Source organism: Micromonospora echinospora (assembly GCF_014203425.1).
Classification (GTDB): Bacteria; Actinomycetota; Actinomycetes; order Mycobacteriales; family Micromonosporaceae; genus Micromonospora; species Micromonospora echinospora_A.
Window position 1 is genome coordinate 2,211,380 of sequence record NZ_JACHJC010000001.1, and the last position, 114,635, is coordinate 2,326,014.

At 73.4% G+C, this 114,635-nt stretch carries 105 protein-coding genes and 3 pseudogenes (2 of these 108 running past the window's edge); 67 read left to right on the forward strand and 41 right to left on the reverse strand.

Annotated elements, in window-relative coordinates; genetic code table 11:
• Both FHU28_RS10540 and FHU28_RS10545 read right to left on the reverse strand, forming a co-directional pair.
• Positions 1–919, reverse strand: the start of a protein-coding gene (locus FHU28_RS10540) for a fibronectin type III domain-containing protein (RefSeq protein ID WP_376700728.1). The gene continues 2,813 nt to the left of window position 1, outside the view; only the first 919 of its 3,732 coding nucleotides appear in the window; its start codon is at positions 917–919; the stop codon falls past the left edge of the window.
• Between the two features lie 78 nt (positions 920–997).
• A complete protein-coding gene (locus FHU28_RS10545) occupies positions 998–1,789 on the reverse strand; it encodes an Fpg/Nei family DNA glycosylase (RefSeq protein ID WP_184683254.1) in 792 nt (263 codons plus the stop codon).
• Between the two features lie 108 nt (positions 1,790–1,897).
• Here FHU28_RS10545 and FHU28_RS10550 point away from each other — a divergent pair, with 108 nt between their 5' ends.
• Positions 1,898–3,148: a hypothetical protein gene (locus FHU28_RS10550; RefSeq protein WP_184683258.1), complete on the forward strand. Its 1,251-nt coding sequence runs from the start codon at positions 1,898–1,900 to the stop codon at positions 3,146–3,148.
• A 161-nt stretch (positions 3,149–3,309) separates the two neighbouring features.
• Here FHU28_RS10550 and FHU28_RS10555 read toward each other — a convergent pair.
• The 3 genes and pseudogenes from FHU28_RS10555 to FHU28_RS10565 form a co-directional block, all read right to left on the reverse strand.
• Positions 3,310–4,070, reverse strand: a pseudogene (locus FHU28_RS10555) (SAM hydrolase/SAM-dependent halogenase family protein).
• 95 nt (positions 4,071–4,165) lie between these two features.
• Positions 4,166–4,669, reverse strand: coding sequence for a GNAT family N-acetyltransferase (locus tag FHU28_RS10560; RefSeq protein ID WP_184683266.1), 504 nt, complete (start codon positions 4,667–4,669; stop codon positions 4,166–4,168).
• 53 nt (positions 4,670–4,722) lie between these two features.
• The gene (locus FHU28_RS10565) at positions 4,723–9,498 is read right to left on the reverse strand and encodes an Lhr family helicase (protein WP_184683274.1); all 4,776 of its coding nucleotides are present in this window, start codon (positions 9,496–9,498) and stop codon (positions 4,723–4,725) included.
• Positions 9,499–9,675: 177 nt separating this feature from the next.
• Here FHU28_RS10565 and FHU28_RS10570 point away from each other — a divergent pair, with 177 nt between their 5' ends.
• From FHU28_RS10570 to FHU28_RS10615, 10 genes are all read left to right on the forward strand, one after another.
• Entirely contained in the window at positions 9,676–9,996 is a 321-nt protein-coding gene (locus tag FHU28_RS10570; protein ID WP_184689413.1) for a hypothetical protein, read from the forward strand.
• A gap of 407 nt (positions 9,997–10,403) precedes the next feature.
• Positions 10,404–13,238 (forward strand): Na+/H+ antiporter subunit A, encoded by a 2,835-nt coding sequence (locus FHU28_RS10575; RefSeq protein WP_184683276.1) that lies wholly within the window; start codon positions 10,404–10,406, stop codon positions 13,236–13,238.
• Positions 13,235–13,714: a Na(+)/H(+) antiporter subunit C gene (locus tag FHU28_RS10580; RefSeq protein WP_184683278.1), complete on the forward strand. Its 480-nt coding sequence runs from the start codon at positions 13,235–13,237 to the stop codon at positions 13,712–13,714. Before FHU28_RS10575 ends, FHU28_RS10580 begins: the two co-directional genes overlap by 4 nt.
• Positions 13,711–15,216, forward strand: a complete 1,506-nt coding sequence (locus tag FHU28_RS10585; protein WP_184683281.1) for a Na+/H+ antiporter subunit D — start codon at positions 13,711–13,713, stop codon at positions 15,214–15,216. Before FHU28_RS10580 ends, FHU28_RS10585 begins: the two co-directional genes overlap by 4 nt.
• Positions 15,213–15,860 carry a Na+/H+ antiporter subunit E gene (locus FHU28_RS10590; protein WP_184683285.1) on the forward strand — a complete coding sequence of 216 codons (648 nt, stop codon included), beginning with the start codon at positions 15,213–15,215 and terminating at the stop codon, positions 15,858–15,860. Before FHU28_RS10585 ends, FHU28_RS10590 begins: the two co-directional genes overlap by 4 nt.
• Positions 15,857–16,120, forward strand: coding sequence for an MrpF/PhaF family protein (locus FHU28_RS10595; RefSeq protein WP_184683287.1), 264 nt, complete (start codon positions 15,857–15,859; stop codon positions 16,118–16,120). Before FHU28_RS10590 ends, FHU28_RS10595 begins: the two co-directional genes overlap by 4 nt.
• Positions 16,117–16,452 (forward strand): monovalent cation/H(+) antiporter subunit G, encoded by a 336-nt coding sequence (gene mnhG / locus FHU28_RS10600; RefSeq protein ID WP_184683290.1) that lies wholly within the window; start codon positions 16,117–16,119, stop codon positions 16,450–16,452. The genes FHU28_RS10595 and mnhG overlap by 4 nt, the downstream gene beginning before the upstream one ends.
• 163 nt (positions 16,453–16,615) lie before the next feature.
• Positions 16,616–17,971 carry a hemolysin family protein gene (locus tag FHU28_RS10605; RefSeq protein WP_184683291.1) on the forward strand — a complete coding sequence of 452 codons (1,356 nt, stop codon included), beginning with the start codon at positions 16,616–16,618 and terminating at the stop codon, positions 17,969–17,971.
• Positions 17,968–19,032 carry a hemolysin family protein gene (locus FHU28_RS10610; RefSeq protein WP_184683292.1) on the forward strand — a complete coding sequence of 355 codons (1,065 nt, stop codon included), beginning with the start codon at positions 17,968–17,970 and terminating at the stop codon, positions 19,030–19,032. Before FHU28_RS10605 ends, FHU28_RS10610 begins: the two co-directional genes overlap by 4 nt.
• 102 nt (positions 19,033–19,134) lie before the next feature.
• On the forward strand, positions 19,135–20,064 hold the full coding sequence (locus FHU28_RS10615) for a sporulation protein (RefSeq protein WP_184683293.1): 930 nt from the start codon (positions 19,135–19,137) through the stop codon (positions 20,062–20,064).
• A 62-nt stretch (positions 20,065–20,126) separates the two neighbouring features.
• Here the strand turns inward: FHU28_RS10615 and leuE are convergent, their stop codons facing one another.
• Positions 20,127–20,789 carry a leucine efflux protein LeuE gene (gene leuE, locus FHU28_RS10620; RefSeq protein WP_073830236.1) on the reverse strand — a complete coding sequence of 221 codons (663 nt, stop codon included), beginning with the start codon at positions 20,787–20,789 and terminating at the stop codon, positions 20,127–20,129.
• Positions 20,786–22,033: a bifunctional pyridoxamine 5'-phosphate oxidase family protein/GNAT family N-acetyltransferase gene (locus FHU28_RS10625; protein WP_184683294.1), complete on the reverse strand. Its 1,248-nt coding sequence runs from the start codon at positions 22,031–22,033 to the stop codon at positions 20,786–20,788. The genes leuE and FHU28_RS10625 overlap by 4 nt, the downstream gene beginning before the upstream one ends.
• A 38-nt stretch (positions 22,034–22,071) precedes the next feature.
• Here FHU28_RS10625 and FHU28_RS10630 point away from each other — a divergent pair, with 38 nt between their 5' ends.
• Both FHU28_RS10630 and FHU28_RS10635 read left to right on the forward strand, forming a co-directional pair.
• Entirely contained in the window at positions 22,072–23,409 is a 1,338-nt protein-coding gene (locus FHU28_RS10630; protein WP_184683295.1) for an aminotransferase class I/II-fold pyridoxal phosphate-dependent enzyme, read from the forward strand.
• Between the two features lie 81 nt (positions 23,410–23,490).
• Positions 23,491–24,189, forward strand: coding sequence for a UdgX family uracil-DNA binding protein (locus FHU28_RS10635; protein ID WP_184683297.1), 699 nt, complete (start codon positions 23,491–23,493; stop codon positions 24,187–24,189).
• Position 24,190: 1 nt separating this feature from the next.
• Here FHU28_RS10635 and FHU28_RS10640 read toward each other — a convergent pair whose 3' ends face one another.
• Complete coding sequence (locus FHU28_RS10640) at positions 24,191–24,847, reverse strand: 4a-hydroxytetrahydrobiopterin dehydratase (RefSeq protein WP_184683300.1); 657 nt, start codon at positions 24,845–24,847, stop codon at positions 24,191–24,193.
• A gap of 83 nt (positions 24,848–24,930) precedes the next feature.
• On the opposite strand from FHU28_RS10640, the gene FHU28_RS10645 reads away from it, so the two are divergent.
• The 8 genes and pseudogenes from FHU28_RS10645 to rny all read left to right on the forward strand — a co-directional run bounded on the left by FHU28_RS10645 (position 24,931) and on the right by rny (position 33,376).
• A complete protein-coding gene (locus FHU28_RS10645; protein WP_184683302.1) occupies positions 24,931–25,458 on the forward strand; it encodes a hypothetical protein in 528 nt (175 codons plus the stop codon).
• Between the two features lie 20 nt (positions 25,459–25,478).
• Complete coding sequence (locus FHU28_RS10650) at positions 25,479–26,621, forward strand: acyl-CoA dehydrogenase family protein (protein WP_184683303.1); 1,143 nt, start codon at positions 25,479–25,481, stop codon at positions 26,619–26,621.
• A 67-nt stretch (positions 26,622–26,688) separates the two neighbouring features.
• Positions 26,689–28,001 (forward strand): annotated as a pseudogene (locus FHU28_RS10655) (MFS transporter).
• Positions 27,992–28,192 (forward strand): DUF3046 domain-containing protein, encoded by a 201-nt coding sequence (locus FHU28_RS10660; protein WP_184683307.1) that lies wholly within the window; start codon positions 27,992–27,994, stop codon positions 28,190–28,192. Before FHU28_RS10655 ends, FHU28_RS10660 begins: the two are co-directional and overlap by 10 nt.
• Before the next feature lie 185 nt (positions 28,193–28,377).
• The gene (recA, locus tag FHU28_RS10665; RefSeq protein WP_184683309.1) at positions 28,378–29,427 is read left to right on the forward strand and encodes a recombinase RecA; all 1,050 of its coding nucleotides are present in this window, start codon (positions 28,378–28,380) and stop codon (positions 29,425–29,427) included.
• 11 nt (positions 29,428–29,438) lie between these two features.
• Positions 29,439–30,131 carry a regulatory protein RecX gene (locus tag FHU28_RS10670; RefSeq protein ID WP_184683311.1) on the forward strand — a complete coding sequence of 231 codons (693 nt, stop codon included), beginning with the start codon at positions 29,439–29,441 and terminating at the stop codon, positions 30,129–30,131.
• A 51-nt stretch (positions 30,132–30,182) separates the two neighbouring features.
• Positions 30,183–30,881, forward strand: a complete 699-nt coding sequence (locus FHU28_RS10675) for a 3-keto-5-aminohexanoate cleavage protein (protein ID WP_184683320.1) — start codon at positions 30,183–30,185, stop codon at positions 30,879–30,881.
• Between the two features lie 728 nt (positions 30,882–31,609).
• A complete protein-coding gene (gene rny / locus FHU28_RS10680; protein ID WP_184683322.1) occupies positions 31,610–33,376 on the forward strand; it encodes a ribonuclease Y in 1,767 nt (588 codons plus the stop codon).
• A gap of 56 nt (positions 33,377–33,432) precedes the next feature.
• Here rny and FHU28_RS10685 read toward each other — a convergent pair whose 3' ends face one another.
• Genes FHU28_RS10685 through FHU28_RS10700 form a run of 4 tightly spaced genes read right to left on the reverse strand, consistent with a single transcriptional unit; the run spans position 33,433 to position 36,828 of the window.
• Positions 33,433–34,401: an amino acid ABC transporter permease gene (locus tag FHU28_RS10685; protein ID WP_184683324.1), complete on the reverse strand. Its 969-nt coding sequence runs from the start codon at positions 34,399–34,401 to the stop codon at positions 33,433–33,435.
• Positions 34,398–35,105 carry an amino acid ABC transporter permease gene (locus FHU28_RS10690; protein WP_184683326.1) on the reverse strand — a complete coding sequence of 236 codons (708 nt, stop codon included), beginning with the start codon at positions 35,103–35,105 and terminating at the stop codon, positions 34,398–34,400. The genes FHU28_RS10685 and FHU28_RS10690 overlap by 4 nt, the downstream gene beginning before the upstream one ends.
• Before the next feature lie 36 nt (positions 35,106–35,141).
• A complete protein-coding gene (locus tag FHU28_RS10695) occupies positions 35,142–36,020 on the reverse strand; it encodes a glutamate ABC transporter substrate-binding protein (protein ID WP_184683328.1) in 879 nt (292 codons plus the stop codon).
• A gap of 52 nt (positions 36,021–36,072) precedes the next feature.
• Positions 36,073–36,828, reverse strand: a complete 756-nt coding sequence (locus FHU28_RS10700; RefSeq protein WP_073830220.1) for an amino acid ABC transporter ATP-binding protein — start codon at positions 36,826–36,828, stop codon at positions 36,073–36,075.
• Between the two features lie 198 nt (positions 36,829–37,026).
• Here FHU28_RS10700 and selD point away from each other — a divergent pair, with 198 nt between their 5' ends.
• Entirely contained in the window at positions 37,027–38,016 is a 990-nt protein-coding gene (selD, locus tag FHU28_RS10705) for a selenide, water dikinase SelD (protein WP_184683330.1), read from the forward strand.
• Between the two features lie 213 nt (positions 38,017–38,229).
• Complete coding sequence (locus FHU28_RS10710) at positions 38,230–38,709, forward strand: hypothetical protein (RefSeq protein WP_073830218.1); 480 nt, start codon at positions 38,230–38,232, stop codon at positions 38,707–38,709.
• A gap of 139 nt (positions 38,710–38,848) precedes the next feature.
• Here FHU28_RS10710 and FHU28_RS10715 read toward each other — a convergent pair whose 3' ends face one another.
• Complete coding sequence (locus tag FHU28_RS10715) at positions 38,849–39,076, reverse strand: DUF2277 family protein (protein WP_013284740.1); 228 nt, start codon at positions 39,074–39,076, stop codon at positions 38,849–38,851.
• Positions 39,077–39,128: 52 nt separating this feature from the next.
• On the opposite strand from FHU28_RS10715, the gene miaB reads away from it, so the two are divergent.
• On the forward strand, positions 39,129–40,628 hold the full coding sequence (gene miaB, locus FHU28_RS10720; RefSeq protein WP_073830217.1) for a tRNA (N6-isopentenyl adenosine(37)-C2)-methylthiotransferase MiaB: 1,500 nt from the start codon (positions 39,129–39,131) through the stop codon (positions 40,626–40,628).
• Positions 40,629–40,726: 98 nt separating this feature from the next.
• On the opposite strand, the gene FHU28_RS10725 is transcribed toward miaB, so the two are convergent.
• Both FHU28_RS10725 and FHU28_RS10730 read right to left on the reverse strand, forming a co-directional pair.
• Positions 40,727–42,349: a cellulase family glycosylhydrolase gene (locus FHU28_RS10725; RefSeq protein ID WP_184683332.1), complete on the reverse strand. Its 1,623-nt coding sequence runs from the start codon at positions 42,347–42,349 to the stop codon at positions 40,727–40,729.
• A 332-nt stretch (positions 42,350–42,681) separates the two neighbouring features.
• On the reverse strand, positions 42,682–43,890 hold the full coding sequence (locus tag FHU28_RS10730) for a DUF349 domain-containing protein (protein ID WP_184683334.1): 1,209 nt from the start codon (positions 43,888–43,890) through the stop codon (positions 42,682–42,684).
• Between the two features lie 204 nt (positions 43,891–44,094).
• On the opposite strand from FHU28_RS10730, the gene FHU28_RS10735 reads away from it, so the two are divergent.
• Genes FHU28_RS10735 through dapF form a run of 3 tightly spaced genes read left to right on the forward strand, consistent with a single transcriptional unit; the run spans position 44,095 to position 46,581 of the window.
• Entirely contained in the window at positions 44,095–44,814 is a 720-nt protein-coding gene (locus tag FHU28_RS10735) for a class III extradiol dioxygenase subunit B-like domain-containing protein (protein ID WP_184683336.1), read from the forward strand.
• Entirely contained in the window at positions 44,799–45,716 is a 918-nt protein-coding gene (gene miaA, locus FHU28_RS10740; protein ID WP_221453837.1) for a tRNA (adenosine(37)-N6)-dimethylallyltransferase MiaA, read from the forward strand. Before FHU28_RS10735 ends, miaA begins: the two co-directional genes overlap by 16 nt.
• Before the next feature lie 7 nt (positions 45,717–45,723).
• A complete protein-coding gene (dapF, locus tag FHU28_RS10745) occupies positions 45,724–46,581 on the forward strand; it encodes a diaminopimelate epimerase (RefSeq protein WP_184683340.1) in 858 nt (285 codons plus the stop codon).
• A 360-nt stretch (positions 46,582–46,941) separates the two neighbouring features.
• Here dapF and FHU28_RS10750 read toward each other — a convergent pair whose 3' ends face one another.
• Positions 46,942–48,414, reverse strand: coding sequence for an NAD-dependent malic enzyme (locus FHU28_RS10750; RefSeq protein WP_184683342.1), 1,473 nt, complete (start codon positions 48,412–48,414; stop codon positions 46,942–46,944).
• Between the two features lie 196 nt (positions 48,415–48,610).
• On the opposite strand from FHU28_RS10750, the gene hflX reads away from it, so the two are divergent.
• Positions 48,611–50,074 (forward strand): GTPase HflX, encoded by a 1,464-nt coding sequence (hflX, locus tag FHU28_RS10755; protein WP_184683344.1) that lies wholly within the window; start codon positions 48,611–48,613, stop codon positions 50,072–50,074.
• Between the two features lie 50 nt (positions 50,075–50,124).
• Entirely contained in the window at positions 50,125–51,846 is a 1,722-nt protein-coding gene (locus FHU28_RS10760) for a WD40 repeat domain-containing protein (RefSeq protein WP_184683346.1), read from the forward strand.
• A 55-nt stretch (positions 51,847–51,901) separates the two neighbouring features.
• On the opposite strand, the gene lexA is transcribed toward FHU28_RS10760, so the two are convergent.
• Positions 51,902–52,684, reverse strand: a complete 783-nt coding sequence (gene lexA / locus FHU28_RS10765; RefSeq protein WP_116504900.1) for a transcriptional repressor LexA — start codon at positions 52,682–52,684, stop codon at positions 51,902–51,904.
• 489 nt (positions 52,685–53,173) lie between these two features.
• Here lexA and nrdR point away from each other — a divergent pair, with 489 nt between their 5' ends.
• Both nrdR and FHU28_RS10775 read left to right on the forward strand, forming a co-directional pair.
• Complete coding sequence (gene nrdR, locus FHU28_RS10770; RefSeq protein WP_073830207.1) at positions 53,174–53,674, forward strand: transcriptional regulator NrdR; 501 nt, start codon at positions 53,174–53,176, stop codon at positions 53,672–53,674.
• 34 nt (positions 53,675–53,708) lie between these two features.
• Complete coding sequence (locus FHU28_RS10775) at positions 53,709–56,606, forward strand: vitamin B12-dependent ribonucleotide reductase (RefSeq protein WP_184683347.1); 2,898 nt, start codon at positions 53,709–53,711, stop codon at positions 56,604–56,606.
• A 70-nt stretch (positions 56,607–56,676) separates the two neighbouring features.
• Here FHU28_RS10775 and FHU28_RS10780 read toward each other — a convergent pair whose 3' ends face one another.
• Both FHU28_RS10780 and FHU28_RS10785 read right to left on the reverse strand, forming a co-directional pair.
• Positions 56,677–56,844, reverse strand: a complete 168-nt coding sequence (locus tag FHU28_RS10780; RefSeq protein WP_116504904.1) for a DUF397 domain-containing protein — start codon at positions 56,842–56,844, stop codon at positions 56,677–56,679.
• A gap of 9 nt (positions 56,845–56,853) precedes the next feature.
• Positions 56,854–57,696, reverse strand: coding sequence for a DUF5753 domain-containing protein (locus FHU28_RS10785; protein WP_184683348.1), 843 nt, complete (start codon positions 57,694–57,696; stop codon positions 56,854–56,856).
• A gap of 130 nt (positions 57,697–57,826) precedes the next feature.
• On the opposite strand from FHU28_RS10785, the gene FHU28_RS10790 reads away from it, so the two are divergent.
• From FHU28_RS10790 to FHU28_RS10810, 5 genes are all read left to right on the forward strand, one after another.
• Positions 57,827–58,015 (forward strand): hypothetical protein, encoded by a 189-nt coding sequence (locus FHU28_RS10790; protein WP_184683349.1) that lies wholly within the window; start codon positions 57,827–57,829, stop codon positions 58,013–58,015.
• The gene (locus FHU28_RS10795; RefSeq protein ID WP_184683350.1) at positions 58,012–58,191 is read left to right on the forward strand and encodes a hypothetical protein; all 180 of its coding nucleotides are present in this window, start codon (positions 58,012–58,014) and stop codon (positions 58,189–58,191) included. The genes FHU28_RS10790 and FHU28_RS10795 overlap by 4 nt, the downstream gene beginning before the upstream one ends.
• 211 nt (positions 58,192–58,402) lie before the next feature.
• Positions 58,403–58,582: a hypothetical protein gene (locus FHU28_RS10800; protein ID WP_013284758.1), complete on the forward strand. Its 180-nt coding sequence runs from the start codon at positions 58,403–58,405 to the stop codon at positions 58,580–58,582.
• Positions 58,583–58,631: 49 nt separating this feature from the next.
• Positions 58,632–59,576 carry a DUF2332 domain-containing protein gene (locus FHU28_RS10805; protein ID WP_184683351.1) on the forward strand — a complete coding sequence of 315 codons (945 nt, stop codon included), beginning with the start codon at positions 58,632–58,634 and terminating at the stop codon, positions 59,574–59,576.
• Positions 59,577–59,681: 105 nt separating this feature from the next.
• Positions 59,682–60,317, forward strand: a complete 636-nt coding sequence (locus FHU28_RS10810) for a class I SAM-dependent DNA methyltransferase (protein WP_184683352.1) — start codon at positions 59,682–59,684, stop codon at positions 60,315–60,317.
• A gap of 59 nt (positions 60,318–60,376) precedes the next feature.
• Here FHU28_RS10810 and FHU28_RS10815 read toward each other — a convergent pair whose 3' ends face one another.
• Positions 60,377–61,330: a hypothetical protein gene (locus tag FHU28_RS10815; RefSeq protein WP_184683354.1), complete on the reverse strand. Its 954-nt coding sequence runs from the start codon at positions 61,328–61,330 to the stop codon at positions 60,377–60,379.
• Complete coding sequence (locus FHU28_RS10820; RefSeq protein WP_184689418.1) at positions 61,327–61,923, reverse strand: RNA polymerase sigma factor; 597 nt, start codon at positions 61,921–61,923, stop codon at positions 61,327–61,329. The genes FHU28_RS10815 and FHU28_RS10820 overlap by 4 nt, the downstream gene beginning before the upstream one ends.
• Positions 61,924–62,089: 166 nt before the next feature.
• Between FHU28_RS10820 and FHU28_RS10825 the strand changes: the two genes are divergently transcribed.
• Both FHU28_RS10825 and FHU28_RS10830 read left to right on the forward strand, forming a co-directional pair.
• Entirely contained in the window at positions 62,090–62,323 is a 234-nt protein-coding gene (locus tag FHU28_RS10825) for a DUF5522 domain-containing protein (protein ID WP_311773563.1), read from the forward strand.
• A gap of 86 nt (positions 62,324–62,409) precedes the next feature.
• The gene (locus FHU28_RS10830) at positions 62,410–62,958 is read left to right on the forward strand and encodes a hypothetical protein (protein WP_184683356.1); all 549 of its coding nucleotides are present in this window, start codon (positions 62,410–62,412) and stop codon (positions 62,956–62,958) included.
• A gap of 13 nt (positions 62,959–62,971) precedes the next feature.
• Here the strand turns inward: FHU28_RS10830 and FHU28_RS10835 are convergent, their stop codons facing one another.
• Positions 62,972–63,658 (reverse strand): iron-dependent transcriptional repressor DtxR, encoded by a 687-nt coding sequence (locus tag FHU28_RS10835; RefSeq protein WP_073830199.1) that lies wholly within the window; start codon positions 63,656–63,658, stop codon positions 62,972–62,974.
• Between the two features lie 98 nt (positions 63,659–63,756).
• On the opposite strand from FHU28_RS10835, the gene FHU28_RS10840 reads away from it, so the two are divergent.
• Genes FHU28_RS10840 through FHU28_RS10850 form a run of 3 tightly spaced genes read left to right on the forward strand, consistent with a single transcriptional unit; the run spans position 63,757 to position 68,424 of the window.
• Entirely contained in the window at positions 63,757–64,614 is an 858-nt protein-coding gene (locus FHU28_RS10840) for a sulfurtransferase (RefSeq protein ID WP_184683359.1), read from the forward strand.
• Between the two features lie 47 nt (positions 64,615–64,661).
• Entirely contained in the window at positions 64,662–65,843 is a 1,182-nt protein-coding gene (locus FHU28_RS10845; protein ID WP_184683362.1) for an acetoin utilization protein AcuC, read from the forward strand.
• 25 nt (positions 65,844–65,868) lie between these two features.
• Positions 65,869–68,424: a bifunctional acetate--CoA ligase family protein/GNAT family N-acetyltransferase gene (locus FHU28_RS10850; protein WP_184683365.1), complete on the forward strand. Its 2,556-nt coding sequence runs from the start codon at positions 65,869–65,871 to the stop codon at positions 68,422–68,424.
• Between the two features lie 105 nt (positions 68,425–68,529).
• Here the strand turns inward: FHU28_RS10850 and FHU28_RS10855 are convergent, their stop codons facing one another.
• The 4 genes from FHU28_RS10855 to sigB all read right to left on the reverse strand — a co-directional run bounded on the left by FHU28_RS10855 (position 68,530) and on the right by sigB (position 70,853).
• On the reverse strand, positions 68,530–68,937 hold the full coding sequence (locus FHU28_RS10855; RefSeq protein ID WP_184683373.1) for a VOC family protein: 408 nt from the start codon (positions 68,935–68,937) through the stop codon (positions 68,530–68,532).
• Complete coding sequence (locus FHU28_RS10860; protein ID WP_184683374.1) at positions 68,934–69,425, reverse strand: SRPBCC family protein; 492 nt, start codon at positions 69,423–69,425, stop codon at positions 68,934–68,936. The genes FHU28_RS10855 and FHU28_RS10860 overlap by 4 nt, the downstream gene beginning before the upstream one ends.
• A complete protein-coding gene (locus tag FHU28_RS10865; protein ID WP_073830487.1) occupies positions 69,422–69,757 on the reverse strand; it encodes an ArsR/SmtB family transcription factor in 336 nt (111 codons plus the stop codon). The genes FHU28_RS10860 and FHU28_RS10865 overlap by 4 nt, the downstream gene beginning before the upstream one ends.
• A 109-nt stretch (positions 69,758–69,866) precedes the next feature.
• On the reverse strand, positions 69,867–70,853 hold the full coding sequence (sigB, locus tag FHU28_RS10870; RefSeq protein ID WP_184683375.1) for an RNA polymerase sigma factor SigB: 987 nt from the start codon (positions 70,851–70,853) through the stop codon (positions 69,867–69,869).
• 220 nt (positions 70,854–71,073) lie between these two features.
• Between sigB and FHU28_RS10875 the strand changes: the two genes are divergently transcribed.
• Positions 71,074–71,862 (forward strand): sporulation protein, encoded by a 789-nt coding sequence (locus FHU28_RS10875; protein ID WP_184689422.1) that lies wholly within the window; start codon positions 71,074–71,076, stop codon positions 71,860–71,862.
• Between the two features lie 6 nt (positions 71,863–71,868).
• On the opposite strand, the gene dtd is transcribed toward FHU28_RS10875, so the two are convergent.
• Positions 71,869–72,291 carry a D-aminoacyl-tRNA deacylase gene (gene dtd / locus FHU28_RS10880; protein WP_069089362.1) on the reverse strand — a complete coding sequence of 141 codons (423 nt, stop codon included), beginning with the start codon at positions 72,289–72,291 and terminating at the stop codon, positions 71,869–71,871.
• A complete protein-coding gene (locus FHU28_RS10885) occupies positions 72,291–73,775 on the reverse strand; it encodes a DUF7782 domain-containing protein (protein WP_184683376.1) in 1,485 nt (494 codons plus the stop codon). The genes dtd and FHU28_RS10885 overlap by 1 nt, the downstream gene beginning before the upstream one ends.
• 181 nt (positions 73,776–73,956) lie before the next feature.
• Between FHU28_RS10885 and FHU28_RS10890 the strand changes: the two genes are divergently transcribed.
• The 3 genes from FHU28_RS10890 to FHU28_RS10900 all read left to right on the forward strand — a co-directional run bounded on the left by FHU28_RS10890 (position 73,957) and on the right by FHU28_RS10900 (position 77,183).
• A complete protein-coding gene (locus FHU28_RS10890; protein ID WP_073830192.1) occupies positions 73,957–75,177 on the forward strand; it encodes a S8 family peptidase in 1,221 nt (406 codons plus the stop codon).
• Positions 75,178–75,294: 117 nt separating this feature from the next.
• Complete coding sequence (locus tag FHU28_RS10895; RefSeq protein WP_116504934.1) at positions 75,295–75,879, forward strand: HhH-GPD-type base excision DNA repair protein; 585 nt, start codon at positions 75,295–75,297, stop codon at positions 75,877–75,879.
• A gap of 71 nt (positions 75,880–75,950) precedes the next feature.
• Positions 75,951–77,183, forward strand: coding sequence for a low temperature requirement protein A (locus FHU28_RS10900; protein WP_184683378.1), 1,233 nt, complete (start codon positions 75,951–75,953; stop codon positions 77,181–77,183).
• A 4-nt stretch (positions 77,184–77,187) separates the two neighbouring features.
• Here FHU28_RS10900 and FHU28_RS10905 read toward each other — a convergent pair whose 3' ends face one another.
• A complete protein-coding gene (locus tag FHU28_RS10905) occupies positions 77,188–77,499 on the reverse strand; it encodes a hypothetical protein (RefSeq protein WP_073830189.1) in 312 nt (103 codons plus the stop codon).
• Positions 77,489–77,800, reverse strand: coding sequence for a hypothetical protein (locus FHU28_RS10910; protein WP_241826439.1), 312 nt, complete (start codon positions 77,798–77,800; stop codon positions 77,489–77,491). Before FHU28_RS10910 ends, FHU28_RS10905 begins: the two co-directional genes overlap by 11 nt.
• A gap of 106 nt (positions 77,801–77,906) precedes the next feature.
• Here FHU28_RS10910 and FHU28_RS10915 point away from each other — a divergent pair, with 106 nt between their 5' ends.
• A complete protein-coding gene (locus FHU28_RS10915) occupies positions 77,907–78,263 on the forward strand; it encodes a DUF3099 domain-containing protein (RefSeq protein ID WP_184689424.1) in 357 nt (118 codons plus the stop codon).
• A 37-nt stretch (positions 78,264–78,300) separates the two neighbouring features.
• Here the strand turns inward: FHU28_RS10915 and FHU28_RS10920 are convergent, their stop codons facing one another.
• Together FHU28_RS10920 and FHU28_RS10925 are read right to left on the reverse strand one after the other, a co-directional pair.
• Entirely contained in the window at positions 78,301–79,197 is an 897-nt protein-coding gene (locus tag FHU28_RS10920; RefSeq protein ID WP_184689426.1) for a carbohydrate kinase family protein, read from the reverse strand.
• 53 nt (positions 79,198–79,250) lie between these two features.
• Complete coding sequence (locus FHU28_RS10925) at positions 79,251–80,186, reverse strand: pseudouridine-5'-phosphate glycosidase (RefSeq protein WP_184683382.1); 936 nt, start codon at positions 80,184–80,186, stop codon at positions 79,251–79,253.
• A gap of 88 nt (positions 80,187–80,274) precedes the next feature.
• Here FHU28_RS10925 and FHU28_RS10930 point away from each other — a divergent pair, with 88 nt between their 5' ends.
• The 3 genes from FHU28_RS10930 to FHU28_RS10940 all read left to right on the forward strand — a co-directional run bounded on the left by FHU28_RS10930 (position 80,275) and on the right by FHU28_RS10940 (position 83,097).
• A complete protein-coding gene (locus FHU28_RS10930) occupies positions 80,275–80,493 on the forward strand; it encodes a DUF3039 domain-containing protein (RefSeq protein WP_174536095.1) in 219 nt (72 codons plus the stop codon).
• 40 nt (positions 80,494–80,533) lie between these two features.
• Positions 80,534–81,184 carry a trimeric intracellular cation channel family protein gene (locus tag FHU28_RS10935; protein ID WP_184683384.1) on the forward strand — a complete coding sequence of 217 codons (651 nt, stop codon included), beginning with the start codon at positions 80,534–80,536 and terminating at the stop codon, positions 81,182–81,184.
• Positions 81,185–81,363: 179 nt separating this feature from the next.
• Entirely contained in the window at positions 81,364–83,097 is a 1,734-nt protein-coding gene (locus FHU28_RS10940) for a DEAD/DEAH box helicase (protein ID WP_184683386.1), read from the forward strand.
• Positions 83,098–83,251: 154 nt separating this feature from the next.
• Here FHU28_RS10940 and FHU28_RS10945 read toward each other — a convergent pair whose 3' ends face one another.
• Positions 83,252–83,485: a DUF7455 domain-containing protein gene (locus FHU28_RS10945; protein ID WP_184683388.1), complete on the reverse strand. Its 234-nt coding sequence runs from the start codon at positions 83,483–83,485 to the stop codon at positions 83,252–83,254.
• Positions 83,486–83,730: 245 nt separating this feature from the next.
• Entirely contained in the window at positions 83,731–85,320 is a 1,590-nt protein-coding gene (locus FHU28_RS10950) for an RNA polymerase sigma factor (protein WP_184683390.1), read from the reverse strand.
• 286 nt (positions 85,321–85,606) lie between these two features.
• On the opposite strand from FHU28_RS10950, the gene FHU28_RS10955 reads away from it, so the two are divergent.
• The gene (locus tag FHU28_RS10955; protein WP_184683392.1) at positions 85,607–86,428 is read left to right on the forward strand and encodes an inositol monophosphatase family protein; all 822 of its coding nucleotides are present in this window, start codon (positions 85,607–85,609) and stop codon (positions 86,426–86,428) included.
• A 72-nt stretch (positions 86,429–86,500) separates the two neighbouring features.
• Here the strand turns inward: FHU28_RS10955 and FHU28_RS10960 are convergent, their stop codons facing one another.
• Entirely contained in the window at positions 86,501–87,016 is a 516-nt protein-coding gene (locus FHU28_RS10960; RefSeq protein WP_184689428.1) for a LytR C-terminal domain-containing protein, read from the reverse strand.
• Positions 87,017–87,455: 439 nt separating this feature from the next.
• Between FHU28_RS10960 and FHU28_RS10965 the strand changes: the two genes are divergently transcribed.
• Positions 87,456–87,752 (forward strand): DUF4193 domain-containing protein, encoded by a 297-nt coding sequence (locus tag FHU28_RS10965; protein WP_013284790.1) that lies wholly within the window; start codon positions 87,456–87,458, stop codon positions 87,750–87,752.
• Positions 87,753–87,888: 136 nt separating this feature from the next.
• On the forward strand, positions 87,889–88,758 hold the full coding sequence (locus tag FHU28_RS10970) for a hypothetical protein (protein WP_184683394.1): 870 nt from the start codon (positions 87,889–87,891) through the stop codon (positions 88,756–88,758).
• Positions 88,759–88,812: 54 nt separating this feature from the next.
• Here the strand turns inward: FHU28_RS10970 and FHU28_RS10975 are convergent, their stop codons facing one another.
• A complete protein-coding gene (locus FHU28_RS10975; protein WP_184683396.1) occupies positions 88,813–89,304 on the reverse strand; it encodes a DUF3093 domain-containing protein in 492 nt (163 codons plus the stop codon).
• Between the two features lie 84 nt (positions 89,305–89,388).
• Between FHU28_RS10975 and dut the strand changes: the two genes are divergently transcribed.
• From dut to FHU28_RS10995, 4 genes are all read left to right on the forward strand, one after another.
• Positions 89,389–89,886 (forward strand): dUTP diphosphatase, encoded by a 498-nt coding sequence (dut, locus tag FHU28_RS10980; protein WP_184689430.1) that lies wholly within the window; start codon positions 89,389–89,391, stop codon positions 89,884–89,886.
• 25 nt (positions 89,887–89,911) lie between these two features.
• On the forward strand, positions 89,912–90,535 hold the full coding sequence (locus tag FHU28_RS10985) for a DUF3710 domain-containing protein (protein ID WP_184683398.1): 624 nt from the start codon (positions 89,912–89,914) through the stop codon (positions 90,533–90,535).
• Positions 90,536–90,707: 172 nt separating this feature from the next.
• The gene (locus FHU28_RS10990; protein ID WP_030502986.1) at positions 90,708–91,088 is read left to right on the forward strand and encodes an OB-fold nucleic acid binding domain-containing protein; all 381 of its coding nucleotides are present in this window, start codon (positions 90,708–90,710) and stop codon (positions 91,086–91,088) included.
• The gene (locus tag FHU28_RS10995; protein WP_184683400.1) at positions 91,085–91,765 is read left to right on the forward strand and encodes a DUF3159 domain-containing protein; all 681 of its coding nucleotides are present in this window, start codon (positions 91,085–91,087) and stop codon (positions 91,763–91,765) included. Before FHU28_RS10990 ends, FHU28_RS10995 begins: the two co-directional genes overlap by 4 nt.
• Positions 91,766–91,772: 7 nt before the next feature.
• Here FHU28_RS10995 and FHU28_RS11000 read toward each other — a convergent pair whose 3' ends face one another.
• Positions 91,773–92,462, reverse strand: a complete 690-nt coding sequence (locus tag FHU28_RS11000) for a potassium channel family protein (RefSeq protein WP_184683402.1) — start codon at positions 92,460–92,462, stop codon at positions 91,773–91,775.
• A 3-nt stretch (positions 92,463–92,465) separates the two neighbouring features.
• Positions 92,466–93,131 (reverse strand): potassium channel family protein, encoded by a 666-nt coding sequence (locus tag FHU28_RS11005; RefSeq protein ID WP_184683404.1) that lies wholly within the window; start codon positions 93,129–93,131, stop codon positions 92,466–92,468.
• 158 nt (positions 93,132–93,289) lie between these two features.
• Here FHU28_RS11005 and FHU28_RS11010 point away from each other — a divergent pair, with 158 nt between their 5' ends.
• The 4 genes from FHU28_RS11010 to dxs all read left to right on the forward strand — a co-directional run bounded on the left by FHU28_RS11010 (position 93,290) and on the right by dxs (position 99,884).
• On the forward strand, positions 93,290–95,341 hold the full coding sequence (locus tag FHU28_RS11010) for an APC family permease (protein WP_184683406.1): 2,052 nt from the start codon (positions 93,290–93,292) through the stop codon (positions 95,339–95,341).
• Positions 95,342–95,379: 38 nt separating this feature from the next.
• Positions 95,380–96,618, forward strand: coding sequence for a class I SAM-dependent RNA methyltransferase (locus tag FHU28_RS11015; protein WP_184689432.1), 1,239 nt, complete (start codon positions 95,380–95,382; stop codon positions 96,616–96,618).
• A 70-nt stretch (positions 96,619–96,688) separates the two neighbouring features.
• Positions 96,689–97,882, forward strand: a complete 1,194-nt coding sequence (locus FHU28_RS11020) for an anhydro-N-acetylmuramic acid kinase (RefSeq protein ID WP_184683407.1) — start codon at positions 96,689–96,691, stop codon at positions 97,880–97,882.
• A 58-nt stretch (positions 97,883–97,940) separates the two neighbouring features.
• Entirely contained in the window at positions 97,941–99,884 is a 1,944-nt protein-coding gene (gene dxs, locus FHU28_RS11025; protein WP_184683409.1) for a 1-deoxy-D-xylulose-5-phosphate synthase, read from the forward strand.
• A 127-nt stretch (positions 99,885–100,011) separates the two neighbouring features.
• Here the strand turns inward: dxs and FHU28_RS11030 are convergent, their stop codons facing one another.
• Entirely contained in the window at positions 100,012–101,202 is a 1,191-nt protein-coding gene (locus FHU28_RS11030; RefSeq protein ID WP_184683410.1) for a hypothetical protein, read from the reverse strand.
• Between the two features lie 333 nt (positions 101,203–101,535).
• Here FHU28_RS11030 and FHU28_RS11035 point away from each other — a divergent pair.
• A pseudogene (locus FHU28_RS11035) lies at positions 101,536–103,284 on the forward strand (DUF6311 domain-containing protein); the annotation flags it as partial.
• Positions 103,245–105,026, forward strand: coding sequence for a DUF6311 domain-containing protein (locus tag FHU28_RS11040; protein WP_184683414.1), 1,782 nt, complete (start codon positions 103,245–103,247; stop codon positions 105,024–105,026). The pseudogene FHU28_RS11035 and the gene FHU28_RS11040, both read left to right, overlap by 40 nt.
• 13 nt (positions 105,027–105,039) lie before the next feature.
• On the opposite strand, the gene FHU28_RS11045 is transcribed toward FHU28_RS11040, so the two are convergent.
• Complete coding sequence (locus FHU28_RS11045; protein WP_184689434.1) at positions 105,040–106,914, reverse strand: DUF6311 domain-containing protein; 1,875 nt, start codon at positions 106,912–106,914, stop codon at positions 105,040–105,042.
• A gap of 93 nt (positions 106,915–107,007) precedes the next feature.
• Here FHU28_RS11045 and FHU28_RS11050 point away from each other — a divergent pair, with 93 nt between their 5' ends.
• Both FHU28_RS11050 and FHU28_RS11055 read left to right on the forward strand, forming a co-directional pair.
• Positions 107,008–108,246 carry an outer membrane protein assembly factor BamB family protein gene (locus tag FHU28_RS11050; protein ID WP_184683416.1) on the forward strand — a complete coding sequence of 413 codons (1,239 nt, stop codon included), beginning with the start codon at positions 107,008–107,010 and terminating at the stop codon, positions 108,244–108,246.
• A gap of 5 nt (positions 108,247–108,251) precedes the next feature.
• Positions 108,252–109,535, forward strand: a complete 1,284-nt coding sequence (locus FHU28_RS11055; RefSeq protein WP_311773564.1) for an outer membrane protein assembly factor BamB family protein — start codon at positions 108,252–108,254, stop codon at positions 109,533–109,535.
• Here the strand turns inward: FHU28_RS11055 and FHU28_RS11060 are convergent, their stop codons facing one another.
• A complete protein-coding gene (locus FHU28_RS11060; protein WP_311773565.1) occupies positions 109,536–110,861 on the reverse strand; it encodes a peptidase C39 family protein in 1,326 nt (441 codons plus the stop codon).
• 469 nt (positions 110,862–111,330) lie between these two features.
• On the opposite strand from FHU28_RS11060, the gene FHU28_RS11065 reads away from it, so the two are divergent.
• The 3 genes from FHU28_RS11065 to FHU28_RS11075 form a co-directional block, all read left to right on the forward strand.
• Positions 111,331–111,996, forward strand: a complete 666-nt coding sequence (locus FHU28_RS11065) for a response regulator transcription factor (protein ID WP_030503001.1) — start codon at positions 111,331–111,333, stop codon at positions 111,994–111,996.
• A gap of 2 nt (positions 111,997–111,998) precedes the next feature.
• A complete protein-coding gene (locus tag FHU28_RS11070; RefSeq protein WP_184683420.1) occupies positions 111,999–113,156 on the forward strand; it encodes a sensor histidine kinase in 1,158 nt (385 codons plus the stop codon).
• 204 nt (positions 113,157–113,360) lie between these two features.
• Positions 113,361–114,635 carry the 5' portion of a malectin domain-containing carbohydrate-binding protein gene (locus tag FHU28_RS11075; protein WP_184683421.1) on the forward strand. 1,272 nt of this gene lie beyond the right edge of the window, so 1,275 of the gene's 2,547 nt are visible here — the first part of the coding sequence; the start codon lies at positions 113,361–113,363; its stop codon lies beyond the right edge, outside the window.

Consider the following 114,635-nt stretch of genomic DNA (forward strand, 5'->3'; position numbering starts at 1 on the left):
CGCCCGCGCCGGGCGGCGGCATGTCCGGCACCGGGGTGACACCCACCCCGACCGGGTACGGGGTGATCTCGCCGGCCGGGGTCACCCATTGCCACGGGTTGCCGGCGCTGATCCACCCGGTCTGCGCGCCGGACAGGTGCGGCACGGCCCGGTTCTGCGGGTACGGCGCGGGACCGTCCAGCGGGCCGGCGCCGGCTCCGTCGACAGTCTCGTCCACCGGCAGGAACAGCTCCCCGGCCCGCCCGGTGGGGAGCTGGTTGATGAACTTGATCCGGACCGGGCGGCCCCGCCGCGCGACGATCATCGGGCCGAGGTGCCAGGGGCGGTCCGGCGGGCCGACCGTGTTGTGGCCGGCGGCGTCGGTGCCCAGGTTGAGCTGGCGGTAGCCGCGCAGCCGGGTGGCCGGCAGGTCGCGGTGCAGGCGTTGCGCGTACTCCTGGAGGCCGATCTCGTAGTAGTCGCAGCCCGGCCACGTGATGGTGTCCGGGACGGCGACCGGCAGGCGGGCGCCGAGCCCGGCGGTGGCCGGTTGCCCGGGCAGCGGCAGCGGGTCGACGAACTTGCGGATGCCGGTGCCGGGCGCCGGGCGGCCGTCCGCGTCGAGCGTGGGCAGCGGGCTGGCGGCGGTGTTCGGCACCGGGCCGAACAGGTGCGGGACGGCGGCCGGGTCCAGGCTCGCCGGGGTGGCTCCGTCGCCCGGCTCCTCGTCGCCGGCGCGCGCGGCGGGCACGCCCCGCGCGGCGGAACCGGCGAACGTGGTGGGCGCGGTCTCCTCGGCGACTCCGGCGCGGTCCGGCCGTCCGGGCCGGAGTCTGCGGAACAGCACCATGGCTCTCCCCGGGGTCGGGGCGCGCCGGCCGACACCCCGGCGTGGCGGCGTACGCGCTGCTGACGAGCGGTGAGCGGTCAATCGCAGCATGCGACGTCGCGGGGGTGGTACGGAAGTACCCAATCGTCCCTATCTCGGCGATCTTTGGTGTTTCGTGGAAGTTCCACGTCAGGCGCGGTCGGGCTGGCAGACCGGGCACCAGTAGGTGACCCGCTCGCCCAGTTCCTCCTTGCGGATGGCGGTCCCGCAGCGCCGGCACGGCTGGGCCCGGCGGCCGTAGACGTAACTGGTGCCGCCCCGGCGCAGCACCCCCGTCGTGCTCTGCGTCCAGCGGCCCCGGTTCGCCGCGAGCAGCCGCTGGGCCAGCGCGACGGTGCCGGGCAGGTCCGGCACCGCGCGTACCGGCGTCCAGGGGGAGACCCCGCGCAGGAACAGCACCTCGCACTTGTAGAGGTTGCCCACCCCGGCGAGGTTGCGCTGGTCGAGCAGCGCCTCACCGATGGTGCGCTCCGGCTCGGCGGCGAGCCGGCGTACCGCCTCGTCGGCGTCCCAGTCCGGGCCGAGCAGGTCCGGGCCGAGGTGACCGACGAGCGACTCCTCCTCGGCCGTCGCGACCAGCGCCAGCTCGTGGAGGTGGTAGCCGACGGCGACCGCGCCGGGGGAGCGCAGCACCACGCGGATCAGGTGTGCCGGCCGTGCCGTCCAGCGCTCGCCCGGGGTGTACGCGCGCCAGACGCCGTCCATCCGCAGGTGCGAGTGCAGCGTCCACTGCGCTCCGGTGGGCGCGGTGAGGCGTAGCAGCAGGTGCTTGCCCCGGCTGGTCGACTCGCGCACGGTCCAGCCGGTCAGGTCGGTGGCGGCGAGTTGCGGCACGCGGAAGTCGGACCCGGTGAGCCGGGCCCCGGCCAGCGCGCGATCCAGGACGCGCGCGGTGTTCCAGACGGTGTCGCCTTCGGGCACCCCGCCATTGTCCCCTACCGAACGGAATTCGCATGTGTCGCCATTTGTACTGAGGTTCCACTTGATCTGCGGAAACGCAACGATCAGGGGGTTCTGAGGAGAATGCTGATGGCTCATTCTGGACGTCGTACCGTCGTCGCCCTGACTGCCCTGCTCACCGTGGCCGCCGGACTGCCCGGCACGCCCGCGTCGGCCGCGTCCCCGTCCACCGTCGTGCCGGCACGCGCCGGCGCGCCCGACCCCGAACGCTGGTCCGTCGACCTCGCCGTCGCCGGCGGCGACGACGTCAACGTCGCCTGGCGTTCCGGCCGCCTCCGGCTGGCCGACCCCCGCCCCACCGCCCGCACCCGCCCGGCCGCCGTGGGCGGCCCGGTCGCCGAGGGCATCCTGCTCTCCGCGCCGCGCGTCCTGGACCGGCCCGCCACCCGGGTACGCGCCCGGCTCACCGCGAGCACCGGCGACGGGGGCACGGCGGTGGCCCAGGTACGCGGCTGGCGTGCCCGGGGCTGGACCGAGTGGCGGGACGCCGCCGAGGCCGTGTTCGACGAACCGGTCCGCCGGGTGCAGGCGCGCGTCGTGCTGACCACCCGGGACGCCGCCTCGGAGGCCACAGTGACCGGCCTGACGCTGGCTGCCGACCGGGTCGCCACCACTGCGGTCCAGCCGGCCGCCGCGCTCACCTACCGGGTGTACGCGACCCGGATCGGCCTGGTCGGCGGCACCACCGCCAACGGGCACACAGTGCGCGCCCGGGACCACTTCGCGGCGCTGCCCAGCCGGCGCGGACTGTCCCCGCGTGGCACCGGCGACTACACCGTCAAGGTCTGCACCACCAGCGGAAGCCGCTGCGAGTACGCCCCGGTCTGGGACGTCGGCCCGTGGAACACCCGGGACGACTGGTGGAACCCGTCGTCGATCCGGGAGAACTGGAAGGACCTGCCGCGCGGGCGGCCCGAGGCCCAGGCGGCGTACCAGAGCAACTACAACGGCGGGCGGGACCAGTTCGGACGCACCGTGCGCAACCCGGCCGGGCTGGACCTGGCCGACGGCACGTTCTGGGACGGGCTGCGGCTCACCGACAACGCGTGGGTGGACGTGACGCTGCTGTGGGCCGGTGGCGGGGCACGGGCCGTCGTCGGCTCCGGACCGCTGAACCTGCGCGCCGGGGCGGGCACCTCGTACGCCAGCCGTGGTCTGGCCGCCACGTACGCCCACGTGCCGGTGCAGTGCTACGTGACCGGCCAGCGCATCGCCGGCACGTACCGCACGACGACGCGGTGGTACCGACTGGTCGGCGGCACCTACGTCAGCCACGCGTACCTGTCCTCGATCTACGGCGGCACAGTCCCCCGCTGCTGACCCCGCCCCCTGATCCCGTTGATCTTGCAGTTTCGGCCCTGCCCGTGGGGCATTTGTCCTCTGTGTCGGGGCACCAACTGCAAGATCGCCGGGGCCGGGGCCGGGGCCGGGGCCGGGGCCGGGGCCGGGGCCGAGGCCGGGGCCGGGGCCGAGGCCGAGGGCTAGGGGGTGGTGATGGTGATGAGGGCGCCGGGGGTGGTCTGGAGGGTGTCGGCGGCTCGGCCGGTGTTCACCGCGATGGCCACCAGGTCGGCGGAGTCGGGATAGACCACCAGGGCGCCGGGTGGTGCATCGCCGAACGTGCGGCCGCGCACCGCCTCCCGGCCGTTCACCAGCAGCCGCTGCGGCAGGCCGTCGAGCAGCGCGCCCGGCGCGGCGAGCTGGACATTGCCGAAGTGGTCGACGGTCAGCACCTCGGCGGTGAGGCGGCCCGGCTCGGCGCGGACCACCGGTTCCGGCAGCCGGACCAGCGTGCCCGGATCCACCGCCGGTCCGGCCTCGCCGAGTGGCGCGCCCAGCGCCAGCCGGGCGGCCACCGGCGCGAACACGTCCCGCCCGTGGAACGTGCGGGAGACGAGCGGGCCGAGCCAGTCCGGGTTGGTCAGCTCCACCGCGGCGGTCACCCGCCGAGCGCCTCCGCGGCCGGAACGAGGAGCCCGTTGTCCGGCCCGACGAGCAGCCCGCCGGGCGCGGCGAGCGCGATCCCGCGGCGGGTGGTGCCGACGCCCGGGTCGACCACCGCGACGTGCACCCCCCACGGCAGGTACGGCACTGTCTGCGCGAGCACCGCAGCGCCCCGGCGGACGTCGGCGGGCGGGATCAGGTGCGTCACGTCGATCACCCGTACGGCCGGGGCGAGCCGGGCCAGCACCCCGTGGCACGCCGCCGCGAACCCGTCGGCCAGCCCGTAGTCGGTGGTCAGCGAAACACAGCTCGGACCGCCGCCCGTCGGCCGCGCGTCGTCCGGCGTCGTGCGGCCCTGGCCTCCGGCGGCCGGGGCGCGTTCGTCCGGGCCGCTCATCGCTGGTCCGCCCCGGTCAAGTGCCGAGCCAGGCGCAGCTCGTCGTGCAGCGGGATCCCGTCCGCGCCGACGCGCGGAATGGTCGGCTTGACCGCGCGGGCACGGTCGACAGCGCCCGCGTCCACAGCGACGATGCGCAGCCCTCGGCGCTGGTAGAAGCGCAGCGCGCCCAGGTTGTCGTTCGTGGTGACCAGCCAGATCCGGTCCGCCGCGGCGGCCGTGGCCGCCTCCTCGGCGGCGGCCAGCAGCGCGGTGCCCGCACCGGCGCCCGGGGCCGAGGCGGCCAGGCTCACCACTTCCAGCCCGTCGGCGTCGACCCGGTACGCCAGCGCCCCGGCGAACGTGCCGCTGTCGTCGATAGCCACGAAGGTGGGCAGATCACGCAGGTCGTAGCGGGTGTCGTGGACCACCACGACCGGGCCACCCCACTCCCGCTCGTGCAACGCCGCCAGCGCGGCACGGTCGCCGTCGTGCGCCTGGCGTACCCGGATCGAGGCCACCTGCTCTCCTCCCCGCTCACGTCCGGCACACCCTAACCGGGACAGCCGGGCGGTCAGCCGCGCAGCCGCAGGCCGCGCGGGGTGGCGCGGAAGCCGGCGGCGGTGAGCGCGTCGCGCAGCGGGGACGTGTGCACCGCCTCCCCGTCGGCGCGTTCCACCGAGATCGCGCCGAGCGCGCCGGAGTGCACCGCGTCGGCGAGCGCCTTGCCGGCCGCGCCGAGCGTGTCGGTGTCGTCGGTGAACGACAGGATCGTCCGCCCGCCCCGCTCGACGTAGAGCACCACGTCACCACCGACCAGCACGACCAGCGCGCCCGCCTTGCGCCCGGCCCGGTGCCCGGTGGCGGGGGCCGCGCTGTCCCCGGAGTCGACCACGCGCTCGGGCCAGGGCAGCGCCGCGCCGTACGGGTTCGCCGGGTCGGTGGCGGCGAGCACCACCGCCGGGCCGCCGCGGCCCTGGTTGTCGTCGGCGAGCGCCCGGATCCGGTCAACCGCGCCGGGCACCGCGAACTGTGCCGCGCCCAGCCCTTCCACGAAGTAGCCGCGCCGGGCCGCCCCGCGTTCCTCCAGTGCGGACAGCACCGGGTAGACCCCGGCGAAACCGCCGGTGACCTGTTCGGCCACGACCGCGCCCCGGGTCACCACGCCGTGCCGCTCCAGCAGCAGATCGGCCAGGGCGGCGGCCCGGCGGGTGGGATCGCTGTCGCGTTCGGGCAGCCGGGACCAGCGGCCGGCCATTGTGGGCGGACCGCCCCGGCTGGGCAGCGCCACCCGGCCGGGTCGGCGGTAGCGGGTGCGCGGCGCCGAGGGCCGGGACCGGTGCGCCCCGCCCGCGCCGAGCGCGGCCCGCAGCGGGGCGAGCGTGTCGTTCGTGAGGTGACCGGCCCACACCAGGTCCCACACTGCGCCCGACAGGGCGGCATCGTCGGTGGCGCCGACCCGGTCGGAGAGCGAGCGGAAGAACAGCGCCTGCCCGTCGGCGAGCGCGTCGAGCACGGATTCGTGCAGCGGGGTCAGCGTCAGCGCGTCGTCCGGCGGGGCAAGCAGCAGCGGCGCGGCGTCGGCGTACGCGAGCGTCACCCACCCGTCGCCGCCGGAGATCGCGCCCGCGCCGGCCCACACCACCTCGCCGCTGGCGCACAGCTCGTCGAGCTGGGCGGGGGAGTAGTCGGCGACCCGGGCGGGCAGCACCAGACGTTCCAGGGCGGACGCCGGCACGTTCACGCCCTGCAGCTGTTCGAGGGCGGCGGCGACGGCCTCGACGCCCCGGGCCGACGAGCCGACCTGCTGCCATCGGGGCAGGAACGTGGCGAGCGCGCGTGGCGGCACCGGTTCGATCTCCCGGCGCAGGGCGGCCAGGGAGCGGCGGCGCAGCAGGCGCAGCACCTCCGCGTCGCACCACTGCGTGCCCACCGTGTCCGGGGCGAACTCGCCGGAGACCACCCGGCCGTTCGCGGCGAGCCGCCGCAGCGCCTGCTCCACCACGAACACGCCGAGCCCGAAGCGGGCGGCGCAGGTGGCCGCCGCGAACGGGCCGTGCGTGCGGGCGTACCGGGCGACCAGGTCGGTGAGCGGATCGGCAACCGGCGCCAGGTACGCCTCGGCGACTCCGACGGGCAGCGCCACCCCGAGCGCGTCGCGGAGCCGGGCGGCGTCCTCGACCACTACCCAGCGGTCCTCGCCGGCAATCCGGACCCGTAGGACCCGCCGGGCCGCCGCCAGCTCGTCGGTCCAGGATTCCGGCACCCCCCGCTCGGCCAGCTCGGCCGGGCTCAGGTCGCCGACCACGCGCAGCAGCTCGACCACGTCCTCCGCGTCACGGGGCCGGCGCTGCTCGGTGAGCCAGCGCAGTTGGCGGGCGGTCTCGGCGAGCACCTCCGGGTCGAGCAGTTCCCGCAGGTCGACCCGGCCGAGCAGCTCGCCGAGCAGGCCGGAGTCGAGCGCCAGCGCGGCGGCCCGCCGCTCGGCCAGCGGGGCGTCGCCCTCGTAGAGGAACGCGCCGACGTACCCGAACAGCAGCGACCTGGCGAACGGCGACGGGCGCTCGGACTCGACCTCGACCAGGCGTACCTTGCGGGCGGCCAGGTCACGCATCAGCTCAGCCAGGGCGGGCTGGTCGAAGACGTCCTGGAGGCACTCCCGGGCGGCCTCCAGCGTCACCGGGAAGTCGGCGTACTCGCGGGCCACGTCGAGCAGTTGCGCCGCGCGCTGGCGCTGCTGCCACAGCGGCTGCCGCCGTCGGGGGTCGCGGCGCGGCAGCAGCAGCGACCGGGCCGCGCACTCCCGGAACCGGGACGCGAACAGCGCGGACGTGCCGACCGACTCCTCGACGAGCTGGGCGATCTCGTCCGGCTCGAAGACGACCACGTCGGCGCCGGGCGGCGTCTCGGCGGTGTCCGGCAGGCGGACCACGATGCCGTCGTCGGAGGGCATGACCTGGGCGTCCACGCCGTACCGCTCGGCCAGCCGGCGGCCGATCGCGAGCGCCCACGGGCCGTTGACGCGCGCGCCGAGGACCGAGTGCACGGCGAGCCGCCAGTCGCCCAGTTCGTCGCGGAACCGTTCGACCACCACCGTCCGGTCGTCCGGCAGCGAGCGGGTGGCCGCCTTCTGCTCGCGCAGGTAGTTCATCAGGTTGCCGGCGGCCCAGTCGTCCAGCCCACCGGCGCGCAGCGCCGCCACCGCGTCGGAGTCGGACTGCCGCAGCAGGGCCCGGACCCGGGCGCCGATCGCCCGGCCCAGCTCGACCGGCCGGCCGAGCTGGTCGCCCTTCCAGAACGGCATCCGGGCGGCCTGACCGGGCGCGGGGGAGACCAGCACCCGGTCGGGGGTGATCTCCTCGATCCGCCAGGACGACGAGCCGAGCAGGAAGACGTCACCCACGCGGGACTCGTAGACCATCTCCTCGTCCAGCTCACCCACCCGCGCGGCCCGCTCGGCGCCGGCCAGGAAGACCCCGAACAGGCCCCGGTCGGGGATTGTGCCGCCGCTGGTCACGGCGAGCCGCTGGGCGCCGGGGCGACCGGTCAGCACGTCGGTGGCGCGGTCCCACACGAGCCGGGGACGCAGCTCGGCGAACGCGGTGGACGGGTAGCGGCCGGAGAGCATGTCGAGCACCGCGTGCAGCGCCGAGTCGGGCAGCTCCGCGAACGGCGCCGCCCGGCGGACCAGCACGGCGAGGTCGCCGAGCCGCCACGGCTCCAGCGCCACCATCGCGACGATCTGCTGGGCCAGCACGTCGAGCGGGTTGCGCGGGTAGTGCAGCTCCTCGATCGCCCCGGCGCCCATCCGCTCGGCCACCACTGTGCACGAGAGCAGGTCGCCCCGGTGCTTGGGGAAGACGACGCCGCGCGAGACCGCGCCCACCTGGTGCCCGGCGCGACCCACACGCTGCAGCCCGGCGGCCACGCTCGGCGGCGCCTCGATCTGCACCACCAGGTCGACAGCGCCCATGTCGATGCCCAGCTCCAGGCTGGACGTGGCGACCACGGCGGGCAGCCGGCCGGACTTGAGCGCCTCCTCGATCTGCTTGCGCTCCTCGCGGGACACGCTGCCGTGGTGCGCCCGGGCGATCACCGCCGGCGCCCCGGCCGCCGCGCCGGACTGCGCCATCACCTCCGCCGGCTGCCGCGGCGCGCGTACCGGGCCCACCGGCCCGCCGAACGCCCCCCGCCGTGCCCTGCGGCCATCGCCAGGCCCGTCGCCGAGCCCGTCGAACGACCCGGCGCCGTCGCGCGGGTGGCCGTCGTCCGGCCCGGCGCCGCCGCGCTTACCGCCGTCGCCGGCTGCCGGGCCGTCGTCGCCGGGCAGCAGATCGGATACGCGCACCGGCTCCCCGCCCCGGGCCACGCGGCTGCCCTCCGGCGCGGACGCCGCCTCGATCTCCTCGGCGGCCAGCTCGTTGAGCCGGGCGCAGAGGCGTTCGGCGCTGCGCCGGGAGTTGGTGAAGACGATCGTCGACCGGTGTGCGCGGATCAGCGAGAACACGCGCTCCTCGACGGCCGGCCAGATCGAGGGGCGGCGGGGGGCGAGCCCGCCCAGGTCGTCCTCCGGTGGCTCCTGCTCGTCGAGGCGGGTCATGTCCTCCACCGGGACCTGGACGCTCACCTCGATGGTCTTGTCGGCCGGCGGCTGCACGACGTCGACCGCGCGGGCGCCGCCGAGGAAGCGGGCGCAGACGTCGATCGGCCGGACCGTCGCGGAGAGCCCGATCCGCTGGGCGGGCCGCTCCAGCAACGCGTCGAGGCGTTCCAGGGACAGCGCGAGGTGGGCGCCGCGCTTGGTGCCCGCCACCGCGTGCACCTCGTCCAGGATGACCGTGTCCACTCCGCGCAGCGAGTCGCGGGCGGCGGAGGTGAGCAGCAGGAACAGCGACTCGGGCGTGGTGATGAGGATGTCCGGCGGGGTGCGGGCGAAGGCGCGGCGCTCGTCGGCCGGGGTGTCGCCGGTACGCATGCCGACTGTGACGTCGGGCGGCGCCAGGCCGAGCCGGGCGGCGGCCTGGCGGATGCCGGTGAGCGGGGCGCGCAGGTTGCGTTCGACGTCGACCGCGAGCGCCTTGAGCGGGCTGACGTAGAGCACGCGGCAGCGCCGGCGGGGATCGGCCGGCGGAGGTTCCTTGGCGAGCCGGTCCAGCGACCAGAGGAAGGCCGCGAGCGTCTTGCCGGAGCCGGTCGGTGCGACGACCAGGGCGTTGCGTCCGGCGGCCACCGAACGCCAGGCGCCCTGCTGAGCCGGGGTGGGCGCGGCGAACGCCGCGGTGAACCACTCCCGGGTCGCCGCGCCGAACTCCTTGAGCACCCCGCCTGACCGGGTCACCTCGTCCGCCACGACCCCATCCTGCCGCGCCGGTGTGACATCCGGCCGATCGCCGGAGCGTTCTGTCCCGGCGGCGGCGCTCAGGAAAGGAAATGGGAGGTTGTTCCGTTAAGTCTTACTTAACTGGTTGCTTGTGCACTGCAACATAAAGTAACTTCACTCGCGATGCGGCATGGGCTGGAGGCGTTGATGACCGTCGAGGAACGAGGCTTCGGGCCCGGCACCGACCTGCTCCTCCGTCAGGTCGACGGCCGGCTGGCCGCGCTCCGCGCCGGGCTGCGCGGTCCCGACCTCGAACTGGCCGAGGATCTGGCCCGGCGACTGCGCGAGATGATCCTCGCCACCGCCCGTTCCAGCGCTGCCGACCGGGCGCGCGTCCGCGCCGCTGTGCACTACTTCGTCCAGCGCCGGGAGAGCCGGGACGCCCGGCTGCCGCTGCGGTCGCTCGCCGTCGCCCAGCGCGCCGTCGACCGGGCCGCCCGCCAGTTGGACTCCACCACCCTGTCCTGACCGACCCGCCGGACCCACCCGACCCACCCGGCCCGCCCGGCGGCCGAACCGCGGGAAGGGCCGGTGCGGGTGGCCGCACCCGGCCGTTGCGGCCCGGCCCGCTCCTGCCCCCCGCTGCCCCGCCTCCGTCAGCGCAGTTCGGCCACCCCAACCTCCTCCCCACCCACCGACCCACTTCCGCGGTGATCAAGGAGTTTGGGTGGTGCGGGGTGCTGTCTCCGGACACAAACTCCTTGATCGCCGCGAGAAGTGCGGGGTCGACGGCCGCCTCCGGCGGCGTGGTGGGAGGTGGGGGTGGGGGGAAGGGTGGCTTTTGGGGAAACGGGCGCGGTTAGGGGTGTTTGTGGCGTCTGATCGGTTGTGTCCCAGCGTGTTCCGGCGCGCTGTCACCTCGACCGGGAGTACGCGTGCTCGTCCTGCTGATCGTGCACCTGGTGGCGGCGCTGCTCGCCCCGCTGCTGGTCCGCCGGTGGGGTCCGCGCGCCTGCCTGCTGCTCGCGCTCGCGCCGGCCGCCACAGCGGTCTGGGCGGCGGCCCACACCGGGGCGATACGCGACGGCGGCGCAGTGGTCGAGACGTACCCCTGGATCTCGCAGCTTCAGCTCGACGTGGCGCTGCGGGTCACCACGCTGTCCTGGCTGATGCTGCTGCTGGTCGGCGGCGTCGGCGCGCTGGTGCTGGTCTACTCCGCCCGCTACTTCCCGCCCGGATCGGTCGGGCTGGCCCGGTTCGCCGCTGTCATGGTCGCCTTCGCCGGGGCGATGCTCGGCCTCGTCATCTCCGACGACCTGCTGCTGCTCTACGTCTTCTGGGAACTGACCACGGTCTTCTCGTACCTGCTGATCGGGCACAGCACCGAGCGCCGGTCCAGCCGGTGGGCCGCCGCCCAGGCGCTCACCGTGACCACGCTGGGCGGCCTGGCCATGCTCGTCGGGTTCCTGATGCTCGGCCACCACGCGGGCGGCTACCGCTGGTCGTCGGTGGCGTCCGCGCCACTGCCCGGCGGCGGGTACCTGGCGCTGGCGGTGCTGCTCATCCTCGCCGGGGCGCTGGCGAAGTCGGCGGTGTTCCCGTTCAACGCGTGGCTGCCGGTGGCGATGGCCGCGCCGACACCGGTCAGCGCGTACCTGCACGCGGCGGCGATGGTGAAGGCCGGCATCTTCCTCATCGGACTGCTCGGCCCGGCGCTCGCCGCGGCCGGACCGTGGCGGCCGGTCACCGTCGTCGCCGGACTGGTCTCGCTGGTGCTGGGCGGCTGGGCGGCGCTGCGGCAGACCGACCTGAAGCTGCTGCTGGCGTACGGGACGGTCAGCCAGCTCGGCCTGCTCGCCGTGGTGTTCGGGGCGGGCACCGCGAAGGCCGCCCTGGCCGGCGTGGCGATGCTGGCGGCGCACGCACTGTTCAAGGCGGCGCTGTTCCTGGTCGTCGGCATCCTCGACCACGAGGCGGGTACCCGCGACCTGCGGGACCTGTCCGGTGTGGGACGGGCCGCGCCGGTGCTGGCCACTGTCGCGACGCTCGCCGCCGCCTCGATGGCCGGCGTGCCGCCGCTGCTCGGGTTCGTGGCCAAGGAGTCGGTGCTCGCCGCGTTCACCGGCGACCCGCTCGTGCTCGTCGTGCTGGTGGCGGGCAGCGCGCTCACCGTCGCGTACAGCATCAGGTTCGTCTGGGGCGCGTTCGGCACCCGGCCCGGCGTCGCCGACACGGCTGTGGACCGGCCGCCCGCCGCGATGCTCGTACCCCCGGCGTTGCTCGCCGTGGCCGGGCTCGCCGCCGGCCCGGCCGCCGGGTGGCTCAGCGGCCTGTTCGAGCCGTACGCGGAGCTGTTCGGACCGGTCGAGGAGCACCTGGCGCTCTGGCACGGGCCGACAGTGGCGCTCGGCCTCTCCGCCCTCGTGCTGGCCGGCGGCGCGGTGCTGCACCTGGTCCGCGGCCCGCTCGCGCCCGCGCTGGCGCGGCTGCGCTCGCCGGTGAGCGGCAACCAGGGGTACGAGTGGGTGACGCACGGCTTCGACCGGCTCGCCATCGAGGTCACCGGCGCCACCCAGCGCGGTTCGCTGCCGCAGTACCTCGGCACGGTGCTGCTCGCGCTGGTGTTCGTGCCCGGCGGGGCGATGCTCGCCACCGCGCCGTGGCGGGTCGAGCTGGCGGCCTGGGACAACCCGGCCCAGCTCGTGGTCTGCGTGGTGATCGCGGTCGCCGCGCTGCTCGCGGTCGGCGCGCGTCGCCGGCTCACCGCGATGCTGCTGGTCGGGGTCACCGGCTACGGCACCGCGATGATGTTCGTCCTGTACGGCGCGCCGGACGTGGCGCTCACCCAGTTCCTGGTGGAGACCGCCACGATCGCCGTGTTCGTGCTGGTGCTGCGCCGGCTGCCGGAACGCTTCTCGGCCCGTCCGCTGCGCCGCAGCCGCTGGGTGCGGCGCGGCATCGGGATCGCCGCCGGTGTGGTGATGGCCGGCCTGGCGCTGACCGCGGCCGGGGCCCGCCGAGCACCGTCGATCTCCGCCGACTTCCCGCAGCTCGCCGTCGTCGAGGGGTACGGCCGCAACGTCGTCAACGTGACCCTGGTGGACATCCGGGCCTGGGACACCATGGGGGAGATCTCGGTGCTCGTGGTGACCGCGACCGGCGTGGCCAGCCTGATCTACGAGCGTTCCCGCACCGGGCCGCGTCCCCGCCGTCCCCGGCCGGTCGCCCTGCGCGCCGGTGACCGGCGCACGGTGTGGCTGCGCGGCGGGCAGACGCTGCCGGAGCGGCGCCGCTCGATCGTGTTCGAGGTGGTCACCCGGCTGATCTTCCACACCGTACTGATCTTCTCGCTGTTCCTGCTCTTCTCCGGGCACAACGCCCCCGGCGGCGGTTTCGCCGGCGGGCTGGTGGCGGGCCTCGCGCTGGCGCTGCGCTATCTGGCCGGCGGCCGGTACGAGCTGGCCGAGGCGGCGCCGGTCGGGGCCGGCACCGTGCTCGGCGCGGGTCTGGGCATCTCGGTCGGCACGGGAGTGCTCGGCCTGGCGCTGACCGGCGAGGTGCTGCAGAGCGTCAAGGTCGGCCTGTGGCTGCCGGTGATCGGCGACTTCTACCTGGTCACGTCGCTCTTCTTCGACATCGGCGTCTACCTGGTGGTGGTCGGGCTGCTGCTGGACATCCTGCGCAGCCTGGGCGCCGAGGTGGACCGGCACGTGGAGGCCGCCGGTGAGGCGGGACGCGGGCTGGTCGTCCAGCGGGACGGCCCGACATGAGCAGGGGCGCGGCCGCGCCGACGATGGTGCTGGTGCTGGCGGTCGGGGTGCTCGTCGCCGCCGGTGTCACGCTGCTGCTGGAACGCAGCCTGACCCGGATCCTGCTCGGCATCATCATGCTCGGCAACGGCGTGAACCTGCTCATCCTGCTCGGCGGGCGGTCCGGCGCGGCCCCGATCGTGGATTCCACGTCAAAGGGCGAGATGAGCGACGCGCTGCCCCAGGCCATGGTGCTCACCGCAGTGGTGATCACGTTCGGGTTGACCGCGTTCCTGCTCGCTGTCGCGTACCGCAGTTGGTTCACCAGCGGCGACGACGAGGTGCAGGACGACCTGGAGGACCGGCAGATCGTCCGGCTCGCCGAGAGCAACGAGGTGTCCACGGCGGACCACGGCGGCGAGGGCCCGGACGACGACCCGGAGCAGGTGGATCCGGAGCCGGCCCGCCGGCGGTTGCGCCGGGACGGTGACGCATGAGCGCCCTGGTGCCGCTGCCGGTGGTGGTGCCGCTGCTCGGCGCGGCGCTCACCCTCCTGCTGTCCGGGCAGCCCCGGTTGCAGCGGTCGGTGAGCGTGCTCTGCCTGGGCAGCGTCCTGGTGGTCGCGGCGGTGCTGCTGGTCGAGGCGTACCGGTTCGGGCCGGTGGTGGTGCAGGTGGGCGGCTGGCCGGCGCCGGTGGGCATCGTGCTGGTGGCCGACCAGCTGGCGGCGCTGATGGTGTTGGTCTCCTCGGCGGTGACGCTGTGCGTGCTGCTCTACTCGATCGGCCAGGGCCGGGGGGAGACCGGCGAGACCGCGCCGGTCAGCATCTACCACCCCACGTACCTGGTGCTCACCGCGGGCGTGACGAACGCCTTCCTGGCCGGGGACCTGTTCAACCTCTTCGTCGGCTTCGAGATCCTGCTCGCCGCGAGCTTCGTGCTGATCACGCTGGGCGGCACCGAGGTGCGGCTGCGTACCGGGTCGACGTACGTGGTGGTCAGCGTCCTGTCGTCGCTGCTGTTCCTGTCCGCGGTGGGCCTTGTGTACGCGGCCACCGGCACGCTGAACATGGCGCAGCTCGCCGGCCGGCTGGACGCGCTGCCGTCGGGCGTACGCCTGACCCTGCAACTGATGCTGCTGCTCGCGTTCGGGATCAAGGCGGCGGTGTTCCCGCTGTCGGCGTGGTTGCCGGACAGCTACCCGACCGCGCCGGCGCCGGTGACAGCGGTCTTCGCGGGCCTGCTCACCAAGGTCGGCGTGTACGCGATCATCCGCACCGAGACGCTGCTGTTCCCCGGCGGCCAGGTCGCCGGCCTGCTGATGGTGGTGGCCGGCCTGACCATGGTGGTCGGCATCCTCGGCGCGGTGGCCCAGTCGGACCTGAAGCGGCTGCTCTCCTTCACGCTGGTCAGCCACATCGGCTACATGATCTTCGGGGTGGCGCTGAGCAGCGTCGCCGGACTGTCCGGGGCGATCTTCTACGTGGTGCACCACATCACCATCCAGACCACGCTGTTCCTGGTCGCCGGCCTGGTCGAGGAGCGCGCGGGCAGCACCGACCTGCGCCGCATCGGCGGGCTGGCGCGGATCGCCCCGATGCTCGGCGTGCTCTTCTTCGTCCCGGCGATGAACCTCGCGGGCATCCCGCCGTTCTCCGGCTTCCTCGGCAAGCTCGGCCTGCTCCAGGCCGGGGTGGCGGCGGGCGGGACGCTGCCCGCCGTGCTCGTCGGGGCCGGCACGCTGACCAGCCTGCTCACCCTCTACGCCGCCTCCCGGGTGTGGAACATCGCGTTCTGGCGTGAGCCCCGGCTGGCCTCCACCACCGCGCCGCCCCGGCTGCCCGCCCTGATGGTCGGCGCCACCACCGCCCTGGTCGCGCTCGGTGTGCTGTTCACGCTGGCGGCCGGGCCGCTGTTCCAGGTCACCGCGGACGCGGCCGCCGACCTGCGCGAACGCACCCCGTACGTGCGGGCGGTCCTGCCCCAGGACGTGCCGTGACCGACGACCTGCCCCCGGGCCGGGGCGCGACCGGCGAGCCGGAGGGCGTACCCCGGGCCGTGCCCGAGCCGGACGGGCCGATGCCGGTGGTGGGCCGGGGTGGGCGGCGCCGCGACCAGGCGCTCGCGCTCGGCTGGCTCGTCGTCGCCTGGATGCTGCTGTGGGGCGACGTGTCCTGGGGCAACCTGATCGCCGGGCTGGTGGTCGGCGTGGCCGTACTGGTGTTCTTCCCGCTGCCGCCGGTCACCTTCGGCGGCCGGTTCCGCCCCCGCGCGCTGCTGGTCTTCCTGACCACCTTCATCGCGGAGCTGGTGAGCGCCAGCCTGCACGTCGCCGCCGTGGCGCTGCGCTTCGGCTACCGCCCGCGCGGCGCGATCATCGCGGTGCCGCTGCGCGTGCGCACCGACCTCAACCTGGCGCTCACCGCCGAGGTGATCTCGCTGGTGCCGGGCACCCTGATCCTCGACGTCGACCGGGTCGAGGGCGTGCTCTTCGTGCACGTGCTCGACGTGCGCGGCCCCCAGGACGTGAGCGACAGCCGGGAGCGTGTGCTCGCCGTCGAACGGCGCATCGTCCGCGCCATCGGATCTCCCACCGAGGTACGTCAGCTCGACCTCGAACCCGTCGAACGGAGGAACCCGTGACCGTCCTGCTCGCCGTCGCGCTCACCGTGCTGCTCTCGGCCACCGCGCTGCTCGCCCTGGCCCGCATCTACCGCGGCCCGTCCCTGCTCGACCGGGTCGTCGCCGCCGACCTGCTGCTGTCGGCGATGCTCGCCGCGGTGGGGGCGGAGGCCGCCGTCAACCGGCACGCCACCACGCTGCCCGTGCTCGTGGTGCTGTCCCTGCTCGGCTTCGTCGGTTCGGTCTCGCTGGTGCGCTTCGCGGTCCGGGCCGAATCATGAGCGTTGCTGCCGTGACGGACTGGGCGGGTGGTGTGCTGCTGCTGGCCGGCGCCGTGCTGGGGCTGGTCGCCGGCATCGGGCTGGTCCGCTTCCCGGACGTGCTGGACCGGATGCACACGGCCACCAAGCCGCAGGTGCTCGGCGTCCTACTGCTCCTGGCCGGGCTGGCGTTGCGCCTGCGTACCCCCTCGGACCTGGGCATGCTGGTCCTGGTGGCGATCTTCCAGCTCTCCACCGCGCCGGTCGCCGCGCAGATGATCGGGCGGGCGGCCTACCGGTCCGGCCGGGTCGACCGGAGCCTGCTGGACGTGGACGAGCTGGCCGGGCGGTGAACTGGACCTGGGGGAGGGTTCCCGGCACCCCCAGCGGACGTCCAGCGGGTACCGATAAAATGGACCGCATGATCGACTCTTCTGCCCCGGAGGGCAGCAGTAGCCGGCCGGGTCGTACCCGGCGATTTCCCTCCCCGACGACCCCGGGAGCCCTGAACCTCCCGTGTTGATCCTCGTCGGTCTCCTTCTCATCACCGTGCTCACCGTCGCCACCGGTTACTTCGTGGCCCAGGAGTTCGGTTACGTCGCCGTGGACCGGGGCAAGCTCAAGCAGCTCGCCGACGGTGGCGATCGTGCCGCGTCCCGGGCCCTGGAGGTCACCGCGCGGCTCTCGTTCATGCTGTCCGGCGCCCAGCTGGGCATCACCGTTACCGCTCTGCTCGTCGGCTACGTCGCCGAGCCGTTCCTGGGCGCCGGGCTGGCCGACCTGCTCGGCCTCACCGGGATCTCCAGCACGGTGGCGTTGCCGCTGTCGGTGGCGCTGGCCCTGGTCATCGCCACAGTGGTGCAGATGGTCCTGGGTGAGCTGGCCCCGAAGAACCTGGCCATCGCGCGGGCCGAGTCGCTGGCCCGCGCGTTGTCCCGGTCCACCCTGATGTACCTGAAGATCGCCGGCCCGCTGATCACGCTCTTCGACCGGGCCGCGGTACGGCTGCTCCGCCGCATCGGCATCGAGCCGATCGAGGAGCTGCCCAGCGGCGCCACCCCGAAGGACCTGGAACAGATCATCGCCGAGTCCCGGGAGGAGGGGCACCTCGACGCCGAGATGTCCGACCTGCTGGACCGGGGCCTGGATTTCCGGGAGCTGACCGCCGGCGAGGCGATGGTGCCCCGCGTCGACGTGCACACCGTCCGGGCCGACGAGCCGGTCAGCCGGATCGTCGAGCTGCTGGACACCGGCCACTCCCGGTTCCCGGTGAGCGGCGCCGAGGGCGTCGACGACCTGATCGGCGTGGTCGGCATCGCCGACGTGCTCGGGGTGCCCCCGGCGGAACGCGCGACCACCCGGGTCGAGGCGGTGGCCGTACCCCCGTTGCTGGTGCCCGAGACGCTGCCGCTGCCGACGGTGCTCGACCGGCTGCGGTCCGGACACCGGCAGCTCGCCTGCGTGGTTGACGAGTACGGCGGCTTCGCCGGCGTGATCACGCTGGAGGACCTGGCCGAGGAGCTGGTCGGGCCGATCCGCGACGAGGACGACCCGCCGGACCGGGCCGCGGCACGGCAGGAGGACGGCTCCTGGGTCGTCCCGGCGCGCTGGCGCATCGACGAGGTCGCCGACAGCACCGGCATCGAGCTGCCCGAGGCCCCCGAGTACGACACGCTCTCCGGTCTGGTGATGCGGGAGCTGGGCCGGGTGCCCGAGGTCGGTGACCGGCTGGAGATCCCGGTCGCCACCGACGGTGACGAGCCGGCGTCCGGCCCTCGGGTGCTGGTCGAGGTGCTCGCAGTGGACCGGCACGTGGCCGACTCGGTGCGGCTGCGGTCCACCGCCGGCGTCTCCGGGGAGGGTGCGGCATGACCCCCGGATTCGCGTTGTTCTTCTCCGTGGTGCTGCTGGCGCTCAACGGGTTCTTCGTGGCCGCCGAGTTCGCGCTCGTGGCGTCCAAGCGGTACCGGCTGGAACAGGCGGCCGCCGGTGGCGGCCGGGCTGCTCGCGCGGCGCTCGACGGCGTCCGCGAGCTGAGTCTGATGCTGGCCGGCGCGCAGCTCGGCATCACGCTGTGCACGCTGGGTCTGGGCGCGCTGGCGGAGCCGGCCATCGAGCGGCTGATCAGCCCGCTGCTGCACGCGGTCGGCCTGCCCGCCGCGGCCAGCCACGTGGTCGCGCTGGTGTTCGCGCTGTCCCTGGTGACGTTCCTGCACCTGGTGGTCGGCGAGATGGCCCCGAAGTCCTGGGCGATCACCGACGCCGAGCGTTCAGCGACGCTGCTGGCGCTGCCGTTCCGGGCCTTCGCCCGGATCGTCCGGCCGGTGCTCTCCGTGCTCAACGGGCTCGCTAACGCGATGTTACGGCTGGTCGGCGTGCAGCAGCAGGACCAGCTGGCCCAGGTGCACGGCCCGGACGAGCTGCGCATCCTGCTGGAGCAGTCCCGGGAGCACGGGCTGCTCGGCGCCGAGCAGCACCAGCTGCTCAGCAGCATGCTGGAGCTTCAGGGCACCACAGTGGCGCAGGTGATGGAGCCGTTCGACCAGATCGTCACGGTACGCCGGGACGAGACCGCCGAGCGGATCGAGCACGTCTCCCGCGACAGCGGCCGGTCCCGGCTGGCCGTGGTCGACACCGGCGGCGAGGTGTGCGGCCTGGTCCACGTACGCGAGGCGGTGCGCGCCGTCACCACCGGCCGCCCGGCGACCGCGGAGGAGTTGATGACCAACGCCTTCACGCTGCCGGCCGAGGCGTCGGTGACCGAGGCGGTGGCTGCGATGCGGGCCCAGCAGGCGCAGCTCGCGCTGGTGAGCAACGGCGGCGGGCCGACCCGCCCGATCGGGTTCGTCGCGCTGGAGGACCTGCTGGAGGAGGTCATCGGCGAGTTCGACGACGAGACCGACACGGTGCCGCGAGGCCGCCGGATGCGCTGAACGTCGTGATCAGTGCCGGCCCGGCGAGGTGGTGTCCCCATCTCGCCGGGCCGGCTGCCGTTTCGCGGCGCATGGCCCGGCGGGCAGCGGGAATGCCCCGGCATGCGGTTGACCGGGGTGTCGCGGGACTCCGCCTGGACCGGGCTCTCCGTGAGCACCGCCCTGCCCAATCCGAGCACCCGGCCGGGTCTGCGCCTGCCGGGCCGGGTGACGCTCACCGCCGGTGGCTCGGACGTCCCGGTCCGGCACATCCGGCTCGGGCTGGTCACGCAGGTCGAACCGGAGGACCCGGAGTCGCCGCGCCGGCTGGTGCAGTACCACCAGTGGCCGATCGCGGGGCGGTTCGTGGTGCCGGCCGGGCGGCGGCGGGCGGTCGACTTCGCCGTGCCGCTGCCGTGGGAGGCGCCGGTGACCACGTACGGCGGCGTGCCGTTGCTGACCCTGCGGACCGGGCTGCGTACCGAGGTGTCGGTGGACCCGGACGTCGACCAGGGCGCGATGGTGCCGGTCCTGATCCACCCGCTGCCCACACAGCAGCACCTCCTCGCCGCGCTGGACACCCTGGGCTTCGCGATCCGGCAGGCGGGGCTGCGGCAGGGCCGCCTGCCGGGGGTGGAGCAGACGCTTCCGTTCCAGCAGTGGTTCGGGTTCTGGGCCGCGCCGCTCTACGCCGGCCCGCTGACCGAGCTGGAAGTGATCATGCTGACCAACTCGGCCGGCATGGAGGTGCTGTTCTGGCTGGACCGGCGGCTGTCCCTGGCCGGGATCACCCACCAGAGCATCAGCCGCTTCCGGGTCTGGCACGCCGGGGCCGACCAGCGGGACTGGGTGGCCACAGTGGACGGCTGGCTGCGGCACGCCATCGACAGGCACGCGGCCGCGGCGTCGCACGCCGACTGGTCGGCCACGATCCGCGAGTCGGCGCACGTCAGCCGTCCTCCCGACCGGCCGGTCGCGCCGGGCTACGGCCTCGGGGGCACGGCCGGTGGCGCGGGCATCGGCGGCGGTGGCGGGGGCGGCGACGGGACGTGATCTTGTTAAGAAGGGGCCCTTCCTCTACCGGAGGCGTTAAGAAGGGGCCCTTCCTTGCACCCTCAGCCGGCGGCGAGCTTGAGGCTGAAGCCGAGGAACAGCACCGCGACAGCGGTGGTCCCGCTCGCGGCCAGCCGGCGGCGCTGCCGGAACTGGGCGGCCAGGAACGTGCCGGTGAAGATCAGCGCGGTCAGGTAGAGCGCGCTGGCGACCTGCGCGATCAGCCCGAGCAGCAGGAACGACAGCGCCGGCCACGCGTACCCGGGGTCGACGAACTGGATGAAGAACGAGACGAAGAACAGGATCGCCTTCGGGTTGAGCAGGCTGATCACCAGCGCCCGCCGGAACGGCTCCTGCGGCCCGGCCGGCTCGACCTCGTCGATCAGGCGCGGCGTTGCCGGGTCGTTGCGGTCGCGCCAGCGCCGCCACGCGCCGCGCAGCATGGCCAGCCCCAACCACCCCAGGTACGCCGCGCCGGCGTACTTGATCACCAGGTAGAGCGGCGGGTACGCCTGGAGCAGCGAGGCCACCCCGGCGGCGGAGAGGACCATCAGCACCGCGTCGCCGACGAACACCCCGGACGCGGCCCGGTAACCGGTGGCCACTCCCCGGCGGGCGGCGGTGGCCAGCACGAAGAGCGAGTTCGGGCCGGGCAGCAGCACGATCGCCACGGTGCCCAGCACGTACGTCCAGATGTCGGTGATCCCCAGCACGCCGGACATCATGACGCCACGGAGGCCCCCGGGCGAAGACGTTCCCGCAGGCTGGCCTGTGCGCTCGGCCACTCCTGCGCGAGCATCGAGTACTGGACGGTGTCCCGCCAGGAGCCGTCGGCGCGCTGCTTGTGCTGCCGCAGCACGCCCTCGCGGCTCGCGCCGAGCCGTTCGATGGCCCGCTGGGAGCGCTCGTTGCGGATGTCGGTGTGCCAGACCACGCGCACCGCGTCCAGCTCGTCGAAGGCCCGGCCCAGCAGGAGCAGCTTCGCCTCGGTGTTGACGCCGGTACGCCACCACGGGCGGCCCAGCCAGGTGTAGCCGATCGCCAGCGACCGGCGGACCGGGTCGATCTCGTAGTAGGAGGTCGTGCCGATCACCGCGCCGGTGGTGGCGCAGCGCTGCGCCCAGCACACCTGCTCGCCGCGCTCCTGCGCGTCCAGGTAGCCGCTGATCACCCGGCGCATCTCGTCGGCGTCGGCGGGCTGCGTACCGCCCAGGTGCCGCCACACCTGCGGGTCGTCGGTGGCGGCGTACAGCTCGTCGGCGTGGGCGAGGTCGAGCGGCTCCAGCACGACGTGTTCGCCGCGCAGCACCGCCGGCTCGTGCCACGGTGAGCGGGCCGGCCGCAGGTACGCCGGCACCGGCGCGCTCACCCCCGGGGCGGGTTCGGGGCGGCCCGGCGTGAGCCGCAGCGGCACCACCCCGGCCCAGTACGGCAGTGCCTCGTCGGCCGGCTCGTCGGCGACCCCACCGGTGCGCATCCGTACCGACACCTCGCGCAGCGGCAGCGCCAGCACCGCCGTCTCGGCCAGCTCGCGCCGGTTCGGCGGGCGGCTCTCGGCGGACCGGCCGGCGGCCACCTTCTCCACCAGCGCGGTCAGCACCGCCGCCTTCTCGTCGGCGTCCTCGACCAGCCGGGCGGTGCCGTGCGCCACCACGGACCGGTAGTTGGCGCTGTGGTGGAACTGCGAACGGGCGTAGATCAGCCCGTCGAGGTGGGTGACGGCGACGCAGACCGGCAGCCCGGCTTCGCCCCGGGCGGCGAGCAGCGGCCGGCTGCCGGTGGAGCCGTGCAGGTAGAGCGTGCCGCCGACGCGCACGTGCAGGGTCGGCAGGACGCGCGGCTCGCCGTCCACAGTGAACGCCAGCGTGCAGTGGTACGCCTCGTCGAGCAGCGCGTGCGCGGTGGCTGCGTCGTAGTGCATCCGGTCGCGGGCGCGGGTGGCGGTGGTGCGGGGGGTCGGAGGGTACATGTGACATCCCACCTTTGTTCTAGTACAATCACCGAACTGTGGCAGCACAATATCAGGTCAGCGGATCCACGTCGGCCGCGATTTCGGCGAGCGTCGAATCGGGCATCCGCAGCGGTGACCTCGCCCCGGGCGACGCCCTGCCCGCCGTCCGGGCGCTCGCCGCCGAACTCGGCGTCAGCCCGGCCACCGTCGCGAAGGCGTACCAGGAACTGCGGCAACGCGGCCTGGTCGCGACCGCCGGCCGGCACGGCACCCGGGTCCGCCCCCGCCCGCCGGTGGCCGCCCGCCGCGCCGCGCTGCTGCCCCCGCCGCTGGCCGGCGGCCGCGACGTCTCCGCCGGTCAACCCGACCCCCGGCTGCTGCCCCCGCTCGGGCCGCACCTGGCCGCGCTCGCCACCGAGATCGGACCCCCCGGCGGGTACGCGACCGACGCGACGCTGCCCGACCTGGCCGCCCTGGCCCGGGAGCGGCTCGCCGCGGACGGCGTGCCGGACGGCGAGCTCACAGTCACCGGCGGCGCGCTCGACGGCATCGAGCGGCTGCTCGCCGCCCATTTGCGCCCCGGCGACGCGGTGGCGGTGGAGGACCCGGGCTGGGCCAACCTGCTCGACCTGATCGCCGCGCTCGGGCTGCGTGCCGTCGGGGTGCCGGTGGACGACGACGGCCCCACCGTCGGCGGGGTCCGGGCGGCGCTGGCCGCCGGGGTCCGGGCGCTCGTGGTGACCAGCCGGGCGCAGAATCCGACCGGCGCATCCGTCTCCGCCGACCGGGCGGCGGCGCTGCGGACGCTGCTGGACGGCCGCGCCGACCTGCTGCTGATCGAGGACGACCACGCCGCCGAACTGGCCCGCGTACCCCTGCATCCGCTCGCCGGGGCGACACCGGCGTGGGCCTTCGTCCGCTCGGTGAGCAAGCCCTACGGGCCCGACCTGCGGCTCGCCGTGCTGGCCGGCGACGAGGCCACAGTGGCCCGGGTGGCCGGGCGGGCGCGGGTCGGTGCCGGCTGGGTGTCCACGGTGCTGCAACGCCTGGTCGTGTCGCTCTGGCGCGACCCGGCCACCGCCGACCTGGTGCGGCACGCGGCGGACAGCTACGACCTGCGGCGCGACGGGCTGGTGGCCGCGCTCGCCGTGCGCGGGGTGGCCGCGCACGGGCGTACCGGGATCAACGTCTGGGTGCCGGTGCCCGACGAGACGGTGGCGGTCACGACGCTGCGCGACGCCGGATGGGCGGTGGCGCCCGGCCGGCTCTACCGCATCGCCGCCGACCCCGCCGTGCGCGTCTCGGTGAGCGCGCTGGACGAGGCCGACATCCCCGCGCTCGCCGACGCGCTCACCGCCGGAAGGAAGGGCCCCCTCTTAACGCATTCGGTATAGGAAGGGCCCCTTGTTAACACCTCCCGCGGAGCGCGGCGGGCCGCTCGCGTGCGCGGCGGCGGACGGGGTAGAACGATCGGCATGGCCGAGACCGAGAGCGCACCCGGAGCGCAGGAGTTCATCCCGCCGTCGGCGGACACCATCGACGAGCTGCGCGCCGCCGCGACCGGGTGCCAGGGCTGCGAGCTGTACCGGGACGCCACCCAGACCGTCTTCGGCCGCGGTGACGAGCACGCCCGCGTGGTCTTCGTCGGCGAGCAGCCGGGCGACATCGAGGACCAGAAAGGGCTGCCGTTCGTCGGCCCGGCCGGACGGCTGCTGCGCAAGGCCGTCGACGACGCCGCGCTCGACCCCGCCCAGATCTACCTGACCAACGCCGTGAAGCACTTCCGCTTCGAGCTGCGCGGCAAGCGGCGCATCCACCAGACCCCCGACCGGGTGCACGTCACCGCCTGCCGGCCCTGGCTGGTCGCCGAGTTCGCCCGGCTGCGCCCGGAGATCGTGGTGGTGCTCGGCGCCACCGCCGCCAAGGCGCTGCTCGGCCCGAGCTTCCGGGTGACGAGACAACGCGGTGAGCTGCTGCCCTGGCCGGCCGCCGCGCAGCACCCGGCGGACTTCGAGCGGGTGCCGGTCGACCGGTCCGGCGCGGTCACCGACGCCCCGGCGGCCCGGCTGCTGGCCACCATCCACCCGTCCGCGGTGCTGCGCGCCGACAACCAGGACGTCGCGTACGAGGGCCTCGTCGCCGACCTGAAGGTGGCCGCCGAGGCGCTGCGCTGAGTCAGGAGCGCTGCTGCCAGGTGCACAGGCAGACCCGGTTGCCGTCCGGGTCGGCCAGCACCCAGAAGCTCGGCGCCTCCGCGTCGCTGACCAGCGTGCCGCCGGCCGCCAGCGCCGCCGCGATGCGCGCGTCCACCTCGGCCGGATCCACCCACACGTCCGGGTGCCACCGCTGCCGTGGCTCCTCCCGGCCGGAGCGCTGGAACCAGACGGCCGGCAGCACGCCGTCCGGATCGCGTACCTCGTCGGCGTCCGGGCCCGGGCCGGGCGGCGCGCCCCACGCCAGGACCGCGCGCCAGAACGGCAGCACCGCCGCGTGCTCGGGGGTGTCCAGCGCGAGTTCCAGCCGGGCCAGCCCGGCTGCCGACAGGGTCAGCCCGGAGTCGGCGGCCAGCCCCGAGACGAACCGGGCCAGCCGCAGGTCACGCTGGGTCACCCCGCCCACGTCGTGCGACCACAGCCGCACGTCCACGTGGGTGTAGCGCAGGTCCAGATCGGGATGATGGTCGACCCGCTCGGCCTCCGCGCCCACCGCGGCCACCAGCGCCAGCCCGGCCGCGAAATCGGGGGTACGGATGCGCGTCTGCAACGCCCCCAGCAGGTACGTCCACCCGTCCAGCCCGGCCTCGGCGACCTGTTTCCCCGTGAGTGTGCTCATCCGGCCATCCTGACGTGCGTCACGGCCGTCCGCCACCGTCCACACGGCGATCACGGATCGACACGCGGGGATACGATCCGGGCATGGCCGACTCCCGACCTCGTGTGTCACTGCTCCGGTTCGGCGCACCCGGCCCGTACGTGGTCTCCATGCTGATCGCCGGCCTCCTCTGGCTGCCCATCCGGCTCTGGGAGCGGGACGGCTCCGTTCAGGCCGCGGTGGTCCAAGCCGGCCTGAACGCGGTGATCTGGGGGTTCGCGTTCTTCTTCACACTGAGCTGGTTCGCGAAGCCGCGCCCCGCCGAGGCGGACCGGGTCGCCGCCTGGGCTGTCGTCGAGACCGCGCTGCGCCGGGGCGAGCCGCCGGCCGACGAGGCGGGGCGCGCGGCGGTGGCGGACAACCTTCCCGCGGTACGCCGGGGAGCGCTGTTCGGGGTGGCCGGTGGCGTCCTGCTGCTCGGCGCGCTGATCGTGCTCGCGCTCGACGCCGGGTCGGAGGTCGCCGCCGTCGGGTTCGGCATCGTGCTGGTCGCGGTGCTGGCCGACGCCGTACGCACCGCCCGCCGGGAGCGGCGGCTGCGAGCGGCGCTCGCCTCTGTCCAGGGCGGGTGAGCGGTGCCAGACTGGCCGCCATGGAGCAGCATCTCTACGAGCCCGTCCACGACGAGTTCCGCGACCTGTGCCGCCGTTTCCTGACCCGGGAGGCGGTGCCGCACCACGAGCGCTGGGAGGCCGACGGGATCGTCGACCGGCAGGTGTGGCGGGCCGCCGGCGCGGCCGGGCTGCTCGGCCCCGACGTCGATCCCGAGTACGGCGGCGGCGGGCAGCGCGACTTCCGGTTCAACGCGGTGCTCGACGAGGAGATCGTCGCGGCCGGGTGCTCGGGCCTCGGGTTCGGGCTGCACAACGACGTGGTGGCGCCGTACCTGACCGAGCTGACCACCGAAGACCAGCGCAAGCGGTGGTTGCCGGGCTTCTGCTCCGGCGACCTGGTCACCGCGATCGCGATGAGCGAGCCGGGCGCGGGCAGCGACCTGGCCGGCATCCGCACCAGCGCGGTGCGCGACGGCGACAGCCTGGTCCTCAACGGGCAGAAGACGTTCATCACAAACGGTGAGATGGCCGACCTGGTGGTCGTGGTGGTCAAGACCGCGCCCGAGCAGGGCGCGCACGGGGTGAGCCTGGTCGTGGTGGAGAGCGGCACGCCGGGCTTCAGCCGGGGCCGCCGGCTGGCCAAGGTCGGGTTGAAGGCCAACGACACCGCCGAGCTGTTCTTCGACGACTGCCGGGTGCCGGCGGAGAACCTGATCGGCACCGAGAACCACGGCTTCTACCACCTGATGGCCAACCTGCCCCGGGAGCGGCTGAGCATCGCCGTCGCAGCGGTGGCGGCCTGCGAGAAGCTGCTCGCGCTCACCATCGAGTACGCCCGCTCCCGCGAGGCGTTCGGGCGGCCGATCGGCCGGTTCCAGCACAACCGGTTCCTGCTGGCCGAGCTGGACACCGAGGTCACCATCGCGCGGACGTTCGTCAACCACTGCGTCGGCGAGTTCAACGCGGGCCGCCTGTCGGTGACCGACGCGGCGAAGGCAAAGTGGTGGACCACCGAGTTGCAGACCAAGGTGGCCGACCGGTGTGTGCAGCTGCACGGCGGCTACGGCTTCATGGCGGAGTACCCGGTGGCGAAGGCGTGGCTGGACAGCCGGGTGCAGACCATCTACGGCGGCACCACCGAGATCATGAAGGAGATCATCGGCCGGGGCCTCGGCCTGTAGCGAAACCGGGTGCCGGCTCCAGGGCCGGGTGCGGGAGGATGGGGCACCCGTCCCACCAGGAGCGCGCATGGCCACCGACCTGACCGCGCCGGCCCCGCCCCGGCCCGACGTCGCCGGCATCCAGCGGCGTACCGTCCGGCTGCTGTTCCTCACCCAGATCATCGGCGGCATCGGCGTCACCATCGGCATCTCGGTCGGCGCGCTGCTCGCCGCCCGGGTCGCCGGCACCGCCCTGGCCGGGCTGGCGCAGAGCGCCGGTGTGGTCGGCGCCGCGCTGCTCGCCATCCCCGTCACCCGGCTCATGACCGCCCGTGGCCGGCGACCGGGGCTGGTCCTCGCGTACGCGGTCGGCGCGGTCGGGGGCGTGCTGGTGGTGGTCGCCACCGTGACGCGCCTGGTGCCGCTGCTCTTCGTCGGCATGCTGCTGTTCGGCGGCGGCACGGCGGCCAACCTCCAGGCGCGCTACACGGCCGTGGACCTGGCCGAACCGCAGCGCCGGGGGCGGCAGCTCTCGCTGGTCGTCTGGGCCACCACCATCGGCGCGGTGGCCGCGCCGAACTTCGCCGCGCTCGCCGACGAGACCACCCGGGGCTGGGGCCTGCCGGCGCTGGCCGGCCCGTTCGCGTTCAGCGCCGTCGCGTTCACGCTGACCGCCGCCGTACTGCTGGTCCTGCTGCGGCCGGACCCGCTGCTCACCGCGCGCCGGCTGGCGGCGGCCGAGCCGGTGCCGGGCGCCGCGCCGGCGGTCACCCGCCGCGGTGGCATGGTCGCCGCGTGGCGCACGGTACGCGGGCGGCCGGCCGCCCGCCTCGGCATCGCCGCGGTGGCGGTGGGGCACCTGGTGATGGTCGCTGTCATGTCGATGACCCCGGTGCACCTCGGCGAGTGGCACTCCGACGAGGACGTGCTGCCCGTGGTCGGCCTGGTGCTCAGCCTGCACATCGCCGGCATGTACGCGCTGTCGCCGGTGGTGGGGTGGCTCACCGACCGGGTCGGCCGGCGGCCGGTGATCCTCGGCGGGGTGGCGCTGCTGCTGGCCGCGTGCGCGGTCTCCGGCACCGCCGGGCACCACACGGCGCTGCTGTCGGTGGGGCTGACGCTGCTCGGGCTGGGCTGGTCGGGCACGATGGTGGCGGGCTCGACGTTGCTCTCGGAGTCGGTGCCCACCGCCGAGCGGCCCGGCGTGCAGGGCCTGTCCGACCTGCTCATGGGGCTGGCCGGGGCGGGCGCCGCGGCGGCGAGCGGGTTCGTCATGCGGGCCGTGGGGTACCCGACGCTCACCCTGCTGGCGGCGATCGCCGTGGTGCCGCTGGTGGCGCTGGCGCTGCGCCGTCCCGGCGCGGACCCACTCGACAAGGAGGACTGAACACGTGCGGCTGACCGACTTCTGGACGCGGCTGGAGGAGGCGTTCGGGCCCGGCTACGCGGCCAGCATCGCCAGGGACCAGGTGCTGTCCCAGCTCGATGGGCGGACCATCGAGCAGGCGCTCGCGGCCGGTGAGCGAACGCACGTGGTGTGGCGCGCCGTGGTCGCCGCGTATCCCGACCGGGTGCCCGCCCGACTACGCTGAGCAGCCTTTTCGTCGATCCCGCGTGTCGCTTGCCCAGTCGTACACCTGTTCGGCTATTGTCCACAGCGGGGTGCTCGTCCACAGCTCACGGCCCGTCGGCTGGTTTTCTGTCGGACCCAGCGCCTAGCGTGTCCCGCGTGACGCGAAGCTCAGGAAAGACGCCGGCGAAGGCAGGGGTGGCAACGATGGCAGCAGGGCCTGACCGGGAGAAGGCGCTTGACCTTGCTCTCGCTCAGATCGACAAGCAGTTCGGCAAGGGTTCGGTGATGCGCCTGGGGGAGCGGCCCGTCGTGCAGACGGCCGTCATCCCGACCGGCTCCATCGCGCTCGACGTGGCGCTCGGCGTGGGCGGTCTGCCCCGCGGCCGGGTGGTCGAGATCTACGGTCCGGAGTCCAGCGGTAAGACCACCGTGGCGCTGCACGCGGTGGCGAACGCCCAGCGCGCCGGCGGCATCGCCGCGTTCATCGACGCCGAGCACGCGCTCGACCCGGACTACGCGCGGGCCCTCGGCGTCGACACCGACGCCCTGCTGGTCTCCCAGCCGGACACCGGCGAGCAGGCGCTGGAGATCGCGGACATGCTGGTCCGCTCCGGCGCGATCGACATCATCGTGATCGACTCGGTGGCGGCCCTGGTGCCGCGCGCCGAGATCGAGGGCGAGATGGGTGACAGTCACGTCGGTCTGCAGGCCCGGCTGATGAGCCAGGCGCTGCGGAAGATCACCGGCGTGCTCAACAACACCGGCACCACCGCGATCTTCATCAACCAGCTCCGCGAGAAGATCGGCGTGATGTTCGGCAGCCCGGAGACCACCACCGGTGGCCGCGCGCTGAAGTTCTACGCGTCGGTCCGGCTCGACGTGCGCCGCATCGAGAGCCTCAAGGACGGCACCGACGTGGTCGGTAACCGCACCCGGGTCAAGGTCGTGAAGAACAAGGTCGCCGCGCCGTTCAAGCAGGCCGAGTTCGACATCATGTACGGCAAGGGCATCTCCCGTGAGGGCTCGCTGATCGACGTCGGCGTGGAGCAGGCGATCATCCGCAAGTCCGGCGCCTGGTACACCTACGACGGCGACCAGCTCGGCCAGGGCAAGGAGAAGGCCCGCGAGTTCCTCCGCGAGAACCCGGACGTGGCGGCCGAGATCGAGAAGAAGATCCTGGAGAAGCTCGGCGTCGGCACCGGTGGTACGGGCGACGCCGCCGGTGGCCCGGAGTTGCCGCCGGTCGACTTCTGATCCGCTGACCTGTGGCAGGACGACGCGCCCGTACGGGACGGGGCTGGGATGCCGGCCCTCCCCGTACGGGCGACGCCACCGGTACGCCCCGGCCCCGCCGTGGGCGCCGCGATCGCGCGGCGGAGTCCGATGCAGGGGAGGCTCCGGCTCCGCCGCGCGACGAGGCCGAGCTGGCCCGGGAGATCTGCCTACGGCAGCTCGCGGTACGCCCCCGCACCCGCGCCGAGCTGGCCGGCGCGCTGGCCCGGCGCGGCATCTCCGAGGAGGTCGCCGAGCAGGTCCTCGACCGTTACGACGAGGTGGGCATCGTCGACGACGCCGCCTTCGCCCGTGCCTGGGTGAGCAGCCGGCACAACGGCCGTGGGCTGGCCCGCCGGGCGCTCGCCAACGAGCTGCGCCAGCGCGGCGTCGACGGTGAGGTGGCCGGCGCCGCCCTGGACGGGCTGGACGAGGAGACCGAGGCGGAGACCGCCCGCGCCCTGGTGGAGCGCAAGCTGCGCAGCACCCGGGGTGAGCCGGACGCGGTGTTCCGGCGTCTGGTGGGCATGCTGGCGCGCAAGGGCTATCCGGCCGGGGTGGCGATCCGGGCGGTGAAGGACGCGCTGGCCGCGCAGAGCGCCGAGGCGGCCGAGTTCGCCGAGCACATCGACGCCGACGCGATGGCCGACGCCGAGAACGATCTCGACTCCCGCCGGCTCGACTGACAGACCGGCCGCCCTCGTCGCGGCCGCCGCCCCGAGGAGAGGCGCACACCGGTGCTGAAGGCGTGTCTCAACGGCACACGGCGGCGCGACGAGCATGCTGCCGTGCCACTCACCCCGGCCGAGTTGGCCGCGGACGCGGTCCGCTGCGCGGCCGCCGGGGTGGCGGCTGTGCACGTGCACCCGCGCGACGACACCGGCGCCGAGTCGCTCGACCCGGCGGTGATCGCCGCGGCTGTCACAGCCGTCCGGGCCGCCCGTCCCGGCCTGCCGGTCGGCGTGAGCACCGGCGCCTGGATCGTTCCCGACCCGGCCGAGCGGGTCGCCGCCGTCCGCGCCTGGACGGTGCTGCCCGACTTCGCCTCGGTCAACGCCCACGAACCCGGAGCGGCGGAGGTCGCAGCCGTGCTGCACGAGCGCGGCGTGATGGTCGAGGCCGGCCTCTGGACGCCGGCGGCGGTCGACGCCTGGCGCCGCTGGTCCGCGCCCACCGGGCGGGTCCTCGTCGAGTGCATGGCCGAGCAGGTCGAGACGGCGCTCGCCGACGCGGCGGCGATCCTCGCGGCGCTGCCGGCCGGGTGCCCGCCGGTGCTGCTGCACGGCGAAGGGCCGGTCACCTGGCCGGTGTACGCCGAGGCGGTCCGCCGGGGCCTGCACACCCGGATCGGCCTGGAGGACACGCTGCTGCTGCCCGACGGCACCCCGGCCTCCGACAACGTCGCGCTGGTGACCACCGCCCGCGCCCTCGCCTGACCCCACGCCACCGTTCCGGTGGGATGGGCGGTTTGATCCACTGCAGATCGGGGAGGTGGTGGGGTCACAGGCACAGGGATGCCGCCACCTCGGCGAAGTGGAGTCGATCATGGGGGTCGGGGATGCCGTGCGCGTGCGGTGCGCCCGGTGGAGGGGGCCTGAGCAGGTCGGGAGTGCCGGGAAGTGGCGCCGGGCGGCGAGGTTTGTCCGGGCCTGTCCGGCATCTGATCACCAATGAGTGACGCCGCAACTTCTCTCCGTCCGGGTGGTTTGATCATGACTTTCTTGACCGAACGGCCCCTCGCGACCTAGCCTCGCCATACAGGCTCACTTTGCCCGACCAGCGCAGGCTAAGCGCACAACATAGATCTCGTAACAGAACAGCATCACTTTGGCCAGCTACACCGGCCCTTGACGGGTGCTCCGGAGCCTCCGGAGTGGCCGACAACTGCAACCGGCCGCCAGCGGTGCCCCTCGTGGGACACCGCCGACGGAAAGCTGCCCAGAGCCAGCCGCTCCGGTCGGGCGTACAGAGCCGCAGGCGCGCGTCCTTCGCGCGTGCCCTGCGGCGCCGACGTTCAGGGGGAGGCGGCCATGGCTGGGCGGCACAGGTTCACCGGCGGTCTGCCACACGGTCCGAGTCCCTCCCCGGAGGGCGGCACCGGCCGCCCGGCCGGCGGAGCACGGCGGGACGACGCGTCCGCGTACCACCGGTGCGGAGCGGCTCGATGAGCGCCTTCGACATCGTTCTCCTCATAGTGGTGCTGCTCCTGGTCGTGGTGGTGGTCGGCGCCGTGCTGTTCGGCGTGCGTACCCTCAAGCGGCTCAGCCTGGCGCCCGCGCCGGAGGATCCGGCCTTCATCGCGGAGAAGGACCGGCAGGAGCAGTCCCTCGCGGCGCTGCGTACCGCCGCCAGCGAGGCGAACAGCACCATCGACGTGGCGAAGTCCGCGGCCGCGGCGGCGCGTACCGAGGCGGCTGCCGCCAAGGCCGAGGCGAAGGCCGCCCGGGCCGAGGCGCGGCGGGTGCTCGACGACGCCCGCGCCGAGGCGGACACCGTGCTGGAGCGCGCGCACAAGCAGGCCGAGGCGGACGCCGAGCAGCTGCGCGCCACCGCGCGGCGCAGCGGCGAGCGGGAGGTGGCGGTGCTGGCCGCCACCACCCGGGAGCAGGCGGCCGAGGTGGAGCGGCGCGCCGCCCGGATGGACGAGCGGGAACGGCTGCACACCGAGGAGGTGGAGCGGCTGGCCGAGCGGGAGCGGCAGCTCACCGCCGCCACCGCGGCGCTCGCCGCCCGGGAGGCCGCCCTGGCCGAGCGGGAGCGGACGCTGACCGAGGTGGAGGAGCAGCGTCGCCGCGAGCTGGAGCGCGTCGCCGGGCTGACCGCCGACGCGGCCCGCGTCGAGCTGGTCGAGTCGATCGAGGGGCAGGCCAAGCGGGAGGCCGCGCTGCTGGTCCGGGAGATCGAGGCGGACGCCCGGGGCAGCGCCGAGCAGCGCGCCCGCAACATCGTGGTGGACGCCATCCAGCGGGTCGCCAGCGAGCAGACCGCGGAGAGCGTGGTCAGCGTGCTGCACCTGCCCGGTGACGAGATGAAGGGGCGCATCATCGGCCGGGAGGGGCGCAACATCCGCGCCTTCGAGTCGGTCACCGGCGTCAACCTGATCATCGACGACACCCCCGAGGCGGTGCTGCTGTCCTGCTTCGACCCGGTACGCCGGGAGGTCGGCCGGGTCACGCTGGAGAAGCTGGTACTGGACGGCCGGATCCACCCGCACCGGATCGAGGAGGTCTACGACCTGGCCCGGCAGGAGGTGGAGGAACTGTGCCTCCGGGCCGCCGAGGACGCGCTGGTCGAGGTCGGCATCACCGAGATCCACCCGGAGCTGGTGACGCTGCTGGGCCGGTTGCGCTACCGCACCTCGTACGGGCAGAACGTGCTCAAGCACCTGGTGGAGACCGCGCACATCGCCGGCGTCATGGCCGCGGAGCTGCGGCTGGACGTGCCGACGATCAAGCGGTGCGCGTTCCTGCACGACATCGGCAAGGCGCTCACCCACGAGGTGGAGGGCAGCCACGCGATCATCGGCGCGGACGTGGCCCGCAAGTACGGCGAGAGCGAGGACGTGGTGCACGCCATCGAGGCGCACCACAACGAGGTGCCGCCGCAGACCATCGAGGCGGTGCTGACCCAGGCGTCGGACGCCTGCTCGGGCGGGCGGCCGGGCGCGCGGCGGGAGAGCCTCGAGGCGTACGTGAAGCGGCTGGAGCGGATCGAGGAGATCGCGGCCGGCAAGCTGGGCGTGGAGAAGGTCTTCGCCATGCAGGCGGGCCGGGAGATCCGGGTGATGGTCAAGCCGGACGACGTGGACGACATCGGCGCGGCGGTGCTGGCCCGGGACGTGGCCAAGCAGATCGAGGAGGAGCTGACCTACCCGGGTCAGATCCGGGTGACTGTGGTGCGCGAGTCCCGGGTCACCGAGATCGCCCGCTAGACCGAGGAACACGAAAGGGCTGGCCGTGGACGGCCAGCCCTTTCACATGTGTCGGGTCAGACGGGGCCGCCGGTGCTCTCGGCCTGCGAGGCGAGCGCGGCAGGCGGCAGGGGCTGCGCCGGGGTGCCGGCGGTCTTGCGGCCCTGGGCGAGCCGGCGCTGGACGTACTGGGCCAGCTTCGACAGCGAGTAGTTGATGGCGATGAACAGCACGGCGATCACCACGTACACCTGGATCGGGTTGCCCAGGACGCCGATGATCTGCTTGCCGATGTTGAGCGTCTCCTCGTAGCTGATGATGAAGCCCAGCGAGGTGTCCTTGAGCACCACCACGAGCTGGCTGATCAGCGCCGGCAGCATGATCCGGAAGGCCTGCGGCAGCAGGATCAGCCCGGTGGTCTGGAACGGGGAGAGCCCGATCGCGGAGGCCGCCTCGGCCTGCCCGCCGGGCAGGCCCTCCATGCCCGAGCGCAGGATCTCGGCGATGACCACGGAGTTGTAGATGGTCAGGCCGATGACGAGGTACCAGAGGTTGTCGAACGAGGCGCCGAACTCGGGGAAGCCGCGAGCCACGAAGAAGATGGTGATGACGACCGGGAGGCCGCGGAACACCTCGACGCAGACCCGGGTCACGGCGGCCAGCACCCAGCTCAGCCCGCGCAGCAGGTACGCCACTGGTGCGGCAGCTCCGGTGAAGCGCCGCCGGGTCAGGCTCTTGAGCTGGATCCGCAGGACGGCGAGCAGGGTGCCGACGACGAGCGACGAGACGATGGCCAGCGCGGCGGCGATCAGGGTGTTCTTGAGGCCGAACCCGATCCGGTCCCAGACGAGCGAGAAGTTCTCGTTCGAGGGGTCGACCAGCGGCCCCCACAGCTCCATCGAGAACTGGCCTTTGTCGGCCAGCGGCCGGTAGATGAACAGGTAGGCGCCGACCAGCACCACCACGGCGGCGATCAGGCTGCTGATGAGCGTGACGCGTCGCTGGCGCGGCCCGGGGATGTCGTAGAGGACGCTCTGCTGGCTCATCGGGCCACCGCCTGTCGCTTCTCGATCCGGTCCAGCAGGGCGCCGAGCGGGACCGTCATGATCAGGTATCCGACGGAGATGCCGATCGCCACCGGGATGAAGGGGTAGCCACCGGCGGAGGTGAGCTGGTCCGCGGTCTGCGAGAGGTCACCGACCACGCCGAAGAAGCCGACGAGCGCGGAGTTTTTGATCATCGCGATGATGACCGACCCGAGCGGCACCACCGAGGCCTTCCAGGACTGCGGGAGCACGACGTGCCGCAGGTTCTGGCCGAAGGTGAGGCCCAGCGAACGCGCCGCCTCGGCCTGCCCGGCCGGTACCGCGTTCACGCCGGACCGCAGGGCCTCGCAGACGAACGCGGCGGTGTAGAGGACCAGCGCGATCGTGCCGAACCGGAAGTAGGGCAGGTCGGTGCCGAGCCGGCTGAAGATCGAATCCAGGCCCGGGATGCGCAGGAAGTCGGCGTTGGAGCCCAGCGCCGGCAGGCCGAACGCGGCGAAGAACAGCACCACTGTCAGCGGCAGGTTACGGAAGACGTTCACGTACGTGGTGCCGACCGCGCGCAGCGGTGGCACCGGCGAGATCCGCAGCACCGCCACGACGGCGCCCAGGATCAGGGCGCCGATCGCGGCGAGAACGCAGATCTGGAGGGTGAGCCAGAACCCGCCCGCGAAGACGTCGAACTTGTCGATGAGCACATTCACGGGTCGGTGTCCTCCCCACCCTCCGGATCTAGCGGATCAGTAGCGGTTGACGGCGGGCGGGTCGCCCAGGGTGGCGCCGAACTTGCCGGCGGTGTCGTCCCACGCCTTCTTCCAGCTGCCGTCCTGGAAGGCCTTGTCGAGCGTGTCGTTGATGAAGTTACGGAAGTCGGTGTCCTCCTTCTTGACACCGATGCCGTACGGCTCCTTGGTGAAGTTGTCGCCGGCCATCTTGAAGGACGCCTCGTCCTTGGCGATGTAGCCAAGCAGGATCACGTTGTCGGTGGTGACGGCGTCGACCTGCTTGCCCTTCAGGGCGTCGCGGCACTTGTCGTAGGTGTCGAAGAGCACCAGCTGGGTGCCGACGTCCTTGACGTACTTCTTGATCTCCTCGGCCGGGGTGGAGCCGGTGACCGAGCAGACCTTCTTGGCGCCGTCCTTGAACGAGTCGGGGCCGGTGATGGCCGACTCGTCCTTGCGGACCATGATGTTCTGGCCGGCCTCGTAGTACGGCCCGGCGAAGGCGATGCGCTCCTTGCGCTTGTCGTTGATCGTGTAGGTGGCCGCGACCAGGTCGACGGTGCCGTTCACGATGACGTCCTCGCGGACCTTCGACGGCGTCTCGACGTACTCGATCTTGTCCTCGGGGATGCCGAGTTCCTTCACGATCAGCTTCGCGACCTCGACGTCGAAGCCCTCCGGCTTGCCCGACAGGCCCTTCTGACCGAAGCCCGGCTGGTCGAACTTGGTGCCGACCTTGATCTTCTGGGCCTTGCTCAGCCGCTCCATGGTGCTGCCGGCCGCGAAGTCCTTGCTGCCGGCGCCGGTGCCCTCGTCGTCGCTGTCGCCACCGCAGGCGGACAGGCCGAGCGCCAAGGTCGCCGCCGCGGCAACCGCCGCCACGCGCTTGTAACGCATACTCAATCTCCTTCTTCAACGGAGCCGCCGGGACGACTCCAACTACGGACGCTCAGTGAGTGAGGATCTTGGAGAGGAAGTCCTTGGCCCGCTCGCTGCGCGGGTTCGCGAAGAACTCGGCCGGCGGCGCGTCCTCGACCAGTTGCCCGTCGGCCATGAAGACGACCCGGTTGGCGGCGTGCCGGGCGAAACCCATCTCGTGGGTCACCACGACCATGGTCATGCCCTCGCTCGCCAGGGAGGTCATCACGTCCAGCACCTCGCCGACCATCTCCGGGTCCAGCGCGCTGGTCGGCTCGTCGAAGAGCATCGCCTTGGGCTGCATGGCCAGCGCGCGGGCGATCGCCGCCCGCTGCTGCTGGCCGCCGGAGAGCTGCGCCGGGTACTTGTCCGCCTGGTTGGCGATGCCGACGCGGTCGAGCAGGGCCAGGCCGCGCTCGCGGGCGGCGGCCGGCTTCTCCTTGCGCACCTTGACCGGCCCCAGCGTGACGTTGTCCAGGATCGTCTTGTGGGCGAAGAGGTTGAACGACTGGAAGACCATGCCGACCTCGCTGCGCAGCTTGGCCAGGGGCTTGCCCTCGGCCGGCAGCGGCTGCCCGTCGAACGTGATGGTGCCCTTGTCGATGGGCTCCAGCCGGTTGATCGTGCGGCACAGCGTCGACTTGCCGGAGCCGGACGGGCCGATCACCACGACCACCTCGCCCCGGCCGACGGAGAGGGACACGTCGTCGAGCACGTGCAGCGGCCCGAACCACTTGTTGACCCCGTCGAGCACGATCAGCGGGTCGCCCGTCGTCACGTCGTCCACCGTCCCTGTCGTCCATGCCGGAATTGGGGGTCGAGCGACCCCCGGTTGGGCAACTGTAGGCGGGGTGATGTGGCAGAACGCAACTCAGATGGTCACGGAGCGGTAACACCGGTCACCTGCATACCGGCACGTCCGAATTTTGTCACAGTCCGGGTGGGCCGAGTGGCGCCGAAGGCGCTGGCCAGAGATCATGACGCGATGACCGACGCGATCCGGCTGACCGACTACGCCCGTGGTGGCGGCTGCGCCTGCAAGATCCCTCCGGGTGAGCTGGAGGTGATGGTCGCCGGTCTCGGCTCGACCGGCGGCTCCGCCGACCTGCTGGTCGGGCTGGAGAACGGCGACGACGCCGCGGTGGTCCGGCTGGACGAGCGTACGGGCCTGGTGAGCACCGCCGACTTCTTCACCCCGGTGGTCGACGACGCCTACGACTGGGGCCGCATCGCCGCCGCCAACGCGCTCTCCGACGTGTACGCGATGGGCGGCACGCCGCTCGTCGCGCTGAACCTGCTCTGCTGGCCGCGCGGGGTGCTGCCGCCGGAGATGGCCCGAGAGGTGCTGCGCGGCGGTCTGGACGTGGCCCGGGAGGCGAACTGCCACCTGGCCGGCGGGCACAGCGTGGACGACGACAGCCCGAAGTACGGCCTCGCGGTCACCGGCGTGGTCCGGCCGGACGAGTTGATCACCCTGGACGCCGGGCGGGCCGGCCTGCCGCTGTCGCTGACCAAGCCGCTCGGCGTGGGCGTGCTCAACACCCGGCACAAGCAGACCGGCCAGCGCTTCCCCGAGGCGGTCGAGTCGATGGCCCGGCTCAACCGGGACGCGGCCCTCGCGGCGGTGGCCGCCGGTATCCGCTGCGGCACCGATGTCACCGGCTTCGGCCTGCTCGGGCACGCCTCGAAGCTGGCCCGCGCGAGCCACCTCACGGTGGCGATCGACGCGGCGGCGGTGCCGTATCTGCCGGGCGCGCGGGAGGCGATGCGCGACGGGTACGTCAGCGGCGGCACCCGGCGCAACCTGGACTGGGTCAACCCGTGGACCGACTTCGGCAGCGCGGACGAGGGGGAACGGCTGCTGCTGGCGGACGCGCAGACCTCGGGCGGGCTGCTGGTCGCCGGCGAGGTGCCGGGCGGGATTGTCATCGGTGAGTTGTTGCCGGCCTCGGACCATCTGATCCGGGTCCGCTGAGTCCTCGACTCACGGCGCGGCCGGGCGGTCGCCGCGGCACCGTACCCGATAAACTGTCATCTTCCAGCTACTCTGGGCAACGTCGCCCGAGGGAATTTTGCCCGGAATGGTCACAGACCGGTAACTTGCGCCCGGCTGAGGGCAAATGCCCTCCACCATCGTCAGTAAGGCCCGATCCGGAGGCCGGTGGAACGAGCGCAGCGAGGAGGCGGCATGACCGAGCTGTGGAACTGGAGAATCGACGGCGGCGAGCCGGTGGAGGTCTACCCGGCACTGGCCGAGGCGCTCGGCCGGGTGGTGATGCCCCTGGCGGTGGCCGACCCGGCCCGGCTCCCCGCGTACGCGGTGGTCTGCGACGTGTGGGAGGCGCCCGGGCTGTACCGCACCGTCGTCGACTGTTACGGCGTGCCCGAGAACCTGGCCGAGCTGCCCGCCATCGCGGCGCTGGCCCGGCTGCTGGGTCGCAACTGCCTGCTGCGCGACGACACGCTCGACGCCGGCCGGCACCTGCTGGTCGCCCCGGACGGCACGATCCGCCCGGTGCACTTCGACGTGGCCGACACCGACGACGGCGAGGTGCTCAGCCACCACCGGCTCTGCACGCAGGCCGACCCGCGCTGCCGGGGCTGGTCGCAGTGCCACCGCTCCCGCTGGGCCCCCGACACGGTCGCCCCGGCGCTCGCCGCCGCCTGACCGCGAGCGCGCGCTAAGGCGGGCGCGACGGGCACGCGCCACCGCGCGACGGGCACCGGCGCTCGCCCCGGCGTCGGAGCGGCGTCGGAGCGGTGGCGGCGCCGGGAGCGTGTGCTCGGCGCCGAGGGCGTCCGGCCGGTCAGCCCCGGGCTGCCGGCTGCTGGCCCCGCACCACGAGCTGGTCGAGCAACGTCGCGGTGGCGGCGGCCACGGCGTCCACCGCGGCGTCGAACGCGGCGGCGTTGTGCGCGGCCGGGGTACGGAATCCGGAGATCTTCCGGACGTACTGCAACGCGGCGGCGCGGATGTCCTCCTCGGTGACCACCGGGACGTACGGCTCACGCAGGGTCTTGATGCTCCGGCACATGGCTCCTCCTCGTTCGGTCCGACCAGCTCCACCCGGATACGCTGTCCGGGTCATGACTACCGCAGCCGCGGGCAGCCCGCGCACCTACCAGGTGCGTACGTACGGCTGCCAGATGAACGTGCACGACTCCGAGCGCATCTCCGGCCTCCTCGAGGATGCCGGTTACGTGCGCGCCGCCGAGGCCGACGATCAGCCCGACGTGGTGGTGTTCAACACCTGCGCGGTCCGGGAGAACGCCGACAACCGGCTCTACGGCAACCTGGGTCATCTGCGCCCCGTGAAGGCGAAGCACCCCGGGATGCAGATCGCCGTCGGCGGCTGCCTGGCCCAGAAGGACCGCGGCGACATCGTCCGCAAGGCGCCCTGGGTGGACGTCGTCTTCGGCACGCACAACATCGGCGCGCTGCCCGCGCTGCTGGACCGGGCGCGGCACAACGCCGCGGCCGAGGTGGAGATCCTGGAGTCGCTGGAGGTGTTCCCCTCCACGCTGCCGACCCGGCGCGAGTCGACGTACGCCGGATGGGTCTCGATCTCCGTCGGCTGCAACAACACCTGCACGTTCTGCATCGTGCCCTCCCTGCGCGGCAAGGAGAAGGACCGCCGCCCCGGCGACGTCCTCGCCGAGGTCCGCGCGCTCGCCGACGCCGGCGTGCTGGAGGTGACGCTGCTCGGGCAGAACGTCAACTCGTACGGCGTCGAGTTCGGCGACCGGTACGCGTTCGGCAAGCTGCTGCGCGCCTGCGGCGACATCGACGGGCTGGAGCGGGTGCGGTTCACCAGCCCGCACCCGAAGGACTTCACCGACGACGTGATCGCCGCGATGGCGGAGACGCCGAACGTCTGCCACTCGCTGCACATGCCGTTGCAGTCCGGCTCGGACGACGTGCTGCGGGCGATGCGCCGCTCGTACCGGTCGGAGCGTTACCTGGGGATCATCTCCAAGGTCCGGGCGGCGATGCCGGACGCGGCGATCACCACCGACATCATCGTCGGATTCCCCGGCGAGACCGAGGCCGACTTCGCCCGCACGCTCGACGTGGTCCGGGAGGCGCGGTTCTCGTCGGCGTTCACGTTCCAGTACTCCAAGCGCCCCGGCACCCCGGCCGCCACGATGGACGGCCAGTTGCCCAAGCAGGTCGTGCAGGAGCGCTACGAGCGGCTGATCGCCTGCGTCGAGGAGATCACCTGGGCGGAGAACAAGAAGCTGGTCGGGGAGACCGTCGAGGTGCTCGTGGCAGTCGGCGAGGGCCGCAAGGACGAGCGCACCGGCCGGATGTCCGGCCGGGCCCGCGACGGCCGCCTCGTGCACTTCGCCACCGGCGAGCTGGCCGGGCAGATCCGCCCCGGCGACATCGTGCACACCGTTGTCACGTACGCCGCCCCGCACCACCTCAACGCCGACGGCGCGCCGCTGGCGCACCGGCGTACCCGGGCCGGTGACGCGGCCGAGGCGGGACAGGTCCCGCGTACCCCCGGGGTGCTGCTCGGACTGCCGACGATCGGCGCGCCGGCCCCGTCACCGGCCCCCACCGGCGGCTGCGCCGCCCACTGACCGCCCCCGCGTAAGGAAGGGCCCCCTTTTAACACTCGGTGTTAAAAGGGGGCCCTTCCTCTACCGCAGGCGTTAATAAGGGGCCCTTCCTTGCACGATCAGCAAGCGGTGCCGTTGAGCTTGACCGTGGCGGGGGCGGCGGCGGTGCCGTTGGCGGTGAAGCCGACGGTGACCGACGCGCCCGCCGCCAGCGACGACGCCCAGCCCGGCGCGGCCGCCGTCACAGTGGTGCCGGACTGCGTGACGGTGGCGTTCCAGCCGCTTGCGAGCGTCACCCCGGACGGCCAGGTCCAGGTGGCCGACCACGGGTTCACCGCGGCGGTGCCGGTGTTCTTGACCGTCAGCTCACCCTGGAAGCCACCCGACCAGGAGTTGATCTGCTTGTAGGTGGCGGTGCAGCCACCGGTGACGGGCGGCGGCGGGGTGGTAGGCGCCGGCGAGGTGTTCGGGGTGCCGGTGGGGGACGGGCTGGTGGTGCCGCCACCGCCGGTCGGCGGGATCAGGTACGGCGTGAGGATGTCCTGCTTCGGCTGGTTGATCGTGGTCCAGTCGTCGTTGGCGATGCCGCCGGTGTCACCGGAGTTCGGGTTCCACGACCAGTACGTGAACGACATCCCGTTCACCCCGGTGCCGGTGTACGCCATCAGGTTCTGCAGCCAGATCTTGTCCTTGGGGTCCTGGAGCGTGGTGCCGAACTCGCCCATCATGATCGGCGCGATGTTCTGCTTGTAGAGGTAGCCCCAGTACTTGTCCCAGATGGCCGGCATGTTCGCCGGGTAGGTCGGGTCGTCGAACCAGGCCTGGCGGTAGACCGAGGTGGCGTACTCGTGCGGCGAGTAGACCAGCCGGTTCGCCACGTTCAGCCGGACCGGGAACTGCCCGGCCTTGGACAGGTTGCCGCCCCACCAGCCGCAGTCCTCGTCGTTGCTGGGGTCGTTGTCCCAGACGTTCGACAGGCCGCCGCTCGGGCAGCTCACCCCCTCCACGAAGATCAGCCAGTTCGGCTGCACGCCGAGGATCGCGTTGCCGGCCCGCTCGGCGGCCAGCCGCCAGTCCCGGGCGGTGTCGCCGCAGCCCCAGCAGGCGCCGGTGGCGGCCGGGTTGGTGCCCTCGGCGTGCGGCTCGTTGTGCAGGTCCGCGCCGATCACAGTGGTGTTGCCCGCGTACCGCTGGGCCAGCATCTTCCAGTCGTTGATCCAGGTCGCCTCGGAGACCGTCGAGGTGTACCAGAGCGGCGACTGACCGGCCGACGTCGGCCGGTGCCGGTCCAGGATGACCCGCATCCCCTTGCTGCCCGCGTAGTCGATGACCTTGTCGAGGATCTGCAACGGGGAGAGCCCGATCAGGTCCGGGTTGACGAAGTCGTTGATGCCGGTCGCCGTCGCGCCGGCCTTGAGCGCGTCGTTCGAGTACGGGATGCGCAGCGTGTTGTAGCCGAGCCGGGCCATGGTGTCGAGCTGCGAGCGCCACGGGTTGCTCGACCACAGGCCGTGGAACGTCTTGTTGTCGGTCTCCATGCCGAACCAGTTGATGCCGGTCAGCCGGACGGTCGCGCCCGTGCTGTCGACGATCTTGTTGCCGCTGGTGTGCAGGTAACCGGTGCCGGTGCCACCGGCAGCCGCGGCGGCCGGTGCGGTGGAGACGGCGGCGGCGACGAGAACGCCGGCCGCTGCGGTGGCGAGCGCCGTCAGGGCGCCGCCGAGGGCGGTGCGTCGGTGCATGGAAGCTCCACTTCGGATGCCCGCGCCGCGCAGGCGCCGCGGGCGGCAGGACCAGGAGGCACGTCCCGCTCGTCATCGAGTACGCGCGCAGCGCGCGCCGGGCCGTGTCGTGTGGACGGCCACCCGCGAGATGTCGCACCGGCGATCGTCGACGACGTAGATCAGCCGTCGGTGCCCTCGTGCCGGTGCCTGAACCTGGCTCCGCCGCTCATTCTGATCAGCCTGCCTCGATGCGTCAACCCGGCCCGGACGCAGGTGAGCCCCCGGCCGATCCGGCCGGGGGCTCACCTGTGGCGTGTCTGTCCGCCGGCCTGCCGGCCGGGGTGCTTCCGTCAGCCGGCCTGCTCGGCGAGCTGGAGGAACTGCCGCTTCGACGCGAGCGCCTGCTCGGCCTCCTTGATCCGGCGGGCGTCACCGGCGGCCTGGGCCCGGGCCAGCCGGTCCTCGGCCTCGGCGACCTGAACGCGCATCTGCGCCAGCAGCGGGTTGTCCTCCTTGGAGGTACGCCGCCACGCCGAGTCCATCACCTCGCGGACCTTGTCGTCCACGGCCCGCAGCCGGCGCTCCAGCCCGGAGGCGGCCTCGCGGGGCACGCGACCGGCCTCGTGCCACTGCGCCTGGATCTCCCGCAGCTTCGCCTGGGCGCTCTTCGGGTCGCCGTCGACGTCGAGCGCCTCGGCCTCGGCCAGCAGCGCCTGCTTGCGCTCCAGGTTGGCGCGCTGCTCGTTGTCGCGCGCCGAGAAGACCTCGCTGCGCCGGCTGAAGAACTCGTCCTGCGCGGCCCGGAACCGTTCCCAGAGCTTCTGCTCGGCCTCCTTGGCGGCGCGCGGCGCGGCCTTCCACTGGGCCATCAGGTCCTTGAGCTGACCGGCGGTGACGCCCCAGTCGGTGGACTCCTTGAGCTTCTCCGCCTCGGCGACCAGCTCCTCCTTGACCGTCTGCGCCTGCTTGCGCTGCTGGTCGAGGGAGGCGAAGTGGGCGCCCCGGCGGCGGGTGAAGCCGTCCCGGGCGGCCGCGAACCGCTTCCACAGCTCACCGTCGGTCTTCTTGTCGACGCCGCGGATGGTCTTCCACTCGTCGAGGATCTCCTTGAGCCGGTCCCCGGCGGTCTTCCAGCCGGTCGACTCGGCGGCCAGCTTCTCGGCCTCCTCGACCAGGGTGGTCTTGCGCGCCAGCGCCTCACCCCGGGCGGCCTCGCGGGCCGCCTTGGCCTCACCGGCCTTCTCCTCGGCGAGGACGGCGAGCTTGTCCAGCCGGGCGGCCAGCGCGTCGAGGTCACCGACCACGTGCGCCTCGCCCAGCGAACCGCGGATCCGCCGGATCGTGGTCAGGGAGTGGCCGGCGTCAGCCGCGCCCGAGTTGAGCCGGGCCTCGGTCAGGTCGACCTCGGTCACCAGATCGGCGTAGCGCCGGGCGAAATGGGCGAGCCCTTCCTCCGGTGCGCCTGCCTGCCAGGATCCGACCACCCGCTCGCCCTCGGCCGTCTTGACGTAGACGGTGCCGTCCTCGTCCACCCGTCCGAAGGCAGTCCAGTCGCTCATGTGCCCATCCTCGTTCTCCCGGCGTCGAGGGGACAGTCCCCTCGAATCGCCGCCACGGCGCAGCAAACTTTCTCCCGGCATTGTCACAGGTCCGACCCGGTCCGTGTCGAGCGCCTGCCGTCGACCGTGACCATACGGTGTCGTACGCCCTCGATGACCGGATCGGCGCGGGGACGCACCGGCGGATCCCGATAGGTTGGGGGCGTGCCACTGGTCGCCGCCGCCGTCTGCCCCCATCCGCCGTTGATCGTGCCCGAGCTGGCCGGGGCCGCCGCGCCCGAGCTGGACGACCTGCGCGCCGCCGCCGACGCCGCTGTCGCCCGGCTGCTCGCCGCCGAGCCCGAGGCGATCCTGCTCGTCGGCGGTGGGCCGGAGACCGTCCGGTTCAATGCCGCCGACTGGGGTTCCCTGCGCGGCTTCGGGCTGGACCGGCCGGTGCGGCTGTGGAAGACCTCGTGCTCCGGCGGGGACCGCCTGCCGCTGAGCCTGACCGTCGGCGCGTGGCTGCTCAACCGCTCCGGCACCGCACTGCCCCGCCTGGCCCGGTCGGTGGCGCACGACGCCACGCCGGCCGAGTGCGCGGCGTTCGGCGCGAGCCTGATCGCCGACGACGATCCGCGGGTCGCGCTGCTCGTGCTCGGTGACGGGTCCGCCTGCCGCGGCGTCACCGCGCCGGGGTACGACGACCCGCGCGCGCCCGCGTACGACGAGGGGGTCGCAGTGGCCCTGGCCGGCGCGGACACGGCGGCGCTGCGCGACCTGGACCCGGTGCTGTCGGCGCAGCTGCGGGTCGCCGGCCGCGCGCCGTGGCAGGTGCTGGCCGGCGCGGTCGAGGCGGCCGGCGGCGACTGGCGGGGTGAGCTGGGCTACCACCGCGCCCCCTACGGCGTGGCCTACTTCGTGGCGAACTGGGAGCGGGTGTGACAGTCGTCGCCGTGGTCGGGCCGACCGCTGCCGGGAAGTCGGCGCTGAGCATCGCGCTGGCGCACGCGCTCGGCGGCGAGGTGGTCAACGCCGACTCGATGCAGCTCTACCGGGGCATGGACATCGGCACCGCGAAGCTGACGCCGGCCGAACGCGAGGGTGTGCCGCATCACCTGCTGGACATCTGGCCGGTGACCGAGCCGGCGAGCGTCGCGGAATACCAGGCGCTGGCCCGCGCGGCCGTCGACGACATCCTGGCCCGGGGGCGGGTGCCGCTGCTGGTCGGCGGCTCCGGGCTGTACGTGCGGGCGGTGCTCGAACAGTTCGAGTTCCCCGGCACCGACCCGGCGCTGCGTCAGCGGCTGGAGGCGGAACTGGCGGCTGTCGGTCCCGGTCCGCTGCACGCGCGGCTGGCCGAGGCGGACCCGGGGGCGGCGGCGAGCATCCTGCCCACGAACGGGCGGCGGATCGTGCGGGCGCTGGAGGTGATCGAGCTGACCGGCGCGCCGTTCACCGCGTCGCTGCCGTCGCCCACGCCGTACTACCCGTCGGTGCAGCTCGGCGTCGACCTGGACACGGCCCTGCTGGACGAGCGGATCGCGCTGCGGGTGGACCGGATGTGGGCCGACGGGCTGGTCGACGAGGTGCGGGCGCTGGTCGCCGAAGGGCTGCCCGAGGGGCGTACGGCCAGCCGGGCGCTCGGCTACCAGCAGGTGCTGCGCTTCCTGGCCGGGGAGCTGACCGACGCCGAAGCGCACGAAGAGACCATCCGCGCCACCCGCCGGTTCGTCCGGCGGCAGCGCTCCTGGTTCCGGCGTGACCCGCGCGTGCACTGGCTGGACTCGGCGTCGCCCGCATTTCTCGACACTGCCCTGCGGGTGGTCGCCGAGCATCGGGGATGATGGGGGCGTGGAGTTCACGAAGGGTCACGGCACCGGCAACGACTTCGTCATCCTGCCCGACCCGGACGGCGCCCTCGACCTGACGCCCGGCCTGGTCGCCGCGCTCTGCGACAGGCGGCGTGGCCTCGGCGGCGACGGCGTGCTGCGCGTGGTGCGCGCCGCCAAGCATCCCGAGGGCGTCGCGCTGGCCGGCGAGGCCGAGTGGTTCATGGACTACTGGAACTCCGACGGCTCGTTCGCCGAGATGTGCGGCAATGGGGCCCGCGTGTTCGTGCGCTACCTGCTGGACCGTTCGCTGGCTGCCGCCTCGTCGGACGGGACGCTGCCGATCGCCACCCGCGCCGGCCTGGTCCGGGCCCGCGTCGAGGGCGCGGACGTGGCGGTCGAGATGCGCCGCCCCCGGCTGTACGACACGGCGACCGCCACGCTCGGCGGGCTGACGCTGCCCGGCGCCGCCGTGGACGTCGGCAACCCGCATCTGGTGTGCGCGCTGCCCGCCGCGCTGGAGCTGACCGCGCTCGACCTCACCCGCGCGCCCGACGTCGACGCCTCCACCTTCCCGGCCGGGGTGAACGTCGAGTTCACCACGCCGGGCGAACCGGTCGCCGGCGTCGACGCGCACGTGCTGATGCGGGTCTACGAGCGCGGCTCGGCCGAGACGCTCTCCTGTGGCACCGGCGCGTGCGCGGTCGGCGCGGTGGCGTTGCGCGACGCCGGCCTCGACACCGGCACGGTGGCGGTAGACGTGCCCGGCGGACGCCTCACCGTCACGGTGACAGCCGACTCCTGCTGGCTGTCCGGCCCAGCGGTCCTGGTGGCCACAGGCACCCTGACCCCCTCCGCCCTTGGCGGTTCTGCCGGTTGATCAAGGAGTTTGCGGCGGATTTCCAGTGCTCCGCCGACGCGAACTCCTTGATCAACACCAGCTCGGCGAAGTGGTGGTGTCGCCGGCCCTTTGATGCCACCACCCCGGCGAACTCGTGTTGATCAAGGGTGCTGATACCGCCACTTCGGGGAAGTGGAGCCGATCAAACTGCGCTGAAGGACCTTCTGTTTGACTTGTCCGTCTCAGGGCGAGGCGATGTTGGAGATCTTGGAAGATTCGGGCCCCTATGAGGGCCATTTCCTTCCAAGATCTCGTGTGGACGCTCGTCGGGGACGGCTGACTACCCGGCTGCGGGCGGGCCTTGCAAGACGGCGCTGCGCCGCGAGCGGGAGGAACGTGTCAGGGGGTGGCGCTGGCGTTGGCGGCGATCTCGGGCAGGTCGGCCGGGCCCGGGTCGGCTGCGGGGGCCGGCGTGGCGGCCGGGTTCTGGGCAGCGGCCCGTACGGCGGCGGCCACGGCGGGGGCGACCCGGGAGTCGAAGACGCTGGGCACGATCACCGTCGGGTTGATCTTTTCCTCGCCGACGACGTCGGCGATGGCCCGGGCGGCCGCGAGCGCCATCTCCTCGGTGAACTCCTCGGCGTGCGCGTCGAGCATGCCGCGGAACACGCCGGGGAAGGCGAGCACGTTGTTGATCTGGTTGGGCTGGTCCGAGCGGCCGGTGGCGACCACGGCGGCGTACTTGCGCGCCTCGCGCGGGTCGACCTCCGGGTCGGGGTTGGCGAGCGCGAAGACGATCGAGTCCTTCGCCATCTGGGCGACGTCCTCGCCGGTGAGCAGGTTCGGCGCGCTGACGCCGATGAACACGTCCGCGCCGCGTACCGCGCCGGCCAGGTCGCCGGAGTAGTTCTCCTTGTTGGTGTTCTCGGCCAGCCACTGCCAGGCCGGGTTGAGGTCCGGCAGACCGCGGTGCAGGGCGCCCTGGCGGTCGTACGCGATGATGTCGCCGACGCCCTGGCGCAGCAGCAGCTTCATGATCGCGGTGCCGGCCGCGCCGGCGCCGGAGACCACGACCCGGACGTCCGCGAGCTGCTTGCCCACGACGCGCAGCGCGTTGGTGAGCGCGGCCAGCACGCAGATCGCGGTGCCGTGCTGGTCGTCGTGGAAGACCGGGATGTCGAGGGCCTCGCGCAGCCGGGCCTCGATCTCGAAGCAGCGCGGCGCGGCGATGTCCTCCAGGTTGATCCCGCCGTACGCGGGCGCGATCGCCTTGACGATCGCCACGATCTCGTCGGTGTCCTGGGTGTCCAGGACCACCGGCCAGGCGTCCACCCCGCCGAAGCGCTTGAACAGCGCGGCCTTGCCCTCCATCACCGGCAGCGAGGCGGCCGGGCCGAGGTTGCCCAGGCCGAGCACGGCGGTGCCGTCGCTGACCACGGCGACGGTGTTGCGCTTGATGGTGAGCCGGCGGGCGTCGGCCGGGTTCTCCGCGATCGCCATGCAGACCCGGGCCACACCCGGGGTGTACGCGCGGGACAGCTCGTCGCGGGTGCGCAGCGCGACCTTCGGGGTCACCTCGATCTTGCCGCCGAGGTGCAGCAGGAACGTCCGGTCGGAGACCTTGCGCACGTCGACCCCGTCGAGCGCGGTGAGCGCGTCGACCACCTGGTCGGCGTGCCCGGCGTCGGCGGTGTCGCAGGTGAGGTCGACGATCACGTGCGCGGGGTCGGAGTCGACCACGTCGAGCGCGGTGACGATGGCCCCGGCCTCGCCGGCGGCGGTGGTGAGCCGGCCGATGGAGGTGGCGTCGGCGGGTACCGCGATCCGGATGGTGATGGAGAATCCGGCACTCGGCAGTCGTGTGTTGGCCACGAGAAACTCCTCCGTCGGCGCTGAGCGGCTCGACTGGCATTTCTACTCGCCTGCCCAGGTCGCCCGGCATCCGCCCCCGCTACCGGTCGGTAGCGTCACGGGCATAAGACAGGTGCGCCCGGCGTTGACACATGTCAGGATTGCTGTCACGCGCCGAAAATTCTCGGCGATGCACATAACGGACAGGAGACGCAGTTTGCGCGAGCAGGAGACCTTCCATCCCTACGAGGACGACGAGCTCAAGGCCACCACGGGTGAGTACGAGCTGTCGGAGCGGCAGGCGCTGCGGCGGGTCCCCGGCCTCTCCACCGAACTCACCGACATCACCGAGGTCGAATACCGCCAGCTGCGGCTGGAGCGGGTCGTCCTGGTCGGGGTCTGGACCGAGGGCACGCAGACCGACGCCGACAACAGCCTCACCGAGTTGGCGGCGCTGGCCGAGACGGCCGGCTCGCAGGTGCTCGAAGGGCTGATCCAGCGCCGGCACCGGCCCGACCCGGCCACGTACATCGGCCGCGGCAAGGTCGACGACCTGGGCGCCGTGGTGCTCGCCACCGGCGCCGACACGATCATCTGCGACGGTGAGCTGTCGCCGTCGCAGCTGCGCAACCTGGAGCAGCGCACCAAGGTCAAGGTGGTCGACCGGACCGCCCTGATCCTCGACATCTTCGCCCAGCACGCCAAGAGCAAGGAGGGCAAGGCGCAGGTCGAGCTGGCCCAGCTCGAATACCTGCTGCCGCGCCTGCGCGGTTGGGGCGAGGCGCTGTCCCGGCAGACCGGTGGTAGCGGTCGCGGCGGTGGCGCCGGCGGCGGCGTGGGTCTGCGCGGTCCCGGTGAGACCAAGCTGGAGACCGACCGGCGGCGCATCCGCCACCGCATCGCGCGGCTGCGCCGCGAGATCAAGAGCATGGCGACGGTACGCCAGACCAAGCGCGCCCGGCGCACCCGTAACGCGGTGCCCGCGGTGGCCATCGCCGGCTACACAAACGCCGGCAAGTCCAGCCTGCTCAACCGCCTCACCGGGGCGGGCGTGCTGGTGGAGAACGCGCTGTTCGCCACGCTGGACCCGACCACCCGCCGCGCCACCACGTCCGACGGGCGGCTCTACACGCTGTCCGACACCGTCGGGTTCGTCCGGCACCTGCCGCACCAGATCGTCGAGGCGTTCCGCTCGACGCTGGAGGAGGTCGGCGACGCGGACCTGGTCGTGCACGTGGTCGACGGCACCCACCCGGACCCGGAGGAGCAGGTCCGGGCGGTACGCGAGGTGCTCGCCGAGGTGGGCGCCGACCGGCTGCCGGAACTACTGGTGGTGAACAAGACCGACGCCACCGACGAGGAGACGATGCTGCGGCTCAAGCGGCTGTGGCCGGACGCCGTGTTCGTCTCCGCGCACAGCGGGCGCGGGATCGACGAGCTGCGCGAGGCGGTCGAGCGCCGACTGCCCCGGCCGGCCGTCGAGGTGCGCGTCGTGCTCCCGTACGACCGGGGTGACCTGGTCGCCCGGGTGCACCGGCAGGGTGAGGTGCTCAGCACCGCGCACCTGCCCGAGGGCACGCTGCTGCACGTACGGGTGGGCCAGGGGCTCGCCGCCGAGCTCGCGCCCTACCGGGCGGGGGACCGGCTGACCAGCGACGAGCGGGTGGGCGCCGGACGGTGAGCCGTCCGGCGTCACCCGCCGGAAACCCCCGCCGTGCGACACTGAGCGTCATGCGGCACGTTGTCTCCTCGGTCACGCTCGCGCTCGGCCTGGTCGGCGCGGTCGTGGCGCCGGCCGGGCCGGCCCCGGCGGCACCCGCCGCGGCCCCCGTGCTGGCCGCGGCTCCCAAGAAGAAGTGCACGGTCGAGGACAACCGCCTCCGCGAGCTGTCCGGCCTGATCGCCACCAGCAGCGGATACGTCGTGATCAACGACGGCACCGACGACGCCAGCCGCAAGCGGGTCTTCTACCTGGACGCCAAGTGCAAGGTCGACAAGGAGGTCCGGTACTCCGGCGACGGGCCCTTCGACACAGAGGACCTGGCGCTCAGTCCGGACCGCAAGACCCTCTGGATCGCCGACACCGGCGACAACGTGGAGAAGAAGACCCGCCGGGAGCGGGTCGCGGTCTGGACGATGCCGCTGAGCGGCGCGAAGCAGCCGGTGCTGCACCGGCTCAGCTACCCGGGCAAGGAGCCGCACGACGCGGAGGCGCTGCTCGTCGGCGACGACAACATGCCGCTGGTGATCACCAAGGAGCTCTCCGGCAAGTCGGAGATCTACACCCCGACGGTGAAGCTGAAGGCCGGCGGTGACCCCGAGCCGATCCCGATGAAGAAGGTCGGCGAGGTCACGCTGCCGAAGACCGACACCGAGAACAAGCTCGGCTCGCCGGGCAGGGCGCTGGTGACCGGCGCGGCCCGCTCACCCGACGGCAGCAAGGTCGTGCTGCGCACGTACGCCGACGCGTTCGAGTTCGACGTGGCCGGCGGCGACATCGTCAAGGCGCTGACCACCGGTAAGCCGCGGATCACCCCGCTGGCCGACCCGTTCGGCGAAGCGATCTCGTACACGCCCGACGGCAAGTTGTTCGTCACCGTCTCCGACGGCGGGACGCTCGACGACTCGGACCCGATCGAGATCCTCAGCTACACGCCGTCCACCACCGGGGTGGAGGCGCTTCCGAACGGCGGGAAGGCCGAGACGAAGGCGGCCGCCGAGAAGTCCTGGCTCGAAGGGCTCTCACTCGACGAGATCACGTACCTGATCGCGGCGGTCGGGGTGCTCGGCGCGCTACTGGTCGGCGCGGGCGTCTTCGGCATCCTGCGGTCGCGGCGCAAGCCGGCGCCCCGCGCGACGGCCGGGGAGCCCGAGCGCAGCGGCGAGTTCCCGGTGAACGGCTTCCCGTCGGGCGAACGGCCGGACGCCCCGCGCGGCGGGGTCTACGGCGGTGGTCAGGGCGGCGTCTACGGTGGCGCGGCGAACGGCGGCCGTCCGCCCTCCGGCGGTGGCCGGCCGGGCGGCGGCGTGTACGGCGGCGCGCCCCGGGGCGGCGGCCGTGGCCAGGGTGGCGGCCGTCCTCCGGGCGGTGGCGTCTACGGCGGCGGCCCGGCCGGCGGCGGAGGCCGCGGTGGCGGTGTCTACGGCGCAGGCCAGGGCGCGCCGGGTGGCGGTACGGGCCAGGGCGGTCCGGCCCGTGGCGGCCCGGGTGGCGGCGGAGGTCAGGGCGGTTCGGGCCGTGGCGGCCAGGGTGGCGGCTACGGCGGCGGCCCGGGTGGGGCCGGATACCGCGGGCAGCCCGGCGGCGGGCCGCGCGGGGGCGGCGGCCGGGCCGAGCCGCCGCGTCGCGGCCAGGAACCGCGTGGCGCGCGCCGCGACGACGATTACGACGACCGGGGCCCGTACGGCCCGGTGTCCGGCGGCGGCCGGGAGTACCGGGGCGACCGCTACTGAGACGACACGGAAAAGGGGTGACCTGCGACGGTCACCCCTTTTCGCTGCTGTCGGGTCAGATGCGGCGCAGCACCGCGACGACGCGGCCCATGATGGTGGCGTCGTCGCCGGGGATCGGGTCGAAGGCCGGGTTCTGCGGCATCAGCCAGACGTGCCCGTCCCGGCGCCGGTAGGTCTTGACCGTCGCCTCGCCGTCGAGCATCGCGGCCACTATGTCGCCGACCTCGGCGTTGGGCTGCTGCCGGACGACCACCCAGTCGCCGTCGCAGATCGCCGCGTCGAGCATCGAGTCACCCTTGACCTGGAGCATGAAGACCTCGCCCTCGCCGACCAGCTCGCGGGGGAGGGGGAAGATGTCCTCCACAGCCTGCTCGGCCAGGATCGGGCCACCGGCGGCGATGCGGCCCAGCATCGGCACGTACGCCGGGGTGGGCCGCTGCGCGCGGGCGGCCTCGTCGTCGGCCTCGCCCGGGGCCCGGACGTCGACGGCGCGCGGCCGGTTCGGGTCGCGGCGCAGGTAGCCCTTCTTCTCCAGCTCCTTGAGCTGGTAGGCGACGCTGGACGGGGAGACCAGCCCGACCGCCTCGCCGATCTCGCGCACGCTCGGCGGGTAGCCGTGCCGCTCGACCCAGGTGCGGATGAACTCCAGGATCCGCCGCTGCCGGGCGGTCAGGTCGACGGTCGCCGGGTCGGGGAAGCTGCTCACCACCGGCGTGACCGGGCGCACCGCCGCGGGGGCGGTGCGGCTGCGGGCGGCGCGGGGGCGGCGGGTCGCCGGAGGACCCGCCCCGTCGTTCGGCTGCGGGTTCTTCTGCCGGCTGGCCCGGTCCTCGGTCACGTCCGTCCCTCCCTGGTCGGCGCTGGGGTGCCTCGTCGGCTCGTGGTGCGTGTGGTCTGACCGTATAGGTGAGATCGGTCATTTTCAAACATCTGTACGACCTGGTGTCGGCGTGTCGCGCCGAATTCCTGGATTTCCGAACTGTTGTTCTGATAGAAGAGTACGCCGCTCGTACAGATGTTCCATCCGGCAAGCCCGTGACTAGCACGGGAGGCCGTCCGTTGGGCTCCTCGGTGGCGTCGCGCCGGACGTGATGCTGGCGACGCGCCGGACACGCCGACCAACTTGACCTCGCTTGGGGTTCGGCATACGGTCGACCCCTAGATGTAGTAGTCATACGGGCGTAAGTTGCCCACAGGTTGGGTTCAACTACCGAACGCACTCCCGCACCGCACACTCGGCGACGGTCATCGGACGATGACTCCGCCGTGCCGACGCGTGCCCGGGAGCCGGTAGGTGTGCCCGCGATCGACGGAGGAGGTCGGGCGAATGCGGTGTCCGTACTGCCGGCACGCCGACTCCCGGGTGGTCGACTCGCGGGAGGCCGACGACGGCCAGCTCATCCGGCGGCGACGGTCGTGCCCGGAGTGCGGCAAGCGGTTCACCACCGTCGAGGAGGCGGTGCTCGCGGTGGTCAAGCGCAGTGGGGTGACCGAGCCGTTCAGCCGTACGAAGATCATCGGTGGGGTGCGCAAGGCGTGCCAGGGGCGGCCGGTCGACGACGACTCGATCGCGCTGCTGGCACAGAAGGTCGAGGAGACCGTACGGGCCAAGGGGGCGGCCGAGATCCCCAGCCACGAGGTGGGCCTGGCCATCCTCGGCCCGTTGCGTGACCTCGACGAGGTGGCCTACATGCGGTTCGCCAGCGTCTACCGGTCCTTCGACTCGCTCGCCGACTTCGAGCGCGAGATCGAGACGCTGCGGGCCGCCGCGCGCGCCCGGGAGGGCGCCGGTGCTCAGGCGGCCGACGCCGCCGGCGCGATCAGCTGACATTTTCGGGTTTCTGACAGATACACGAGGCGCGGTGGGTGACCGTGCCGACGAGGGGGGCGAGGGCGTGACGACCAGTAAGTCACGGAACAAGGCCGGGGCGGGGCTGAAGATCGAGCGTGTCTGGACGACGGCGGGGGTGCATCCCTACGACGAGGTCGCCTGGGAGCGCCGCGACGTCGTCATGACGAACTGGCGGGACGGCTCGATCAACTTCGAGCAGCGCGGGGTGGAGTTCCCCGAGTCCTGGTCGGTCAACGCGGCGAACATCGTGACCACCAAGTACTTCCGGGGCGCGGTGGGGACCCCGGAGCGGGAGTGGTCGCTCAAGCAGCTGATCGACCGGGTGGTCGAGACCTACCGCACCGCCGGTGAGGAGTACGGCTATTTCGCCAGCCCGGCCGACGCCGAGGTGTTCGCGCACGAGCTGACCTGGATGCTGCTGCACCAGGTGTTCAGCTTCAACTCGCCGGTCTGGTTCAACGTCGGCACGCCGTCGCCGCAGCAGGTCAGCGCCTGCTTCATCCTGGCCGTCGACGACTCGATGGACTCCATCCTCGACTGGTACAAGGAGGAGGGGCTGATCTTCAAGGGCGGCTCCGGCTCCGGCGTCAACCTGTCCCGGATCCGCTCCTCCCGCGAGCTGCTCTCCTCCGGCGGCAACGCCTCCGGTCCGGTCAGCTTCATGCGCGGCGCGGACGCCTCCGCCGGCACCATCAAGTCCGGCGGCGCCACCCGGCGCGCGGCGAAGATGGTCATCCTCGACGTGGACCACCCGGACATCCAGGAGTTCGTGGTCACCAAGGCGCGCGAGGAGGACAAGATCCGCGCGCTGCGCGACGCCGGGTTCGACATGGACCTGGGCGGCGCCGACATCGTCAGCGTGCAGTACCAGAACGCCAACAACTCGGTCCGCGTCTCGGACGAGTTCATGTCCGCTGTGGAGAACGGCGGCGGCTTCGACCTGCGCGGCCGGCTCGACGGGCAGACCATCGAGACGATCGACGCCAAGAACCTGTTCCGCGCCATCTCCCAGGCCGCCTGGGAGTGCGCCGACCCGGGCCTGCAGTACGACGACACCATCAACGACTGGCACACCTGCCCGGAAACCGGGCGGATCACCGCGTCGAACCCGTGCTCGGAGTACCTGCACCTGGACAACTCCTCGTGCAACCTGGCCTCGTTGAACCTGATGAAGTTCCTCCGCGCCGACGGCGGCTTCGAGGTGGAGAAGTTCGTCAAGTCGGTCGAGTTCGTCATCACCGCGATGGACATCTCGATCTGCTTCGCCGACTTCCCGACCGAGAAGATCGGTGAGACCAGCCGCGCCTACCGGCAGCTCGGCATCGGGTACGCCAACCTGGGCGCGCTGCTGATGGCCTCCGGCCTGCCGTACGACTCGGAGCACGGCCGGGAGGTGTCCGCCGCGATCACCTCGCTGATGACCGGCACCGCCTACCGCCGTTCCGCCGAGCTGGCCGGCATCGTCGGCCCGTACGACGGCTACGCCCGCAACGCCGAGCCGCACAAGCGGGTCATGCGCAAGCACGCCGCCGCCAACGACGCGATCAAGCCGACCGGCACCGTGGCCACCGCCGTGCAGCGCGAGGCGACCAAGCAGTGGACGCTGGGCAACAAGCTCGGCGACAAGTTCGGCTGGCGCAACTCGCAGGCCAGCGTGCTCGCCCCGACCGGCACCATCGGCCTGATGATGGACTGCGACACCACCGGCGTCGAGCCGGACCTGGCGCTTGTGAAGTTCAAGAAGCTGGTCGGCGGCGGCTCGATGCAGATCGTCAACCAGACCGTGCCGCGCGCCCTGCGCAGCCTCGGCTACCCCGAGGAGCAGGTCGAGGCGATCGTCGAGCACATCGCCGACCACGGCCACGTGGTGGACGCCCCGGGCCTCAAGCCGGAGCACTACCCGGTCTTCGACTGCGCCATGGGCGAGCGGTCGATCGCGCCGATGGGCCACGTGCGGATGATGGCGGCGGTCCAGCCGTTCATCTCCGGCGCCATCTCCAAGACGGTCAACATGCCCGAGCAGGCCACCGTCGAGGACGTCGAGAAGATCTACTTCGAGGGCTGGAAGCTCGGCCTGAAGGCGCTGGCGATCTACCGGGACAACTGCAAGGTCGGCCAGCCGCTGTCGGTTGCCAAGCCGAGCAAGGGCGCCGTCGAGACCCAGGCCCCGGCCGCCGCGCCGGAAAAGGTCGTGGAGAAGGTCGTCGAGTACCGCCCGGTGCGCAAGCGACTGCCGAAGAAGCGCCCCTCGGAGACCATTTCGTTCTCGGTCGGCGGCGCGGAGGGCTACCTCACCGCCTCGTCCTACCCGGACGACGGCCTCGGCGAGGTCTTCCTCAAGATGTCGAAGCAGGGCTCGACCCTGGCCGGCGTGATGGACGCCTTCTCGGTGGCCATCTCCATCGGTCTCCAGTACGGCGTCCCGCTGGAGACGTACGTCAGCAAGTTCACCAACATGCGCTTCGAGCCGGCTGGCATGACCGACGACTCGGACGTGCGGATGGCCGCCTCGGTGATGGACTACATCTTCCGTCGCCTGGCGCTGGACTTCCTGCCGTACGACCGCCGTGCCGAACTGGGCATCTTCACCGCCAAGGAGCGGGCCGCCCAGCTCGCGGCCGAGGCGGAGGCGGAGGCGAGCGGTGCGGACCTCACCGCGATGGCCTCCTCCGCCCCGGTCGAGGCGCCGGAGCCGAAGACCGGTCCGATCGCGCAGCCGGCGCAGGAGATGGCCGACGTCGCGGCCGCCAAGCCGGCCCCGGCCGTGGGTTCCAGCACCGAACTGCTGGAGGCCGTGATCAGCAAGGCCGCCGACGCGCCGCTCTGCTTCACCTGCGGCACGAAGATGCGGCCCGCCGGTAGCTGCTACGTCTGCGAGGGCTGCGGCTCCACCAGCGGCTGCAGCTGACGACCGACCGAAAACGCGAGCGCGGCAGGGATTTCCCTGCCGCGCTCGCGCCTGTTTTGGCGAGTCGGACTCAGCGCAGGGTACGGAGGAACACCTGCCACGGCTGACGCCCAAAGCGTAGAACCGGGCCGCCTGCATCCTTGCTGTCGCGGACTTCTACTGCCTGGTCGGCGTATCTCGCTTCGACGCAGGCTCCGTTGGTGCCGCTCCGGGTGCTCTTGCGCCACTGCGAGTCCACGTCCGCCTCCTACTCCACGGGCAGCGCGCCTCGGATCGCTTCGATCATTGCCGCCGAGTCGGTTGGCGACAGGGCCGCGGCGCGCAGGCTGTTGAACACCACCGTACAGCGGCGTACATCCTCGCCCTCCGCGTAGAGATCACCCGTCAGACCCTCGATGTAGACCACGCTGGGGCCGTCAGCGAAGTTGAGGATGTGGAAGCTAGACAGCATGGAAGCGTAGGCACCTTCCCGGAACGGGATCACCTGGACCGTGACGTTCCATCGGCTGCCGGCGTCGAGCAAGGCGGTGAGCTGGTCGGCCATGACGGCTGCGCCACCGATCTGGCGGTGCAGGACTGCTTCGTCCAGTACAGCCACCAGGCGGAGTTTCCCCGATGAGATCAACTCTTGGCGGTGCGTCCGAACGGCGACTCGCCTCTCGACCGCCTCGGGTGAAGGTTCGAAGGCGTCCTCCGCCATCATTGCCCGCGAATACGCCGGTGTCTGGAGCAGGCCCGGCACGACAAGCGTCTCGAAGGTCTGCACCTCCTCGGCTGCGGATTCCAAGCCGATGTACTGCCGATACGACGAGGGCAGATCCCCGTACTTCGCCCACCAGCCGCGCTGCTTCCCAGCGCGCGCCATCGACAGCAGCGTGTCGCGCAGTTCGGCATCGGTGACGCGGTAGCGATCAAGCAGCGCGTTGAGCGCAGGGCCTTTGATGCCGACCCGACCGGCCTCGATGCGGCGCAGGGTGCTCGCGGTCACCTCGATTGCCGCCGCTGCTTCCTCGGCGGTGACATCAGCCTGCTCTCGCGCTTTGCGTAACTGCGCCCCGAGCTGGAAGCGAACGAAGGTCGGACTCTCCATGCCGGTGATTGTGCCGCCCGGCCGACGTGCGGCGGACACGCGACACGCCCGCGCGACATGCGCGCCCATCGTTGACTGACTGAAAATGCGCGCGCAAAATTAGCTGCGCATGAGCAACGTAGGAGGCGGCATGCGTACACGTGTGTCGTACGAGGACTACGTGGTGGCGGTCGCGCTGACCCTCGCCCGGCGACACCGCCCGGTGTGGTCCTGGCAGCGGTGGCGGCGGATCTGCCGCTGCGGTGCGGAGCTGCCGTGCCGCGCACGCCATCGCATCCCGATCCGTCGCGGCCACTGGCCGGGAGAGGAGCAGACGTGACGGAGCCGCAGGTCCAGCAGATCCTGTCGGTACACGTACCCGGCATCGACGGCTTCTGCGCGGGGTGCCGGGCATGGTGGGCGCGCCTGTGCCCGTACCCCTGTCAGCAGGTCGAATGGGCGGCCCGCAGGCAGGCGCGGACCGCCACCCGGCGCTTCCTGGACGGCCTCCGGTGACCACCCACGGGCCGGTTCTTCCGGTGTGGAGCTGCGGTGGGTGTGGTGCCCCGTGGCCCTGCCCGACGCGGCGTCGTGAGCTGCGGGCCGAGTTCTCGGGAGCGCCGGTGTCGTTGGGCTTGTACATGGGGTCCTATCTGGTGTGGGCGGCGGAGGATCTGACCTGGGTGCCGGCCGGGGTGTTGCATCAGCGCTTCCTCGGGTGGGTGCGATGAGTGTCATTCGGCCGGGCGACGAACGGTTTCATTACTGCGACGGCTCGCACCGGTGGGTGCCGCTCGATCCGGACTTCGACCAGGAGGTCTGGGAGGCAATGGTGCGCGAGCACCAGCAGCGGCACCTGGAGGAGATCTCGCGAGGACTTCGTCCCCGTCGGCCCAAACGGCCGTAGGTGCCCACTGTCACACCCCATGGCGTACGCGAGCTGGAATGCTCGGGGGATGAGCACGACCGACATCTATCGGGCGTTCGCCGAGCGCGAGGCGCGCGGCGTGTCGCCGGCGTACGAGCGCTTGTCGCGGGCGGTGGCGCGCGACCGAAAGCTGCTCGCGCTGCTCGACACGCTGCCACCGGCCAAGCGTCAGCCGAACCTGCTGTTCGGTGTGGTGCGGCTGGGCGGCGGGCCGGTGGACGACCCGGCTGCCTTTCGGGCGTACGTGCTGGCGCACTGGCCGGACGTGGCGGCGCAGATGCGGGTGCGGGCGACGCAGACGAACGAGGCCGGCCGTTGCGCGGTGCTGCTTCCGGTGCTGGCGGCGTTGCCGCAGCCGCTGGCGTTGCTGGAGGTCGGCGCGTCCGCCGGATTGTGCCTCTACCCGGACCGGTACGCCTACCGCTACGGCGACCGGCGGGTCGGCGACGGCGAGCCGGTGCTCGACTGTGACCTGACCGGCGCCGAGCCGCCGCAGCGGCTGCCGGAGGTGGTGTGGCGCGCCGGGCTGGACGTGAACCCGCTCGACGTCACCGACCCGGCCGACCTGGCCTGGCTGGACGCGCTGATCTGGCCGGAGCACCGGCACCGCCGGGACCGGCTGCGCGCGGCGGCGGCGGTCGCGGCGGCCGATCCGCCACTGCTGGTACGCGGTGACCTGGTGGACGACCTGCCGGCGCTGGCTGAGCAGGCTCCGCCCGGGGCGACGCTCGTGGTGTTCCACAGTTCGGTGCTCTACCAGGTGCCGCCGCCGCGCCGGGAGGCTTTCACCGCGCTGGTGCGGACGCTGACCGGCCGCTGGCTCGCCAACGAGGACCCGTCCGTGCTGCCGCACGCGGCGCTACCGAAGCCGCCGGGCGACGGCTTCCACAACGTCCTCGCCCTCGACGGCCACCCCCTTGCCTGGACCAGGGGCCACGGCCAGGCGATCACCTGGCTCCCGACCCCGACCTGAGCGCGTGATCATGAGGTTGGCGGCGCGACACGCCGGCGCGACGACCGTCAGCCTCATGATCAACGGGGCGGTGCGGGCGCGGGTGGGGGACTAGGGTCGGCGGGTGTGAGTGAACCTGGGTGGCTGGTGGAGACGCGGGCCGCCTACGACACCGTTGCTGAGGACTACGCGCGGCTGCTGCCCGATGTGGTGGAGCCACCGCTGGACCGGGCGCTTCTGACCGCGTTCGCCGAGATGGTCGGGCCGGGTCGGCCGGTGCTGGAGGTGGGCTGCGGGACCGGGCGCGTCACCGCCCACCTGCACGGGCTCGGCCTCGACATCAGCGGCGTCGACCTCTCGCCCGGCATGGTGGCGGTGGCCCGGCGGACGTACCCGGATCTGCGCTTCGAGGTCGGCTCGCTGACCGAACTGACCGCGCCGGACGGGTCGCTGGCCGGGCTGGTCTCCTGGTACTCGCTGATCCACCTGCCACCGGACCTGCTGCCCGAGGTGTTCGCCGGCTTCCACCGGGTGCTCGCCCCGGGTGGTCATCTGCTGCTGGCGGTGAAGGCCGGCGACCGGCTTGACCGACGGCAGCAGGCATACGGCCACCCCGTCGGGTACGACGTCTACTGGCTGTCGCCGGAGCGGCTGGCCGCGCAGCTCGCGGCGGCCGGGTTCGCGGTGACGGCAACGACGGTCCGCGCGCCGGCCGACGGCGAGCGGCAGCCCCAGGCGTTCCTGCTCGCGCACCACGACTGAACCGGACGCAGCTCGACCGAGTCGCCGACCTCGACGGGAAACGGGCCGGCAGCAGACGGTCAGGGCCGGCGCGGAGTCACCGAGATCTGCTCGGCGATCGCGACGACCTGGTCGACGGAGAGCCGCAGCGGCGCCTGCAGGTTGACCACTGCCCCGCCGGGCACCTCGGTCTGCAGGAACCAGAAATCCTTGGCGCGGATAAGATGGGCTTCCCGGCCGCCCACCGTGACCCTTCGCTCCTCCCGGGCTCCCATCACGTTGCGCAGCAGGTCCGGGTCACGGCGTGGAACCACCTGCACGGTGAGCGTCTCGTCGGGGGAGTCGCCCTGCAGGGTCAGGATGGTGTCGTCCTTGAACGTGGCGACCCGCCAACCGCGCGGCGCCAGCCGGACCCGCAGCGGCACCTGCTGCGGCTCGTCGACGACGTGCTCGGCCAGCCGGAGCAGCGCCGCGTCGTCGGCGAAGATGCCGTGCCCGGTCAGCGACACCCACTGACCGGGCCTGCGTTCCCACGACATGTCGAGCCGGCGCGGTCCGCCGGGGTTCGGCTCCTCGTAGATCTCGGCCGGGCGGCCTGCGACGGCCACCGGACGCGACGTCGTCGCGATCCGTGGCGGTCGGCTGTCCCAGACGAAGAGGTAGACGTCGTCGGTGGCGCTGCGGGACAGGTACACGGCGAGGAACTGGCCCGGAGCGTAGCTGTAGCGAGGTGGGCTCAGCGTCGCCGGCCGCGAGCGCAGGGTCAGCGGAAACTCCGGGATCGTCGCAGCCACCAGGGTCAACGGCTCCACCGATCGATCGAGCGGACGCACCGCGAGGCCTACGCCCGCCCCGGCTGCTACCGCGGCCCCGGCTGCCACCAGGAGCGTCCGCCGCCGCAGCGGCGGGACGGTCCGGCGTACGGATGCGGCGGCGAACTCGCCGGCGAGGCGGTCCCTCGCGAGGCGGAGCGTCTCGGTGGACGCTTCCGGGGCGTCCGGTCCGTGCGTACGTAGCAGGTTGATCTCGTTCATGTCGGCTCCTCTAGGGCGAGCGCGAGTCGGGTGAGTCGGCGGGCACGGTGCAGGCGGGAACGGACGGTGCCGAGCGGGATGTCGAGCACGGCGGCGATCTGCTCGTACGACAGGTCCGCCCACGCGGTGAGCAGCAACACGTCCCGGTCCCGCCGGTGCAGCGAGGCCAGCGCCAGGGCCAGGTCCCGGCGTAGTGCGCCGGCGTCCAGTCGGTCGATCGCGTCCTCGATCACCGGCGGTGCCAACTCGCCGGCGGCGAGCCGGGCCAGCGCGCGGTAGCGGCGTTCCTCGGTCCGCACGTGCCGGCGCACGAGGTTGGTGGCGATCCCGAAGAGCCACGGCCGTACGCCGACGTCCGAGGTGTATGACGCCCTCCGCCGGAATGCGACCAGGAAGGTCTCGGCCAGTAGGTCGTCCGCCGGCGGACCGATGCGGCGAGCCAGATAGCGGTGCACGGGGACGGCATGCCGGTCGAACAACAGCCCGAACCGCTCCGGCTCGGCAACGGACGCGCGGATCACATCGTCGTCCGACGGCTCGTCGGGCGGCCCGACCCCGGGATGTTCCCGCTCGTGGGCCTCGGCCCGGCGCATCTTGTTCGTCACATCCGTTCATGCCCGGTCGACGCGGACCGGTTCACGGCGCAACCGCATCCCGTCGTAGTGTCCCTCCCGGACAGCAGGCGCGACGGGAGCTACCAGCGTGGGCACCCAGGGCGCCGCGCGAGGGTACGGGGAGGCCGCTCCGTAGACTCCAGCGGTGCGTGACGAGCTGGCGGACCGGCCGCTTACCGAACCGCACCCGTCGCGGCTGTCGCCGGATCACCAGGGGCGGGAGCGGATCCTGGCCGTGCACGCCGCTGCCCTGGCCGCCGGGGAGGCCGGCTATCTGGACCCGGAGACCGGGCTGTTCGTGCTCAGCGCGGGATTTCTCGCCCGGCGCGGCACGTGCTGCGGGCGCGGCTGCCGGCACTGTCCGTACGTAACCGATTAGGGGCTTCCGTCCCCGCGCGGGCACGCCGTACGGTGTCCGACGGAACTCCGGCGGGTCGGACCCGCCGCCGACCGCGGAGGTCTCCCGTGCGTGCCCGAATCTGGCTGGCCGTGCTGGCCGTCCTGCTCGCCGCCGGCTGCGCCGAGGAGGCCCCGACGGTGGCCGTGCCGGCGGATCCGCGCCCGCCGGTCGCGGTCGCGGCGGCGTCCTCGGGCGGCGCCTGCCGCCTGCTCGACTTCGCGGTGATCGCCGAGCACACCGGCGGCGAGTTCGACGTGGCCGCCGCCACCGAGCGGGGCGACACGCACACCTGCGTGGTGCGCGCGGCCGGTGCGGTGCTGCCGGAGCTGACGCTGTCGGTGACCGAGACGTCGATCGACGCGGCCACGTTCACGCTCGACGTGCAGCCCAGCGGCGCCACGAAGATCACCAAGCTGGGTAAGGCCGGCTACCGGCGCACGCTGCCCAAGACCGCGAAGGCGGGCCCGGTCGCCGAGGTCGGCTGGCTGGCCACCGAGGGCCGGCTCGCCACGCTGCGCTGGACCGCACCCACCGGCGCCGCCAAGGCGGAGGCGGACAAGACGGCCGGCAAGCTGGTCACGCTGGCCAAGGTGATCGACACCCGCCAGCTCTGACCCGACGATCGGGTCAGCGGGCCGCGACGAACACCCGGGACGCCACCTCGCGGGGCAGGCGTACCCGGTCGCCGGAGCGGTCGATGGAGACGCCGTCGCGTTCCTGCGCCACAGTCACCGTCGCGCCCGGGTCGACACCGGCGGCGTGCAACTGCCGGAGCACGTCCGAGTCGGTCTGCACGCTCTCGCAGATGCGGCGCACCACGACCTGGCCGGACAGGCCGGGGAAGGCCAGGTTGCGCTCGCTCTCGCCGGCCTCGACCGGCGGCTGGCCGGGGTCGCCCAGCTCCTCCAGGCCCGGGATCGGGTTGCCGTACGGCGAGCGGGTGGGGCGGTTGAGCAGGTCGAAGACCCGCTTCTCCACCGCGTCGCTCATCACGTGCTCCCACCGGCAGGCCTCTTCGTGGGCCTCCTCGTAGGGCATCCCGATCACGTTCACCAGCAGCAGCTCGGCCAGCCGGTGCTTGCGCATCACCGACACGGCGGTGGTGCGGCCGGCCGCCGTGAGGCTCAGGTGCCGGTCGCCCTCGACCGTGAGCAGGCCGTCCCGCTCCATCCGCGCGACGGTCTGGCTGACGGTCGGGCCGCTCTGCTTGAGCCGCTCGGCGATGCGGGCACGCAGCGGCGGCACACCCTCCTCCTCGAGTTCGAGGATGGTGCGCAGGTACATCTCGGTCGTGTCAACAAGGTCGTGCTTCACGTCAGCGGCCTCCCGGGCTCCGATGGTACCCGTTACCACCGACCATCGACGGCAGGCGAAGCCGGAGGTCGCGGCCCGGATGGTGTTGACTGGACCGCATGTCCGCCACCGCAGACCTGCTGGTCGAGCCCGACCGGCTCGCCGCCGAACTCGATCATGCCGATCCGCCGACCCTGCTCGACGTCCGCTGGCGGCTCACCGGCCCGCCCGGCCGCGAGGACTACGCGGCCGGTCACCTGCCCGGTGCGGTCTTCGTCGACCTGGACACCGAGCTGTGCGGGCGGCCCGGCGCCGCCGGCCGGCACCCGCTGCCGGACCCGGCGGCGTTGCAGGCCGCGCTGCGGGCGGCGGGCGTCCGCGCCGGTCACCCCGTCGTGGTGTACGACGGGGGCGACGGCATGTCCGCCGCCCGGGCCTGGTGGACGCTGCGCTGGGCGGGCCACCGGCAGGTGCGGGTGCTGCACGGCGGCTACCCGGCCTGGACGGCCGCCGGCCTGCCGGTCGACACCGACGTACCCGCCCCGGCGCCGGGCGACGTGACGGTGGCGCCGGGCGCGCTGCCGGTGCTGGACGCCGCGCGGGCCGCCCGGCTCGCCGCTGCCGAGCCCGGGGTGCTGCTCGACGTACGGGCCGAGCCGCGCTACTTCGGCGAGCACGAGCCGGTCGACCCGGTCGCCGGGCACGTGCCGGGCGCGGTGAACCTGCCCGCGCCGGAGTACGTCACGCAGGGGCGGTTCCCGGACGCGGACGCGCTGCGGGAACGGTTCGCCGCCGCCGGGGTGGACGCGGGCGCGCCGGTCGGGGCGTACTGCGGCTCCGGAGTGACGGCCGCGCAGGCGGTGCTGGCGCTGCACCTGGCCGGCCGTGCGGACGCCGCGCTGTACGTCGGCTCGTGGAGCGAGTGGGTGGCCGACCCGGACCGTCCGGTCGCCACCGGCGGCACGTCCGGCCGGTGAGCGTACGTCAGGTGGGCGCACCCCGGCCCACGTGCGACGATGGCCGCATGGCCGACGACACGGTGGTGGTGTGGGACGAGGCTCTCCTCACCTACGACATGGGCGACCATCCGCTCGACCCGGTCCGGGTCGAGCTGACCATGGCGCTCGCCCGTGAGCTGGGCGTGCTGGACCGGCCCGGCGTGCGGCTGGTCAAGCCCGAGCCGGCCGACGACGCGCTGCTCACCCGCGTCCACGATCCGGCCTATCTGGACGCGGTGCGGGCCGCGCCGCGCGACCCGCTGTTCGCCGGGTTCGGCCTGGGCACGTCGGACAATCCGGTCTTCGACGGCATGCACGAGGCGAGCGCGCTGATCGCCGGCGCCACGGTCGCCGCCGCCGAGGCGGTCTGGCGCGGCGAGGCCCGCCGTGCGGTGAACGTGGCCGGCGGGCTGCACCACGCGATGCCCGCCCGCGCCGCCGGCTTCTGCGTCTACAACGACCCGGCGGTGGCGATCGCCCGCCTGCTCGACCTCGGCGCGCAGCGGATCGCGTACGTGGATGTGGACGTGCACCACGGCGACGGCGTACAGGAGATCTTCTACCGCGACCCGCGGGTACTCACCATCAGCCTGCACGAGACGCCGCTCGCGCTGTTCCCCGGCACCGGCTTCCCGGACGAGACCGGCGGGCCGGGCGCGGAGGGCACCGCCGTCAACGTGCCGCTGCCGCCCGGGGTCGGCGACGCCGGCTGGCAGCGCGCGTTCCACGCGGTCGTGCCGTCGGTGCTGCGCGCGTACCGGCCGCAGGTGCTCGTCACCCAGTGCGGCGCCGACGGGCACCGCAAGGATCCGCTGGCCGACCTGCGCCTGTCGGTGGACGGGCAGCGGGCCACCTACCGCACGCTGCGCGCGCTCGCCGACGAACTGTGCGACGGGCGCTGGATCGCCACCGGCGGCGGCGGGTACGCGCTCGTCGAGGTGGTGCCCCGGGCCTGGACGCACCTGCTCGCGATCGCCACCGGTGAGCCGATCGACCCGGCCACGCTCACCCCGCCGGGGTGGCGGGACCTGGCCGCGCGGCGGCGACCCGGGCACGAGGTGCCGCTGCGGATGACCGACGACGTCGACCCGTCGTACCTGCCGTGGCAGCCCAGCGGTGAGCCGAACGCGGTGGACCGGGCCGTCGCGGCCACCCGCAAGGCGGTCTTCCCGCTGCTCGGGCTCGACCCGCACGACCCGCGCGACTGAGCCGGCGGCAGGGAAGGACCGACCGGTGACCACCGTCGAACAACCCGTGGACGTGCTGCTCAGCGACGGCACGACCGTCCAGCTGCGACAGATCCGTCCCGAGGACGCGCCCGAGATCGTGGCCATGCACGGCCGCTTCTCCGAGCGCACCCGCTACCTGCGCTACTTCTCGCCGTACCCGCGCATCCCGGAACGTGACCTGAAGCGCTTCGTCAACGTCGACCACCGCGACCGCGAGGCGTTCGTGGTGCTCGCCGGCGAGCGGATCGTCGCCGTCGGCCGGTACGAGCGCCTCGGCCCCGCCTCGCCCGAGGCCGAGGTGGCGTTCGTGGTCGAGGACGCCTACCAGGGCCGGGGCATCGGCTCGGTGCTGCTGGAGCACCTGGCCGACGCGGCCGGGCGCAACGGCATCGTGCACTTCGTCGCGGAGGTGCTGCCCGCGAACGGCACCATGCTGCGCGTCTTCGCCGACTTCGGCTACCAGGTCCAGCGCCAGTACGCCGACGGCGTGGTGCACCTGAGCTTCCCGATCGCGCCGACCGAGGCGACCCTGGAGGTGCAGCGCGGCCGGGAGCACCGCACCGAGGCGCGCTCGATCGCCCGGCTGCTCGCCCCGCGCGGCATCGCCGTCTACGGCGCCAGCACCACCGGGCAGGGCGTCGGCGCGGCGCTGCTCGGGCACCTGCGCGACGGGGGGTTCACCGGCGCGATCGTGCCGGTGCACCCGAGCGCGTCGACAGTGGCGGGGCTGCCCGCGTACCCGTCGGCGGCCGACGCCGGTCAGGACGTCGACCTGGCGGTGGTGGCGGTCCCGCCGGACGCGGTGACCGACGTGGTGCGCGACGCCGCACGCGCGGGCGCGCACGGGCTGGTGGTGATCTCGGCCGGGTTCGCCGAGTCCGGGCCGGCCGGCGCGGCAGCGCAGCGCGCGCTGGTCCGCGCCGCGCACCTGGCCGGCATGCGGGTGGTCGGACCGAACTGCCTCGGCGTCGCCAACACCGACTCGGCGGTACGCCTCAACGCCACGCTCGCCCCGGTGCTGCCCGCGGCGGGCCGGGTCGGCGTGTTCAGCCAGTCCGGCGCGTTCGGGGTGGCGCTGCTCGCCGAGGCGTCCCGCCGTGGGCTCGGGCTGTCCAGCTTCGTGTCGGCCGGCAACCGGGCCGACGTGTCCGGCAACGACCTGCTCCAGTACTGGCAGGACGATCCGTCCACCGACGTCATCACGCTCTACCTGGAGACGTTCGGCAACCCGCGCAAGTTCGCCCGGCTGGCCCGGCGCATCGGCCGCAGCAAGCCGGTGGTGGCGCTCGCCTCGCTGGCCCGGCCGCCGGGCGTGGGGGAGGCGCCCGCGCTGGACGCGGCTGCGGTGAGCGCGCTGTTCGCCCAGTCCGGCGTGATCCGGGTGGACACCGTGTCCGAGCTGCTCGACGTCGGTGTGCTGCTGGCGCACCAGCCGTTGCCGGCCGGGCGGCGGGTCGCGGTGGTGGGCAACTCCTCGGCGCTGACCGGGCTGGCCGCGACCGCCTGCGCGGCCCAGGGGCTGGCGGTGGCCGACGGGTACCCGCAGGACGTCGGGCCGAGCGCCGGGGCCGCCGCGTACGCCGCCGCGCTCGGTGACGCCGTGGCCGACGAGCGGGTGGACGCCGTGGTGGCGGTGTTCGCGCCGCCGTTGCCGGGGCAGCTCGCCGACCCGGTGGCCGACTTCGCGGCGGCGCTGCCCGACGCGCGGGTCACCGGCAAGCCGGTGGTGGCGACGTTCCTCGCCGGACTGGTGCCGGCCGGGGTGCCGGCGTACCCGAGCGTCGAGGAGGCGGTGCGCGCGCTGGGCCGGGTCACCGCGTACGCCGACTGGCTGCGGCGGCCGCCCGGTGTGCTGCCGGAACTGCCAGACGTGGACCGGACGGCGGGGCACGCCGCGCTGCGTCCCGACGGTGCCGACGCGGCGGCGCTGCTGCGCGCGTACGGGATCGACGTGGTGGAGTCGGTCCCCGCCGGCACAGCCGGGGAGGTGCTGGCGGCGGCCGAGCGGCTCGGCTGGCCGGTGGCGCTCAAGGCCGCCGCGCCCGGCCTGCGGCACCGCCTCGACCTGGGCGCGGTACGCCTCGACCTGGCCGACGCCGCCGCGCTGCGCCGCGCGTACGCCGAGATGGTGCCGGTGTTCGGCGCGGAGGTGCTGGTCCAGCCGATGGTCGCGCCCGGCGTGGCGTGCGTGGTGGAGCTGGTGGAGGATCCGGCGTTCGGGCCGGTGGTCGGGTTCGGGCTCGGCGGTGTGGCCACCGAGCTGCTCGGCGACCGGGCCTGGCGGGCGGTGCCGCTGACCGACCGGGACGCCGCCGAGCTGGTCGACGAGCCCCGGGCCGCGCCGCTGCTGCACGGGCACCGGGGCGCCGCGCCGGTGGACCGGGCGGCCCTGGTCGACCTGCTGGTGCGGGTCGGGCGGCTCGCCGACGAGCAGCCGCGGGTGCGGTCGCTCACGCTCAACCCGGTGCTGGCCCGGCCGGACGGCATCTCGGTGCTGCACGCCACTGTGCGCACCGGCGCGGAGGTCGCCCGCCCGGACACCGGCCCCCGCCGCTTGTAAGGAAGGGCCCCTTCTTAACGCCTCAGGTAGAGAAAGGGCCCCTTCTTAACAGCGCCCAGCCGCGCGCGGGCGCCGCAGCGCCCGACCGCGCGCGCTCCACAAGGCTCAGCCGCGTTCGGAGATCTGCTGCACCGCCCACTCGTTGCCGTCCGGGTCGCGGAGGAAGACGAAGCCGACGTTGTCCAGCGGATGCGGCACCGGACGCGGGTTCTTGCCGAGCACCTGGATCTCGCTCACGTCAACGCCCCGCTCGACCAGCTCGGCGTGCGCCCGTTCCAGGTCGGCCACGACGAGTTGCAGGCCCTTGAGTGACCCCGGCGGCATCTCCGGTACGACGCCACGGCCGAGCACTATCGAGCAGCCGGAGCCCGGGGGTGTGAGTTGGACGATCCGCCCCGCGCCGCCCAGATCCGTGTCGTGGTCGACGGCGAAGCCGAGCCGTTCGGCGTAGAACTCCTTGGCCCGGTCCACGTCGGAGACCGGTACGACTACCACTTCCAGCGTCCAGTTCACGATGTCGCTCCTGTCGTCGTATTGGTGTGCAGTACGGCCGTGAGCCGGTCGAACGCCTCGGCCAGGCCGCGGGTCATCGGGTAGCGCAGGACCGTGTCGCGGCCCTGCGTGGTGGCGTATCGCAGGTGGGTGACGACTGTGGTCCGGCCGGCCGAGCCGGTGAAGTCGTGGCGTACGAGCGTCTCGCCCGGGTAGGACTGGTCGTCGAAGAGTTCGGTGCAGACCAGGCGCGCCGGCACGTCGATCTCCCGGTACGTGCCGCCCTGTGCCATCAGGTCGCCCTGCGGCCCGCGGGAGACGAACCGCCAGCGCCCGCCCACCCGCAGGTCCACCTCGCACTCGACGAGGTGCCAGCCGCGCGCGCCCCACCAGCGCATCAGCAGCTCGGGGCGGGTGAATGCGGCGAACACCAGGTGCCGGGGGGCGGCGAAGTCGCGGCTGAGCCGGATCTCCCGGTCGCCGTGCAGGGTCACGGCCAGGCCGTTCACCGCTGCTCCCCGGCGGTCAGCTCGGCGAGCACCTCGTCCAGGCGCGCGTAGCTCTCGGCCCAGTAGTCCCGGTAGTCCGCCAGCCACGCGACGGCCTCCCGCAGCGGCCGGGCGTCGAGCCGGCAGGGGCGGCGCTGCGCGTCCCGGCCCCGGGTGACCAGGCCGGCGCGTTCGAGCACCTTGAGGTGCTTGGAGACGGCCGGCTGGCTCATCGCGAAGGGCTCGGCCAGCTCGGTGACTGTGGCCTCCCCGGCGGCCAGCCGGGCGAGGATGGCCCGCCGGGTGGGGTCGGCGAGCGCGGCGAAGGTGGCGTCGAGTAGATCCGGTGGCACGTTCATAACCTCCTGGTTGTGTAACCAGTCGGTTCTATACGGCGGGAGCGCCCAGGTCAAGCGCGACAGGCCCCGGCGAACCGCCGGGGCCTGTCGAGGTAGGGGTGGATCAGCAGGCGTACGCCTCCAGCCGGTTCGCCCGCTCCGGGTCGCGCAGCTTCAGCAGCGTCACCTTCTCGATCTGCCGGATCCGCTCCCGGGACAGCCCGAACTCGCGGCCCACCTCGTCCAGCGTGCGCTGCCGGCCGTCGTCCAGACCGAAGCGCAGCCGGATCACCGCCTGCTCCCGCTGGGACAGCGTGGCCAGCACGATGCGGACCTCGTTGCGCAACTCGCCGTTTGTGGCGGCGTCACCGGGCTCGGTACGCGGGTCGACGGCGGCGACGAAGTCGCCGAGCGCGCTCTCGCCGTCCTCGCCGACGGCCTGGTCCAGGCTGACCGGCTCCCGGTCGTAGGAGATCAGCTCGATCACCTGGAACTCGGGGATCTCCAGCGCCTTGGCCACCTCGCTCACGGTGGGCTCGCGACCCAGCGACACCGACAGCTCGCGGCGCACCCGGACCATCCGGTTGACCTGCTCGACCATGTGCACGGGGATGCGGATGGTGCGGGCCTGGTCGGCCATGGCGCGGGTGATGGCCTGGCGGATCCACCAGGTGGCGTAGGTGGAGAACTTGTAGCCCTTGGTGTAGTCGAACTTCTCGACGGCGCGGATGAGGCCGAGGTTGCCTTCCTGGATGAGGTCGAGGAAGGCCATGCCGCGGCCGGTGTAGCGCTTGGCGATGCTCACCACCAGCCGCAGGTTCGCCTCCAGCAGGTGGTCCTTGGCGGCGCGGCCCTCGGCCGCGATCAGCGCCAGGTCCGCGCGCAGCTCGGCGGAGACGGGGGTGCAGGTGGCCAGCTTCTCCTCGGCGAAGAGGCCGGCCTCGATCCGCTTGCTCAGCTCGACCTCCTGCGCCGCGGTGAGCAGCTTGGTGCGGCCGATGCCGTTCAGGTACGCCCGGACCAGGTCGGTGGAGACGCCGCGCTCGTCGGTGGCGTCGAGGTCCGTGAGGGTGACGTCCATGTCCTGGTGCTCGATCATCTGCTGGGTCATCTCTGTTCTCCCCGTGTCCGACGTGCCTACCGGTCCCGTGCCGCCCAGGCGGTGCTGGCCGATGACAAACAGCTTGGCGGTCGGGGCGTGAGACGGGAGTGAGGCGATCGGGGAACCGACAGGAATCCGGTGTGGAATCCGCGTGCCGCTTGCCCGGCGCGGTTACCGTGCCAGCGACCGGCCGTCGGGGCCGGACCCGTACGGACGATCGGAGAACGTGGTGGTCTTCAAGCGGCTCATGCAGGCGATGGGTGTGGGCGGACCGTCCGTGGAGACGGTGCTCGCCAACCCCAACTGCCGCCCCGGCGGTGTGCTGGAGGGCCGGATCCAGGTGATCGGCGGCGACCACCCGGTGGACGTCAGCTACGTCGCGCTCGGCCTGGTCACCCGGGTCGAGGTGGAGAGCTCCGACTCCGAGTACGACGTCAACCAGGAGTTCGGCCGCGCCCAGATGACCGGCCCGTTCCGGCTGGAGCCGGGGCAGCGTCACGAGGTGCCGTTCCGCTACCAGGTGCCCTGGGAGACGCCGCTGACCGATCTGTACGGCCAGCACCTGCACGGCATGACAATGGGCCTGCGTACCGAGCTGGAGGTGGCCCGCGCGGTGGACAAGGGCGACATGGACGCCGTGTCGGTGCATCCGCTGCCCGCCCACGAGCGGCTGCTGGAGGCGCTGCTGCGGCTGGGCTTCCGCTTCGCGCGCGCCGACGTCGAGCGTGGGCACATCTATGGCGTACGCCAGCAGTTGCCCTTCTACCAGGAGATCGAGTTCTACCCGGCGCCGCAGTACGCGGGCGCGATGAACCAGCTGGAGGTCACCTTCGTCACCGACCCGCAGCAGGTGCACGTGGTGCTGGAGCTGGACAAGCGGGGCGGCCTGTTCACCGAGGGCCGCGACGCGTTCGGACGGTTCACGGTGGACCACGCCACGGCGGACCGCACCGACTGGGCCGCCCATCTCGACGGCTGGCTGCGGCAGTCGCTGTCCCGCCGAGGGCTGTTCTCCTAGTCCGCCTCAGAGGTCGAGCACGAGGGTCCGGGGACCGACGTTGACGCTCTCCACGAGCATGTGGGCGCGGAAACGGCCGGTCTCCACCTTCGCGCCCCGGGCGCGCAACTGTTCGACCACGGCGTCCACCAGGGGTTCGGCCACCTCGGCGGGCGCCGCGGCGGTCCAGCTCGGCCGCCGGCCCTTGCGCGCGTCGCCGTAGAGCGTGAACTGGCTGACCACCAGCAGCGGCGCGCCGACGTCGGCGGCGCTGCGCTCGTCGTCGAGGATGCGCAGTTCGTGCAGCTTGCGGGCCATCGTGGCGGCCACCTGCGGGGTGTCGGTGTGGGTGACGCCGAGCAGCACCAGCAGGCCGTCGGTGATCTCACCGGTCACCTCGTCGTCGACCGTCACCCGGGCCCGGCCGACGGTCTGCACCACCGCCCGCATCAGTCGGTCACCGGCTCGACGATGCCGCGCTCGACCAGGTGCGCCACGATCGGCCCGGCCGCCTCGGCCAGCTCGTCCGGCGTCACGTCGTGCGCGGCGGCCAGCAGGGCGAGCTGGTCGCGCAGCGGCAGCCGGCCGTCGGCGCCGCCGACCAGGGCGAGCACCAGCGGGTCGATCTCCTCCGACCAGCGCAGCCCGCGCGGCATGGCCAGGACCTGCCGGTCCACCGCCCAGCCGTCGTCGCCCATGGTGGCCTCCTGCCGCAGCTGGAGCCCGTCGGCGGCGCGGTAGCGGGCGGCGAGCAGGCCCTCGGTGTCCCGGGCGTGCAGCCAGTCCTGGCGGGTGAACCACTCGCCGATCCGGTCGCCGAGCGGCGGCTCGACCCGCTGGCGCAGGTCCTCCACCCGGACGATCGGCTGCTCGTGGCCGGAGCGGCGCAGCGAGACGATGCCGAAGCCGATCGCCTCGACCTTGTGCGCGTCGAACCAGTCCAGCCAGGACGCCATCCGCTGCGGGTCGGCGCTCTCGCCGACGTCGGTCAGCCAGAGGTTCACGTACGCCATCGGGTCGGCCACCTCACGCTGGATGACCCAGGCGTCCAGGCCGGTGCCGGCGAACCAGCCGGTGACCCGCTCGGCCCAGTCCTCGCCGGTGACGTGCACCCAGTTCGCCAGGTACTGCATGGTGCCGCCCTCGGTGAGCAGGTCCGGCGCGGCGGCGGCCAGTTCCGCGCCGATCGCGTCGCCGACCCGCCCGGAGTCGCGGTAGACGTGCGTGGTGGTGCCCGGCCCGACCACGAACGGCGGGTTGCTGACCACCAGGTCGAAGCGGCGTCCGGCCACCGGGGCGACCATGTCGCCGCGCAGCAGCTCCCAGTCCTGCCCGTTGAGGGCGGCGGTGGTGGCGGCGAAGCGCAGCGCCCGCTCGGAGACGTCGGTGGCGGTGACCCGGCGGGCGTGGGTGCCCAGGTGCAGCGCCTGCACGCCGGAGCCGGTGCCGAGGTCGAGCGCGGTGTCCACGGTCGGGCGTACCGCCGCCGAGATCAGCGTCTGGGTGGCGCCGCCGATGCCCAGCACGTGCTCGGCGTGCAGCGGCCGGCCGGGCCGGGCGCTGGCGGGCACGTCGGCGAGCACCCACCAGTCGTCGCCGTACGGCTCCAGGTCGACCCCGGCGCGCAGGCCGTCGCCGTGCCGCTCGACGATGCCCCCGGCGAGCGCCTCGTCCACCGTCAGCGGGGCCAGCGCGGCGGCCACCGCCGCCTCCGGCTCGATCTGGTCGCAGATGAAGACGCGGATCAGCGTGGCCAGCCGGTCCCGGTCCTCGGTGGCGCGCAGCGCGGCCCGGTGGTCGTTGCGGGCCACCCCGCCGGTGGCCCGCGGGCCCAGCCGGTCGGCGATGCCGTTGGCGGTGAAGCGGGCAAGCGTGAGCGCGGTGCGCAGCGCGTCGACCCCGGCGGGGGAGAGCAGCATGTCGTGACGGTTCACGTGCTCATCCTGCCTCGGGCGTCGTCCGCCGTGACGCGCACCCGCCGATCCATAACGTGAACCGCATCTATAGGCAGCTATCTCTTTTATGTGTGTCGATCTATGGCTAGCATTCCTGCCAACATCCGTCGATGGGGTGATCCGGGCACAAACCGGGCCGCCCCGGTAGGGAGTCCAGACGATGCCCGACGTGTCCCTTCCCCGGCGGCGCGCGCTGCGTGCGCTCGCCGTCACGGCCGCCGCCGCGGCCTTCGCCGCCGCCGCCTCCACGCCCGCTCTCGCCGCGCCCACCGGGGAGGTCCGGTACGCCGGTGCCGCCGACGCCGTCAGCGGCAGCTACGTGGTCGTGCTCAAGGGCGACGCGGTCGGCACCGCGAACACCCTCGCCGCCCGTACCGCCGTGCCGGACCGGGCCGCCGGCCTGGCCAAGCGCTACGGCGGCAACGTCGGCACGGTGTGGAGCTCCGCCCTCACCGGCTACAGCGCGAAGATGACCGCCGCCCAGGCGCGCCGGCTCGCGGCCGACCCGGCCGTCGCGTACGTCGAGCAGGACCGCGTCATGACCACCCAGGGCACCCAGACCGGGGCCACCTGGGGCCTGGACCGGATCGACCAGCGCAACCTGCCGCTGAACAGCACCTTCACCTACCCGAACACCGCCAGCAACGTGCGCGCCTACATCATCGACACGGGCATCCGCACCACGCACAGCGACTTCGGCGGCCGGGCCACCTGGGGCACCAACACGGTGGACACCAACAACACCGACTGCAACGGCCACGGCACGCACGTCGCCGGCACGGTCGGCGGCACCAAGTACGGCGTGGCCAAGAGCGTGCGCCTGGTCGCCGTCAAGGTGCTCAACTGCTCCGGCAGCGGCACCACCGCCGGTGTGATCAGCGGCGTCAACTGGGTCACCTCGAACGCGGTGAAGCCGGCCGTGGCCAACATGAGCCTCGGCGGTGGCGCCAGCACCACGCTGGACAACGCGGTGGCCAACTCGATCAACTCCGGCATCACGTACGCGCTCGCGGCCGGCAACTCCAGCGCCAACGCGTGCAACTCCTCGCCGGCCCGGGTCGCCGCGGCGATCACGGTGGGTGCCACCACCAGCACCGACGCCCGTGCCTCCTACTCCAACTACGGCTCCTGCGTGGACATCTTCGCCCCGGGTTCGTCGATCACCTCGGCGTGGCGGACCAGCGACACCGCCACCAACTCGATCAGCGGCACCTCGATGGCGTCCCCGCACGTGGCCGGCGCGGCGGCGCTCGTGCTGTCCGCGAACACCTCCTACACCCCGGCTCAGGTGGCCAGCTACCTGACCAGCAACGCCACCACCGGCAAGGTGACCAGCCCGGGCTCGGGCTCGCCGAACCGGCTGCTCTTCGTCGTCAACTGACGACAGGGTGACCTGACCGAGCAGTGGGCCGCGGCCCGGTGGACCTCCCAGGGGTCCGCCGGGCCGCGGCACGTCGTCGGGGAGTCGGCGCCCCCGACCGCCGGGCGGGACGGCACTATGGTCCTCATGACGCTCTCCCTGCCCATCGACCCGCAGGCCAACGAGCTGCTGGCGCGCAGCCCGCTGGCCCTGCTCCTCGGCATGGTGCTCGACCAGCAGGTGCCGATGGAGAAGGCGTTCTCCTCCCCGTACGTGCTGGCGCAGCGGCTCGGCCACGAGCCGGACGCCGCCGAACTGGCCGGGTACGACCCGGAGGCGCTCGTGGAGCTCTTCGCCCGGCCGCCGGCGCTGCACCGCTTCCCCAAGGCGATGGCGGCCCGCGTGCAGGAGGTGTGCCGGACGCTCGTCGAGCGGTACGACGGCGACCCGGCCCGGCTCTGGTCGGACGTGGCCGACGGGCGGGAGCTGTTGCGCCGGGTCGGCGAGCTGCCCGGGTTCGGCCGGCAGAAGGCGCAGATCTTCGTGGCGCTGCTCGGGAAGCGGTTCGGGATCACCCCGGACGGCTGGCGCGAGGCGGCCGGCGACTACGGCGACGCGGACGCCCACCGGTCGGTCGCGGACGTGACCGATCCGGAGTCGCTGCGCCGGGTACGCGAGTTCAAGCAGCGGATGAAGGCGGAGGCGAAGGCCGCGAAGGGCTGATCCGCGGCCCGCCGCCGCAACCGGCCCGCCGCCCCTGTCGTTTGTTGCCAGGACGGGGGACGGGGGCGACGATGGCCGAGCAGCGGGGTGGGGCGCTGCTGCGTAGCGCGTCCAGCCCCGGCCGGGCCACCTTCCTGGAGCTCTTCTTCGACCTGGTCTTCGTGTTCGCGCTGACCCGGGTCTCGCAGCGCCTGATCGACGGCATCGACGGCTCGGCCGGTGCGGTGGCCGCCGACGTGGGCCGGACCCTGCTGCTGTTCATGGTGCTGTGGCAGGTCTGGACGATCACCACCTGGGTCACCAGCCGCTACGAGCCGGAGCGCGTCGTCATCCAGGCGGTGGTGGTCGGCACCATGTTCGGCAGCCTGGTGCTGGGCGTGACGCTGCCCCGCGCGCTGGAGGAGCGGGCGCTGCCGTTCGCGCTCGCGTACGTGGCGGTCATGCTGGGCCGGCCGTTGGCGATCGCGGTGGCGTTGCGCGGGCACCCGCGCCGCCTGGTCCCGGTGCGGCTGGCCGCCTGGGCGGCGGCCAGCGCCCCGCTGTGGCTCGCCGGTGCGCTGCTGCCCGGCCCGCGCCTGGCGCTCTGGGTGGTCGCGCTGGCGGTGGACCACCTCGGCACGCTCCTGGGCTGGCCGCTGCCGGGGATCGGGGCGTCACGCATCCGGCAGTGGCTGGTCACCGGGGAGCACATCGCCGAGCGGTACCAGCAGATCTTCCTCATCGCGCTGGGCGAGTCGATCCTGGTCATCGGCGTGACCTACAGCGGGAAGGAGTTCTCCGGCGAGGCCGCCGCGGCGTTCGCGATCTCGTTCCTGATCACCGCGTTGCTCTGGCGGATCTACTTCTACCGGGCCGGTCACCTGCTGGCGGAGGCGTTGCGGACGGCCGGGACGCCGGGGCGGCTGGCCGAGTCGGCGGCGCAGACCCATCTGTTCATGGTGCTCGGCGTGCTCAGTGCGGCGGCCGGTTACGAGCTGGTCATCGCCCACCCGTTCGACCCGTCCCGGCCGAACTGGCTGGTCTTCGTGGTGGGCGGCCCGGCGCTCTTCCTGGCCGCCCGCTCCCGGTTCGAGTACGAGATCTTCGGCCGGGTGTCCCGCTCCCGGCTGGCCGGGCTGCTGGCCCTGGTGCTGCTCCTGCCCGCGTTCGCGACCATGCCGGCGATGCTGGCGCTCGGGGCGGTGGCCGTCGTGCTGGCGCTCGTCGCGTTCGCCGACGCCCGCCGGGCCTGGCACCGCCCACCGGAGCACTCCGCCTCGCCGATCGGCCGGGAGACGCTCGGCGAGGCCAGCCCTGAGGCGTGAGCCGTCAGGCGGCGGTCGGGCGGGACAGCGACGCCAGCGCGCGGCGCACGTCGGCCAGTGAGACGGTGGCCGAGTCGTCCAGGTCGGCCAGGCCGGCCTCGATCCACTGCCGCATCAGCGTGGTCACTCCGATGCCGCGCGCGTCGGCGGCGGCGCGGACCCGCTCGTACGTCTCCAGCGGCAGCCGGACCGACCGGCTCACCATCGGCACGTCGGTGTCGGGGGTGGGCAGTTGCGCCGGTGACGTCTCGTCGATCAGGTCGGCGAACGTGTCGCCCCCGGCGTGGAACCGCTTGGTCGCCTCGTCACGGTGCATCGTGACCGCCTCCTCGTCGGCGTGAGTTCCGCACCGCCTCGTCGTAGCGCTTGGCCTCGACGTCGCTCAGTTCGCGGGCGGAGAGGATGTCCCAGTCGTTGTCGGTGCCCTCGGCCTCGGCCAGCAGCACGGCGAGCCGCCGGCCCCGGTGGTCGGTCGCGTAGACCACCATCACGTCGTCACCGAGGTGCCGGATGACCCGGTGCCTGCTGTGCAGGGCCTCCCAGACTTCCCCGGGTGTGACGTCGTAGACCCGCAGGTTCGCCAGCGCCTCGTCGGTGAAGCTGAACCGGTTGGCCACCGCCGAAGCGTACCACGCACGTAACACACGACCGGTCGTCACGAATTTCGCCGATCATCCGTCCGGAGTGACAGGATGAGGCGTATCCCCTCGTAGGAGGTCCGTGGTGAAGCGTCAGGCGTACCAGCCGATCCTGATCACCGACGCCCCGCGCAGCCAGGACGACCAGCTCAACAGCCGGCAGAAGCGTTACGTGCTGATGATGGCCATCCGGGTCGCGTGCCTGGTGGCGGGCGCGATCCTGGTCGGCGCGAAGGCACCGCTGCTCTGGTTCTGGCTGCCGTTGTGCGCGCTCGGCATGGTGCTCGTGCCCTGGCTCGCCGTGCTGCTCGCCAACGACCGGCCGCCCAAGGAGGAGCACCGGCTGGCGAACCGGTTCCAGAACCGCCGCCGCGAGGAGCCCGCGCCCACTGCGCTGACCACGCAGGAGAACCCGCGCAAGATCATCGACGCCGAGCCCTGACCGGTCCGGACGGGCCACCGCCCGGACCGGCCGCCCGTCAGGGGGTGGGGCGGGCGCCTACCGTCGTCACTGCCAGCGCGCCCAGGTCGCCGGCGCGGGCCAGCGCGGCGCGCGGATCGGCGCCGGCCAGCCAGGCGGTGAGCAGCCCGGCCGCGAACGCGTCCCCGGCCCCGGTCACGTCCACCACGTCCACCCCCGGCGCCGGAGCGAACTCCACCACGCCGCCGCGCTGCACCCAGACCGCGCCGGCCGCGCCCTGCTTGACCACCACCCGGTGCGCCACCGCCGTCAGCGCCCGGGCCTGCGCCGCCGGGTCCAGCCCGCCGGCCAGCACCGTCGCCTCGTCCGTGTTGACGAGCAGCAGGTCGACGTCGCGTACCCAGGTCAGGAACGCCCCGCCGACGCGCCGCAGCGGCGCCGCGGACGCCGCGTCGACGCTGACGGTCAGCCCGCGCGCGCGGGCCGTGGCCAGCGCGCGCAGGCCGGCGCCGCGCGACCCGACGTCCAACAGGGTGTACGCGGACAGGTGCAGATGCCCGGCGTCGGGCGCCGCGGCCAGCGCCGCGTCCACGTGCGCGGCGGTCAGCCGCAGGTTCGCGCCCCGCTGGCTGACCATGGTCCGCTCCCCGTCGTGGGTGAGCACGATGACGGTGCCGGTCGGGTAGCCCTCGTGCCGCTCCACCGCGCAGTCCACACCGATGCGGGTCAGCTCGTCCACCCGCTCCCGGCCGGTCTCGTCGTCGCCGACGGCGGCGACCAGCGTCACCGCCGCGCCCTGCCCGGCGAGCCAGGCCGCGGTGTTCGCCGCCTGCCCGCCGCCGCTGAACCGGATCCCGGCCGCGGTGTCCGAGCCGGTGGCGAGCGGCCCGGACAGGACCGCGAGCACGTCGGTGATGACGTCGCCGACGACGACGACGCGCGGCGCTGCGCTCATGCCGTGCCAGCCGGGCATGCCCTCACGGCCCTCGCTGCGCTCGGTGCGTTCGCTCATGCCGTGCCGGCGGTACGACGGGCCGCCGCGGCGACCGCGATCCGGGCCGCGAGGTCGGCGTTGCGCAGGATGATCCGGACGTTCACGGTCAGGCTGGCGCCCTCGGTGGCGGCGTGGAAGTGCGACAGCAGGAACGGGGTGACCGCCTTGCCGGTGATCCCTTCCCGGGCCAGCGCGGCCAGCCCTTCGGTGAGCGTGCGGTCGTGCAGCGCCGGGTCGAGCTGCTCGTCGGCGGGCAGCGGGTTGGCCACCACCAGACCGCCGTGGTGCACACCGTGCGCCGCGCGGGCGGCCAGCACGTCCGCCACCTGCTCCGGCGACTCGACCGACCAGTCCAGGTCGAAGCCGGCGTCGGTGAGGTAGAAGCCGGGGAATCGGCGGGTGCGGTAGCCCACCACGCCCACCCCGAGCGTCTCCAGCCGTTCCAGCGTGGCGCCCACGTCGAGGATCGACTTCACCCCGGCGCAGACCACCGCGATCGGGGTCCGGGCCAGCGTGACCAGGTCGGCCGACTCGTCGAACGTCTGTGTCGCCTCGCGGTGCACGCCGCCGAGCCCGCCGGTGGCGAACACGCCGATCCCGGCCGCCGCCGCGACCGCGCTGGTGGCCGCGACGGTGGTGGCGCCGTCCGCGCCGGTGGCCGCCGCCGGGGCCAGGTCGCGGACCGAGAGCTTGCTCACGCCGTCGACGGTGGCGAGGCGGGTGAGCTGGGCGTCGTCCAGCCCGACCCGCAGCTCGCCGGCGAGCATGCCGATGGTGGCCGGCACCGCCCCCGCGTCCCGTACCGCCTGCTCGATCTCGCGCGCCACGCGCAGGTTGTCCGGCCGGGGCAGCCCGTGCGAGACGATCGTGCTCTCCAACGCCACGACCGGGCGGCCGTCGCGCAGGGCGTCGGCCACCTCACTACCGAGACTGATGTGAAAGTTGGTCACGTCGGCTACCGTACGGGCCGCTCCCGCCCGGGGCCCAGGTGGACCAGGACGGACCGACCTGCAAAACTGGAACGCCGGAGGTGGAGTCGTGAGCACAGAGATTCTCGAGCGTCCCGAGCTGAAGGACGCAGACACTGGTCCGGAGATGTTCCACTACGTCCGCAAGGAGAAGATCGCCGAGAGTGCCGTCATGGGCACCTTCGTGGTCGCGCTCTGCGGCGAGACGTTCCCGGTCACCAAGGCGGCCAAGCCGGGCTCCCCGGTCTGCCCCAAGTGCAAGGAGATCTACGACTCGTACCGCGAGTGATGCCGGACGGCGTCGCGGCCCGCGCACGTAACCTGCGGCGGTGACCACCTCCACCGCCCTGCTCCTCGCCGACCTCACCGGCGTGGCGGTCTTCGCCGCCTCCGGCGCCTCCGCGGCGGTGGCGAAACGGCTCGACCTGTTCGGCGTCGTCTTCGTCGGCGTGGTCGCCGCGCTCGGCGGCGGCATCTTCCGCGACCTGGCGATCGACGAGGTTCCCCCGCTGGCGTTCGCCGACTGGCGGTACGCCGCCACCGCCTCCCTCACCGCCGCCGCCGTGTTCTGGCTGCACCCGCAGCTCACCCGGCTGCGCACCACAGTGCTGGTACTGGACGCCGCCGGCCTCGGCCTGTTCACGGTCATCGGCACGCTCAAGGCCCTCGACGCCGCCGTGCCGCCGGTCGGCGCCTGCATGATCGGCATGCTCACCGCGATCGGTGGCGGGCTGGGCCGTGACCTGCTCACCGGCGAGATCCCGGTGGTGCTGCGCCGGGAGATCTACGCCCTCGCCGCGCTCGCCGGAGCGGTAACGGTGGCGCTGCTGTCGGCGTACGGACAGGCGACCGCCGTGCCGCTCACCGCCGCCGTCCTGCTCGTGTTCGGGCTGCGCCTGATCGCGCTGCGCCGGCGCTGGTCCGCGCCGGTGGCGACGCTGCGGCCGCCGCGCACCGGCACCGGGGGACCACTGTCCTGACCCGCCGTGCGCCGGGGTGCGCGGATGTGACAGGCGTGGCGTCGAGTGGGGCGTACGGCCCGCGCTGGTTATGCTGAGTCCGCCTTCGCGGCACAGGATGCGCGAGGGCGTTTTCATGGGCGGCGGCTCCCGTGGCCCCGGTCGGGCCCGCCGCCGTCCGCGGCGGAGAGGAGCTACGCGTGCCACCGCGGATGCCGACGCTCGACACGTTCCCGCCCCTGCGTGCCTGGCAACGCAAGGCGCTCGTGGAGTACCTGCGCCGCCGGACCGAGGACTTCACAGCGGTCGCCACGCCCGGCGCCGGTAAGACCACGTTCGCGCTGCGGATCGCCGCCGAGCTGCTCGCCGACGGCACCGTCGAGGCAGTCACCGTGGTCGCGCCGACCGAGCACCTGAAGACCCAGTGGGCGCAGGCCGCCGCCCGGGTCGGCATCCAGCTCGACGCCGCGTTCCGCAACGCCGACCTGCACTCCGCCGCCGACTTCCACGGCGCGGTCGTCACGTACGCCCAGGTGGGCATGGCGCCGCAGGTGCACCGCCGGCGCACCATGACCCGCCGCACGCTGGTCATCCTCGACGAGATCCACCACGCCGGCGACTCGCGGACCTGGGGCGACGGCGTCAAGGCGGCGTTCGAGCCCGCGGTACGCCGCCTGATGCTCACCGGTACGCCGTTCCGCTCCGACGACAACCCGATCCCGTTCGTCAGCTACGAGCGCGGCGGGGACGGGCTGCTGCGTTCCCGCGCCGACTCGGTCTACGGGTACTCCGACGCGTTGCGCGAGGGCGTGGTCCGGCCGGTGCTGTTCCTGGCGTACTCGGGGGAGACCCGGTGGCGCACCAACGCGGGTGAGGAGCTGGCGGCCCGGCTCGGCGAGCCGATGACGCAGGACCTGGTCGCACAGGCGTGGCGTACCGCGCTGGACCCGGCCGGCGACTGGATGCCGCAGGTGCTGCGCGCCGCCGACGCCCGGCTCAGCGTGCTGCGCGCCAACGGCATGCCGGACGCGGGCGGCCTGGTCATCGCCAGCGATCAACAGGTGGCCCGCGCGTACGCGAAGCTGCTGGAGCAGGTGACCGGCGAGAAGGCCGCCGTGGTGCTTTCCGACGACCAGGGCGCGTCCGCGCGGATCGCGACGTTCGCCGCCTCTCAGCAACGGTGGCTGGTAGCGGTGCGGATGGTGTCCGAGGGCGTCGACATCCCCCGGCTGGCAGTCGGCGTGTACGCGACCAGCGCCAGCACCCCGCTGTACTTCGCGCAGGCGATCGGCCGGTTCGTCCGGGCCCGCCGCTCCGGTGAGACCGCGTCGGTGTTCCTGCCCAGCGTGCCGCACCTGCTCGGGCTGGCGAGCGAGATGGAGGCCGAGCGGGACCACGTGCTCGGCAAGCCGAAGGACCGCGAGGGCTTCGACGACGACCTGTTGGAGCGCGCCCAGCGCGACGACGGCGCCAGCGGCGAGCTGGAGAAGCGCTTCGCCGCGCTCTCCGCCACCGCCGAGCTGGACCAGGTCATCTTCGACGGCGCGTCGTTCGGCACCGCCGCCCAGGCCGGTACGCCCGAGGAGGAGGAATACCTCGGCCTGCCCGGTCTGCTCACCGCCGACCAGGTCTCGCTGCTGCTGACCAAGCGGCAGGCCGAGCAGCTCGCCGCGCAGAAGCGCCGGGCCGCCCAGCGGACCGCTGAGCCGGCCGCTGCGGCCCCGGCGGTGGCGCCCCCACCGATGAGTGCCGCCCAGCGCCGCGTGGCGCTACGGCGGCAGCTGAACGCTCTGGTGGCCGCCCGGCACCACCACACCGGCCAGCCGCACGGCAAGATCCACGCCGAGCTGCGCCGGATCTGCGGCGGCCCGCCCAGCGCGCAGGCGACGATCGAGCAGCTCGAGGAGCGCATCGCCACCGTCCAGACCCTGTAAGGAAGGGCCCCTTCTTAACGCCTGCGGTAGTGCAGGGGCCCCTTGTTAACACCACGGGCAGGGGCACGCGGGGCGAGCACACAGAACCGGCCGGAGGCGACCCGTGTGGGTGCCTCCGGCCGGTTATGTCGTGATGTGGATTTCCTGTCGGACCTCAGTTCGCCATCAGATCGGCGCCACGCCAGCTGAACTCCGGGTCCGACGCGTAGCGCACGGTGATCTTCACGAGATCCTCCGCGTACTTGTTCGCGTGGTGCCCACAGAACACCAGCTCACTCCCACCCGCCAGGGTGATCCGGAGCTTGCCGGCGGCATTGCAGCGGTCGCACCGTTCATCGGTGGCCGGGGGGCTCACCGTCTCGGGCGGCGGCGTGAGGGTCGGGGTCATCGCCTTCCTCCTCTGGTCGTCACCGATGAACACTCTCTTCGGTTGCTCACCTATCGTGCAACACCCATCTCGGGCCCTGCCTTCCCTGTGTGCCCGCGGGGGACCGAGGTCACACATGGCGTGGGAGACAGTGTGCCGTGCACCAAGGGTGCCACGTCAACGATCACAAACAGGCAACCGATCGATCACCGATGAGTGTTCTACGGCTGGTGATCAAACCGGCACGAATTGTTGACGTCCGGTGGTCAGTCCAGGTAGTCGCGGAGCACCTGGGAACGCGAGGGGTGCCGCAACTTGGACATGGTCTTCGATTCGATCTGCCGGATGCGTTCCCGGGTCACGCCGTACACCTGGCCGATCTCGTCCAGGGTGCGCGGCTGACCGTCGGTGAGGCCGAAGCGCAGGCGCACCACGCCCGCCTCACGCTCGGACAGCGTCTGGAGGACCTGCTGGAGCTGGTCCTGGAGCAGCGAGAACGACACCGCGTCGACAGCGACGACCGCCTCGGAGTCCTCGATGAAGTCGCCGAGCTGGCTGTCACCCTCGTCGCCGATGGTCTGGTCCAGCGAGATGGGCTCCCGGGCGTACTGCTGGATCTCCAGCACCTTCTCCGGTGTGATGTCCATCTCCTTGGCAAGCTCCTCCGGGGTGGGCTCGCGGCCCAGGTCCTGGAGCAGCTCGCGCTGGATCCGGCCGAGCTTGTTGATCACCTCGACCATGTGCACGGGGATGCGGATGGTGCGGGCCTGGTCGGCCATGGCGCGGGTGATGGCCTGGCGGATCCACCAGGTGGCGTAGGTGGAGAACTTGTAGCCCTTGGTGTAGTCGAACTTCTCGACGGCGCGGATGAGGCCGAGGTTGCCTTCCTGGATGAGGTCGAGGAAGGCCATGCCGCGGCCGGTGTAGCGCTTGGCCAGTGAGACCACCAACCGCAGGTTGGCCTCCAGCAGGTGGTTCTTGGCCCGCTCGCCGTCCCGGGAGATCCACATCAGGTCGCGCTGCAGGTCGCGGACCAGCTTCTCCTCGCCCTCGTCGGCGGCGCGCAGCCGCTCGGCGGCGTAGAGGCCGGCCTCGATCCGCTTGGCCAGCTCGACCTCCTGCTCGGCGTTGAGCAGCGGAACCTTGCCGATCTGCTTGAGGTACGCCCGCACGGAGTCGGCGGAGGCGGTCAGCTCGGCGTCCCGGCGCGCCTGCTTGAGCGCCTCGGACTCCTCGTCGTCCCACTCGAAGTCGTTGTCGGTGGCGGAGCTGGCCGCGTCGGCCTCGGCGGCCCGGGTCAGCTCGGCCGGCTCCTCGACCACCACGTCCTCGATCTCGGCGGCCAGCTGCTCCGGGTCGATCTCGCCCTCGGCGCCGTCGGCCTTCCCCGGCTTCGCCGCGGCGGTCTTGGCGGCCACCGTGGCCTTGGTGGCGCGGGTCGCCTTGGTGGCCTTCGCCGGGGCGGCGGCCTTTGCGACGTCGGCCGTGGTGGCCTTGCGCGCGGTCGCCTTCCGGGGGGCCGGGGCGGGCGACTCCTCGGCGGCCGGCGCCTGCTTCGGGGCGGGCGCGGCGGCCTTCTTGGTGGTCTTGGCCGTGGTCGCGCGGGAGGCCGGGGTGGCGGACCGGGCGGCGGCGACGCGGCGGCGGGTGCTCGCCGAGCCGTCCACCACCACCGTCACGCCCGCCTCGGAGAGCGCGCGGAGGATCTTCTTGGCCTGGGCCGGGGTCACCTCAGCGGACTCGACGGTGCGCGCGAGCTGGGCCGACGTGAGCTGACCGCCGGCGCTCTGCGCATGGGCGATCAGGGTGTCGGTGAGCGAGCGAACGTCGGCGCCGGTCTGGCGGGGATCTGTCACGAAGACCTTCCGGAGGCGAAAGAGCGAGCACGGCCGGGTCGTCCGGCGCAGCATGGGACGGCCGTGCCGGGCGAGTCGTTGAGGACCCCCGTGTCCCGGGCCGTCCGGTCGCTGGCGGTCCGTGGCGCGTGGGCAGGGTGAATTGTAACGCCGTCCGCCGCGATCATCCCGCGCCGCACGGCGGACCGGCGGTCCGGGACCGCCGAATCGGCGCAGATGTGGACTTTGTAAGGATGATACCCGCGCACGAGTGGGCCGGTCCCGATCGTGCGGGAAGGGGACGAACATGATCACCGCGACGCCTACGGCGCGGGAGTTGCTCACGATCGCGGTCGACGTGGCCCGGGAGGCCGCCGCCACCGCGTACCGGATGCGGGTCGAGGGTGTCTCGGTGGCCGCGACCAAGAGCACGGTGACCGACGTGGTCACCGCCGCCGACCGGGCGGTGGAACGGCAGGTCCTGGCCGCGTTGCGGCAGCGGCGGCCGGGCGACGCGGTGCTGGGTGAGGAGTACGGCGCGGGGGAGACCGGGCCGGCGGACGCCGACGGGGTGCGCTGGATCCTCGACCCGATCGACGGCACCGTCAACTACCTGTACGGGCTGCCCTACTGCGCGGTCTCGCTGGCCGCCGAGGTGGCCGGCGAGGTGGTCGCCGGGGTGGTCCGCAACGTCGTCACCGGCGAGGAGTGGACCGCGACGCTCGGCGGCGGCGCCTGGCGCGACGGGCAGCGGCTGAGCGGCTCGGCGGCGACCGATCTCGGCCAGGCGCTCGTGGCCACCGGCTTCGGCTACGACGCCGCCCGCCGGGCCCACCAGGCGCGGGTGGTGGCCGAGTTGATCCCGCACATCCGGGACATCCGCCGGATGGGCGCCGCCGCGCTCGACCTCTGCCTGGTCGCCGAGGGGCGGGTGGACGCGTACTACGAGAAGGGGCTGGCCGCCTGGGACCTGGCCGCCGGCGGGCTGGTCGCCCGGGAGGCCGGCTTGCTGGTGACCGGCCTGTCCGGCCGCCCGGCCGGACCGGACATGGTGCTCGCCGCGCCGCCCGCGCTGCACGGGCCGCTGCACGCCCGGCTGGTCGACCTGGACGCCTCCGGCGGGCCGTGACCGGCGCCGCAGACGCGACAGGGCGGCCTCCCCGGAGGAAGACCGCCCCGCGTGGCCGGGCCTGCCCGTCGCCTACTTAGCGACCGGCTTCGGGCAGGTCTCGGGCGGCGCCTGCGGCGCGCCCAGGTCGCCGAGCGACTGGTTGACCTCGGTGGTGGTGGCGAGCTGCTGGAACTGGTTGCCCAGGACCACGTCGACCACGTCGTCCTTGCGGTTCGCGTCGAACTTCTGGTTGGCCTCGTTGAGGAAGTACGCGCGCAGCAGGTGCGCCGAGCCCACGGCGTTGGGCCCGAACCGCAGCTCGGCCACGCCGTCGAACGCCTTCTTCTCGTTGCCGACCTTCTTGACCTGGAACTTGCGGTTGCGGAAGTCGTCCGCGACGCTGCCGGCCCGGCCGGCCTCGTCGGTGGCGTTGTAGACGTTGATCTTGACGTCCTTCTGTTCCCGCAGCCGCAGGTCGACCAGGGGCCAGCCGTCCGGGCAGGCGGCCGCCGTACCGGCTGTGCCCTGACTGTCCTTCAGCACGGCGACGACCACGATGACCAGGGCGATGGCCGCCAGCAGTCCGACGACAACGAGTGCCCGCACTCGCGCAAAACTCATCCTGGGCGCTCCCCGGACAGTGATTGGGTGGTGGCGGGCGACGCGGTCGGGCCGCGACCGGTCGGCCGTCCAGTACGCCGCTGAGGTTAACGCTTGTCCGGCTCAGGCGTGGAAACAGTCCGACATACCGGCGCGCCACGCGGTGAACCGGTAGGACTACCCCTATCTTCGTGTCGCCTGAGTCACATTGGGAACAACTTCGGGCGCAGAGGCGTACATCTCCCTCGCGAGGGCGGTATACATGCCTCGCCCACAGGGGGGGTAAGGTTCCGCGCTCACCGGGGGTGTTCCGCTCCGGCGAGCCCGGCCCACCGCTCATCGGGTCGGGTGCCCGACAGAGATGGTGGCCGGTCAGGGGAACCGAAACGGCGTCGTCCGGCGTTACAACCGGCAGCGACAATATCGATATTGGAGAGTGAAACCGATGGCCACCGACTACGACGCCCCGCGTCGCGACGAGGTCGACCTCGGCGAGGACAGCCTGGAAGAGCTCAAGGCCCGGCGGGTCGACTCACAGTCGGGCGCCGTGGACGTCGACGAGGCCGAGGTGGCCGAGAGCTTCGAGCTGCCCGGCGCCGATCTGGCCGACGAGGAGCTCACGGTCAAGGTCCTCCCGATGCAGCAGGACGAGTTCCGGTGCGCCCGCTGCTTCCTGGTACACCACCGCAGCCAGCTGGCGGTCGAGCGCAACGGCGACCTGATCTGCCGCGAGTGCGTCTGATCCCGACCGGGGACACCAGCGGCGGCCTCCTCGACGGGGCCGCCGCTGTTCGAGCCGCCGCCGTGCGCCGGTGGCCGGTTGCTGCTTGACTTCTTACGGGCGGCTGCCACGCCGCGCGGAGCAGGAGGGCGGACGGGTGAGCGAGCGCAGCGAGAGGGCCGGCACCGACCGGACCCCGGTTCCAGCGGCGAGACCGGCATCGACCGACCCGGATGCGACGTCCGAGCCGACCGGCTCCGGCCCGGCGTCCGGTGAGCCGGGCGCGGACGCCGGGGAACTCGGCGCGACAGTCGCCGCCCTGACCGCCGACGACATCGCTCCGGCCCGCCGGCGGCAACTGCTGACCCGGCTGGTCGGGCAGGCTCGCGCCCGAGGGGTCACCGATCTGTTCAAGCCGCGGGCGGCGGTGCGCTGGATGACCGACACGGTCGCCGAGATCGCCCCGCACGTGCCGATCCGCGACCTCGCCACGCTGCGGCGGCACTTCCCCGGCCTGGACGACGACGCGCTCGCCGACCGGCTGGTCCGCAACGCGTCCCGGGCCACCGCCGGGGTCGGCGCGGCCGGCGGTGGCGTGGCCGCGGTCGAGTGGGCGGTGACGCCCACGCTGCTCTCCGCCCCCATCCTGCTGGCCGCCGAGACGGTCGCCGTGGTGGCGATCGAGCTGAAACTCATCGGCGAGCTGCACGAGGTCCACCGGGTGCCGCTGCCGGCCGGCGGCACCGGTCGCGCGGTGTCGCTCGTGCAGTCCTGGGCCACCCAGCGCGGGGTCAACCCGATGATGCCGGGCGTCGGGGTGAGCGCGGTGCTCGGCACCGCCGCCCGCCGCGAGCTGCGGGACAGCCTGATGCGCCGCTTCGGGCGCAACCTCACCACGCTCGGGCCGTTCCTGACCGGCGCCGCCGTGGCCGGCTACCTCAACCGCCGGGCCACCCGCGCGCTCGGTGAGCAACTACGCAAGGACCTGCGGCGTACCGCCCGTGCGCTGCCCGACAAGCCGTCCTGACCGGCGGCGGGACGGCTCCCGCGGCCGAAGCGGATGCCGTCCGGGGCCCGACGGTCAGGCCGCGTCGCGGGCGGCCAGGACGGCGGCCGCCAGCTGCCCCGGGCGCCGGGTGCTGACCACCCAGAACGGGGTCGGGTCGTCCGGGTCGTCCAGCACCACCTGCACGGCGCCGCTGACCCACGGACGCTGCACCACGAAGGCGAGCGGGTCCGCGCCGACGCCGAGCACCTCGCGCCGGCCGGCCGCGTCCAGCGGCACCACGTCCGCGACGTACCGCACCGGGAGGTGGGCGTCGTCCACCAGCAGTTCGCCGTCGCGCACCTCGACCCGGATCCGGCCCAGCCACCACAGGGCGGCCACCGCGGCGGGGATCAGCAGCACGAACGGCAGCCAGGCGCGGACACCGGTCGCGCCCATCCAGAGCTCGACCGCGAGCAGCGCGGCCGCGGCCAGCCCGAGCGGCCAGGCCCACCAGGGCAGCCCGAGGCGCTCCGCGTACGGCGCGGCGGTGGCCGGCGGCGCGGCCGGAGATGACGACTGACGCACACTGACGAGGGTACGGCGCGTCGCGGGCCGGGCAACCGGCAGGATGACAGGGCACCCCGCAGGACCGGACGGAAGAGGATGACCGTGACAGACGTCGTACCCGTGCCCGTGCGGCTGCTCGACCCGGAGCTGCCGCTGCCGGCGTACGCCCATCCCGGCGACGCCGGCGCGGACCTGGTGGCCGCCGCGGACGTCGAGCTGCCGCCCGGCGGCCGGGCCCTGGTGCCCACCGGCGTGTCGGTGGCGCTGCCCGACGGGTACGTCGGGCTGGTCCACCCCCGATCAGGTCTGGCGGCGAGGCTCGGCGTGACGGTGCTCAACGCGCCCGGTACGGTCGACGCCGGCTACCGGGGTGAGATCCTGGTCAACCTGATCAACCATGATCGGGACACGCCAGCCAAGATCAGCCGGGGCGACCGCATCGCGCAACTGGTGGTCCAGCGGGTCGCCCGGGCCGAGTTCCGGCCGGTGGCCGAGCTGCCCGCGTCCCGGCGTGGCGCGGGCGGGCACGGGTCCACCGGCGGGCACGCCGGTCTGGTCCCGGCGCCGTCCGGCGGGCAGAGCGAAGAGGTGGCAGGGTGAGTGCGAACAGCGGAGGGTGGGCGCAGTGATCTTCTCCCGTAAGCGGGCCGACGAGGCGCGTGACAATGGGGTCCTCGACGCCGAGGAGACCTCGTCGGCGCCGGATCGCGGGCCGTACGACGTCAGCGAGGCCCCCGAAGCGCCCCGGCTCGACCTGGGCAGCCTCCAGATCCCGGCGGTGCCGGACGTGGAGGTGCGCGTCCAGGCCGACCCGCAGGGCGTGATCCAGCAGGTGGTGCTGGTGCACGGGCAGAACGCGCTGCAGCTCGGCGTCTTCGCCGCCCCCCGCTCCGACGGCATCTGGGACGAGGTGCGCGAGGAGATCCGCCAGTCGCTCGCCGCCGACGGCGCCACCGTCCAGGAGGCCGACGGGGAGCGTGGTCCCGAGCTGCGCGCCCGGGTGCGCACCCCGGACGGCCCGACGGACCTGCGCTTCGTCGGCATCGACGGCCCGCGCTGGATGGTGCGCGGCGTCTTCCAGGGCGTCGCGGCCACCGACGCGGCCGCCGCCGGGCCGCTGACGGAGTGCCTGGACGGCCTGGTGGTCGACCGCGGGCAGGAGGCCAAGCCGGTGCGCGAGCCGCTGCCGCTGCGGCTGCCCCGCGAGGTCGCCGAGCAGCAGGCGGACGCCGGCCAGCAGGAGGTCTGATCCACACGTGCCCGGGCCCGGCGTCGCTCGGCGCCGGGCCCGCGGCGTGCCGGCGTCCCGGGCGGCGGTACGCGCGCGACGGCGCTCCCGCCGGCGGGCCGCACCGGCGTACGCTGGCGGGACGGTTCCGCCACCCGCGGGGCCCCGCTGTGGAGAGGGTGACGCGGAGGTCATGACGACCGACGAGAGCCGGGGGTCGCTGCGGCGGCTCCTGCACCGGCTCACCGCCAGCGAGGCCGAGATCGAGGCGCAGGAGCTGCGCCGGGAGAGCGCCGAGTCCGGCGGCACGCCGGCCCACCAGTGCAACAGGGGCCAGGTGGTGTCGGTGGCCGGGCGGCTGCGCACCGTGGTCTACACGCCGCGCACGAACCTGCCCACGCTGGAGGCGGACCTCTACGACGGCACCGACGTCGTCACCCTGGTCTGGCTGGGCCGCCGGCACATCGCCGGGATCGAGCCGGGCCGGCACCTGACCGCGCGCGGCCGGGTGGCGGTGCGTGACGACCGCAAGGTGATCTACAACCCGTACTACGAGCTGGAGTCGCCGAAGTGACGACCGGACAGCAGCAGACCCCGTCGGGTCTCGGCCCGCAGGACGAGGAGCGGCTGCCCAGCCTCGCCGAGCAGATGGCCGACCAGCTCGGCGGATGGCGCGGGCTGGTCGAGTCGAGCATCCCGGTGGTGGTCTTCGTGGTCGCCAACGTGATCGGCGAGCTGCGCCCCGCCGTGTACGCCTCGGTGGCGGTGGCGCTGCTGATCGCCGGCCTGCGGCTGGCCCAGCGCAAGCCGGTGCGGCACGCGATGAACGGGCTGTTCGGCGTCGGGATCGGCGCGCTGCTGGCCCTGCGTACCGGTGACGAGCGCGACTTCTACCTGCCCGGCATCCTCTACGGCATCGGCTACGGCCTGGCGCTGCTGCTCTCGGCTGCGATCCGTCAGCCGCTGGTCGGCTGGATCTGGTCGGTGCTGGTCGCCAAGGGGCGCTCCGAGTGGCGCGACGACCCCAAGCTGGTGCGCACCTTCACCCAGCTCACCGTGCTGTGGGGCGTGGTGTGGCTGGCCAAGGTGGGCGTACAGGCCGGGCTCTACCTGGCCCACCAGGACACCGCGCTGGGCGTGGCCCGGCTCGCGCTGGGCTACCCGCCGTACGCGTTGCTGTTGCTGATCACCGTCTGGGTGGTGCGCCGGGTCACCCGGGAGAGCGCACCCACCCCGCTGCCCGGCTCCTGAGACCGCGTCAGGCGCGGTCCCGGTGGCGGTCGGCGCTGGGCGGTCCGAGGATCACCGTGCGCACGTCGTCCTCCACCGCGGCGGTGCAGACGAAGACCAGTTCGTCGCCGGCCTCGATCGGGTCGTCCGGGGTGGGCACCAGCACCCGCTTGCCGCGCACGATCGCCACCAGCGCCGCGTCCCGGGGGATCGGCACCGCGTGGATCGGCTGCCCCACGTAGGGCGCGGTCGGCGGCAGGGTGATCTCGACCAGGTTCGCCTCGCCCTGCCGGAACGTCATCAGCCGGACCAGGTCGCCGACGGTGACCGCCTCCTCGACCAGCGCCGCCATCACGCGCGGCTTGCTGACCGCCACGTCGACGCCCCACTGGTCGGTGAACAGCCACTCGTTCTCCGCCCGGTTCACCCGGGCCACCACGCGCGGCACCGCGAACTCGGTCTTGGCCAGCAGCGACACCACGAGGTTGACCTTGTCGTCGCCGGTGGCCGCCACCACCACGTCGCACCCGGCCACGTTGGCCTCCTCCAGGCTGGCCAGCTCGCACGCGTCGGCGAGCACCCAGTCCGCGGCGGGCACCCGGTCGGGCCGCAGCATCCTGGGCTGCCGCTCGATCAGCATCACCTGGTGGCCGTTGTCGATCAGCTCCTGGGCGATCGAGCGGCCCACGTTGCCGGCGCCGGCGATGGCGATCCGCATGGCTCAGTGCCCCCCTTCCGGCGGCGCCGCCGCCACCGACGTGACCGAGCCGTTGATGTCGTCGGTCACCAGCATGAAGACCTGGTCGCCCTCCTGCACCACGGTGGAGGCGGTGGGCAGGGTGCCGATGCCGAACCGGTTCAGGTAGGCCACCCGGGCGCCGGCGGCCTGCTCCAGCTGCCGCAGCGGCCGGCCGATCCAGTCCTTGTGCACCGGCACCTCGATGATCGACACGGTGCTGGTCGGGTCGCGGAAGATCTCCACGTTGCCCTCGGGGACCAGGTGGCGCAGCATGCGGTCGGCCGTCCACCGGACGGTCGCCACGGTGGGGATGCCGAGCCGCTCGTAGACCTGCGCCCGGCGCTGGTCGTAGATGCGGGCCGCGACCCGGGACACGCCGAACGTCTCCCGCGCCAGCCGGGCCGAGATGATGTTGGAGTTGTCGCCGCTGGAGACCGCCGCGAACGCGTCGGCCCGCTCGATGCCGGCCTGGCGCAGCACCTCGCCGTCGAAGCCCGCGCCGGTCACCGTGATGCCGGCGAAGTCCGGCCCGAGGCGGCGGAACGCGTCCGCGTCCTGGTCGATCACCGCCACCGAGTGGCCGCGCGACTCCAGGCTGTGGGCCAGGGTCGACCCGACCCGGCCGCAGCCCATGATCACCACATGCACGGTGCCCGCTCCTCCCACGGCGCCGCCCGCCGACCCGTCGCCTGCGAGCCTGCCACGTCCCCCCACCGGACGGGGGACCGAACCGTACCGCGCGGGCGCGCACGCCGGAGATCGACCACCCCCGCGCCCGGCACCCGGTGGTCGTACGCTTTGCGGTTGTGGCCCGACCCACCTCGCTGCTGAAGCGACTCCTCCTCGGTCGACCGTTCCGGTCCGACCGCCTGCAGCACACGCTGCTGCCGAAGCGCATCGCGCTACCGGTCTTCGCCTCCGACGCGCTCTCCAGCGTGGCGTACGCGCCGGACGAGATCCTCCTGACGCTGTCCATCGCCGGCGCCTCGGCGTTCTTCTTCTCGCCGTGGGTCGCGCTCGCGGTGGTCGTCGTCATGCTCACCGTCGTCGCGAGCTACCGCCAGAACGTGCACGCCTACCCCTCCGGCGGCGGCGACTACGAGGTGGCCACCGTCAACCTGGGTCCCCGCGCCGGCCTCGCGGTGGCCAGCGCGCTGCTCGTCGACTACGTGCTCACCGTCGCCGTCTCGGTCTCCTCCGGGGTGGCGAACCTCGGCTCGGTGGTGCCGTTCGTGGCCACCCACAAGGTGCTCATCGCGGTCAGCGCGGTGGTGCTGCTCACCGCGATCAACCTGCGCGGCCTGCGCGAGTCCGGCACCGCCTTCGCCATCCCCACCTACGGCTTCGTGATCGTCATCGGCGGCATGCTGCTGACCGGCCTGGTCCGCGTCTTCGTGTTCGGCGACGACCTGCGCGCGCCGAGCGCCGGCCTGGAGATCCAGGCCGAGCACAGCGTCACCGGGTTCGCGCTGGTGTTCCTGCTGCTGCGGACGTTCTCCTCGGGCTGCGCGGCGCTCACCGGCGTGGAGGCGATCTCCAACGGCGTACCGGCGTTCAAATCCCCCAAGTCGAAGAACGCGGCGACCACGCTGCTGCTGCTCGGCGGCATCGCGGTGACCATGCTGGTCGGCATCATCTGGCTGTCCCGGCTCACCGGCCTGCAGTTCGTCGAGGACCCGCGTACGCAGATCGTCTCCGGCCCTGTCGACTACGTGCAGAAGACGGTGACCGTGCAGCTCGGGGAGACGGTGTTCGGCGGCGGCTCGGTGCTGCTCTACGTGGTCGCCGGGATGACCGCGCTGATCCTCTTCCTGGCCGCCAACACCGCCTTCAACGGCTTCCCGGTGCTCGGCTCGATCCTGGCGCAGGACCGCTACCTGCCGCGCCAGCTGCACACCCGCGGCGACCGGCTGGCGTTCTCCAACGGCATCCTCTTCCTCGCCGTCTTCGCGGTGGTGCTGATCATCGGCTTCCAGGCCGAGGTGACCAAGCTCATCCAGCTCTACATCGTCGGGGTGTTCGTCTCGTTCACGCTCTCCCAGGCCGGCATGATCCGGCACTGGAACCGGCACCTGCGCAACGAGCGGGATCCGGAGGCGCGCCGCCGGATGCTGCGCTCCCGGGCGATCAACACGTTCGGCATGGCGATGACCGCCGTGGTGCTGGTCATCGTGCTGGCCACCAAGTTCCTGCTGGGCGCCTGGATCGCGATCGTCGCGATGGCGGTGATGTACGTGGTGATGCTCGGCATCCGACGGCACTACGACCGGATCGCCGGGGAGCTGGAGCCGACCGAGCAGCGGGGCGTCCTGCCCGCCCGCAACCACGCCATCGTGCTGGTCAGCAAGCTGCACAAGCCCACGCTGCGGGCCGTGGCGTACGCGCGGGCGACCCGGCCGGACACGCTCACCGCGGTCACCGTGAACGTGGACGAGCAGGACACCCGGGACCTGCAGGCCGACTGGGAGCGGCGCGAGCTGCCCGTGCCGCTCACCGTGATCGACTCCCCGTACCGGGAGATCACCCGCCCGATCCTCGACTTCGTCGCGTCGGTGCGCCGCGAGTCGCCGCGCGACGTGGTCACCGTCTTCATTCCCGAGTACGTGGTGGGGCGCTGGTGGGAGAACCTGTTGCACAACCAGAGCGCGCTGCGGCTCAAGGGACGGCTGCTGTTCGAGCCGGGCGTGATGGTGACGAGCGTGCCCTGGCAGCTCGCCTCCACCGCCAGCAAGAACCTGGACCGGCTGGACGCCACGCTCAGCCGTACCCCGGCGCGCGGTCCCCGGGTGGCGCCGCAGAGCACGCTGCCGCCGCCGGTGGCGTCCACCCCGTCCGCCGAGCGGGAGGAGCGGCCGTGAGCGGCGACGAGCGTCCCGGTCCTGCGTCGTCCGGTTCTGTGCCGGCGGCGGAGCGGCCCGGGCTGGAGGAGGCCGAGCGGGTCGAGCTGACCGTCGACGCGGTCGCGCCCGGCGGGCACTGCGTGGCCCGGGTCGGCGGGCAGGTGGTCTTCGTCCGGCACGTGCTGCCCGGCGAGCGGGTGATCGCCGAGGTGACCGAGCTGCACCGGGGCTTCGCCCGCGCCGACGCGGTGGAGATCCTGGACGCCTCGCCGGACCGGGTGACGCCGCCGTGCCCGTACGCCCGGCCGGGCCGGTGCGGCGGCTGCGACCTCCAGCACGTCGCCCCGGCCGCCCAGCTCGGCTGGAAGCTCGCCGTGGTGCGCGAGCAGCTCACCCGGCTGGGCGGCCTCACCGCGGAGCAGATCGACGCGCTCGGCGTACGCGTCGAGGCGCTGCCCGGCGGGCCGCTGGGCTGGCGTTCCCGGGTCCGGTACGCGGTCGACGCGGCCGGCCGGGCCGGGCTGCTCAAGCACCGCTCGCACGAGGTGGTGCCGATCGACAGGTGCCTGATCGCGCACCCGGCGATCCAGGAGCTGCCGGTGCTCGCGCCGACCGGCGCCCGCTGGCCGGACGCCGACGCGGTGGAGACGGTCGCCAGCACCGGCGGGGACGTCGCCGTGGTCGCGTACACCGAGGGGGTTGCGACGGCGGTGAGCGGGCCGCAGCGGGTCCGGGAGACGGCGGCCGGGCGGTCCTTCACGCTGCCCGCCTCCGGGTTCTGGCAGGTGCACCCGGCGGCGGCGGACGCGCTGACCGGCGCGGTGCTCGACCTGCTCGACCCGCAGACCGGCGAGACGGCCTGGGACCTGTACGGCGGGGCCGGCCTGTTCGCCGCCGCGCTCGCCGGCCGGGTCGGCGGCGCCCGGGTGACGCTCGTCGAGTCGGCGCCGGACGGGGTGGCCGCGGCCCGGGAGAACCTGGCCGACCTGGCCGGCGTCGAGGTGGTCGCGGCGCGGGTGGAGAGCGCGCTGTCCCGGCGCCGGATCACCGGCCCGGTCGACCTGGTGGTGCTCGACCCGCCGCGCTCCGGCGCGGGCGCGCCGGTGGTCCGCGACGTGGCGGCCGCCGGGCCGCGCGCGGTGGCGTACGTGGCCTGCGACCCGGCCGCCTTCGCCCGGGACGTGCGCACGTTCACCGACGCGGGGTGGCGGCTGGCCGAGCTGCGCGGGTACGACCTGTTCCCGATGACCCAGCACGTGGAGCTGGTCGGCTTGTTCCTGCCCCCGCGGCGTTGAGCCCGTCCCCGGCCCCGCGCGTTAACAAGGGGCCCTTCTACTACCGGATCCGTTAAGAAGGGGCCCTTCCTTGCGCATCGTCGGGCTGATGTCGGGCACGTCCTACGACGGCGTGGACGTGGTGGCGGCCGAGTTCACCGCCGACGGCGACACGCTGCGGCTGCGGCCGCTCGGACACCGCGAACTCGCGTACCCGGACGACCTGCGGGCCGAGATCGGCGCCCTGCTGCCCCCGGCGGCCACCACCATCGAGGCGGTCTGCCGCCTGGACAACCGGCTCGGCGAGGTGTTCGCCGAGGCGGCGGCGGCCGGCGTCGAGCTGGCCGGGGGAGCGGCTGACGCGGTCGTGTCGCCCGGGCAGACGGTCTTCCACTGGGTCGAGGCGGGCCGGGTGCGCGGCACGCTCCAGCTCGGCGCGCCGGCCCGGGTGGCCGCCCGGGTGGGCGTACCGGTGCTGCACGACCTGCGCTCGGCGGACGTGGCGGCCGGCGGCCAGGGCGCGCCGCTGGTCCCGGCGTTCGACGCGCTGCTGCTCGACCCGGCCTCGTCCCCGCGCGCAGCGCGTGGCCCGGCCGGCACTGGCGCGCGGGCCGCTCTGAATTTAGGCGGCATCGCGAACCTCACAGTGGTCGCGCCCGGCGCGCCCGTCCTCGGGTACGACGTGGGCCCGGCCAACGCGCTGCTGGACGCCGCCGCCCGGCGCTTCCTGGACCGGCCCTGCGACGTCGACGGGGCGCGGGCCGCGGCGGGCCGGGTGCACGAGGCGCTGCTGGCCGGGCTGCTCGCCGAGCCGTACTACGCGGCGCCGCCGCCCAAGTCGACAGGCAAGGAGCTGTTCCACGGCGGCTACCTGGACGCGGCGCTGGCCGCGCTCGGCGAGCCGGTGGCCGCCGACGACGTGCTGGCCACGCTCACCGAGCTGACCGCCCGCACCGTGGCCGACGCCTGCGACAGGCACCGGGTGACCGAGGTGGTGGCCGCCGGCGGGGGAGTGCGCAATCCCACACTGCGGGCGCGGCTGGCCGCGCTGGGCGAGGGGCGCTGGCGGCTGCGCACCACCGACGAGCTGGGCGTGCCGGCTCAGGCGAAGGAGGCGTACGCGTTCGCGCTGCTGGGCTGGCTGTCCTGGCACGGCCTGCCGGGCGCGGTCCCGTCGGTGACCGGGGCGTCCCGGGCCGCCGTGCTGGGCTCGTGGACCCCGGCCGGCCCGTCCGCCGTCGCGCCGCGCCCAGCCGCGCCGCGCAGGCTGGTGGTGGACGCCTGACCTGGATCGATGCACGGCCAGGCTGCGGACTGTCGCACGGCCGATAGACTCTCCGGTCATGAGTGTTGAAGAGGGCACGGCCAACCACGGTCGGCTGCTGGGCACCGTCCGCGGCCCGCAGGACGTCAAGCGGATGACCGCCGAGCAGCTGGACATCCTCGCCGCCGAGATCCGTGACTTCCTGATCGCCAAGGTCTCCCGCACCGGCGGCCACGTCGGCCCCAACCTGGGTGTGGTCGAGCTGACCCTCGCCATGCACCGGGTCTTCGACTCCCCCCGCGACCGGCTCCTCTTCGACACCGGCCACCAGGCGTACGTACACAAGATCCTCACCGGCCGGCAGGAGGGCTTCGACAAGCTCCGCCAGCGCGGTGGCCTCTCCGGCTACCCCAGCCAGGCGGAGAGCGAGCACGACCTGATCGAGAACTCGCACGCCTCCACCGCCCTGTCGTACGCCGACGGCCTGGCCAAGGCGTACGCGCTGCGCGGCGAGAAGCGCTCGGTCGTGGCGATGGTCGGCGACGGCGCGCTCACCGGCGGCATGTGCTGGGAGGCGCTGAACAACATCGCGACCGCCGGCAACCCGCTGGTGATCGTCGTGAACGACAACGGGCGGTCCTACTCGCCGACCATCGGCGGCCTCGCCGACCACCTGTCGTCGCTGCGGCTCAACCCCGGCTACGAGAAGGTGCTCGACACCGTCAAGGACGCGCTCGGCAACACCCCGTTCGTCGGCAAACCGATGTACGAGGTGCTGCACGCGGTCAAGAAGGGCATCAAGGACGCGGTCGCCCCGCAGGCCATGTTCGAGGACCTCGGCATCAAGTACGTCGGCCCGGTCGACGGCCACGACGTGCCGGCGGTCGAGGCGGCGCTGCGCGCTGCGAAGAACTTCGGCGGCCCGGTGATCGTGCACGCGGTCACCCGCAAGGGTTACGGCTACCGTCCCGCCGAGGACGACGAGGCGGACTGCCTGCACGGCCCCGGCGCGTTCGACGCCGAGACCGGCAAGCTGCTCGCCGTGCCGTCGGTGAAGTGGACGAACGTCTTCGCCGACGAGCTGGTCGCGATCGCCGACGAGCGCCCCGACGTGGTCGGCATCACCGCCGCCATGGCCGAGCCCACCGGCATCGCCACGCTGGCCCGCAAGTACCCGGAGCGGGTGTACGACGTGGGCATCGCCGAGCAGCACGCGGCCACCTCGGCCGCCGGCCTGGCCATGGGCGGGCTGCACCCGGTGGTCGCGGTCTACGCCACGTTCCTCAACCGCGCGTTCGACCAGGTCCTGCTGGACGTGGCGATGCACAAGCTGCCCGTCACGTTCGTGCTGGACCGGGCCGGCATCACCGGCCCGGACGGGCCGAGCCACTATGGCATCTGGGACATGTCCGTCTTCGGCGTGGTGCCCGGCCTGCGGATCGCCGCGCCCCGCGACTCGGCCACGCTGCGCGAGGAGCTGCGTGAGGCGGTCGCCGTGGACGACGGTCCGACCATCCTGCGCTTCCCGACCGGCACCGTCGCCGCCGACCTGCCGGCCGTACGCCGGGTCGGCCCGGTCGACGTGCTTGCCGAGTCGGCGCGTACCGACGTGCTGCTGGTCGCGGTCGGCTCGTTCGCCGGCCTCGGCGTGGAGGTCGCCGCCCGCGTCGCCGAGCAGGGGTACGGCGTCACTGTGGTCGACCCGCGCTGGGTCCGCCCGGTGCCGGCCGAACTGGTCGAGCTGGCCGCCGGGCACCGGCTCGTGGTCACCGTGGAGGACGGCGTGCGCATCGGCGGCGTCGGCTCCGCGCTGGCGCAGGCGTTGCGCGACGCGGACGTCCGGGTGCCGGTCAAGGACCTGGGCGTACCGGCCGACTGGCACCCGCACGGCACCCGCGCCCAGATCCTGGCCGACCTGCGGCTGACCGCGCAGGACGTGGCGCGCGACGTCACCGGCTGGATCTCCGGCCTGGACGCCGCCCCGGTGGACCCCGCCGCAAACGGAGCCCGAGCCCAGAGCTGACCTGATCTCCACCCGCCCGGTTTCCGCGTCGATCTTGCACTTGCGGCCCTCCTGATGTCGGCTTCGCCCGATAAGGGGGCCGCAAGTGCAAGATCGCCGAGTCAGGGGGAGGCGGGGCGGCGGGGGGTTACGGGGTGGGGAGGGAGCGGTACCAGGTCTTTTCGGTGTCGGCCAGGCTGAACGTCTGCCTCTGGTCGGTGTGCTCCACGACCACCAGGCCGGGACGGTCCACCAGGCGAGTGGTGCCCGGCGGGGCGGAGAACGAGACGTCGCGCGTACGCCAGCTCAGCACCGCCAGCGGACGGCCGGGCATCGGCAGGTGGTACGCCTGCAGCGTGGTGGACCGGTCGGCGGGGGACACCACCGGCGTGCCGCCGCCGGCCGGCCGGTAGACCACCGCGGTCATCGTCCCGCTCGCACTGTCCCAGCTCAACTGCTCCAGCTCGCCCGGCTCCCCGTCGCCGAGCGCCACCGAACCGAGCGAACGGGTCGCGATCTTCGCCAGCGGCCAGGACTCCGGCGCGGAGCTGGGCGCCTCCCGGTCGCCGATGCGGCGCGGCACACTGCCGAACGGGCCCCGCTCACCCGCCAGCACGCAGGTGTCCAGCCCGGTCAGCGCGCGCTTCCCGGCGCCCGTCTCGTCGCGTACCAGGGGGTAGCGGGGCGCTTCGGTGGCCGTACCCAGGTCGAGGACGCGGTCCGTGGCCCGGCCGCGCGGCAGCGACGCCGTGGGCCGCAGCGCTGCGGTCAGCTCGACGGCCTGGCAGGCCGGCACGCGGATCGGCTCGGTGACGCCGTCGGTGCCGGCGACGGCCTTGCCGTCGGGGCCGAGCAGGCGCTCGACGCGGGCCGAGGTGAGATAGCGGCGGCCGTCCGGGTCCCGCACCGGCAGCACGTCGGAGTAGACCAGGTAGCCGGGATCGGTGTACTCGGTCGCCTGGACGACCCGCCAGCGCTGCCCGTCCCGGTCGAGTTGCAGCAGCCAGGAGGCGGCGTCACCGGGAACGTCGGCGGCGACCAGCGCCAGCGCGGAGCCGGCCACCTGACCGGAGAAGAGGATGCCGGAGGTGGGCACGTGCGCCCGATCGTCCACCGGGGAGCGCCACTCGCGTACCGCTGTGGTGATCGCGGCGGTCGCCGCCGCGTCCCCGGCCAGACTGCCGCGCGGCGGCCACACCGCGAGGGAGCCGTCCAGGCTGTCGTAGCCGACCCGCAGGTCCGCCGGCTTCCGGTCCGAGATCGGTCCGCAACCCGCCGTTACCAGCAGCAGAGCTGCCAGCGCGGTGCCCGTCGTAGCGCCTCGGCGGGCTGAAAGCACCCTGATCCCCTCGCCGGTCGTCGGTCGGAAGCCCACATGGTACGAGACGGCCGGTCGCCCGGCCGCGCCCGGCTCACCCTTTCGGCCAAGTGACCACTGCGGAACGTGACGGGCGATTCGGGTATCAATATCCGGCTCCGGTAGACTCCGCCGATTGTGACGCCTGCCGAGACCCGCGGCGCCTCGACGCCGGACGCCGCCGCCCCGACGGGCCACCGCTCCGTCACCCTGGACCCACCCCGGGTCACCGTCGCCGAGCCGGAGCCGGCGACCACGACACCTCCGGAAGCGCCGACCGAGCCCGAGGCGCCGGCCACGCCGGGCGCGCGGCGCGTGCGCCGGTGGCGGTGGACCCGCCGCCGGATCGACCTCACGGTGTACGGCGGATTCCTGCTCGCCGCGATCTGGGTGACCAGCGGCATCTGGGCCGACCCGGCCGGGCGGGTGGCCGCGCTCTACAGCAGCGACCCGGCGCAGGTGCAGTTCTTCCTGGCCCACTCGGTACGGGTGGTGCTGCACGGCGAGTTCCCGTTCTTCACCGAGCAGTTCAACTACCCCGACGGCGTCAACCTGATGGCGAACACCGCCATCCTGGCGCTCGGCATCCCGATGGTGCCGGTGACCCTCCTGTTCGGACCGGCGGTCTCCTTCGTCACGCTCGTCACGCTCGGCCTGGCCGGCACCGCCGCCGCCTGGTACCGGGTGCTCTCCCGGCACCTGATCCGGCACCGCCCGGCCGCCGCCGTGGCGGCCTGGTTCTGCGGGTTCTCGCCGGCCATGCTGTCGCACGCCAACTGGCACCCGAACATCATCAGCCAGTTCCTGCTGCCGTTCATCGTGTGGCGGGTGCTGGTGCTGACCCGCTCGACCCGGCCGGTGCGCGACGGCGTGCTGCTGGCGCTGCTGGTCACCGCGCAGGCGTTCATCAACGAGGAGATCCTGCTCTTCACCGCGCTGGCCCTGGGCGTGTTCCTGATCGCCGTGGTGGTGCAGCAGCGCGAGCGGTGGACGACCGCGTGGCGGCCGCTCGGCGCGGGGCTGGCGGTCTGCGCGACGCTGGCCGGGGCGCTGCTGGCGTACCCGCTGTGGGTGCAGTTCGCCGGCCCGATGGCGTACCACGGGCTCAGCGACGCGGTACGCGACTACGGCAACGACATCGCCGCGTACTTCGCCCCCGGCTCGCCCACGTTCGGCGGCAACGAGCGCGCCAACGTCAACCTCGCCCCGAACTACTCGGAGGAGAACGCGTTCTTCGGCTGGAGCCTGTCGCTGCTTGCCGTGGGCATCGTGATCTGGCTGCGGCGCGACGTGATCGTCCGGGCGCTGGCCGCGACCGGGCTGTTCTTCGCCGTGCTCTCCCTCGGCGAGCGGATCTCCTGGTGGGACCGGGAACTCGTCACCGGGCCGTGGGAGTTCCTGGTGCGGCTGCCGCTGCTGGACGCCGTGGTGCCCACCCGCTTCGGCCTGATCACCAGCGTGACGGTGGCGATCCTGCTCGCGTACGCGGTGCGCCGCGCCTGGGCGCTGCGGGGCGTGGACCGGCGGACCGCCCGCAAGCTCACCGCCGCCGGCCTGGTCTTCGCGCTGCTGCCGATCGCGCCGATGCCGTTGCGGGTCACCACCCGGGAGCCGGTGCCGGAGTTCATCACCGCCGACCGGTGGCGGCAGTACGTCGGGCCGGACCAGACGCTCGTGTCCGTGCCGGTGCCGGCGATGGGCAACACCGACCCGATGCGCTGGGCGGCGAGCACGAACCTCGAATTCAAGATCCCCGGCGGCTACTTCCTCGCGCCGCGCAACGGCGTCACAGGTGACCCGGGACGCTTCGGCGGGCGGCCCAGCGGCATCGGCGACATGCTGCGGGAGGTGTCGTCCACCGGCCGTACGCCGAAGCTGGACGACCGGCAGCGCCGCCGCTACCTGGACGAGTTGCGGCACTGGAACGCGGCGGTGGTGGTGCTGCCGCTGGCCGAGCAGAACGCCGAGCCGCTGCGCCGCACGGTGGAGCAACTGGTCGGGCCCGGGCGGCAGGAGCTGGACGTGTGGCTGTGGGACGTGCGGAAACTGACCAGCCGGCCCGCCTGACCCTCCCGGAGCGGCCCGCTCCCGCGCCCCGCCGCCGCCCCCGCCCGGTCGACGCGCTGGTGGTGGCCGGCTACCTCGCTCTCGCGGTGCTGCTCACCAGCGGCCAGTGGCGCCGCCCGGAACGGCTGTTCCACCAGGCCGGCGACCAGATCCTGTTCGAGTGGATGCTGGCCCGGGCCGCCCGCGCGGTGACCGGCGGCGAGAACCCGTTCCACAGCGCCGCGCTGAACGCCCCGGACGGGGTGAACCTGATGGCGAACACGTCGGTGCTCGGCCTGGGCGTGCCGCTCACCCCGGTCACCGTCGCGTTCGGCTCCCAGGCGGCGTTCCTCGTGGCCGTGACGATCAGCCTCGCCGGCACCGCCACCGCCTGGTACGCGCTGCTCGCCCGCCGGCTGGTCCGCTCCCGGGCCGCCGCCGCGGTGGGCGGCCTGTTCTGCGGCTTCGCCCCGGGCATGGTGGCGCAGGCCGGCGCCCACCTGCACATGGCCGCCCAGTTCCTGGTGCCGGTGATCCTCGCGCTGGTGTTCCGGCCGGCCACCGACCGGGTACGCCGCGACGGCGTGCTGCTCGGGCTGGCCGTCGCGTACCAGGTGTTCCTCGGCGAGGAGGTGCTCGTCTTCCTGGCGCTGGCCGCCGGGGCGCTGGCCGGGGCGTACGCGCTCGCCGACCGGTCCGCCGCGCGTCGGCTGGCGCCGGTGGTGGCCCGCCGGCTGGGCATCGGCGCGCTGGTGGCGGGCGTGCTGCTGGCGTACCCGCTGTGGTTCCAGTTCGCCGGGCCGGGCCACTACCGGGGGATGCCGTTCCACACCGAGGGCTACCGGCTGGACCTGGTCTCGTTCGTCGCCTCCGCCCGGCAGACAGTCGCCGGGGACGCCCGCCGCGCCGGGCTGCTGTCGCCGAACCCGACCGAGCAGAACTCGTTCTTCGGGCCGTTCCTGCCGCTGCTGGCGCTGCTCGTGGTGGTGCGGCTGTGGCGGCGGCCGCTGGTGCGCGCGCTCGCCGCGTGCGGCCTGCTGTTCGCGGCGCTGTCGCTCGGCGCCTCGGTGGTCGTCGACCGCGACGACACCGGGCTGCCCGGCCCGTACCGCCTGCTCGCCGGGGTGCCGCTGCTGGACCTGGTGGTGCCGGCGCGCTTCGCGCTGGTCTGCGTACCGGTGCTCGGGGTGCTGCTGGCGCTGGCCCTTGACCGGGTCCGGCGCGGCGCCGTCCGCACCTGGGCGCCGTGGGCCGGCGCGGTCGCCGCCGCGCTGTTGCCGCTGGCCCCGACCCCGATCCGCACGGTGCCGGCCCCGCCGGTCCCGGCCGTCGTGTCCGGTGGCGGCTGGCAGGCGTACGTGCCGGAGGGCCGGACGCTGGTGCCGGTGCCGCCGGTGACCGGGGCGGCGGTCAGCCCGGCCATGTTCTGGTCGGCGCGCACCGCGCTGGCGTTCGACGCGCCGGGCGGCTACTTCATCGGCCCGCGCTCGGCGGACGACCCGGCCGCCCGCTGGGGCGCGCCGGACCGGCCCACGTCGCTGCTGCTACGGCGGGCCGCCGAGACCGGCCAGGTGCCGCCGGTCGGCGACGCGGAACGCCGGCAGGCGGTCGCGGACCTGCGGCACTGGCGGGCGGCGGCGCTGGTGCAGTCGGACTCGTCGCCGGCCGACCCGGTACGCGCCACGGTGGACGCGCTGGTCGGCACCGGCCGGGACGTGCCCGGCGGGCACCTGTGGGACGTCCGGGCGCTCGCCGGCTGAGCGGGATGCCGCCTCAGACCCGGTCGCGCACGTCCCAGAGCCACACGTCGTCCACCCGCTGCGGCGGGCCGAGCAGCTCGGCCATCAGGTCGCGCAGCACCGCCTCGCGCGGCCCGGACCCGAGCACCACCACCGACGCCCGCCAGAAGCGCAGGTCGTCCACGGCCTGGCGGCGGTTCTCCTCGGTGATCTCCGGCACCACGTTCTTGTCCATCGTGGAGTAGATGAGCGTGCTGGTGGGGCGGTTCGGCGCGCCGAAGACGCCCTCGCCGCGCTCGTTCGGGCCGATGAAGTAGCCACCCGGGATCGGGAACTCGTGCCCGGTCAGCGCGCTCCAGCGCAGCGTGTGCAGCCCGTGCACGTTGCTCGGGATCGGCACCGGCACCAGCGTGCGGCCCTCCGGCACGTACGGCCGCCAGCCACCGGCGGTGATGAAACGCGGCGGCGGGTCGATGTCCTGCGCCGGCAGCGGGCGCGGGATCAGCGGCACCAGGGCGGCCACGATCGCGGCGTACCCGGCCAGCCGAAGCACCCGGCGGCGGGACGCGGCGCGGTCCGGGCGCGCGTCCGCCTCGTCGGCACGGCCGGTGTCGTCGGCGGCGGCGCGGGGGGCGGGCACCGGCGGACGGCCGGCGCCGGCCAGCGTGTCCCACGCCAGGGCGAGCAGCACACCCACGGCGGCCACCACGATCAGGCTCAACCGGGTCGGCATCATCATCTCGACCAGCGGCAGGTCGTCCGGGATGTACGCCCACGGACCGTCGACGTCGGTCTCCGCGCCGTTGAACCGCACCACCGGGCCGATCGAGGCGATCGTGAAGACGACCACCAGCACGGCCAGGATCCGGGCCGCAACCGACCGGCGGACCAGCAGCACCAGCGCGCCCAGCGCCACCAGCACCAGCGGCCAGCCGAACCAGGTGTTCTGCTCGGTCAGCCCGATGGTCTTCTCCACCGCCTCGTCACCGGCGATCGTGTCCCGCGCGAACGTGACGAAGGCCACCAGGTCCTCGCCCCAATTGTGGAAGACGCCGCCCTGCAACCCCCGGTACGACTGCGGCCCGTTGAACTGGAACCAGATCGGGTACGCGGTCAGCAGCAGCGCCAGCCCGCCGCCGAGGCCGAGCGCGGCCAGGAACGACCCGGCCCGCTCACGGGCCGCGCGCGGCCGCTGCACCACGTACGCCACCACGACGACCAGGCAGGCCAGCGCGGTGAGCAGCAGCATCTCCTCGTTGATGAAGACCTGGTACGCCACCAGCAGCCCGAGCGCCAGCCCGTTGCGCCGCCACCGCCCCGGCTCGCCCAGCCGCAGCACCCGCGCCACGATCAGCGGCAGCAGGAAGTTCGACACGAAGTTGGGCTGTCCGTTGGCGTGATGGACGATGCCCGGCGCGAAACCGAGGAACGCGCCACCGGCGAACGCGGCGGCCCGCGACCGGACCAGGTGCCGCGACAGCACCCAGTACGACGTGGCGGCGGTCGCGGACAGCGCCGCGCCCAGGTAGAGCGCGTACATCACCTGCGGGCCGAGCAGCAGGGTGAGCGGCGCCAGCGGCAGCGTCACCCCGAGCAGCGAGGTGTTCGCCATCATGTTCACCCCGTCCGGCGCGTTCTGCCGGGTGGTGAACAGCGGGTTCTCCAGGTGCTGCACCGAGTACGCGCCGTGCGCGAACAGCCACTCGAACCAGCTGTGGTCGGTGGGCAGGTGCGAGGAGACCCGGTGCTCCACGTCGCCCCAGTAGTTGAGGCAGACGAGAACGCCGAGCAGCACATAGGCTCCGATGGCCAGCAGATCGGCGCGGGCCGGCCGGCGACGGGCACGGCGCGGCGGATCGGCCACGACGGCGTCCGCCTCGACGGACGAGGGGTTCAACGAGGGGTCCACCACGGGCACGGCCACGACGCGCCATCGTACAGGCGGATTGTGGCAATGCCTGTCACGGCCGGACGGCGGCCCGGCGCGCGGGAGAGGATGGTCGTGACCGTCATCGATCTGGGGGAGTTGCGCCACGACGCTCCGCCCCCGGCGACCCCCCGCCCGCCGCGCAGCGTCGGCCGGCCGGCCCGCACCCTGGCGCTCCTGCTGCTGGCGCTGCTCACGCTCACCGCCGCCGCGCCGCCGCGCCGCCCGGCGGAGTGGACGCTGCCCGGCGGCCTGGGCTCGGCCGTGTTCGTCTCCGGCGACGTGGTGTACGTGGTGCGGCCGAACCGCGGTGACGGGCGGGAACTCGTCGCGTACCGCGGAGAACGGGAACTGTGGCGCAGTCCGCTGCCCGGAGCCGGCACCGCCGTGTCGGTGTGGCAGCAGGACGGCCGGGTGATGGTGACCGGCCCGACCGGCGACGACACCGACTGGGAGACGGTGACGTACGACGCGGCGACCGGCGCGGACGCCTGGCGCCGGCGCGGCGTCGCGTTCGCGGTCGGCCGGGTGCTGCTGTCGCAGTCCGCCGCATCCGACCCCAGCCCGTCGATCACCCGGGTCGACCCGGCCGACGGAAGTACGATGTGGACGATGCCCTCGACGGGCATGCTGGGGCTCGACTACGGCTCCGGAGCGGAACGCATGGTGTTGTCCCCGGTGACCGGGCAGACGGTGGTCGTGGACGCGCGCACCGGCGCGCGGGTCGCGGCCCGGGACCTGCACCCGGTGCGACCGTCCGCCCCGCGCCACGTGCTGACCGTGGCCGGGCTGCTGCTGGAGATCCGCGACGCCGGCGGGACCGTCGAGGCGTACGACCTGGACACGCTGCGACCGCGCTGGACCGTCGAGCAGAAGCTCGTCGACTACGTCGACAACTGCGGCGCCTTGCTCTGCGCCGTCCGCCCGGACGGCGGGATGACAGCGCTCGACCCGGCGACCGGCGCCGTGCGCTGGAGCGTGGACCGGTGGGCGGGCGTCGTGGCGGTGCGCGGCGACCGGCTGCTCGTCGGCGACACCGCCGGCGCCGGCGGCCTGGCGGTGCTCGGCCAGACCGACGGGCATCTGATCGCCGAGCTGGGCGACTGGACCCTGGCCCCGCAGCACGAGTCCGGCGGCCCGCCGCTGGCCACCCGGCCGCTGGGCGGCGGTCGGCAACTCCTGGCCGAGATGAACCTGTCCGGCGATCCGCCCTCGATCAGGGGAGTGATCACCGGCACCGACTGCACGACCAGCGTGACGCTGCTGGTCTGCCGCAGGCCCACAGGTGACTTCCTGGTGCGGCGGCTGCCGTGAGCCCGGTGATCGAACTGGGCGAGATGCGGCACGGAGAGTCCGCCGACGAGCCGGCCCCCGCGCCGCCCCGCCGGCCGCCCGGCCCGACGGCCCGGGTGGCGCTGCTCGGCGTACTGGTGCTGCTCGTCGTGACAGCTGCCGCCGGGCCGGCCCGCCGGCCCGAACCGATCCGGTTGCCCGCCCCGCAGGGCGCGGCGTTCGTGGTCCTGCCCGACCGGGTGGTGGTGGCCGACGGCCCGGGCGCGATCGGCCGGGGCGGGCGGGTGGTCGCCGCGTACCGGCTGCCCGGCGGGGACCCGGCGTGGCGGTTCGCGCTGACCGACGGCGACCACGTGCTCGGCCTCACCGCCGTGGCCGGGGGACTGCTGGTGACGAGCAGCCCGGCCGGGGACGGCGACTCGGTGTCGGCGATGCTCGACCCGGCGACCGGCACGCTGCGCTGGCGGCATCCCGGCTACCCGGTCCCGACCGCCTCCGGCGGCCTGCTGCTGGAGAACCCCCGCCCGCCCGGCGCGGGCACCGTACGGGCCGTGGACCCGGGCTCCGGCGCGGTGCGATGGACGCTGCCCGTACCGGGCCAGGAGGTGGGGTACCGGCGCGACGACCACGGCGTGACACAGCTCGTGCTGGTCACCCCGCAGGGCCGGGTGACCGTATACGACGCGGACTCCGGCACGGTCGCGCACACCGGCCGGGTGGCGCCCGCGGCCGGCCGTGCCGCCTACCGGTACGCCCAGGTCGTGGCCGATCTCCTGCTCGTCGAGGACGCCCGGGGCTCGGTCACCGGGTACGGGCTGGACCGGCTCGACGAGCGGTGGAGTCTGCCGGTCGGCTCCCGCGCCGGACTCTGGTTCGCCGACTGCGCCGGGATGGTGTGCCTGCGCAACCAGGTGGGCGGCGCGCAGGCCCTCGACCCGGCCACCGGCCGCCCGGCCTGGACCGACGAGCGGTGGCTCGGGATGGGACCGGTCGGCGACCGGCTGATCGCCGCCGAGCGCGGGGTCGGGGAGGAGCTGGAACTGTCGGCGCTGGACCCGCCGACCGGCCGCGTGCTGGCCCGGCTCGGTCGCTGGCGCGTCTCCGGCAACGACCTCCCGTCCGGGTCGCTGCTCGGGCTGCGCACGCTCACCGGGAACCGGACGCTCGTCGGCGCGCTGGACGTGGCGGCCGGGCAGGTGCGGATCCGGGGGATCCTGCCCGGCGCCTGGTCCGAGTGCGCGGACACGGGTACGCAGCTGGTGTGCCTGCGCCCGACCGGCGGCATGGCGATCTGGCCGGTCGGCCGCTGATCACCAGTTGGCCTGCGGCGGTGGCGGCGGCATCGGCGTCGACTCCGGACGCAGCACGTACGCGATGCCGCCGCTGCCCGCCTGCCAGGCGTGCTCGAACGGCGCGCGCGGCACGGTGCGGCGGACCCGCTCGTCGTCCGGCGCGTACGGATCGTTGAGTACCGGGTCGCCGTCGGCGGTGAAGCCGGCCAGCACGATGAGGTGCCCCCGTGTGTCGTAGTCCAGCCCCGGCACCTGCCCGGCGGTGAACGCGGCCGAGACGATCAGCGGGATGCCGGCGGCCACGAACAGTTCCGCCTCGGCCAGCGAGCGCAGCCGGGTGACGAACGCGTCCACCCCGTGCGTCGCCGCGTACGCGGTGTTGAACGGCCAGTTGCCCGCCCCCGCGTACGCGTGGTCGTAGCAGTGCCGGGCGGCGTGCACCACGCGCGGGCGCGGGCCGGGCGGCGTCACCCAGGCGTACCGGTCCGGGGTGGGTCCCGCGCCCCAGAAGTCGAGCACCATCGACACGCAGGTGGGACTGCACCAGGAGTCACCGCCACCGCCCCAGCGCGTCTCCCCGGTGGCGTGCAGCCGCTGCGTGTAGCGCGGCACGTCCAGCACCCGCCCTCGCGGCCCGCCCGGCAGGGCTGAACCCACGCCGGCGTCGGCCGGGGATGAGGGCGGGTCGGTGGAGGCGACCACGCCGACCGTGCGCAGCACCGGACCGTCCGCCACGTCGAGGCGGCGCAGCAGCGTCACCCGCACCTGCCAGCCGGTCACCGTCGCGCCGGTCACCCGCAGCGTGTCGGCGGCCACCCGCGCCCGGTCGTCCTCCTGCCCGGGTACGGACGCCCGGTGCACCGCGCTGTCGTCGGCGGCCCAGATGCCCAGCTCGTACCAGCCGGTGGAAGCCGCGTCGCCGGCCCAGCCGCGTAGCTGCACACGCAGCCAGCAGCCGGGCGGGGTGTGCGCGGTCCAGGAGGGCACCAGCTCGGCGGCGGCGAAGCCGAGCGGCGTCACCGGGGACGTCCAGCTCCCGACGGCGTACTCGGCGGTGGTCCCGGAGTGCGGGTCGGTGTGTGTCAGGCTGCCGGGCGCGCCGTCGAGCGCCAGCCCGTCCGGCCCGGCGGCGAGCCCGTCGGCGCGGCCCACGTCCCGGTCCGCCGGGAATCGGAACCGGCGGTACGCGATGTCGCGGCCGGGCATCAGGATGCCGCCCGGCGTGGACCGGGTCCCGGGACCGTGCGGTTGTCGATCATTGCCGCCGAGCATCGCGTACCCGAAGGTTTTGTGCAACGGCGGCGGGTGCAGGCGGACCTGGGCGCCGCGCCGGCTGGTTGCCACCGACGGCAGCCGCGGCGGGGGTGCGTCGACCCGACGGTTCGCCTGACGGGTCGCGCTGTCACCGAAGGTAACTGTGACGCAAGCTCGCAGGGTCTACCCCTTGGCGACTTTGCTCTGCAGCCACCGACGCATCGGTGACTCGCGGCAACGTCTGCGTATCTGGCTGCAGAGCAAAGTCGACGGAAGGACATCGGCGGCCCCGGCGACCGATTTGATGTCTCTGCAGGTCAAGGACTTATAGCTCGGCAGTCGTTTCGTTTGGAAGAGCATGCGCCAGTAACAGTGCGTGACACAGCGCTGCATCGGTGCTGATGTGACGGAGCGTCACGAGACTTGGTCGAAGTGGGCAGGGAGACCCGGCGGACGGCGGGTGGATCAGCCGGCCCGCGCCGCCGGGCGCCGCTCCTCCAGCGACACCCCTTGGCCGGCGGCACTAGGTTGGCAGAGGTCACGAGGCGGGAGGGCCGGGATGCGGGTACTGGTGGTGGAGGACGAGCGCAACCTCGCCGACGCGATCGCGCGTGGGCTGCGCAAGCGCGGGATGGCGGTGGACGTCGCCTACGACGGCGACGCAGGCCACGAGGCGGCGTTCGTCACCCGGTACGACGTGGTGATCCTTGACCGCGACCTGCCGGGCGTGCACGGCGACCGGATCTGCGCCGACCTGGCCGCCTCCGGCGCGCTGACCCGGGTGCTGATGCTCACCGCGAGCGGCACCGTCGCCGACCGGGTGGAGGGTCTGCAGCTCGGCGCCGACGACTACCTGGCGAAGCCGTTCGCGTTCGACGAGCTGGTGGCGCGGGTGCAGGCGCTGGGCCGCCGGGCCACCCCGGCCGCGCCTCCGGTGCTGGAGGTGGCCGACCTGGTGCTCGATCCGGCCCGGCGGGTGGTCAGCCGTGGTGGAGTGCCGCTCGATCTCACCAACAAGGAGTTCGGCGTGCTCGCCGAACTACTAAAGGCACGCGGCGCGGTGGTGTCCAGCGAGGAGCTGCTGGAACGGGTCTGGGACGCCAACACCGACCCGTTCACCACGATCGTCCGGGTCACCGTGATGACGCTGCGCAAGAAGCTGGGCGATCCGCCGCTCATCGACACGGTGGTCGGGGCGGGCTACCGGATCGGCCGCACGCAGTGAGCGTGGGCACCCGGCGGGTGCGGCCGACGCTGCGGCTGCGGCTGACCCTGCTCAACGGCGTCCTGCTGGTCGGAGCCGGGGCGATCCTGGTGCTGCTGGCCTGGCTGCTGGTCCGCGACGCGCTGCGCCCCACCGACGAACTGCTGCCCGGCACCACAGTGGTGCTCACCGACGGCCGCACCCTCGACGCCGGACAGTGGCAGCGGCAACTGGTCGACGCGGCGTCACAGGAACTGCTGGTCAAGGGACTGCTCGCGCTCGTGGCGATCAGCGTGGTCGGGGTGGCCGGGGCGTACCTGGTGGCCGGCCGGGCGCTGCGCCCGCTGCACCAGGTGACCGCCACCGCGCGCCGGCTCGGCGAGGCCACGCTCGACGAGCGGATCGGCTGGTCCGGCGCCGACGACGAGGTGGCCGAGCTGGCCGAGACGTTCGACGCGATGCTGGACCGGATCAGCGGCGCGTTCGAGGCGCAGAAACGGTTCGTCGCGAACGCCTCGCACGAGCTGCGCACGCCGCTCGCGGTGATGCGTACCGAAATCGACGTGACGCTGAGCGACGACGACGCCGACCTCGCCGAGTACCGCCGCATGGCCGCGGTGGTACGGGACGCCTCGGAGCGGGCCAACGGCCTGGTCGACGCGCTGCTGGTGCTGGCCCGCAGCGAGGCCCAGAGCGGCCGGCGGCTGGCCCGGCGCGCGGAGTCGGATCTCGCCGTCGGCACCGCCAACGCGCTCTCCGCGGTGTCCCGGGAGGTCGAGCGGATCGGCCTGAAGGTGCACACGTCGCTGCGTCCGGCGCCGGTGGTCGGTGACCCGGGGCTGCTCGACCGGCTGGCCGGCAACCTGGTGGAGAACGCGGTCCGCTACAACCACCTGCACGGGCGGATCTGGGTGCGCACCGGCACCGACGGGCAGCGGTCCTGGCTGGTGGTGGGGAACACCGGCTTCGAGGTCGCCCCGGCCGACGTACCCGGGTTGTTCGAGCCGTTCCGGCGCGGCGGCCAGGAACGCACCGGTGCTCGCGGCTCCGGGCTCGGCCTGTCGATCGTGCGGGCCGTCTGCGACGCGCACGGCGGCACGGTGAAGGCGGTCGCCCAGCCCGGCGGCGGCCTGGAGGTGACCGTCACGCTTCCGTCGGCCGACCCGCCCGCGGCCACCTGACCGCCCATCCCGACCCGTCCGGCCGGTGAGACGACCTCATCTTTTCGTGCGGACGGCCTCGGCTGTCCTGGCCGGACCCGGCGGTGGTCGGTCCCGACGGCCCGGTGACCGGGCAGAATGCGCCGCTCACGCTGGACCCCAGGCGGTGATCAACGGAGAGTAAGCGCAGCGACGCCTCACCCTGCTCACCCACCGGAGCTGCCCGTGACCCACCTCTCGGCCCCGCGCCGCCGCCGTCTTCTCGCGGTCCTCACCGCCGGCGCCCTCACCGTCGTCGGCCTCTCTCCGGCCACGCCCGCGGCCGCCGCCGCGCCCGGCCACGACAAAGTGGTCCACACCGTCCCGTCCACCGCCTCGCCCGACGTCCAGGACGGCTCGGTCGACGCGATCCACGACGCCGGTACGAAGATCATCGCGGGCGGCTCCTTCACCCGCGTGCAGAACCGCAACTCCGACGTCGACATCGCCCGCGACTACCTGCTCGCGTTCGACAAGGCCACCGGCGCGGTGGACACCGCGTTCGCGCCCACGCTCGACAACGAGGTGACCGCGGTCACGGCCGGGCCCACGGCGAACACGGTCTTCGTCGCCGGCAAGTTCAACACCGTCAACGGCGTGACCCGGCGCAAGGTGGCCCTGCTCGACGTCAACACCGGGGCGGTCGTCACCAGCTTCGCGCCGCCCGCGTTCAACGGGCTCATCAAGGACATCGCGCTGGTCGGCAACCGGCTGCTGGTCGGCGGCATCTTCACCACGGCCGGCAACCCCAACCCCCGCGGCGGGCTGGCCTCGCTCAACGCCACCACCGGCGCGGTGGACAGCTACCTCACCACCACGCTGACCGAGAACCACAACTGGGACGGCGTCAGCGGCGCCAAGGCCGGCGTCGGCGCGGAGAAGCTCGCCGTCTCCCCGGATGGCACGCAGCTCGTCGTCATCGGCAACTTCAAGAAGGCCGACGGGGTGCTACACGACCAGATCGTCAAGATCGACCTGGGTGCCACCGCCGCTACCGTCGCGGACTGGAACACGGCCCGCTACACGCCGCGCTGCAAGTGGCAGTCGTTCGACTCGTACGTCCGTGACGTCGCGTTCTCCCCGGACAACAGCTACTTCGTCGTGGTGACCACCGGCGCCCCGTACAGCGGAACGCTCTGCGACACCGCGGCCCGCTGGGAGGCCGGCGCGACCGGCGCCAACCTCCAGCCGACCTGGGTCGACTACAGCGGCGGCGACACGTTCCTGTCCGTCGGCATCAGCGAGGAGGCGGTCTACGTCGGCGGCCACCTCCGCTGGCTCAACAACACCACCGGCACCGACAACGCCCGGGCCGGCGCGGTCGGCCGGGCCAGCATCGCCGCGCTCGACCCGGCCAACGGCCTGCCGCTGTCCTGGAACCCCGGCCGCCACCCGCGCGGCATCGGCGCCTCCGAGATGCTCGTCACGCCGACCGGGCTCTGGATCGGCGGCGACACGCTG

Excerpts from the sequence above, each read along its gene's own strand:
- FHU28_RS10685 (WP_184683324.1), bottom strand. The coding sequence starts at position 34,401 with ATGAGCCAGCAGAGCGTCCTCTACGACATCCCCGGGCCGCGCCAGCGA.
- rny (WP_184683322.1), top strand. The coding sequence starts at position 31,610 with ATGAGCGCCTTCGACATCGTTCTCCTCATAGTGGTGCTGCTCCTGGTC.
- FHU28_RS10785 (WP_184683348.1), bottom strand. The coding sequence starts at position 57,696 with ATGGAGAGTCCGACCTTCGTTCGCTTCCAGCTCGGGGCGCAGTTACGC.
- FHU28_RS10570 (WP_184689413.1), top strand. The coding sequence starts at position 9,676 with ATGACCGTCGAGGAACGAGGCTTCGGGCCCGGCACCGACCTGCTCCTC.
- FHU28_RS10815 (WP_184683354.1), bottom strand. The coding sequence starts at position 61,330 with ATGAACGAGATCAACCTGCTACGTACGCACGGACCGGACGCCCCGGAA.
- mnhG (WP_184683290.1), top strand. The coding sequence starts at position 16,117 with ATGAGCGTTGCTGCCGTGACGGACTGGGCGGGTGGTGTGCTGCTGCTG.
- FHU28_RS10790 (WP_184683349.1), top strand. The coding sequence starts at position 57,827 with ATGCGTACACGTGTGTCGTACGAGGACTACGTGGTGGCGGTCGCGCTG.
- FHU28_RS10625 (WP_184683294.1), bottom strand. The coding sequence starts at position 22,033 with ATGTACCCTCCGACCCCCCGCACCACCGCCACCCGCGCCCGCGACCGG.
- FHU28_RS10805 (WP_184683351.1), top strand. The coding sequence starts at position 58,632 with ATGAGCACGACCGACATCTATCGGGCGTTCGCCGAGCGCGAGGCGCGC.
- FHU28_RS10990 (WP_030502986.1), top strand. The coding sequence starts at position 90,708 with ATGACGACCGACGAGAGCCGGGGGTCGCTGCGGCGGCTCCTGCACCGG.
- FHU28_RS10610 (WP_184683292.1), top strand. The coding sequence starts at position 17,968 with ATGACCCCCGGATTCGCGTTGTTCTTCTCCGTGGTGCTGCTGGCGCTC.
- FHU28_RS10645 (WP_184683302.1), top strand. The coding sequence starts at position 24,931 with ATGGCCGACTCCCGACCTCGTGTGTCACTGCTCCGGTTCGGCGCACCC.
- FHU28_RS10615 (WP_184683293.1), top strand. The coding sequence starts at position 19,135 with ATGCGGTTGACCGGGGTGTCGCGGGACTCCGCCTGGACCGGGCTCTCC.
- FHU28_RS10650 (WP_184683303.1), top strand. The coding sequence starts at position 25,479 with ATGGAGCAGCATCTCTACGAGCCCGTCCACGACGAGTTCCGCGACCTG.
- FHU28_RS10840 (WP_184683359.1), top strand. The coding sequence starts at position 63,757 with ATGTCCGCCACCGCAGACCTGCTGGTCGAGCCCGACCGGCTCGCCGCC.
- FHU28_RS10550 (WP_184683258.1), top strand. The coding sequence starts at position 1,898 with ATGGCTCATTCTGGACGTCGTACCGTCGTCGCCCTGACTGCCCTGCTC.
- FHU28_RS10635 (WP_184683297.1), top strand. The coding sequence starts at position 23,491 with ATGGCCGAGACCGAGAGCGCACCCGGAGCGCAGGAGTTCATCCCGCCG.
- FHU28_RS11065 (WP_030503001.1), top strand. The coding sequence starts at position 111,331 with ATGCGGGTACTGGTGGTGGAGGACGAGCGCAACCTCGCCGACGCGATC.
- FHU28_RS10715 (WP_013284740.1), bottom strand. The coding sequence starts at position 39,076 with ATGTGCCGGAGCATCAAGACCCTGCGTGAGCCGTACGTCCCGGTGGTC.
- dxs (WP_184683409.1), top strand. The coding sequence starts at position 97,941 with ATGAGTGTTGAAGAGGGCACGGCCAACCACGGTCGGCTGCTGGGCACC.
- FHU28_RS10900 (WP_184683378.1), top strand. The coding sequence starts at position 75,951 with ATGGCCGAGCAGCGGGGTGGGGCGCTGCTGCGTAGCGCGTCCAGCCCC.
- FHU28_RS10580 (WP_184683278.1), top strand. The coding sequence starts at position 13,235 with ATGAGCAGGGGCGCGGCCGCGCCGACGATGGTGCTGGTGCTGGCGGTC.
- selD (WP_184683330.1), top strand. The coding sequence starts at position 37,027 with ATGACCGACGCGATCCGGCTGACCGACTACGCCCGTGGTGGCGGCTGC.
- FHU28_RS10730 (WP_184683334.1), bottom strand. The coding sequence starts at position 43,890 with ATGAGCGACTGGACTGCCTTCGGACGGGTGGACGAGGACGGCACCGTC.
- FHU28_RS10695 (WP_184683328.1), bottom strand. The coding sequence starts at position 36,020 with ATGCGTTACAAGCGCGTGGCGGCGGTTGCCGCGGCGGCGACCTTGGCG.
- FHU28_RS10905 (WP_073830189.1), bottom strand. The coding sequence starts at position 77,499 with ATGCACCGTGACGAGGCGACCAAGCGGTTCCACGCCGGGGGCGACACG.
- FHU28_RS10965 (WP_013284790.1), top strand. The coding sequence starts at position 87,456 with ATGGCCACCGACTACGACGCCCCGCGTCGCGACGAGGTCGACCTCGGC.
- dtd (WP_069089362.1), bottom strand. The coding sequence starts at position 72,291 with ATGCGGGCGGTGGTGCAGACCGTCGGCCGGGCCCGGGTGACGGTCGAC.
- FHU28_RS10640 (WP_184683300.1), bottom strand. The coding sequence starts at position 24,847 with ATGAGCACACTCACGGGGAAACAGGTCGCCGAGGCCGGGCTGGACGGG.
- FHU28_RS10945 (WP_184683388.1), bottom strand. The coding sequence starts at position 83,485 with ATGACCCCGACCCTCACGCCGCCGCCCGAGACGGTGAGCCCCCCGGCC.
- FHU28_RS10890 (WP_073830192.1), top strand. The coding sequence starts at position 73,957 with ATGCCCGACGTGTCCCTTCCCCGGCGGCGCGCGCTGCGTGCGCTCGCC.
- FHU28_RS10895 (WP_116504934.1), top strand. The coding sequence starts at position 75,295 with ATGGTCCTCATGACGCTCTCCCTGCCCATCGACCCGCAGGCCAACGAG.
- miaB (WP_073830217.1), top strand. The coding sequence starts at position 39,129 with ATGACTACCGCAGCCGCGGGCAGCCCGCGCACCTACCAGGTGCGTACG.
- FHU28_RS10820 (WP_184689418.1), bottom strand. The coding sequence starts at position 61,923 with ATGCGCCGGGCCGAGGCCCACGAGCGGGAACATCCCGGGGTCGGGCCG.
- FHU28_RS10800 (WP_013284758.1), top strand. The coding sequence starts at position 58,403 with ATGAGTGTCATTCGGCCGGGCGACGAACGGTTTCATTACTGCGACGGC.
- FHU28_RS10725 (WP_184683332.1), bottom strand. The coding sequence starts at position 42,349 with ATGCACCGACGCACCGCCCTCGGCGGCGCCCTGACGGCGCTCGCCACC.
- leuE (WP_073830236.1), bottom strand. The coding sequence starts at position 20,789 with ATGATGTCCGGCGTGCTGGGGATCACCGACATCTGGACGTACGTGCTG.
- FHU28_RS11000 (WP_184683402.1), bottom strand. The coding sequence starts at position 92,462 with ATGCGGATCGCCATCGCCGGCGCCGGCAACGTGGGCCGCTCGATCGCC.
- FHU28_RS10955 (WP_184683392.1), top strand. The coding sequence starts at position 85,607 with ATGATCACCGCGACGCCTACGGCGCGGGAGTTGCTCACGATCGCGGTC.
- recA (WP_184683309.1), top strand. The coding sequence starts at position 28,378 with ATGGCAGCAGGGCCTGACCGGGAGAAGGCGCTTGACCTTGCTCTCGCT.
- nrdR (WP_073830207.1), top strand. The coding sequence starts at position 53,174 with ATGCGGTGTCCGTACTGCCGGCACGCCGACTCCCGGGTGGTCGACTCG.
- FHU28_RS10585 (WP_184683281.1), top strand. The coding sequence starts at position 13,711 with ATGAGCGCCCTGGTGCCGCTGCCGGTGGTGGTGCCGCTGCTCGGCGCG.
- FHU28_RS10920 (WP_184689426.1), bottom strand. The coding sequence starts at position 79,197 with ATGAGCGCAGCGCCGCGCGTCGTCGTCGTCGGCGACGTCATCACCGAC.
- sigB (WP_184683375.1), bottom strand. The coding sequence starts at position 70,853 with ATGACCCAGCAGATGATCGAGCACCAGGACATGGACGTCACCCTCACG.
- FHU28_RS10710 (WP_073830218.1), top strand. The coding sequence starts at position 38,230 with ATGACCGAGCTGTGGAACTGGAGAATCGACGGCGGCGAGCCGGTGGAG.
- FHU28_RS10760 (WP_184683346.1), top strand. The coding sequence starts at position 50,125 with ATGCGGCACGTTGTCTCCTCGGTCACGCTCGCGCTCGGCCTGGTCGGC.
- FHU28_RS10845 (WP_184683362.1), top strand. The coding sequence starts at position 64,662 with ATGGCCGACGACACGGTGGTGGTGTGGGACGAGGCTCTCCTCACCTAC.